Raw genomic sequence first — 115,343 nt, 5'->3', positions numbered from 1 at the left:
GACAGCATGCGCGCCCAGCTCAGCACGGTGAACGCATACGCATCGGCGACTGAAAACCGTCCCGTCAGATAGTCGCGTGGCGCGAGCACCTTGTCGAGTTCGCTAAAACGCGTGGCGAGTTTCGCGCGGCATTCAGCCTTCGTCGACTCGGCCGTCTCCTGATGCCAGAGCCACGGGCTGAACGTCTTGTGCAATTCCGTGCTGATATACGTGAGCCAGCCGAGCGCTTCGAGCCGTTGCGGCGATCCCGCGGGCGGCAGCAGATCCGCCTCGGGCGCAAGATCGGCGACGTATTGCAGCAGCGCGGCGCCTTCGGTGTGGCGCGAGCCGTCGGCGAATTCGAGCAGCGGCACATAGCCACGCGGCGAGATCGCGTAATAGTCGTCGCCGTTGGCGAGCTTGTGCGTTTGCAGATTGACCTTGATGCCTTCGAAGTCGAGATCCGCTTCGCGCAATGCAATGTGAACCGCCAACGAACAGGCGCCCGGCGAGTAATAGAGTTTCATGGTTTCACCGCTATAGATGAGGATAAAGTCCCGGCAGGTGCCGGTGGCAAAGCTCGTCGGCCGACAAGTCCATGTGGTAAAAGTAGCCCGGATCGCATTCCGGATAAACAGGCGGCTTGCCAAACCATGCGTGCAAAAACGCAATACGAACTGACCTCGGCGGATACGCAGACCATTCTCGCGCTCGTGCGCGCCGGCACGCTCGCGGAAGCCGCGCAGCGTTTGGGTATCGACGCCTCGACCATCTTTCGCTCGGTGCAGCGGATCGAACGCGGGCTGGGGCAGCGTTTGTTCGAGCGCTCACGCAGCGGCTATCGCGCCACGCCGCTCGGCGCGCAACTGGCGCGTCACGCCGAGCGCATTGAAAGCGAACTCGCGGCGGCGCGCTCGACGGTGCAGGCGAGCAGCGATCGCGTGTCCGGCAGCGTCCACGTGACGACCACCGATACCGTGCTATACGGCCTGCTGTTGCCCGCGCTGCATGATTTCGTGGCGCTGCATCCGGCGTTGTCGTTCGAGCTGACCGCGACCAACAGTCTCGCGAGTCTCACCAAACGCGACGCCGATATCGCCGTGCGCGCCACGCGCCGCGCGCCGGATCATCTGGTCGGCAAGCACGTGGGCCCGCTGCGTATCGCGGTGTTCGCGGCCAGGAGCAGCGGCATCCAGGCGAGTGATGGCGATGCGCTGGCGCGCTGCGACTGGGCGGCCCCGGACGCCTCGCTCGGCGACCATCCTTCCGTGCTCTGGCGCAAGCGTCATTGCCCGACAGTCGAGCCGCGCTACAAGACCAACAGCGTGATGGCGGTGTTCGAACTCGTGGTGCGCGGTTTTGGCGTCGGCATCTTGCCGACCTTTCTCGCGCGCGGCCGCGACGATCTCGTGCAATTGACACCGCCGCTCGACGAAGCCGAGTCGCAGGTGTGGGTGCTTGCGCATCCGGAGTCGCGTCATTTGCCGCATGTGGCCGCCGTCTATACGCACCTGTCGCAACAACTCAGCGGCGCTTTCGCAGCCGGCGACGGTGCGCTCTAACACGTTCGGCTTTGCCTGAACGCGACAGCTATTTACACCTTTACGCGTGAGCCCAAGGCGCGTGCGCAGCGACGCGTCACACGGCGCGCCCGCAGGCGCGGCAAACGCAGCCTGTACAATCGCGGCCTCGCGGCTGTTGCGCTGCACCACAGCGGCCGCACGAGTTTGAAGCGCAATTTTGGCCCGGCAATCATGCTTGCCCGGAGTCGGCTCTGTCTTATTCAATACCGTAGAGGAACACCCGTAATGAAGATGAATTGGCGAAACATGGCTGCGCTCGCGCTGTTCGCAGCGGCTTCGGTCACGGCCGGCACCGCAGCGGCGGCCGATATCAAGGAAGTGCATTTCGGCGTCGAGGCGTCGTATGCGCCGTTCGAATCGAAGTCGCCGTCGGGCGAGCTGCAGGGTTTCGACATCGACGTCGGCAATGCCGTGTGCGCGAAGCTGAAGGCCAAATGCGTGTGGGTGGAGAACTCGTTCGACGGTCTGATCCCGGCCTTGCAGGCGCGCAAGTTCAACGCCATCAACTCGGACATGACGATCACGGATCAGCGCCGCCAGGCGATCGACTTCACGGATCCGATCTATACGATCCCGAATCAGATGATTGCAAAGAAGGGCAGCGGTCTGCTGCCGACGCCGGCGTCGCTCAAGGGTAAGCATGTCGGCGTGCTGCAAGGCACGATTCAGGAAACCTACGCGAAGGCGCGTTGGGCGCCGGCCGGCGTCGACGTCGTGCCCTATCAGACGCAGGATCAGATTTACGCCGACCTCGCGTCGGGGCGTCTCGACGCCGCGTTCCAGGACGCGGAAGCCGCGTCGAAAGGCTTCCTGAAGAAGCCGCAAGGCGCGGGCTTCGAGTTCGCCGGTCCGGCCGTCACCGATGAGAAGCTGCTCGGCGCGGGCGTCGGCTTCGGCATCCGCAAGGGCGATAAGGCTCTGAAGGACGCGCTGAACCAGGCGCTCAAGGAACTGAAGGCGGACGGCACGATCGACCGTTTCGCAGCGAAGTACTTCGATGTGAAGGTGGTGTTGAAGTGACGCGCGTCTTAAGTGATTCGTTGTAGCTGACGCAGACGGCCGCTAATCGCGGCCGTCTGCATTCGAGGCGTTGCGAAAGGCGACCGCTAATCGATCAACGCACGTTTGCTTCCGGCTGATCGAGATAGTCGAACACGACTTCGCCGAGACCGAGCGTGAGATCGGCAAGCAGATGGCGTGCTTCGACGATCTCCAGCACCGGCAATTCCGCGACCGGCGCGAGCGCGTGCGGCGCCAGTTCGAGTGCGGCCGGACCGGTCCATGCGCCTTTCAGATCGATGTCCTGCAGGTAGTAGCGCACCAGTTCGCAGATACGCGGCGTGCCGTCCACATGCGGAATCACCTTGAGCAAGAAGTTCGGCGTTTCGAGGCGCTTTTTTTGCTGCGCCAGATCGAGTTGCCGATGCTTGTAGCCCATGGTGCCGGTGGCGATGCGCACCGGGCCGTAGTCGAGCGTGCCGACAAGCGTGTCGGTATGCACGGCGAGCACCGGGTTCGCGAGCTTCTTCGGAAAGCCCCACAGTTCTCGGCCGCCGGCGATGGGCGGATGGTCGTCCAGATACATGGCCAGCGTGTAGCCGCCCGCCACGCCCTTGTACGACACGGGGATCACCTGGCCGCTTTCCGTGTAATCGCCGAAGCCCGTCGAATCCGGCATGCGGATGAACTCGTAGTGCACCAGCGGCTCGCCGATCTCGAGCGGCTCGGGCACCACGGCGCGCAGTTTGTCCGGATCGGTGCGGTAGGTGATGATCAAAAATTCGCGGTTGATGAACCGGTACGGACCCATGGGGAATGCCGGGCTCGTGATCGGCATGGCGAAGGCATTTGACAGCACGCTTTTGACGTCCATGTTTTTCCTTGGTGGTTAAACGCGGGTGGAACGCTTCTGCACTGCACAAGAGTATCGGCGATTTTGCGTCGCCTCGCTTTCAGACTGATCTCCAATTATTTCCAGATATTGCTTCACGGACGTGTCCACGCATGGCGGCCTGCGCTAAAATTGCCGAGCCCATCGCGGGCGCTACAGCCTTGATGGCTTGAGACGCGCGCTAGCGGTACGGCGAAAATCAAAATACAGCAGTCAGCGCCGGGGCGGCGCTTAGCGGGGGAGTGCAATGACCACCATCGCAGTCGAGAATCCGGGCCACGCGGGTGCAACGGACAATGCGCAATTGAATGCCAGTTTCGCGCGGCAGCCTATTCTCAATCGGGACGGCATGCTGTGCGGCTACGAGATCAAGGTGCGCGCACCGGAATGGTCCGCGCAGACGGCGGACACCGCACATGCCGCGGGGCATGAGAGCAGCGATGCCGGCGCATCATCGCACCGCGCGCCCGATCCGGCGCAACGTGTGGCGCAAGCCATCCTTCACGGCCTGCTTCAGGGCAATGTGCGCGGTGCGCTGACCGGACATCCTGCATATGTCGACGTCAGCCGCGAGATGCTTTTCGACGACGCGATTCTGAGCTTGCCCGCCGAGCGCTTCATGCTCGAACTGGTGCCCACCATCGAGATCGACGAGGCGCTGGTGGCGCGTATCGTCCATTTGCATGGGCGGCGCTATCGCTTCGTGCTCGACGAGGTGACCCAGCCCAACGAAGGCTTCGCCAGACTGCTGCCTTACGCCGAAGTCGTCAAGATCGATTTCATGCACGCGCCGCGCGCGCTGCTGCCGAAACTGGCGAGCGTGCTCAAGTCGGCGGGCAAGCTGCTGGTCGCCTCGGGCATCGACGCGCAGGCCGATTTCGAAACGGCGCATGGACTCGGCTTCGACCGCTTTCAGGGCTACTTCTTCGCGCGCGCGCAGAACTCGGCGACGCGCCGTGTCAGCGCGCCGCGCCATGCGCTGCTGAACCTGCTGCAACTGCTCTCGGGCGATCCGACCGTCGCGCAGCTCGAAGCCGAACTCAAGCTGAACCCCGTGCTGGTGATGCACCTGATGAAGCTCGCCAATTCGAGCGGGCTGGCGGTCGGCCACAAGGTCACGACACTGCGCGAAGCGATCAACGCGACCGGCACCAACCGCATCGCGCGCTGGACCCAACTGCTGCTCTACGCCGACGGCCGCAAGGTCGCGCTCGAGGACGACCCCTTGCTGCAACTCGCCGCGACCCGCGCGCGCTTCATGGAACTGGCGATCGAGCGTCTGCCCGAAGCCGGCCGCGACGAAGCCGACGCGGCGTTCCTGACCGGCGTATTTTCATTTGTCGACGCGGTGTTCGGCGGCTCGCTCGAAAGCACCTTGAACGTGTTGACGTTGTCGCGTCCGATCCAGGCGGGCATTCTGCATCGGCAGGGCGTGCTGGGGTTGCTGCTGAGCGCGGTCGAAGCGCTCGAATGCGGCGCGTGGGATGAGATCGGCGCGCTGTGTGAACGCTTGCAGCCGTTGACGGTGGAAGAGGTGGCGGAACTGGGTCTGGTGGCCGGCGCGTGGGCCGGTGTCGCGGACCGCAGCGCGCAAGGTCTGGAAAGAATCGAGGATTGAGTTCAGCGATTCAGCCGGAGACCGCTGCATGTCAGGCGCGGCGGTCCCGGCGGGACTGGCTCAATTTCAACTTGGCGTCGGGCAAACACAGAACAGGTGAGAGTGAAGCGTCGTGATCAACGATCACGCCAGGTCTTCACATCATCTCCATTTCCCGCATCTGCCCCAGGCCGAAAAAACGGCCTAACTCCTTGGCGAGTTCATTCAACACGCTCATCTCTTTCTGTGAGATGCGCCGTGGCTCCTGACTATGCGACCAGTCGCCATAGAGCAGCGCCACCGTGGTGTCGCTTTCATCGACAACTGGCAGCAGCACGAAGGCCCGGGCGTCGTCGAAGGAGCGGCGGAACCATTCGGGCAGCCGCGCGACCATCTTTGGATCGCGTGCGTTTTCGATGAATATGCCCACCGAGTTCGCGATCGCCAGATGAAACACGTCGGGCTCGAAGGCGGTATTGAACGTTAGTTTTGGCAACGCGGCGTCGATCTTCGGGCCGAGACCGAGGCGCGCCTTGAAGGTGCCGTTGCTGTGCTTGACGAACACCACGGTGCGCGCAAAGCCGAGGCCGGCCAGCAGCGTTTCCGCTGCCATCGCCAGCGCCGGCGCGAGCGGACTGCCGGCCGGCAGCCCGCGCAGATCTTCGACGCCCACCGCGATACGCGCCTCGGGATTGAGCGCCTCGCGCGCGATCGCATCCGCATTCGCGCGCAACTCGACGATTTCGCGCATCACGCCGTCGCCGCCTTCTTCGCGGGCGAGCGCCACGCTCATTTCGAGCAGCACTTCGGGATCAGTGTTCAGCGCGCCGCAATATTCCTGGGCCAGTTCGGCGATGCGTTCCTCGCGCTCCCAGTCCGGCATGTTCTGCTGGGTGAGCACGTCGGCGACCGCCGTCGAGTAATTGGTGATGGCGCGCAGCCATTGCACCTGGCGCGGCTGTGTGACGTCTTGCGGGTCGAACTCGCCCATGCCGGAGCGGATCATGTCGGGCAGCCGCCAGCGCACAGCGGCTTCGGCGCCGATTTCGTCGAACGTGACGCCGAGCACCAGCACGCAGGCATCGGCTTCGAGCGCGCCGTCGTCGATATGGCGGCGAATCTGGTCCCATTCGGCGTCGAGATAGAACACCACCAGCAGTTTGCCGATCTGCCGCATCAGCGTGCAGACCACGGCTTCTTCGCCGGCGCGCAGATCGCCGCGCTCGGTCAGCTTGCGCGCGACGCAGCCCGAGAGCAGCGTGCGGTTCAGTTCGAGTTTCGCGTCGATGCGGCGCGGCGCGCTGTGATGAAAGTGATCGACGATCTTCAGGCCGACCACGAGATGGCCGACCGCGTCCATGCCGAGCACCATCAGCGCGCGCGACACAGTCGTGATGTTGCCGCCAAACGCCATGTACATCGCGGAGTTGGCGAGCCGCAGCACTTTTTGCGTGAGGGCGAAGTCCGACAACACCACCTGCACGAGGCCGGTGAAGTCGAGGTCGTCATTGTTCATCGCCGCCATGGTGGAGCGCAGCGACTGCGACAGCATGGGGAAATCGCCGCGCTCGCTCATTCGTGTCCAGAGCCGGTCGAGCACCGCCGCCTTTACCATGTGAGTCCCGCCAAAGCCATACATGTTCCAATGAGTGCCACGCCGGCCAGAGACCGGCTTGTTCCGCTGCATGATTCACGACATGAGCGCTTCGCCTGCATGGCTAGGCGCTATGCAAATGAAGCGTGCGCGCTTCGAAACGCTGCGCGAGTTCGTCGGAGGGCAGCGCCTTGCAGACGAGCCACCCCTGAATGTGGTCGCATCCCATCTCGGTGAGCAGGGCGCGCTGCGCTTCCGTTTCGACGCCCTCGGCCACCAGCTCGAGATCCAGTGTCTGAGCGAGGCCCACGACGGCGCTAACGATTGCCTGATCGTTCCGGGAGGTTAGCAGATTCTCGACAAAACTCCTGTCGATCTTGAGCTTGGCCAGCGGGAAGCGTTGCAGGTAAGCCAGGCTCGAATAGCCGGTGCCGAAGTCGTCGACCGCGAAGCGAATGCCCATGGCGGTCAGTTCTTCGAGCAGACCCTTCGCATGCGCGGGGTCGTGCATCAGCAGGCTTTCGGTGATCTCGAACACGAGCCGGCGCGGATCGATGCCGGTCAACTCGATCGCCTCGCGCACCGAGTCCTTGAAGCGCGGATCGCGAAACTGCTGCGGCGACACGTTCACGGCCACGTATTGCAGGGAGATGCCCTTCGCATCCCACTGGATCAACTGCATGCAGGCCACCTTCAACACCCAGTTGCCGAGGAAGTTGATCAGGCCGATCGACTCAGCAAGTGGGATGAACATGGACGGCGGCACCAGCCCATGCACCGGATGCAGCCAGCGGATCAGCGCTTCCACGCCGACCACGCCGTGCGTGCGGCTGCTCGTGATCGGCTGGAAGTGTAGCGAGAACTCGCCGTTGCGCACGCCGTCGTAAAGGTCGGCCTCCAGCTTCAGGCGTTCGGCGTCGGCGGGGTTGTCGTCGGGGACGTAGAAGGCGAGCGTGTTGCCGCCGGCCGCCTTGGCCTGCAGGAGGGCGTGGTCGGCCCAGCGCAGCAGATGGGTGTCGTGGGCGGCGGTGTCGTTGGCGTGGCGCACGTCCGGATAGAGCGCGATGCCGATGCTCGCCGACAGATGCACCTGCTGGCCGTTGAACACATACGGCTGCTGGATCGCGGTCAACAGGCGCCGCGCCAGCGTTTCGGCGGCGGCCGCCGCGTCGGTGCGGCTGGCGGCGGGCTTCACGAGAATCGCGAACTCGTCGCTGGCCACGCGCGCCACGGTCTCGCTCGGGCTCGTCATGTTCAGGATGCGGCGCGAGGTGTCGCGCAGCATTTCGTCGCCGGCATCGTAGCCGAGCGCGCGGTTCACGCGCTGATAGTCGTCGAGGTCGAGCAGCAGCAGCGCCGCCGGCGTGCCGTGCGCGTCGGCTTGCTGCTGGGCGTCGAGGAGCGCCGGAATCAGCGCCGACTGGTTGGCCAGATTGGTCAGGCGGTCCAGATGCAGCGCCTGGGTCAGACGTTCTTCGGTGGCGCGCCAGGCGGACACGTCGAAGCCGGCGATCGCATAACCCGCGGTGCCGTCGTGGCTGCTGCGCACCACGCGCAGCTCGACCGTGATCGGATAAGTCAGCGACTTGATGAGGCTCAGCGTGGCCTTCTCGACGTTGCCCGAGACGGCGGCGCGCGTCAGCAGCGTGTCGAGGCGCGGCACGTCGGCCGGCGCCACGAGGTCGTGCAGCGTGATGGTCTCGAGATACTCGCGGTGATAGCCGATGAAGCGCAGGCTGGCTTCGGACACATAGATGAAGCGCAGTTCGTCGTCGACGTGCGCCAGCAGGTCGACGGCGCCGACCACCTGTTCCAGTTGCGCAGCGCGGCTTGCGGCCGCCTGCGGTTTGCCGTCCACGCGCCGGCCGAACGCACGAAGCCGGTCCATGACCGTGCGCAAGGAGCCCCGGCGGGGCGCGGTGATCCTGTTCGCTTCCATGTTTATCGCTGGCAACCTGTATTCGTCTGCAGGCGGGCGGCTCACCTGCCCGCCAATCGGGGCGGTCGGGAGGTATCACGCCGCCCCATCAGAGCGAGATAACGACCTTTGCGGCGAAATCTTTAGCGCCCGGCGCAAAAAACATCCGGTAAGGAAACGCTTGCACGGCCTGGCGGCGGCGCGGGAACGATTCAGTTAAAGTGCGGCTGTGCGACGTCCGTTAATAGGACAAACCTGTTGTGCAGTACCGGCTGAGACGTCGCTGCTGCGTAGCTTACCGAAGACTTCCCCCGATGCTCCATGTCTGAACGCCATCAAGCCAAGGCCACTGCCCGGCATAACGAGGTGCTCGACGCAGCTGCCGACGGCGCTGAACCGTGGCCCGCCACGCAATTCGTGTATCTGGGCCGTCAACCGATCCTCGATCGCGACGGCGCGCTGAATGCTTATGAATTGTTGTTTCGAGCCGGCGCGCATAACTACGCCGAAGTCACCGACGACGCCCAGGCGACCGCGCAGGTGGTGGCGCGGGCGATCGGCGGGATCGGCGTGCCGACGGTGTTGGGCCCGCATCGCGGTTTCGTCAATATCGACCGCGCGCTGCTGTTCAACGACATCGTCCATCTGATGCCGCCCGAGCGCTTCGTGCTCGAAATCCTCGAGACCGTGAAATTCGACGCGCAACTGGTCCGCCGTCTGGGCGAGTTGCGCCGCGCCGGCTTTCAGGTGGCGCTCGACGACGTGAGCGAACTGTCCGACGAGCTGAGCGGCGCGCTGCCGCATGCCGACATCGTCAAGATCGACTTTCTGCAGACCGACCGCGCCGTGCTGCCGAAGCTGGCGTCGCTGGTGCGCGGGCAGGGCAAGACGCTGATCGCGGAGAAGGTCGAGACGCGCGAGGATTTCGCGCTCGCGCGGGACCTCGGCTTCGATCTGTTTCAGGGCTACTTCTTTGCGCGGCCGCAGGTGCTGGCCGCGCCGCGCAACCGTTCGCTGCGGCCGGGCCTGATGCGCCTGCTGGCGTTGCTGTCGCGCGATGCCGGTATCGTCGAACTCGAAGCGGAACTCAAGCTGAACCCGAGCGTGGTGGTGCAGTTGCTGCGCCTCGTCAATTCGGGTGCATTCGGGCTGGGACGCAATATCGCGTCGTTGCGCGAGGCGATCATTGCCACCGGCACACGGCAGATCGCGCGCTGGGCGCAACTGCTGTTGTACGCCGACAGCGGCGAGCTGCCGTGGCGCGCCGATCCTCTGGTGCAACTGGCGGGCACGCGCTCGCGTTTCATGGAACTGGCCGCGGCGTGGCTGCGTCCCGCCGACGACGAATTCGCCGATGCCGCCTTCATGACCGGAATCTTTTCGCTGATCCATGTGGTGCTGGGCAGCACGCCGGGTGCGGTGCTGGAGAAGCTCAGCCTCGCGCCGCAGATTCGCGAGGCGATCGTGTCGAGGCGCGGCGAACTCGGCACCTTGCTGCGGCTGGCCGAGGCGGCGGGCGAGGGCGTCGACGCGGCATCGATCGCACTGGGCCCCGATGCGCCGGCCGGCTTCGTGGCCTTTACGCCCGACGTGCTGGCCGAGCTGAACCTGTCGGCCGCGGCCTGGTTCGGCGCGCATATCGAGGAAGCGGTCGTCTGACGGGCGGGGCGGCGCCGTCGCGGGCTTTCAGTGTGCATGCCGTGGCGCGTTCATGTCAGCGACTTCTGCATCCTTCAGGCCGGTTCTTACGTACCTTGTGAGTACGTGGTCCAATAGCGGAGTTGGCCGGCGTTCTCATGAACGCGGCGGCCCTGGGTTCTTTGGACGAACCGCGTGCATCCACGCCTGGAGAAAAGCAGATGAAGAAGAAATTCATATCGGCGGCACTGGCCGCCGCCGTGTCGGTGGGATTCGCCATGCATTCGCTAACCGCCTCGGCGACTCTCAAGCCGGGCGACGTGGCGCCGTCGTTCACCACGCAGGCTTCGTTGGGCGGCAAGACTTACACCTATTTGCTTGCCGACGAGTTGAAGAAGGGACCGGTGGTGGTGTATTTCTATCCGGCGGCCTTCACCACGGGCTGCACGATCGAAGCCCACGAGTTCGCCGAAGCGGTCGACGAATACAAGAAGTATGGCGCGACGGTGATCGGCGTGTCGCACGACGACATCGACACACTGACGAAGTTTTCGGTAAGCGAGTGCCGCAGCAAATTCCCGGTGGCAGCCGATGCCGATTCGAAGGTGATCGGCCAATACGACGCTGGCATGCCGATGCATGCGTCGATGGCGAATCGCGTGTCGTATGTGATCGCGCCGGATGGCAAGATCATTTACGAGTACACGAGCCTCTCGCCGGAGAAGCACGTCGAGAATACGCTGAAGGCCGTGAAGGATTGGGCGGCGGCGCATAAGCAGCCTTGAGGTCAAGCGGCGCGTCCGCGCAATTTTCGCAATGGTTTTTTGCGGTGTTCCTGCGGCGAGCGGCGAGCACCGCTCGTGCTAGGCTGCGTTTTTTCTTGTGAGCTTGCGATGCCGATTCTCGTTGCGTTGATTGCGCTGATCGCGCTGGGGTATGGGGCGGTGCGGGCGTTTGATGCCTTGCAGGCGGATTTTGGGTTGGGTGTTGCTGTTGGCGTTGCTGTGCTGGTGGGTTTGTTGCTGATTGCCGCTTTCGCTTATTGGTTGCGGCGTCGCAAGGAAGTGGCTTCCAACGTCCGTGACGGAGATTGGACTCATGAACTCAAGGGGAGTTGGGGGGGCGTGCGGCTCGCTGCCGATAAGCGGCTTTGTGAGATCCGGTTGGGCCAGGAGCAGGGGGCCTATATTTTTGCCGACCTGCTAGGGGCGGAGGTGCAGCGGCCTGGCGCGCAGTGGCAGGTTGTCTTGAAAGTCAAGGATCCTAAGCATCAGGTTTGGGTTTTGCCCATGCGGGATGAGAGGCAGGCTCGGCAATGGGCGAGGGTTTTTGAGCTTGCTGTGGGGCAGAGGCTTTAGGGTTTTGGTTTTTGGTCTTTGGAGTTGGCCTTTTCTTGATTTGTTTGTGGTCTATTAGCGTTGCCCCTGTGCGGGGCAATGCTCTCAACTTAAGCCTCGAAGGGCTTGTATACAGGGCGTTAGCCCTGTAAACTTCATCGCATAACTCACTGATAAATCAACGATATGAACTCAAATACCAGCGTCCTCAAGGCTTCTGGCTGAGTTCTCCGAATTCCTGTTCGATCCGGCGCTCGCCGATCGCGTGCGTCGTTCTCCCACCGCCTTTACCCGCAATCGCACACTGACCTTGCCGCGCATGGCCGCGCTGATGATGTCGGGCATGTGCGCCAGTGTGCAGGCCGAACTTGACGCGCTATTCGGCGCACTGGGAAGCCGCGGCGGGCGCACCCGCGCTGTCAGCGCACAGGCCTTCAGCAAGGCGCGACGGGGCGTGTCTGCCGAACTGTTCGAGCTGGCCCGCGCCCGCCTGATCTCGCTGGCCCAACCCCATATCGATTCGATGCGCTGGCACGGCCTGAGGCTGGTCGCCGCTGATGGCAGCCGCCTGCGTGTGGGCACGCGTCGCGGCCATGAACTGCGCGCCGATCACTACGCGTTTGCGCTATTCCTGCCGGGTTCCGAACTGACCCTGCACGCTGCACTTCATCCCGCCGACGGCGGCGAGCGGCAGATGCTGTTCGAAGCCCTCGATGTGCTGCAACCGCATACCGACCTGCTGCTGCTCGATCGCGGCTATATCGGCAACGCGATGGTGGCCGCACTCGCACAGCGCGAAATCCCGTTCTGCATGCGCGTCGATGCGCGTAACTGGAAATGCGTCAGCGCCTTTGCCCGCAGCGGTAAAGCCGAGCGTGTGGTGACACTGGACGCGCCCGGCGAACTGGATGCCCGCGACTATGAACTGGCGCGTACGCCCACCACTGTTCGCCTGATCCGCGACGTCACGCCGGGCGGTCGCGTGCGGGTGCTGATGACCTCGCTGCTCGATGGCGGGCGTTATCCGGCGGCATCGTTCGGCGCGCTCTATCACCAGCGCTGGCGGGTCGAGGAAGCGTTCAAACGACTCAAGCACCGGCTGCGGCTGGAAGCCGTCACAGGCCTCGATTACCTGGCGTTACAGCAGGACTTCGGCGCAAAAATCCTCGCCGACAACCTGTTCACCCTGCTCAGCGATCTCGATGCGCCGCACGACGACAGACATGCCAGCCGTCCTAACCGTGTGTATGCACTGGGCGCACTCAAGCCCATCCTCGGCGCGTGTCTTCTGCGCATCCAGCGCTGCCTAGACGGCCTCGCCGGTGTGCTGGAAATGATCCAACAGACCCGATGCCGGATACAGCCCTCACGCTCCTATCCAAGACCACCCAGAAAAGCCAAGCCCCACTTCCATCTCGCGTACAAACTTGCTTGATGCAGCGGAGCTTAAGTTGAGAGCATTGCTGTGCGGGGCAGCACTTACTTCTCTTTGCCGCCGCAAATACAAGCGTGATACGGCCCGCTCTCAAATGAGGCGACACGAGACACATAAAGCATTGATTTAACAAGATTTATGTCCAGATTTTCGTATCAATCTGACCCATGTCGTTTCAACTCATCGCACGTTTGCATGGGGGTAAATTTGGGGGTAAAGTTGCGCAGATTTTGATTCCGGAACGAACAAGATGCGCAGCATCCACCGCCTCACAGCCGTCGCCGTCAGGACCATCACCAAGCCGGGCTATCACCCCGACGGCGCCGGCTTGCACCTGCAAGTCGCGCGTGGCGGCAGCCGGTCATGGATTTATCGATACCAGTTGCGCGGGCGATCCTGCGAGATGGGCCTGGGTGGGTATCCCACCGTCTCGCTGAGCGAGGCTCGCGAAAAGGCGGCCGAGGCGCGCCGTCTGAAGGCGGCAGGTATCGATCCATTGGGCCAGAAGCAGCACGCCCGCAAAACGGCGCAGCGCGCGCAGGAGCGCCGTCTTTCCTTCAGGGAGGCGGCGGCGAAATATATCGAACTGCGCGAAGCCGGCTGGAGCCCGACGAACGCGGAGCAGTGGCGCAGTACGATCCGGCTGTACGCCGATCAGCCGATAGGCCGTCTCGATGTTTCGGAGATCGAGACAGGCGATATCCTTCGCGTGCTTGAACCGATCTGGCTCACCAGAAATCCGACAGCCGTGCAGTTGCGAACCCGCCTCGAAGCGATCCTCGCGTGGGCCACCTCGGGTGGTCATCGCGCGGGGGAGAACCCTGCTCGCTGGGATAATCACCTGCAAAACCTGCTGCCGAAAGTGCTGGCAAAAGCGGGACACCGGGCTGCGCTGCCGTGGCAGGCGATGCCCGCCTTCATGAAGAAACTGCGTTCGAATAGCGGCCCGGTAGCAAAGGCGATGGCGTTCATTGTGCTGACCGGCGCGCGCAGCGCCGAGGCGACTGGCGCAACCTGGCGTGAGGTCGATCTCGCCGCGAAGGTGTGGAACATCCCTGAGACCAGGATGAAGGCCGGGCGCGCCCACTCGGTGCCATTGAGCGACGCCGCCTGTGACCTGCTGCGCCGGCTGCCGGGTTCGCACAGGCCCGACGACAGGCTCTTCGATAGTGTCAAGGGCAAGGAGATTACAGGCACCGTGTTGCGCGACCTGCTGCGGGACCTTGGATATGCGCGCGAGGAACTGACGGTTCATGGTGCGAGAAGCTCGTTACGGACCTGGCTGACCGAAAGCGCGGGCGCGTCAGAGCGGGTGGCTGAATCCGTGTTGGCTCACGACTCGCGCGGTGACGTGCAGAAGGCTTACGAACGCACGCGCCATTTTGAGGCGCGGATACCACTGATGCAGCAGTGGGCCGAATTCCTGGACGCACCCTTCGCACAGCCCGCAACGGTGCTGCCGCTGGAACAGGCGGCCTGAATGGGGACTTGAGCGGCTGTCGTTGTGCGGCGCAAGCCGTCGCGCGCGGTGGCACCCAGGTTCGCGGCAACCCTGCTACGCTGTCGTTCTTAAGCGCCGTGGCGGAGTTGCCCTGTCCGCCTCGATGGCGCCCCTAACAGGGCAGCTGCGCGGGCCAGACGATGAGTTCCTTCAAGAAGTGGTATACGGTGGCGGAAGCCGCAGCACTCCTTCAGCGCATGTGCGAGGAGCCCATTACCGAGCGCGACGTGCTTGACCGTATCAACGCGGGCGAGCTGACTGCGTGGATTGACGCACGCGGTCGCTATGCCGTGCGGATAAATCCGGGATGCATCTATTTCACCGATCCATCGCAAAATCCATTCTTCCCGTTAATCGAAAAACCTTCGCCGGACCAGCTTGCGTTGCTCAAACGCGGCAGCGAGGTCTGGTTCGATGGCGACGAAACCGTGAGTGTGCTGACCGGGCGGCACCGATTCGCTAACGTTGATCGGAGCGATCTGGTGTCCGGGCCCGGTGCCGATGCCCAGCACGGCTCGATCCATTTGCTCTATGGCCATCTCGTCTACGATGACGACGGAGAGACGATCCTCAAGCTGGTGCGGCGCCTCCCTAACAGCGACCCAGCGTCATTCGATGTAAGCAACTTCATCGCGGACATTGAGTTACCCGCACCGAGCGCCGATTTGCAGATTGCATCTGCGGATCTGTTTGCGCTAGTGGCATCGCCGCCAATGCCGGCCACGTCAGTGACGATCGGGGCTCGGGAGCGTGAGACGCTGCTCAAGCAGATTGGTGTGCTGGCGCTATTGCTTTCGGAAAAGGCCGGTATTTACAGGCGTGGCGGGAAACCGAACGCAAAGCAGATCGGTGACGCCGTTGCAAAAATCATGGAAGCACTTCCCGATGCGAACACACGCGGAATGAGTTCGACGAGCGTTCGTAACAGCATAAGCGCGGGCCTATCGCTGCTTGAACGTTGAGTGACATGCCAGTTGGCAACAACATTTGCCAACTGGCAGAACGGCCATCTTTGCGAGTCTATATTCATATCGCCTTGTGCTATTTCACGTTAGCGCGGCGCGACTGGACCTAGGGTTTCCTGTATCGCGCCAGACCATACGGAGCGCGTACATCATGAAGCCACAAACTCTCCCGCCTGCTCTCACCTGCTTTGACGAGATGCCTGGCGCCGGCCTTGTCGGTGTCAGGGTGGTCGCCGCGTTGTTTGGTGTATCAGTCTCAACCGTCTGGCGGCGCGTCGAACTCGGCCTGTTGCCGCAGCCCCACAAGTTTGGAAGCTCGACGCGATGGAAAGTCGGCGAGATCCGGCAGGTCCTGGCGACCGGCTCAGGCGGGAGCACACCATGAAAGCGACCCGTCCGTCCGCCGGCGGCGCGGCATGAACGCCAGGGACGGAAGCGTCCGCCAGGTAGCGGGCTCTCAAGTAACGTCGGACGGGAGGTCGAACACAACAGGCGTCACGCATGGTCCGGACAAGCCGCGCATCTGGACGACGCAATCGCTGCGGAAGTACTTCGAAGAGTTGATTGGACGTGAACTCCAAAGCTGCCGCGCCTGTATGAGCGAAGCCAACTGGATCGAGCACCGCGACTGGATTGAGGAACATGCCCGCGTCTGTTTGCGAGAGGCCGTCGAGCGTCGTGCTGCGCGGGGTGAACTATGAATGCTGAACGCGACGTACCGGGTTCGGTTGATGCAGCGTGGTACGCGACCCAGATCGAGTGTAACGGCAACCGGCGCGAACAGCGTGAGGTTGCCCAGCGGCGTGCAGCGAAGGCAATCGCGAAAGCGAACGGGCAGATGCCAGATGCCAGCGGCAAGACCATCGAGATATGGGAGCCGGAAATCGTGATGACAGACACACTGCTTGCGGCGCCGCCCACGCGGCCGAAATTCGTGATCGATGGCCTGCTGCCCACTGGGCTCACCTATCTCGCTGGACGGCCAAAACAAGGCAAGTCACTGCTCGCGTTGCAAATGACTGTCGCGGTGGCGAGTGGCCAGCCGTTGTGGGGCCGGGATGTGGATGCGGGCCGGTGCTGGTATATCGATGTGGAAAACGCGCGCTGGCGTGTGCATGACCGGCTTCAGCAGGCAGGCATTGACACAGCGCACGTGCCGAATCTCGCGTGGACTTTCGAGTGGCGACGCGGCAACCGCAACGCGCTAACGGCTGCGCTCGACCGGATGCCGGTGAAAATGCTCGTCACTGATACCTGGCCTAAATTCCGCCCGCCGCTCGACAAGAGGCAGGACCAGTACGAACAGGAGGGCGAAGAACTGGCGTGGCTCGCCCACGAAGCGAACGAACGGGCAATGTCGATTGTCTGCGTCGGTCACACCACCAAGAGCGATCTCGGCGACGTGTATTCGCAGATCGGCGGCAGCACTGCGGTAGCCGGCGGTGCCGATGCGCTGTTCGTACTTCGCAAGGAAGCGGACGACCGGCGCGTGCTTCACATGACCGGTCGCGACATAGCGGACAGCCGGTTCATGCTGCGTCTCGGCGAAGATCTGCAATTCCGCTTCATATGTGATGCCGACGCGATGGTCACGGACGAGCAACTGGCTTATCTGCGGGCGATCGCGAACGGCGCCGGATTGCAGAACCAGGTAGCGCAGGCGCTCGGAGTCAGCTACGCGGCTGTGTCGAAGATGGTGCCACGTCTGCTGGAGGCTGGCCTGGTTCGCAGACCGGGAGGCATGCTGACGCTTACGGTAATGGGGCGGCAGATCGTCGATACCGCCGCCTAGCGGTAGTGGCGTAGCAGCAGTAGAAAGAAGGTTAAGTAGATCAATAGTGTTTATTTTTTTAAGTAGGTTACTTCGGTTAAACAGGTTAGCAATGCTTACCAGACCGTATGAGTTGTTGAGCTACTTAACCTATTTACCTTATTAACTTCGTCAACCAACTGGACACAAGGAGGCGAAATCATGGGACGCGGCCTGCACATCCAGTCAGTCAAACTTGTCGACGCGGCGGTCCGCGTGCTCGAAGAAATCAAGCCAACGACGGTGCGCAGCGTCTGTTACCAACTTTTCACACGCGGGCTTATCGAAAACATGGGCAGGAATGAAACCGGCAACGTGTCGCGCCTGCTCACGTGGGCGCGCGAGCACGGCCAGATTGAATGGAGCTGGATTGTTGACGAAACGCGTGAGGTCGAACAGGTCGCGCAATGGAGCGACGGCGCGCACTTCATTCAATCGCTGGTCGGTCAGTATCGCAAGGACTACTGGCAGGACCAGCCATATAACGTCGAACTGGTCAGTGAGAAGGGTACGGTACGCGGCGTACTGGCGGCGGTACTTGAAGAATTTGGTGTGCCGTTCCGGGTGATGCATGGCTTTGCCAGCGCAACCGCGACGAACGACATGGCCGGATCCATCAACCACCGTGAGAAGCCGACCGTGCTGCTCTATGTCGGCGACTGGGACCCGAGTGGAATGTTCATGAGCGAGGAAGACCTGCCAGACCGGCTGGAGCGCTACGGCGCCGATCCAGGCAGGTTCCAGTTATGCCGTATCGCGCTCACGCATGTCGACGTCTCTTCGGACGCGCTGCCGTACTTTCTGGCTGAGACCAAAAAAAGCGATGCGCGCTATCGATGGTTTATCCGCAAGTACGGTGAGAAGTGCTGGGAAGTTGACGCGATGAATTCGAACGATCTGCGCAGGCGCGTCCGGAACTCGATTGTCCAGCATCTTGATATCGACGCGTGGAATCACATGGTCGAAATCGAGCGCGTCGAGTCGGAGTCGATGCAGCAAATCATGGGTGACTGGATACGGGCGCTAGGCAGGCCGTCGTCGCCTTGACATTCTATTTTCCATCCGGTCTTTGAATAGAACCTGTGTGAGGACGTTTTTCCCGCTACATCAGGAGAACTATAGCCGGCAGGCGACTGGCAAACCATGGCACTGCCTGCGCCGATCGCCGACAACTTGAAGTGCTAAAAAAGGAGCAATCGTCATGACTGACACCCCGAATACGAGTGCGGACACGAACGCCCTCGCGAAAATAGTCGTTCCTTGCGAGTCATTCCAGCGACTTGACGCCCTACTTGAAAAAAAGCGGCGACTGGTCGCGCGGATCGAGTCGCTGCCGGCCGAGATCACGCACGCGCACGATACGGTGGCCGCCCTCCAGGCCAAGGCGACGGGCGCAGAGATTGAACTGGCCGGCGCCGAGGCGGAACCGGCGCCCATTGACTTCGAAAGGCATGAAGCAGCGTTGGCTGCGCTCGCGAAACAGGAAGTTGAAGCGGAACTGCTTGAACGCCGGTTGCGGGCGCGGCTCAACGCCCTGGAAGAACAGGCGGCGGTGATCGATGAAGAGATCTCCGTCGAAATCCGAATTGTGAGCACCGATGCCGCCGATATCGCTGGGAGAGTGCTGGATGCGCTCGCAGCTGAACTCGATGTAAGCCTTGTGCCAGTGCGAGCCGTCTACGCGAAAATTGTTGCGCTAACGGGTATTGTGCCGATCCGCTCCGTGCAGGATTTCATGATAAGCGCCCACCTGTCGGATCCGCGCCGAAGCTTGATGCGTTATTTTCCGCACTGCGGCGGTAGCGACGACGCGCCAAACCTGCTGCTGGTGACAACCGTACAGACCGAGGCGGCGAAGGCTGCGGTGCATGCGGCGATGGAACCCGTCGCGAAAGCGCTGCGGGCTACACGCTCGCATGTACGCTATGTTCATCTGGACAAGCGCCCGCGGCCTTATCGGGTCAAGTCTGAGGTGATCACCGAAAGCGGTCCACGCGGCCGGCCCACTGGCGAAACCGTCATTCGCTGAGGCATCCATGCCCCTGGCTATCAGCACCTCGCAATGCGCCTGCTCAACACGCCGCTCGCTATCGAGCCAGGCAGGTTCGCAGCCATCGCGGCGACCGCCCGTGTGACACCCCGCGTCGCGGTTATCGGTAGCAGGGTCGACGCGGACGTTGCGCAAGTCGGACCTCGACCGCCGTATGCGATGGTCACGGGCATTGCGGTCATTCAGGTGCAGGGGACGCTGCTGAGCAGGACCGGCACACCGGCGCCGTGCCTGATAGCCGGCGCCGACATTGTGACGGGCTACGACGGTATCCGCGCGAGCCTGAGTTTCGCACTTGTCGATCCTGCCGTGCGGGCCATTGTGCTCGATATCGACAGTCCCGGCGGTGAGATAGCGGGCCTGCTGGACCTCGCCAATGCGATCTACGCGGCGCGTCGGCGCAAGCCGCTACTCGCGGTCTGTAACGAGTGCGCCCTTAGCGCTGCATATTGCATCGCCTCCGCATGTGAACAGGTCACGGTACCGCGTACGGGCGGCACTGGTGGCGTCGGCGTGCTCTTCGCGCATGTGGACTTCTCGAAGGCGCTCACCGATGCAGGTATCGCGGTCACGCTGATCACTTCCGGCGAGCGCAAGGCTGACGGTAGCGAGTACCGGCCGCTCGCACGTGAGGCGTACCGGCGCATCAAGGCGGATATCGACGCCGTGGGCAAGATGCTTACGGCGACAGTGGCGCGCAATCGCGGCCTGTCTAACGCGCAGGTACGTAACATGGATGGCGGGACGTACCTTGGCGCGGCCAGCGTCCGTGCCGGACTGGCGGACGCCGTGATGCCGCCGGATGAAGCGCTTCTGGCTTTGCGACAGGAACTGGAAAAGCCGTCACTGGGAACAGTGCGCAAAGTCGCACCCGCGCGCCCACCGTCCGAACGCAGGCGGTCGTGGGGACAGCTTGCGTATTGCGCAGAACTGAAGGCAGCGCTGTGGTAACAATGCGCGCCGCTCTGCGTCCACGGCGGCTACTTGACGCCCCAACGTATTGGCGCATCTGAGCGGCATGTCGACGCTGCGTGTGCGGGCGGTATGACTATCTTCGCGCGCTAAAAACGTTCGCGAGCGGCGATTGGAAATTTCCGGAGAGCATCCTGCATGCGGTGATCGAGCGCAGGCGGTCGTGTCAACAAACTTCGATCACGTCTTTGGTGCGCAACTCGCGAGAGCTGTCACATCGGCGCGATAATGTCGTCAAGCGCATGGGTAATAGTCGCCCGTCCCGCCCTTGGTTGGTGCGGCCGAGCTATGTTCAGTGACTTGATCAAATGGCCGTCGATAATCGACCCTCAACAGCCACTCGGTTGACACTAACTCGACGGCCGTTTCAGGTCCGGTAGGAACGTTCTGCAGAGCAACTGGAGAGGGATCAGGCGGTCTTGACTGATTTACGAGGTGCGTAATTTTCGCAGCAATCGAGCGCCCGAAAAAATGGGTTAAGGAAGGTCTGCACAACCCGCTTTTTGAAGCGTTATCTTTCACATCCTGCGCGGCCTCGGCGTTCAGATTTTTGTCGGTGAGTTGATTGCCGGAGTTTTTTCCGCGCACCGGAGCGCTCCAACCAGATATATGGCCTTCATTGGCCCGGTGTTTCAAGCTTTGCGCAAAGCTCTACGTGCCATCCATAGATTGCCCAAAGCAAACAGCGTGGTGATCTGGGCGGTGTTCTTCATCAAACCACGATAGCGGGTCTTCATGTAACCGAACTGCCGTTTGAGGATGCGAAACGGGTGTTCGACCTTGGCCCGGATACCCGCCTTCAGGCGTTCGATCTGATCGTATATCGCGTCCAGCGAATCACTCAGATCCAGTTTCCTTCGCTTTGCCGGTCGCATTGCAACATGCCAACGAACCGCGTCAGCCTCACATCGCTTTTCGATACCCAGATATCCGGCGTCCGCGTACACATCCGTTTCTTCACCATGCAGCAACGCCTGGGCTACCGTGATGTCGTGAACATTGGCCGCCGTTCCAATGACCGTATGGACCAGGCCCGAGTCGGCGTCCACGCCGATATGCATTTTCATCCCGAAGTACCAGTTACCACCTTTCTGCGTCGATTGCATTTCAGGATCGCGCGTGCCGGAGCCATTCTTTGTCGAACTGGGCGCGGCAATCAGGGTGGCGTCGACTGCCGAACCAGCCTTGAGCATCAGGCCTTTCTCCATCAGGATTTCATTGACCAGCGCCAGCATTTGCACCGCCAGTCCGTGCGTTTCCAGCAGATGGCGGAACCGAAGAATCGTGCTTTCATCCGGCAAGCGAACCATCCCGCCGTCGAGACCCGCGAACTCGCGATACAGCGGCACGTCATACAGTGCCTCTTCCATAGCAGGGTCTGACAAACCGAACCATTGCTGCATGAAATGAATCTGCAGCATCGTCGCAATCGGGAACGGCGGCCGACCGGTTTTGCCCGTGGGATAGTGCGGCTCGATCAGCGCAATCAGCTTCAACCAAGGCACAACGCGTCGCATCTCATCGAGAAATTCCCGCTTGCGCGTGCGCTTCGTTGACAGATCCAGACCAAGACCAAGTTGCGTCATCACACTGCTCCTCACCCAATTAGCTCTGTTTCCAGGATAGCTCAGCAGCAACACAATGCCAGGACTTCTGCAGACCTTCCTTAACATGACCGACACGCGCTGAGTAGGCCCGATTTACGTTGGGTGTCAGTGGATGAACAGGGGAAACCATGAGAGCAGTTGATATTTTCACGCCCGGGAAGCTGCCAACCGTCACGTTGGTCCGAGACCAGATCGAAAGGCGAAAGCAAGACCTACAAGACGCACTAGATCAGCAACTGCTAGTAACGATCTCTGGGCCATCGAAATCGGGGAAAACAGTTTTTGTGAAAAGCCTTGTCGGGGCCGGCAATATCATTGCGGTCACCGGCGCTGGCGTGGAATCCCCGCAGCACCTATGGACGAAAGCCTTCCACGCAGTTGGCACGACTATCCCAACGTCGGTCTCATCAGAGACCAACTCCTTGGTGGGAGGCTCAGTATCTGCAAAGGGTGAAGTCGGCATCGTAATCGCGAAAAAGGAACTTTCTGGGTCCATTTCTGGCAGCATCGGCAGCAAGGCTGTAGAGGCGGCATCTAACCCGGTGGATCTTCTTCAACTGCTCGTCAAGGAGTTTGCTGGGTCTGGCTTCGTCATCTTTATTGACGACTTCCATTACATTCCACGCGATGTGCAACCTGCTGTCGCTGCTCAGATCAAGGACGCGATAGCTTCGGGCGTCCAGATCGTCTGTGCTTCCGTTCCATATCACTCGGAAGACTTGCTTCGTGCAAACCAAGACTTGCAAGGGCGAATCTTCGCGATCGACTTTGATTACTGGGATACGGATGCGCTCATGAAGATTGGCGAGCAGGGTTTTGTCGAGCTGAATATTGAGGTTGAAAGGGATTTGTTACGCGCCTTCGCCGGAGAAGCTGCTGGCTCTCCCCAACTAATGCAGTCGATCTGTCTTAACGCAAGCTTTGAATTAGGTGCGAGGCAAAAGCTCGACACGAAACTGCACGTTGAGTTCGGCGGTGAACTCGTTCGACGCATTTGCAATAGGACATCTAGCGCCGATTTTTCAAGCACTATCGAGCGATGTAGTGAAGGCCCGAAGACACGCGGTACTGACCGTAAGTCGTTCCGCTTGGCAGACGGTGACGTTGGTGACGTCTATGCGTGCGTTCTTCGCGCGATCGCAAGCGACCCTCCGCAATTGCGATTCCTTTATGCAGATCTGCTCGCCCGCATCCGAGGCGTAGTCGAAGCGGGTCAAGAGACACCATCGGGGTCGAGCACTTCCGGCGCATGCCTGCACATTGCACAACTTGCGAACGATGGGCAGCCGAAGCAAATCATCGAATGGGACTCGCACCGGGAAACTTTGGACGTCCGCGATCCGTACCTGCTGTTTTATCTTCGGTGGTCTGACACGGTCAGAAAACTCTCATAAAACAGCTCCCGTCTAGCGTAGTGATTGGCCGGTGGCCGGCCCATGCTTGCAGGTACTTTCCCGGTGGTCCAAAACCGGGGACAATTGTGCACCGCGTCTTTCCCCCAGGTATGACTTCCAAATCGTCTTTGCACTTTGCGCGATACTTTGCGTCCGACTTTGCATCGTTTCCAGCGCGGCGCGCGGCGGCGAAGTTCAGGATGCATTTGTCGCCGATGCAAACCTTGAGCGGCGCCAGGCGATGAAGCCGAAAGACGTGCAGGTCCAGCGAGCCGGCCGGCGGGGTTATAATTTCGGCCTTTAGCCCATCTGGTTGACCGTCCCAAAAAAAAGATGGGTTAGATTGTTCGTGCCGTTAGACAGAACGGCGCGGGTGTGAGAGCCCGTAGCGATGAACCGCACTACCCGCGAAAGTGGGTAGTGCTCTGCCATGCACGCAGTTTCAATGGGCGGGCCATGGCGAGGGAGCCGCAAGGCTCGCCGGTTTGGTTCATCGCCCGGTCTCTCAAACTCGCCATGTGCCCGCTCACCCTCCGTACTTTGCGCGGGCTTTGATCGTCTATTCCGGATTGAATCATGGCCGAGCATTCCTCCGTTTCCCCCCTGAAGTCGAACGACACAAGTCCACTTGAAATCCTGCTGGACACAACGCTTGAACATTCCGAAAGACAGTTGCGCGAGTGCATACGCCTGGTAGCGAAGCTACGCGAAGTTGACCGCTGCCGCGCTAGCGCGAGATACCGACCAATGGATGATCTGCTAAAACACGTCGCAGAAACCGCGCTGGTCGAACTGGAGCGCTCCACTGAAACCCTGCGTGGGATTCATGCGAGTGCCGAAATGTGCGTTAGAGGAGCGGCCGCCGAAATGGGCGTTAAACCATCGGTCGTGCGAGCCAGGATAGAGCAGCGGATTGCGCTGCACGAATGCCCCGAGTTGACCGACCGGCAGTGGAAGCTCGTCGCGCCGATCATTGGCGACACAAGCTATGCCCGCTACAGCCGGCGCGAGGTACTCAGCGCGATTCTGTTCGTGCTGTGTACCGGCGGGGCGTGGTCGTCCATTCCGTTCGAATACCCACCGGCGAATGTATGTCACGGCCAATTCCTGGTCTGGTGCGAACGGGGTGTCATGGACCGGATTGCTGCGGCGCTGGACGATTCCATACCGGGTCTCGTTCCCGCGCTCGCTGTGCGCCGGCTACGGCCCCCGCCGCGCGCCGGACGTGTCAGGCGTAATGCACCAGGCGCGTAGCCACACCGCGCCGAGATCGACACGCCTGCGCCTCTTCGAGCGGCCCGATTGCTTCCACTTCCGATATCTAAGCGAGGCTGCGGCTAACCGGCGCATTGGACGCGGCTCACGCGAGACTTGAACTCAATCTGCATCCGCACCTGGCGCGATGTCCCTGTCGCGCGACGGGAATGCCACTCTCGCAAGCTGTGCGCACATCTGCATAGTCTGGAACTGTGCTGCCGTCCTGAAATCGTTCGGACGCTTCCTGGCAACTTTTCCGAGTCAAACCGGGACAGAAAGAGTATTCGTCTGAGAGCGTCCCATAGACATCGGAATCAGACGCCCTGAATAATCAGGGCATGAACCCACATCTGCTCTCTCCTCACGATCAGAGGCCCGCCTGCCTGCGTGCGCGCGCCTCCGCAATGATGCACCAGTGTGCAGGGGACGCGACCTGATGGAGCGCGCCCGCTTCGATCCGCCCATGCCCGGCGTGGCGCTTTCACCGGAGAGCGTTGAACGTCTGATGGCCGAACCCTGGCGCTACGGGTTTATTTCCCTGCTGCGCCGTATCGGCGCCGATCCCCACATTGACCCGGTCGGAACCGCGCGGCGTCCGCAGGCGGAGCCGTTCCGCCTCGGCCAGGCACCGAGCCTCGCATTCGCGCCGCGCGAGATTGCCGACGTGCGTGAGGTCAACGGGCGTCTGAAGATACGGCTTCTCAGTCTGGGCATGTTCGGGCCGAACGGGCCACTGCCGATTCACATCACCGAGATTGCACGCGAGCGTGAGCAGAACCGGCGGGATGCGACGCTCGTCAACTTCCTCGACATCTTTCACCACCGCTACCTGACTCTGCTGTACCGGGCGTGGGTCTCCGCACAGGCCGCAGCGGGCCTTGACCGGAAGGATGACGAAACATTCTCCTTTTTTGTCGCGAGCCTCGCCGGCCACGATCCCGCCGAAATCGCCGGCCGGCCGTTTCCTGGCCATGCGCGCCTCGCCGCCTCTGCGCATCTGGTGCGCGAAGCGCGTAATCCCGACGGCCTGCGCGCGACGCTTGAGCAGTACTTCGGCGTACCGGTCGCAATCGAGGAATACGTCTTTCACTGGCTGGAAATGGCGCCGGCCAGCCACAGTTATCTCGGCAAGCCCGTGGAGTCTTCGACGCTTGCGATGGGCGCGATGCTCGGTGAGCAGGTGCCGGACCGCCAGCACCGGTTCCGCATTGTCCTGGGGCCGCTCGACCTGGCGGTGTATCTGCGTTTCACGGCGCAGGGCGTGGACCTGCCGAAGCTCGTCGAATGCGTGAGGGAATTTGTCGGGCGCGGTTACCGGTGGGAACTGGAACTGCGCATCAAGCCACAGGGCGCACCACCTGCGGTGCTGGGTGGAACGGAACAACTCGGCTGGTCCAGCTGGCTTGGACAGGCGCCCACGGATGCGCCGATTACCGGCATGCGCTTCGAACCGGAACAGTACGTGGAGCAGTTGGCGAGGCGATCCGTACCGTACCATCAACGCCCGGAAACCGGCGCGGGTGATCTGCTGACGTACTACAACGAGGAGTTGCTGTACCTGCGCGAACTTGCCGCCGAATTCGCACAGGCGCATGTAAAAATCGCCAGGCGTCTGGGCATGCAGGCGGGTGAAATCGGCGATAGGTATGTCGAGCGGCTCGTCCAGGCATTCGCTTTCATGTCCGCCCGCATGCGCATGAAACTGGACGCCGCATTCCCCGACTTCACGCGCCCCCTGCTGCAATGCCTCTATCCGAATTACCTCGCGCCGACGCCATCGATGGCGGTGGCGCGGCTATACCCGGATCACGCCAGGAGCAAACTTGCACAGGGGTTCCATGTGCCACGCGGCAGTCCGTTCGCCTCCCCCGTGCCGGAGGGCGGCGGCTGCATCTGCCAGTTCCGCAGCACCCAGGACGTCACGCTCTATCCGCTGGAAATCGTCAGCGCCCGGCTCACCGGCATTCCGCCCGATATCTCCGCGCTTGACCGTTACGTGCGCCCGGACCGGAACGTATGCTCCGCGTTACGCCTGCGGCTGCGAGCCACCGGCAGCGCCACCATCGGACAGCTGCGCGGTCTGGATCGCCTGCCGGTCTATCTGGCGGGCGACGTGCGGCTTGCCTCCCAGCTGTTCGAACTCCTGCATACCGGGGCGGCCGCATCGGTACTCGCCGCGCCGGGGAGTTTTGCCACTGCCCAGGAGCCGCTGCACGTGGTGCGAAACCAGGCCGTGATGCATGAAGGCTTCGGCACGGATCAGGCAATGCTGCCGCTTGTCTGGCCGAAGTTTCACGGCCACAACCTGCTGCAAGAATATGCCACCTGTCCCGAGCGCTTCCTGTTCTTCACGCTCACCGGACTCGAGGCGGGCCTGCGCCGGATCGAAGCTCAGGAGGTTGAGATCGTCGTGCTGCTCGACCGCCCGGCAGGCGAACTGGTCAACCGGGTCGATGCCTCGCATTTTGCGCTGTTCTGCACCCCTGTCATCAACCTGTTTCCTGTCACGATAGACCGGCTCGAACTGCCTGAGAACAGCACGACAGCATCCCTGCATGTCGATCCACTCGCGCCCGCCGACTACGAAGTGTTTTCAGTCGGGGCACTCTCGGGATTCGAAACCAGGGAATCCGCCAGTCTTGAGTTCCAGCCGCGGTATCCGACACTGGCGCGCGACGAGAACAGCACCGGCCGCTATTTCGTCACCCGTCGCGAGCCCGCCCGGGGCACCGACCTGGCGCGTCGCTACCAGACACGCGCCACCTACGCGCCAGGCGACATACTGGTGTCGCTGGTCGATGCAAACGGCACGCCCGCTCATGACAATATCCGGTTCATCACCGCGCAGGTATGGGTGACGAATCGCGATCTGCCGAACCTGCTGGCCGTCAACGGGGTGGACGATCTCAGCACGGTCGTCAATGCACCGCTTGCCAGCGTCGGACTGATACGCGCGCCGGGCACGCCAAAGCGGCCGCTTGCACAGGGCACCACCGCCTGGCGGCTGGTGCGCCAGCTCAATTTCAATCATCTGCCGCTGGAGGACACAGGCGGCGCGGGACTGCGCGAACTGCTCCTGCTCTACCGGACCGGCGACAACCCCGGCTTCGTGAAGCAGGTGCAGGCAATCACAGGCGTGCAGATGCAGACGGTGACGCGCCGCCTGCCCGGTACCGGCGATCTCGTTTTCGGCTGCGGCACCGGCTGCACGCTCACCGTCGATGAAGGAGCGCTTGCAGGTGAAAGCCCGTATCTGCTCGGCGTGATCCTTGAACACTACCTGGCGCGCCACGTCCCGATGCATACCTTCGTGGAGACCTCGATGCGCTCGGTACAGCGCGGCCCCGTCGCGCTCTGGCCGCCACGCATGGGCACCCGCAGCGCGGCCTGAATGGCCTGAGTGGCCGTGAGCCGCATCCATTCATTCTGGAGGAAGGATACTCATGCTGGATTTTTCGACCCGCCGCACCATCACCGTGAGCGGCGCGGCGCTGCCGGAATCGCCGTCGGGCGAGCCCGCACTGGTGCTCAGATCAATCCGTGGCGAGGAAGCCCTGTCGGAAATCTACACCTACACGCTGGACATGGTGACGCCGCAAGACCTCGACATGTTCGGCGACGACGCGGCGAACCTCGACCTGCGTGCGATGATCGGCAGGCCGCTGACCGTGGCTATCCAGCTTGAAGGAATGAGCGGGGTTTCCGGCCCTTCGTGGATGTCGAACATCGGCTGCGGCATGCGTGAGATCAGCGGCATCGTGACCAGCGCGCGCTTTGTCGAACAGCAGGACCGGCAGAGCCATTACCGGCTCACGCTGCAACCCGGCCTCTGGCTTGCCGGGCAGCGCTCGGACTACCGGATATTTCAGCGTAAGAATGTTATCGACATCATTCGCGAAGTGCTGCGGATCTATCCGTTTTCCTGCGCCTGGCGCACCAGCCGGATATACCCGCGACTGGACTACCAGGTCCAGTATGGCGAAACGGATTTCAGTTTCGTGCAGCGGCTGATGGCTGAGAACGGCATCTACTGGTTTTTCGAGCACTCGAAGGGCTATCACCGGATGGTGTTCGTGGACCATGTAGGCGCGCACAAGCCGGTGCAGAGCGAGGCGTATCACACGCTCGCGTACTACCCGCCGGGCCACAGGATCGACGCGGAGTATATCGACGCGTTCGATATCGCCCAGACGTTGCAGTCGGGCGTCTGGACCACCGGCGACTATGACTTCAAGCAGCCCGAAGCCAATCTTGGCGTGCGCAAGGTCCAGCCGCAGAAGACGGTCCACAATGATCTGGCGCGCTACGAGTGGCCCGGCGACTATACCGACCCGGCCGAAGGTGAGAAGTCCGCACAGATCCGCATCGAGGAACTGTTCGCGCGCGGCGAGCGCGCCGAAGGCCGTGGCGCGCTGCGCAATGTCGTATGCGGGACGACCTTCCATCTGGAGAACCATCCGTATCGCAAGGCGAACCAGGAATACATGGTGATCCGCGCGAAGCTCGATGCCGAAGAGACGATGGAATCGACCGGTCCGGGCGTCTACCGGTTCGACACCGACTTCACCGTGCAACCGGCGACCAATGTATTCCGTCCGGCGCGCACGGTCCCGAAGCCGCGCACGACCGGACCGCAGAGCGCCGTGGTGACGGGCTTCGATAGAAACGTCGTGTCCACCGAGCCGTATGGCCGCGTGACGCTTAAATTCCGCTGGGACCGTTCGCCGAACCGGGACGAGAACTCGTCGTGCTGGGCGCGGGTCATGTCGCCGTGGGCGGGCAATGGTCACGGGGCCATCAGCCTGCCTCGCATCGGCACGGAAGTGATCGTGGATTTCATCGACGGCGACCCGGACCGGCCGTTCGTCATCGGGCAGGCCTACAACGCGGACAACATGCCGCCGTGGCCGTTACAGGACAACCATGCCCTGTCAGGCCTGCTCAGTCGCAATCTGGAAGGGAGCGGGTCGAACCAGTTCGTTGCGGACGACACGCCGGACCGGTTACAGGCGCAGGTGACGAGCGATCAGGCGAACTCGCGGCTGGTGGTGGGTTACAACACGCGCATCGTGCCCGGCGAGGGACGCAAACAGGCGCGCGGCATCGGCTGGGAACTCGCCACCGATTCATGGGGCGTGGTCCGCGCAAACCGGGGCATGCTGGTGACCACCGAGACGCGCAGCGGTGCGCAGTCGCCGGCGAAGGACATGGGCGAGACGGTGCAGCGCCTGACGCAGGCGCGCGCGCAACACGAGGACATGGCGCAGCTCGCGCAGCAGCACAACGCGCAGTCGTCCGACGCGAGCCAGCACGACGCCGCGAAAGCCATCAAGGCGCAGAACGACGCGATCCGGGGCGACACCGCCCACTGGCGTGAAAATCCGTTCCCCGAGATGACGCGGCCCGATCTTGTCGTTGCGAGCGCGGCGGGCATCGGGATGACCGCTGCGCAGGGAACGCACATCGCGAGCGGACAGGATCATGCGGTGACAGCAGGTCGCGATGTGAGCGTGTCGTCGGGGCGCTCACTGTTCGCGTCGGTGCGCGGCGCGATCTCGATGTTCGCGTACCAACTCGGGATGAAACTGATCGCCGCGAAAGGCAAGGTCGATATCCAGGCGCAGAGCGACCAGATGGCGCTCGCGGCCCTGAAGGACATCACGGTCAGCAGCTCGGACGGCAAGGTCGTCATCAACGCGTCGAAGGAAGTCTGGATCGGCGCGGGTGGGTCGTATATCCAGATCAACGGCAGCGGGATTATCAACGGCTCGCCAGGGGTGATTCTGGAGAAGGGACTTTGGGATGTGCAGGACGCAGACGCTCGCATACCGAGCTTCCCTCCGTTCGGATCGGGTACGCCCACTGATGACTACATCCATTCGCTGTAACTCTTCCTCCTGACAGACCTATGATTATCAGCCCGCCCTTTCTTTCAGCAGCCCACCCGCAGCAGAATGACGCAATGCCCACAGCGGATGCGGGCAACACGGTCGTACCCGACGGTGATGTGTGTGCCGCCAACATGCTCGAATGTGCGCCGGGCAACGGCGCCTATCCGGTCAGCTTCAATCTTGGCTGGCATGGCGGTGCGCATCTGAAAGCCCCGCTGGACGGCAATCAGGTCACTTCCGTGCGCGCCATCGCGGACGGCACAATCGTGTACGTGCGCCAGACGGATACGACCCATAAGCCGACGCTTCAGTACCGCAACGTGCGTACGGACGACGGCTGTGTCGTCGTCCGGCACGATACGGAAATTGGCGAAGGCGACAACGCGAAGGTCACCTATTACTCGGTGTACATGCACCTCCAGGCCGCGCTGTCGTCGCTGTCCGTGGGCAAGAAGGTTTATCGCAAGGATATCCTGGGCACACCGGGCCAGATTTACGGGCAGTTTCCGCAGATCCACTTCGAGATCGTCTGCAACGAGGCGAACCTGAGGAAGTTCATCGGGCGCGCCCCCGGGGCGCTAGGCAGCACCCCGGCTCGTACCGATGCGGTCTATGGCGACAGCTGGTTCTTCATTCCTCGTGGTGCGAAGCTCTTTGCCAACGAACCACACCCTTTCCGTGATGACGACAGCGCGCCGCCTGTCGCGACGTTGCACCCCCAGCCGTCTCTCGCGCCGGCGGGAACCGGTTGCGATCTTGTCGTCCGCATGCATTACGAGAAAGACTGCACGTTGACGACCTACCGGCAGAATGCGGATTTGGGCTGGTCCGTTTTCGGCGCAATGCCCGTGGAAAGAGAGGCAGAGTACGGCCTGTATCGGCGTGCTAATGCCCTTCACGGACGCTTTACAGACGATTCTCTGGCGGCAATTGCTCCAGGCATGGCTGTGGCCTCTCCGAGTGCCATCTTCGAGATGATCCGTTTCGGACGCTGCATCAACGATCAGCTTCCTGCAGGCGCCCGCTTCAATCACTGGCGGAAAGTGAAGACGCCAGACGGTGATGGATGGATCAACCTGTCCAAGGCAGGCGTGCGCGCCTATAGCGACGCCGATTTTCCGGAGTGGGCCGGCTGGAGCTTCATCAACGATGATCCGACACCCGACAGCCTGTGCGATTCACCGACTGTAAAGGGGTGGCTGGACGTCAATCATTCCGGACATATCAGCCACGCCGATGCTGTCAGCGCTCTGGGCATGGAAGCGATCCTGCAGCGCACGGCGCGAGCGGTGTGTAAGTTTCCATCCGAGTGGAGTCGCGATGGACTAGAGGCGCGATACAACTGGCTCAGGAGTCCGCATGAGGCATTGACCAGTCCGTTATCGGACGCAGCTTTTAGCAAGCTGGTGGATCACGCGCGCGATCTGGCGTTCTGGGAGGACGTCAGCGATCCGGATTTTCCACATGCCGATGAGGTGTGGCATTTGCCGCCAACGGCGTTTATCCGGCACTTCAGAGCTTGCGGCTGGTTCAGCGCAGCCGAATTCCGACGAATTTATCCAACCGCCAATGTTTCCGCGATTGACAAATATCTTGTCGGAATCAACAGGACACTTAGCAAGTATCGTATTAGCGGCGCACTGCGCCAGGCACATTTTCTTGGGCAATCATCAGTCGAGTCTGCCCAACTTCACTATATGAGCGAGTTATATAACGGTGATCCTTTCGCCTATTTCAGACGGTATGAACGCGCGAAGAATTACGCTGGCTGGCTGGGGAATGTCGAATGGAACGACGGGGGGAAATTCAGAGGTCGAGGATTGAAACAGCTTACAGGGCGAGCGAATTATGGTGCGTATTTCCAATACCGGGGATGGCTGCGTGAGCAAAGCGTGGCGCAAACATGGTGGCATGATGCCCGATGGTGGGGATTTGCCCCGCCATACTCCGCCAGCGTACACGCAAACTTGCTACCAATTCAAAACGCGAATTTGGTTGCCCAACTTACTGCGTCGCTGAGACCGCCGGTTATCACGAACCCAGAGGTTGTAGCGGACGATCCGATTACTTCCATCGACACGGCTGGTTTTTTCTGGGCAAAGAATAGACTTTTACCCATTGCGGATAGCGACAATGTGATCGAGATGACGAATAAAGTGCGTGGGGACCATGCAAGTTTACCTACCGACTTTCCAGCGGAAGCTCACTTCGATCAGCGTCGTTCAGAAACGTCAAGAATCAAGGGGATACTGATTTGAAAAAGAAATGGATTGGAATTTTATTTGTCTGTGCTCCTTTGTTGCAGGCTTTTGCGCAAGACGTTTCTGGAAGCTCAACAACAGTTGCAGTCCAGAACGCGAAGTTCGTTTTTTCTTGCAGGGGGAGTCTTGGCAGCCAATTCATCACAGTATCTGCTGCTGATGGGCATTCAGGTGATCTGCGACTAGTCGCGCCACAGCGACTAGACGAAACAGATGATTGCGCACAAGTCACATGGACGGTTCAACCGGAGAAGTCGGGTGCTCAAATCATCATGGCTAACCCTGGAAGGTTAGGACTTGATGCACAGATGCTGGTTTTTTACGCGGACCGAGACGGCGTTGACTTTTCTGGGCAGTTACCCGTTGCGGCCGATGCCTTAGGTACCGGTCAGTTTCGGGTTATCGGCGCTGATGCCTATGGGACCTGGGAGCGCATCTATGCGTTCAAGAATCACAAGCTATATGTTGAGCGAGAACTAATCTTGATGCGGACGGGAGGTGTGTGTTTAGAGCGTAGCGGAACTGTAAAAATGAATCTCCGATGTGCCGGACCAACGACTCACGCCACCCCCAAAAAAAATGTCTGTGTCAGGGCGCGTAATGGAAAAGTAGAACAAATGCCGTTACGTGCTTGCACGTCGCTAGAAATGCGGCGGTGACGCCAAAGGCATTCGTCAAGGTTACTTAGTGCCGCCTTAGAATGATCGGTCTGCCGCGATTGCCGGTGAAGAGGTTCGGGCATGACCGCGTGACACGCCTATCGTTGGTCCGAGATAGAGAACAACTTGAAGGATTGAATTTATGATCGACCTTATCCGACTCAATGACACCACTGACCACGGCGGCGAAGTCGTCACCGCCTCCGACACGATGCGATACGGCGGACGCCGCGTCGCCCGCAAGGGCGATCATGTGACCTGTCCTCAACATCCCGACGTCGAGCCGAATGTCATCATCGAAGGCGATGAAAAGATCACCGACCACGGCGTACCAGTTGCCCGGCAGGGCCACCATGCGACATGCGGTTGCAGCCTTATATCGAGCATCACCTGAACTCACGTGCTCAGGTCGCTTCCACGACATGGGCATTTGCGTGTGGTGAGAAATCGAACCATGAAAGGACGGGGCGATTGTCGGGTGGTCGAAGCCGAAGCAAAAAAAAGCCCGCCAGAAGGCGGGCCAAACAGAGGCGCGTGCAATGAATCCCCGAGGGGAGTCGGATAGACGCTTGCACGCGCCCCCGTTACGCAGCACCGGCCAGGAGTCAAGATATCGGATCAATCCGACTTTGCAGCGAGGTCATAGCGGCCACCACCACGCCCAGACGGTATGACCGGGCTGTCCCGGTTATCGGAGACGGTCGATCCTGTACGGCGCACGCTCTCGCCTGTGCTCCAGTGATGCAGCGAGTTACAGATCCAGATCGACTCACGGCCCGGATCGGGTTCACCACGTGAGCGACGGCGCGCAGACTCGAACGTTTAAGGTACGAGTACGATGCAAGTGCTCCATGTCGATCATTGCTGGCCTTAGAGCGCTTGGAGACCGCTGGTGGCCGGGTTTCTGCGTCGATCTGTCATAAATTGTATTGGGGGTAGGATTGAGGGTAACGAATTGCATTAATCGCTAGAAGCGCCTACCCATAAGGGTTGTACGGCGATAATTGCATTGCCGCCGCAAAGAGAAGTAAGCAAGAGAAAGCGGCTCACACCGCTAGTTCTTAAGCGGGTCCCTCGCGCAGTTGCGGTAGTGGTGCATCTGGAATCAGTGTTTTCGCACACTCCGCGCCAGTGACCAAGGGCTCATCAGCTCCCGCTTCGCACTGCGTGCGTCGCGGACGGGTATGCCTGGGAAACCTAAGGTTTTGATGAGCGCAGCGCGTCAGCAGCGGCAGTAAAAGTGTCGGGGGTACTGGCGATTTGAACGTACGGGAGGCGTTATGAACGGCGCTTCGGCGCGCGCAGCGCCGCCGGAAAAAGAGCCTGTCCGCATTTTTGTGTGCGAGGCGGTTAGCGGAGTTACCCGCGTGCGTTGGTAAAACGCTCTCCAAACAGAATAGCGAACTGGTTCATGGCGGAGGACCAGTCGAATGCCGCCCGTACAGACTTCGCCAGCACGTTGCGCAATGCCAGCCACAATAGCTTGATGGCGGCCTCGTCGTTGGGGAAGTGGCCGCGGGTCTTGATGATCTTGCGTAGTTGCATGTTCAGGCTCTCAATGGCATTCGTGGTGTAGACGACACGGCGTATGTCGGGCGGAAACACGAAGAACGGTGTGACGTTCTCCCACGCCCGTCGCCACGACTGCACGATGGTCGGATACTTCGCGCCCCATGGCCCTTCGGCAAAGGCCTCCAGGGCCTGCTGCGCGGCCTGTTCGTTCGCGGCGGCATAGACCGGACGCAGCGCTGCGGCGACGCCTTTGCGGTCCTTGTAACTGGCGTATTCCAGGCTGTTGCGGATCAGGTGCACGATGCAGGTCTGCACGGCCGTGCGCGGGTACGCCGTGCCGATCGCCTCGGCCAGCCCCTTCAGGCCGTCGACCACCGCGATCAGGATGTCCTGGCAGCCCCGGGTCTTCAGTTCATTGAACACCTTCAGCCAGAACTTCGCACCTTCGGTCTGCTCGATCCACAGGCCGAGCACGTCGCGCTGGCCGTCGGCCTGAATGCCCAGCGCCAGATACACCGCCTTATTGCTCACCACACCGTCACCACGGATCTTCACGCGCAGCGCGTCGAAGAACACCACCGGGTACATCGGCTCAAGTGGACGGCTTTGCCAGGCAAGCGTTTCGGCCATCACCTCATCGGTGACCGAACTGATGAAGTCGGGCGAGACCTCGGTGCCATAGCTTTCGGCCAGAAACGCCTGGATCTCGCGCACGCTCATGCCGCGTGCGTACATGGCAATGATGCGTTCGTCGAAGCCCGTGAAACGGCGCTCGTGTTTGGGAATCAGGATCGGCTCGAAGCTGCCTTCACGGTCGCGCGGCAGATCGACCCGCACCGGGCCACGCTCGGTGATGACTGTCTTGCCGCTGGCGCCGTTGCGTTCATTGGTCTGCTCCGCAGGCTTGGGCTGGCCGGGCCGGTAGCCCAGATGCATGTTCATTTCGGCGCCCATCGCGCGCTCGATGAGCGCCTTGTTGAACGCCAGCATCAGGTCCTGAACCTCGGCGGGCGTCATCGGACCCTTCACCAGTTCATCCAGCAGCGCTTCAGGCAGTTCAGGCAGCGGCCCGCGGGCCGCTGCCTGAGACGCGACGGTGCGTTTCTTTTTCATCGGCATATCCATGACCTTGATCCCTCATGATATGCCCCGCCCACGAAATTACGGATAGGTCCCGGAAAAATGACTGCTGTGTCACTCACGCCGAATGTGCGAGAGCACTGATTCCAGATGCACCACTACCGTGGCTGTGCGGGGGACCCGCTTAAGAACTAGCGGTGTGAGCCGCTTTCTCTTGCTTACTTCTCTTTGCGGCCGGCAAAGAGAAGTAAGTGCCGCCCCGCACAGGGGCAACGCTAATAGACCACAAACAAATCAAGAAAAGGCCAACAACAAAAAAAAAACCGCGCACCACAACAACCATCAACTAGCAGCCGCCCCAGCCCGCCGACCCTTCCGGCCCTCCCACCTGACCCGAATCCGATCCATATAAAGATACACAACCGGCGTCGTATAAAGCGTGAGCATCTGACTAACAATCAACCCACCCACAATAGCAATCCCCAGCGGCGCCCGAAGCTCAGCCCCTTCCCCGCGCCCGAACGCCAGCGGCAAAGCCCCCAACAAAGCAGCAAACGTCGTCATCATGATCGGCCGGAACCGCAGCAAACAGGCCTGGTAAATCGCATCCCGCGAGGACAGTCCATGCCGTGACGCTTCAATAGCAAAGTCCACCATCATGATCGCGTTCTTCTTCACGATCCCGATCAGCAGAATCACCCCGATCAACGCAATGATGCTGAACTCCGTCTTGAACAACAGCAATGCCAGCAACGCGCCCACGCCCGCCGAAGGCAGCGTCGACAGAATCGTCAGCGGATGGATATAGCTCTCATACAGCATCCCCAGCACGATATACACCGCGGCCAGCGCGGCCAGAATCAGAATCGGCTGATCGGACATCGACTGCTGGAACGCCTGCGCGGTCCCCTGGAAACTGCCGTGGATAGTCCCCGGCATGCCGATCTGCGCCATCGTGTCGTAAATCGCCTGCGTTGCCGTCGACAGCGAAACGCCCGGCGGTAAATTGAACGAAATCGTCGAGGCCACGAACTGGCTCTGGTGGTTCACGGAAAGCGGCGTGCTACCCGGCCCGAAGCTCGCGATCGCCGACAGCGGCACCATCGTTTCCTTCGCCGTCGATACCGCCGCGCCCGACGACGCGCTCGACTTGCCGCTCGCCGCAATCGAATTGATCGCCTGATTGCGCGCGGAGTCGGCGGCAATGCTCGCCGCGCTCGAAGCGGTCGTGCCCGCCGTGCCGCCCGTCGTCGCGCTCGTGGACGTGGTTGTCGCGGCGCCGGTCTCCTTCGTCACCGTGCCTGCCGGAGCGTTGGTGGTCTGCGCGCCGCTCGCGCTGCCGCCCGACGTGCTGATGTAAATCTGCTTCAGCATATCCGGACTCTGCCAGTACTTCGGCGCGACTTCCATCACAACGTGATACTGATTCAACGGGTTGTAGATGGTCGACACCTGGCGCTGGCCGAACGCGTCGTACAAGGTGTTGTCGATCTGCGCGGGCTTGATGCCGAGGCGCGCCGCGGTGGCGCGGTCGATCGTCACCATCGCTTCGAGGCCGCCTTGCTGCTGGTCGGAATTCACGTCCGCGAGTTCGGGGCGCGCCTGCAGCGCCTCGGTGAGCTTCGGGCCCCACAGGTACAGGTCGGGCGTCGAATCGGCCAGCAGCGTGAACTGGTACTGCGCGTTCGATTGCCGTCCGCCGACGCGAATGTCCTGCACCGCCTGCAGGAAAGTCCGCGCGCCGGCCACGTCGCCGAGCGGCGCGCGCAGTTGCTGGATCACCTGATCGGCAGAGGCCTTGCGCTCGGACTTCGATTTCAGCGTCACGAACATGAAGCCGGAATTGGTCTGGCGTCCGCCGGTAAAGCCGGCCACGCTTTCCACCGCCGGATTCTTGCCGACGATCTCCATCATCTGCGCGAACTTGCCTTTCATGGACTGGAACGAGGTGGACTGATCGGCCTGAATGCCGCCGATCAACCGGCCCGTGTCCTGCTGCGGAAAGAAACCCTTCGGCACGATGATGTACAGCCACACGTTCAGGCCGATGGTGAGCAGCAGGATCGTCACGATCAGGCGTGGATGCAGCAGCGCCCAGCCCAGCGTGCGCTCATAGCCGCGCTGCATCGACGCGAAGCCGCGTTCCAGCCAGCGGCCGAAACGTCCTTCTTCCTTCTGCTCGTGCGGCTCGCGCAGAAGGCGCGAGCACATCATCGGCGTGAGCGTGAGGGAGACGATCAGCGATACGCCTATCGCGAGCGAGAGCGTAAGCGCGAATTCGCGGAACAGGCGGCCGACAATCCCGCCCATCAGCAGAATCGGCAGGAACACGGCGACTAGCGAAATGCTGATCGACAGCACGGTGAAGCCGACTTCACGTGCGCCGAGGAAAGCCGCTTTCATGCGCGGCACGCCATTCTCGATATGCCGCGAGATGTTCTCCAGCACCACGATCGCGTCGTCGACCACGAAGCCGGTCGCAATGGTCAAGGCCATCAGCGAGAGATTGTCGATCGAGAACCCGAGCATGTACATCGCGCCGAACGTGCCGATGATGGAGATCGGCACGGCCACGCTGGGGATCAGCGTGGCGCGCCAGTTGCGCAGGAACAGGAACACCACCATCACCACCAGCGCGACCGCGACCACCAGCGTGAGCTCGGTGTCTTTCAGCGAGGCGCGGATCGTGGTGGAGCGGTCGGCGGCCGGCGCGATGTCCACGTCCGCAGGTAGCGACGCGTGCAGTTGCGGCAGCATTGCCGTGACACGGTCGATGGTGTCGATGATGTTCGCGCCCGGCTGGCGGTACAGGATCACCAGCACTGAACGCTTGCCGTTGAAGAGGCCTAGGTTGCGCAGATCTTCGACCGAATCGACCACCTCGGCCACGTCGGAGAGCTTCACCGCCGAGCCGTTGCGATAGGCGATGACCAGGTCCCTGTATTGCGACGCCTTGCTGGCCTGGTCGTTGGTATAGATTTGCACGCGGTTCGGGCCGAATTCGATCGAGCCTTTCGGGCTGTTCGCGTTGGCCGCGGCGAGCGCCGCGCGCACGTCTTCGAGACCGATGCCATAGTGCGAGAGCGCATTCGGCTCCAGCTCGACCCGCACGGCCGGGTTGGCCGAGCCGCTCACATCCACTTCGCCGACGCCGTCCACCTGCGACAGCGACTGTTGCAGCACCGTGGCCGCGGAGTCGTACAACTGGCCGGCCGTGAGCGTTTTCGACGTGAGCGCGAGAATCAGGATCGGCGCGTCGGCGGGATTGACCTTGTGGTAAGTCGGGTTGCTACGCAAGCTCGCCGGCAAGTCGGCGCGCGCCGCGTTGATGGCGGCCTGCACGTCGCGCGCGGCGCCGTCGATGTCGCGATTCAGGCCGAACTGCATGGTGATGCGCGTCGAGCCGACCGAACTCGACGAGGTCATTTCGGTGACGTCGGCGATCGAACCGAGATGCCGTTCGAGCGGACTGGCGACACTGGTCGCCACGGTATCCGGACTCGCGCCAGGCAGTGAGGCCTGCACCGAAATGGTCGGGAAATCGACCTGCGGCAGCGGCGCGACCGGCAGCTTGGTGAACGCGAAAATGCCGGCCAGCGCGATGCCGATCGCCAGCAGCGTGGTGGCGACCGGGCGGGAGATAAACGGACGCGACAGATTCATCGCTCAGTTCCCTGCATCGCTGACGGGCGGCGTGGCGCCTTTGGACGGCCCGCCGCGATTGAAGCGCTCACGCGCGCGGCGCCCGAGCGAGTCGAATGCGAGGTAGATCACCGGCGTGGTGAACAGCGTCAGCAACTGGCTGACGATCAGGCCACCGGCAATCGCGATACCGAGCGGACGGCGCAGTTCCGAGCCTGCGCCGGTGCCGAGCATCAGCGGCAGCGCGCCGAGCAGGGCGGCGAGCGTGGTCATCAGAATTGGCCGGAAGCGCAGCAGGCACGCCTGGTAGATCGCTTCGCGCGGCGGTTTGCCTTCCTCGCGCTCGGCGTAGAGCGCGAAGTCGATCATCATGATCGCGTTCTTCTTCACGATACCGATCAGCAGCACGATCCCGATGATGCCGATGATGTCGAGATCATGCCCGGTGATCAGCAGCGCCAGCAGCGCGCCGACGCCGGCCGAAGGCAGCGTCGAGAGAATCGTGATCGGATGGATGAAGCTCTCATACAGCACGCCCAGCACGATATACATCGTGACGATCGCCGCGAGAATCAGGAACAGCTCGTTCGACAGCGACGCCTGGAACGCCAGCGCCGCGCCCTGGTAGCGCGTCTGGAACGACGCGGGCAAGCCGATATCCTTCTCCGCCTGATCGATCGCCTTGACCGCCGCGCCGAGCGACGAACCCGGCGCGAGGTTGAACGACACGGTGGTGGCCGGGAACTGGCTCAGATGCGTGACGAGCAGCGGCGCGGGCTTTTCGATGAAGCGCGCGATCGACGACAGCGGCACCTGCCCGCCCGTGGAGGTGGAAGAGGGCAGATAGATCGACTTCAGCGATTCGGTGTAATGCTGCATCGCCGGTTGCGCTTCCAGAATCACGCGGTACTGATTCGACTGCGTGAAGATGGTGGAGATGATGCGTTGGCCGAACGCGTCGTACAGCGCGCTGTCCACGGTGGCCGGCGTGATGCCGTAACGCGACGCGGTCGCGCGGTCGATTTCGATGTAGACCGACTGGCCGTTGTCCTGCAAGTCGGTGGCGACGTCGGCGAGTTCGGGCGATTGCTTCAGCCGTTCGACCAGCTTGGGAACCCATGTAGTGAATTCGCCGATGTTCGCATCGGTCAGCATGAACTGGTACTGCGTCGGGCTGACGGTCGAGTCGATCGTCAGATCCTGCACCGGCTGCATGTAGAGCGACGCGCCGGGAATGTGCGCGACGTCGCGTTGCAACTGGCGGATCACTTCGCTTGCGGTGTTGCTGCGGTCGTCGCGCGGCTTCAGGTTGATCAGCATGCGGCCGCTGTTCAGCGTGATATTGCTGCCGTCCACGCCGATGAACGAGGTCAGGCTTTCCACATCCGGATTCTTGAGGATCTGCGCGGCAAGTTCCTGCTGACGCTCGGCCATCGACGCATACGACACCGACTGCGGCGCCTGCGTGATCGCCTGGATCACGCCGGTGTCCTGCACAGGAAAGAAGCCCTTCGGAATGAACACGTACAGCACGCCGGTCAGCACCAGCGTGAGCACCGCAACGACCAGCGTGGAGCGTTGCCGGTTCAGCACCCACGTGAGCGCGACCGCGTAACGCGCGATCACCCAGTCGATCGCGCGGTGCGCCTTGGCTTCGAAACGATGGCTCTCGTGCGGCGGCGAGTGACGCAGGAGTTTGGCGCACATCATCGGCACGAGCGTGAGCGACACGACCGCCGAAATCACGATCGTCACGGCGAGCGTAATGGCGAATTCGTGGAACAGCCGGCCGACCACGTCGCCCATGAAGAGCAGCGGAATCAGCACGGCGATCAGCGAGACCGTCAGCGAAATGATCGTGAAGCCGATCTGTTTCGAGCCCTTCATCGCGGCTTCGAGCGGGGCTTCGCCTTCTTCCACGTAACGCGCGATGTTCTCGATCATCACGATCGCGTCGTCCACCACGAAGCCGGTCGCGATGGTCAGCGCCATCAACGATAAGTTGTCGAGCGAGAAGCCGCACAGGTACATCACGGCGAGCGTGCCGATCAGCGAGAGCGGCACCGAGAGGCTCGGAATGATGGTCGCGTAGACGTTGGCGAGGAACAGATACATGACCAGCACGACCAGCACGACCGACATGGCCAGTTCGAACTGCACGTCGCGCACGGACGCGCGGATCGTGGTGGTGCGGTCGGTGACGACTTCCACGTCGAGCGCGGCGGGCAGTGCCTGTTGCAACTGCGGCAGCAGCTTCTTGATACTGTCCACCACCTGGATCACGTTCGCGCCCGGCTGGCGCTGCACGTTCAGAATGATCGCGGGCGTGCCGTCGACCCACGCGCCGAGCTTGGTGTTCTCCGCACCCTGCACGATGTTGGCGACGTCGGTCAGCATCACCGCGCGGCCGTTCTTGTACGCGATCACGGCGCTCTTGTAGGCGTCGGCGTCGGTCAACTGGTCGTTCGCGTTGATCGTGTAGTTGCGCGTGGGACCGTCGAAGTTACCCTTCGGCGTGTTGACGTTCAAATTCGAAATCGTGGTGCGGAGGTCGTCCAGGTTCAGACCGTACGCAGCGAGCGCGCGCGGGTTCGCCTGAATCCGCACGGCCGGGCGCTGGCCGCCCGACAGGCTCACCAGACCCACGCCCGCCACCTGCGAGATTTTCTGCGCGAGCCGCGTGTCGGCCAGATCCTGCACCTGCGTGAGCGGCAGCGTCTTCGAGGTGATCGCGAGCGTGATGATCGGCGCGTCGGCCGGATTGACCTTGGCGTAGATCGGCGGCGCGGGCAGGTCCGACGGCAGCAGATTGCCGGCCGCGTTAATGGCGGCCTGAACTTCCTGCTCGGCGATATCGAGCGGCAGGTCGAGGCTGAACTGCAGCGTGATGATCGACGAGCCGGCCGAGCTTTGCGACGACATCTGATTGAGCGACGGCATCTGCCCGAACTGACGCTCGAGCGGCGCGGTGACCGACGATGTCATCACGTCCGGGCTCGCGCCCGGATAGAAGGTCTGCACCTGGATGGTCGGATAGTCGACCTGGGGCAGCGCCGAGAGCGGCAAGAAGCGCAGCGCGACGAGACCGACCAGCATGATCGCCGCCATCAGCAGCGCGGTGCCGACGGGACGCAGGATAAAGGCGCGAGATGGATTCATGCGGTAAGTGCCGTGCCTTTATTGCGAGGCTTGCGCCGCGTGCTTGCCATGATGCGCGTGGGCGCCGGATGCGCCCGACGCAGCGGCCGCGCCACGGGCGCCCGAGGCACCTGAGGCACCACGAGGCTTGTCGGCCGGAATCGTAATTTTCGCGCCTTCCTTCAGACGGTCCGAACCGTCGATCACGACGCGCTCGCCGACGGCCAGGCCGGACTTGATGCTGGTGCGCTCGCCATCCACGGGGCCGAGCTTGACCGGGCGCACCGTCACGGTGTTATCGGCCTTCACGACGTACACGAACGGGCCCATCGAACCATTGAGCACGGCCGGCGTCGGCACGATCACCGCGTCCTTGATCGTATCGACCAGCAGGCGCGCATTTACGAACTGATTCGGGAACAGCAGGTTCTTGCTGTTCTGGAAGATCGCGCGCAGCTTGACCGTGCCGGTGGTGGTGTCGATCTGGTTGTCCAGCGTTTCGAGCATGCCGCCTTCGAGCGAGGTGGTGTTGCTGCGGTCATACGCGGTGACCGAGAGCTTCGCGCCCGACTGGGTCTGCTGGATGATCTGCTGAAGGTTGTCTTCAGAGGTCGTGAAGATCACGCTGATCGGCTGTAACTGCGTAATCACGACGATGCCGTTGGTCAGGCTCGGCGTGACGTAATTGCCCGGATCGACCTGACGCAGACCGACCCGTCCCGACACCGGAGCGGTGATGCGCGCGTAGACGAGGTCGAGCTTGTAGGTGTCAACATTGGCTTTGTCGGACTTCACCGTGCCTTCGTATTGACGCACCAGCGAGGCCTGCGTATCCACCTGCTGGCTGGCGATGGAGTCTTGCGAGAGCAGCGTCTGATAACGCTTCAGGTCGAGGCGGGCGGTTTGCAGCAGGGCCTCGTCGCGGGCGAGCGTGCCTTGCGCGTTGTCGAGCGAGATCTGGTAGGGGCGGGGGTCGATCTGGGCCAGCACGTCGCCCTTCCTGACCATCTGGCCTTCCTTGAAATACACGTCCTGCAACACGCCGCTCAATTGCGGCAGCACGGTGACGTTGGCCAGCGGCGTGACCGTGCCGAGTGCGGTCAGCACCACCGGCATTTCGCCCTGCGTCGCGGCCGCCACGTGAACGGGCTGCGGCATATTGCCCATCGCTGCACCGCGTCCAGCGCGGCCGGCGCGGGCGCCGCTCGCATCGCCCGTGCTCGCTGCGCCGCCGGGACTGCCCCACGGGTGCCAGCGCCACAGCACCACCCCGAGGATGACCAGTGCGGCGATGATCAGCGCGATATTGCGGCCGCGGTGCCGCTTCACCATGCCTGGCGGCGGGTTCGGTGTGCCGGTGGGGCCGCTGCGGGAGGACGGTTGGGAAGCCGGAGGAACAGGGCGTGTGGTTTCCGAATGCTGTTGTTGTTCGTCCATCGGTTCGGTCAGGTGACTGGCTTGGATGTGAGCCGCGTGCGCGCTCGCGCCGTTTCGACAGTTCGGCGGAGCGGCACGCGAATGGCATGACAGGCGGTTTCGACAACGGGTGCACCGCGCTCGTTCCGCGCGATCCTACCCGAGGCGCGGGACAGCGATGTTAGCGCAATGCGGCATCGAAACAGGCGGCCGGAACGTTATCGAAGGAGAAAACCGCAAGCCGGGCGCGCGTCCCGCGACAGGAAGGCATGATCCTACGTCGCGGGCTCTGTAACAGTCCACCCGCGTATTTTTCTGTTGATTACGAAGGTTACAGGATTGCCTGCAAAAGCCTCCGCCGCTCGCCGGCGAGCCCTGCGGCCGCTTCAGGTATCCAGGCGGCGCCCCGGCGTGCCGCCGATCTCCAGCACGATTCTCGCGACGCACTCGAGCAGCGCCGGGGCGGCACGCGAGATCAACCAGTCGCGTGGGCATTGATCGGCTGAACCGCCGCAATTGACCGCATAGCGCTCGCCCGATGGTCCTGTGAAACCGAGTGCGATCGCGTTGAGTCCGTCGTGCCATTCGCCCGTTGCAATCGCGAAGCCGCGCTCGATGGTTTCCTGCAATGCGCTGTCGAGCCGGCTGCTGAGGTGGCCCCAGTCGTCGCCTTCAGCCGCCTGCAAGCCGATCAGCAATTTTTCCCGCTCCGGTGCTTCGAGCGCGGCCAGATAGGCGCGGCCGACGGCGGTGCGGCTCAGATTCATGCGCGAGCCAATCTCAAGGCGTGACACCAGCACTGCCGAACGCGGCCGGATCGCGTCGATCACCACCATGTCGAGGCGGTCGCGCACGGCCAGATGAACGGACAACGCCGTGCGTTCGGCCAGCTCGATCAGGAACGGCCGCGCGCGAGCGCGGATATCGAAGTTGCGCAGGAAGCCGTTGCTCAGCTCGAGCACCGACGAGGTCAGCACGAAACGCTCGCTGTCGGGCAGCCGGAACAGAAAGCCCGCGCTGACCAGCGTCGCGGTGATGCGCGACACGGTGGGCTTGGGAATGCCGGTCAACTCGGTCAGTTCGCGGTTGCTGAGCGGCGCGTCCGCGGCGGCGACCGAGCGCAGCACGGTCAGGCCGCGCGCGAGGGCGGTGACTTCGTCGCCGGAGCCGTCTTTGTCTCTGGTCGGGTCCGCGGCAGCTTGGGAGCGCGTGGGTCGGTTCATATGTTTTTTTGGAACTTTATTTCAATTTCTTTCTTCGCGGCCCAAGCTGGAGCCCTCTCTCAAAGCGCCGGCGGCGGCCCCAACATGGGGCATCGAAGTGATTTTTCATCGGAAGATTCATTGTATCGGAATATTTTTCCGCCACGAACGAACCGTCTTTAGATTTTGCTTGACTTAGTCAGCATAACCATAAAAAATGGAATCTCATTTCGAAAGACGGTTTCAGGTTCCGCGTTTTGAAGTTCTGAACCTGCCGTGGCCCGCACAGTGTCTGTGCCGAGTGTCTTCTCATAGTCCACCGTAACGATCTACGGCGCTCTGTACAGGCGCCGCATCGCAGGCCCAACTTTCGAATACCGTCTCTCAGGTTCTAGCACGGCCCTCGGAATGGCTAGAACTTTTTAAGGCGTCACGGCAACGTGACGCCTTTTTTTTTGTGCGTATGAGCGCACAAAAAAGTTTGCTTCCGGAATCTCTTCCAATTCTCTACCACGCATCCTTCCAGTGGGCGCTGGTGACTTCAACTACACAGCGCCGCCGCCGGTCTAGGTCCGTGAGCGTGTTCATGTCTCGCGCGACTCCCTGAGCGTGTCGTAATCAACCTCGAAAACCGGCGAGATTTCCCGATTACCGCCTGTTACAGAATTGACAATCCGGCTGCACCTGCTACGGATTGGCCCCCCTACAATCCGCCTCGTTCGTCGTTGTCTGGCATCCGCCAGAACCGGGCAGGACTGGAGAACTTCATGAAGCGCGCTACCCTTTTTCTCGCGGTGGGAATTCCCGCTGCCTGTGCGTCCAGCGCGGCTTTCGCTCACGCGGACATCGGCGTTTATCTGGGCGTTCCTGGTCCCATGTATGTCGCGCCACCCCCGGTCGTGTACGAGGCGCCGCCGCCAGTGGTCTACGCGCCGGCCCCGGTCTATGGCTACGGATATCGCTATGAAGGCGACTACGGCGACGAGCGCCGGTGGCATGACCACGGCCGGCACCGTGGATGGGAACACCATCGCCATGAAGACGACGACTGATTTGTCACTCGCGGCTCGTCAAGTAGCCGCCAGGTCATGTCCTGCTGTCGCGTGTCAATGGCCGGGTCGCCAGCGCGAACAGCGTTGCGATACAGAAACCCGCCCCGGCATAGAACGTCGTACTCGCTCCGAAGCGGTCCCAGAGTTGACCGGCAACGACACTGGCGACAAGCATCGCCAGCCCGCTCATCAGGTTGAAGAAGCCGAATGCAGTGCCCTTCAGCTCGGGCGGTGCCGATTGCGCGACCATGGTCGCCAGCAGACCTTGAGTCAACCCCATATGCAGCCCCCAGAGGGCTACCCCGATTATCACAACTGGCCATGAGTTGCCATGAGCCAGCACGATGTCAGATGCGACGAGCACCAGAATGCCGGCGGCCAACAGCCCGGTGTGACTCATCGAGTCAGCCAGTTTTCCGAATGGGTACGCCGACAGCGAGTACACGACATTCATTGCCACCATGACGAGAGGCACGAGGGCTATCGGGATACCACCCTGCATCGCACGCAACACCAGGAAGGCTTCGCTGAAGCGTGCGAGCGTGAAGACTGCACCGACGCCGACGACCCACCAATAAGGCCCGCTCAGTTTCTTCAGGCTGTCGAGCTCAATCGGGTTGACGCGCTTTGCTCCCGGCTGCCGTGCAGGTTCCCTGATACCGAAAACGAGTAACGCAACGGCGACAAGTCCCGGCCCGACTGCGACCCAAAATACCCGACGGAAGTTGTCCGCCCACAGCAGCATCAGGGCGACCGCGAGCAACGGTCCAACAAAGGCGCCGATTGTGTCGAGCGATTGCCGCAGGCCATAGGCCGCGCCACGCAGATGGGCGGGAGTGATGTCAGCCACGAGCGCGTCGCGCGGTGCACCCCGAATGCCTTTTCCTACCCGGTCGACCACACGTGCCGTCAATACGATGCCTGCGGTGGGCGCCAGTGCAAACAGTGGCTTGCTCAACGCCCCCATGCCGTATCCGATGACCGCGAGCCACTTCCGGTTACCAAGGTAGTCGCTCAGCGCGCCCGAAAACACCTTGACGATGGGCGAAGCCGCCTCCGCCGCGCCTTCAATCAGGCCGACCATCGTGGCGCTCGCACCGAGACTTGTCACGAGGAACATCGGCAGAAGGCTATGGATGATTTCGGACGAGATGTCCATGAACAGGCTCACGAAGCCCAGCATCCAGATGCCGCGGGGGATCTCGCTGAGCGTACTGGCACGCTGGGGGGAATCTGTCTGCACGTGTCCTCGGATTAGTAGTGGACTGTGTCAATCCCAGTATTGTCACACCGCCGAGCAACGGTGATAAACGCAATCAGCCCGAGAGACACACGGCGCAGTCAGGGCGGGAGTTCTCGGACTCTGACCCACCCGCTGTGTCATGATGGCAAGTGTGACAATGCAAACGCGTGGTCACTTGCCCCATGCAAAGGGGAGGTCAAAGTGCCGGTTGACAGTGGATTCGCCGACGACCCGGAGCACGCCCCGGAATTACTGAGAGCACTCGCCGAATATCTGGAGCGGTCGCTCGATAAATCCACAAGCGTAGCAATGATGCGACACACGGCCAGTGCGGATTTTCCAGGCGCCCCTGCGGGTCCGACCGAAAGCCCTGAAACAGATTGGCACGATTGCAACTTCGCTCGCAAACGACAAGCTCGAATGGACCGTTTCGGGTGCGAATCAACTGCATATCGGCGGCAGGGTTTTTTCCGTAGATTAGCCGCAGATCATCACTAGCAAGTTGAACCTGCAGCGGTTGTGAGTCGTAGACGATGAGATATCCTCCCAAGGTCGCCTGCTGAGGAACGTCTGTGAAATATCCACTGATTCTGGGATTCGGTATCGTCGCTCTCGACATCATCGTGTGGCGTTTCCGACTCCCCGCGCATGAATTCGCTCGGCTCCTGATACGGCTTACGCTTTTTTCGGTGTTGAGCTGGGTACTTTTCGCGTCCGGCCTGAGCCCATTCACCCAGGCGCCCTACGCGGACGCCGTCGAATTGCACTGGGTCGGGCAGGTGCTTGAAATAATCTGGTGGCTGATGGCAGCGCGTCTGCTTACGCTTTCGCTCGATACGCTGCTACTACCAAGCGCCTGGCGACGGCAGCGGCTATTCTCGGACGTGTTCGGCGCGGTGGTATTCCTCGCCGCGGTCGTGGCCGCTCTTGGGTTTGTCCTCGAACTGCCGGTGCGCGGACTCGTTGCTACGTCGGGTGCCCTCGCCATTGTGCTTGGCCTCGCAATCCAGAGCACACTCAGCGACGTCTTTGCGGGAATCGTACTCAATACCACGGAGCCGTATTCTGTCGGCGACTGGGTGGAGATTGACGATGTCGAAGGCAAGGTCGTCGAGATGAACTGGCGCGCCACGCATCTGCTGACCGGTCAGGGCAACACTCTTATTGTTCCCAATGCCGTCGCCGCAAAGGCAAAAATATCCAACAACAGCAGGCCGACGAATGTTCACGGCCTCTCGCTGGTCCTGGAGATTGAGCCGGAGGCACGGCCGAAGACCGTGCTCGACGCCTTAAGCCGCGCCCTGACCGGGTGCAACGCCATCCTTGACGTTCCCGCTCCCTCCGCTCGCATGAAACGCACCACATTGAACTCGGTGCAATACGAGGTGGTTGGCTTTGTCGACGATATGTCCAAAAAACTATCTGCATCCAACGAGCTTTTCGATCTCTGTTATCGGCATCTCGCGGCATCAGGTGTGGCACTGCGTGCACTAGGGATGCCCGCGCCAACCGCAACCGCGCATGACGCCAAGGAAGCACTTCTAAAACGAGTGAATCTATTCGAAAGCCTGACAAGCGATGAAGTCACACGGCTTGCAGCGCGACTTTCCAGGCACGAATACCAGGCTAATCAACAGGTTCTGGCGTCTGAAACGGTCCCGGATAGTCTGTCAATTGTCCACTCCGGCGTACTTGCCGTTACCTATACTGAGTCGTCTGGCGCCCGTGAAATTGCCCGTATCGGACCGGATGAAACATTTGGCGAAACGGGGCTGCTCGCCGGACTTCCCATGCACGTTTCCATTGCGACAATTACCCCTTGCCTGCTATATCAGGTAAGCAAGGAGGATATGACTTCGTTCCTGAAGGAGCATCCGCAAGTGGCGAAGCAGATGTGTGAACTGCTGGCCTATCGTCAGAATGCAATCAGCAAGCTGATGACGCCGATTCCTGCAGAGCAGGAGACAGACCATTCGGTTTTCCAGTGGCTTTTCGACAAGGTTCGGCAACTGCACTCTCTGCGCAACGATTCGTGAGTCCCTTCGTCGCACACGGAAAATAGGTATCCACTTCAGGAAGCTGCGCTACAGGCACAGTCGACCAACCGCCGCAGGCATTTCGTCGCAACGCGCGCATATTGGAGTAAAGGGGTTGCTGAAGTATCGCGTGCCCAATAAACGGCCTGTCCAACACCGTCGACGTCCGGCGCCAAACCCCGGGGCACGGCGAACATCACCGCCCCGAATCGTTACGGGGTGCAAAGCTTATCTTCTCCTCCTCGTACAGCCGATAGATGAGTTCAAGCATTTCCCGAATGTCGCGCGACTCGTCGAGCGCACGCATGCTCATGATGATTGGCGATACCAGAGTAGGGTCGTCCAGTTCCTTGTAGCTCACATCGTCTCGCTTCAGGCCGTACACGCTACTCGGAACGACAGAAATGCCTTCCCCCGCTGCTACGAGGCCTAGCGCAATCTGCAACTCCCGCACTTCGTAGATCCGGCGCGGCTTGAGACCGCGGTCTTCGAATGCCGACAGCACCTGGTCTGCATAACTAGGGCGCGGCGCCTTAGGGAAAATAATCAGCGTTTCGTTGACCAGGTCGCTGAGACCAAGGACGGGTTTCGCTAGTGAGAGTGGATGGCCCTCCGGGAATGCAACGATCATCTTCTCCTCGCGAAGAATCACCCGGCGGATGTTGGCGTCCTCGTGCCGAATACGACCGAACCCGACATCGATCTGACCGTCTTTTAGCGCTCGGATCTGGTCCATTGTCGACATCTCGTGAAGGCTGAGTTCGACGGTAGTGTTTTCGTCGCGAAAGCGCCGGATGATTTTGGGCAGCATTCCATACAACGTCGAGCCCACGAAACCGACAGAGAGGCTGCGCTCGATGTTACCCACGCGCCGCGTCATGGATTCGAGTTCGGACGTCTGGGCCAGTAACTGCACGGCGTGAGCATAGAAGAACTTACCCGTCTCGGTGAGCTTCAACGGACGCGAATCACGCTGGAATAGCTGCACCTCGAGCAGCTCTTCGAGCTGCTGGATCTGCCGGCTCAAAGGCGGTTGCGCCATGTTGAGCCGCTGTGCCGCGCGCGTGAAATTGCGTTCCTCGGCTACGGCGACGAAATAGCGAAGATGCCGCAGTTCCATGTCAATACCTCACAGATATAGACCGATACCAAATCAGTGTTGGACGGCGCCTTCCCGGGTCAATTATTCTGCATTCACACTCTGTTTCAGCACTCATTATACCTCTCAGGCATATTCTGGAGGGCGCTAAACCGAGGGTTTACCCGATCAGAAAATAGAGATTCAGGAGAAGACATGAGCGTCAAAGTGTTCGATACGAAGGAGGTGCAAGACCTGCTGAAGGCCGCTACCAACGTGGGTAGCCAGGACGGCGGTGCTCGCGCAAAGCAGATAGTCAATCGACTGCTCGGCGACCTGTTCAAGGCCATCGACGACCTCGACATGACGCCCGACGAAATCTGGGCCGGCGTCCACTACTTCAACAAGCTCGGCCAGGACGGCGAAGCCGCGCTGCTGGCTGCCGGCCTCGGTCTGGAGAAATACCTCGACATCCGCATGGACGCGGAGGATAAGGCGGCTGAAATTACCGGCGGCACGCCGCGTACCATCGAAGGTCCGCTGTATGTGGCCGGCGCGCCGGTGCGCGATGGCGTGGCGAAAATCGACATCGATCCGGACGATGACGCCGGCCCACTGGTTATCCGCGGCACGGTAACCGGCCCGGATGGCGAGCCCGTAGCGGGCGCGTTGGTCGAATGCTGGCACGCGAACTCGAAAGGCTTCTATTCGCACTTCGACCCGACCGGCGCGCAGAGCGACTTCAATCTGCGCGGCGCGGTCGGCACCGGCTCCGACGGCAAGTACGAGTTCCGTACGCTCATGCCGGTCGGCTATGGCTGTCCGCCGCATGGCGCGACCCAGCAACTGCTGGACGTGCTCGGCCGCCATGGCAACCGCCCCGCGCATGTGCATTTCTTCGTCACCTCCGACAACTCCCGCAAGCTGACGACGCAAATCAACATCGAGGGTGATCCGTTGATCTGGGACGACTTCGCTTACGCCACTCGCGAAGATCTGATTCCCCACGTGGTTGAAAAGACCGGCGGCACTGCGCTGGGAATGAAGACCGATGCGTATAAGGAAATCCAGTTCGACATCGAGTTGACTCCGCTGATTCAGGGCAAGGATAACCAGCTCGTGCATCGTCTGCGGGCGTCTGCTAGCGCCTGAGCGCTGAACGCGGCCGCTGCGTCGTACCACTGCTGCCGCTCAATCCTTCGCAAGAATCTTTCGACACTGATGCGCGTGCTCCATGAGTTGGAGCACGCGTAGGAGAGCACTCATGTCCGCAACTTTCGACAAAGCCTCGCAACTCGATGAACTGCTGCACACCGCGGTTCAGGACGACAAACAAAACGGCGTATTCCGTTGCCGCCGCGACATCTTCACGAACGCTGAATTGTTCGAGCTCGAAATGAAGCACATTTTCGAGAGCAACTGGGTCTATCTCGCGCATGAAAGCCAGATTCCCAATAACAACGACTACTACACCGCCTGGATTGGCCGTCAGCCTGTTGTGGTAAACCGCGACAAAAGCGGCGAATTGCACGCGGTCATCAATGCCTGCGCGCACAAGGGTGCGATGCTGTGCCGTAAAAAGCACGGCAACAAAGGCACTTTCACGTGTCCTTTCCACGGCTGGAGCTTCGCCAACACCGGCAAGCTGCTGAAAGTGAAAGACGTAAAGACCACCGAATATCCGGTGCAATTCAACACCAACGGTTCGCATGATCTGAAAAAAGTCGCACGTTTCCAGAGCTATCGCGGCTTCCTGTTCGGCACGCTCAACGCGGACGCGATTCCGCTCGAGGATTACCTCGGCGAGACACGGGTCATCATCGATCAGATCGTCGACCAGGCTTCGGACGGGCTGGAAGTGTTGCGCGGCAATTCCTCGTATATCTACGACGGCAACTGGAAGATGCAGATGGAGAACGGCTGCGACGGCTACCACGTCAGCACTGTGCACTGGAATTACGCCGCCACGATGGACCGGCGCAAGGTCGAGGGCACCAAGGCCGTGGATGCAAACAGCTGGAGCAAGTCGGTAGCGGGCGTGTACGGGTTCGAGCATGGCCACATCCTGCTGTGGACCAGGACGATGAACCCGGAAGTGCGGCCCGTCTATCAATACCGCGACGAAATCAAGGCACGCGTGGGCGAGGTGAAGGCGGACTTCATCGTCAACCAGACGCGCAATCTTTGTCTGTATCCGAACGTGTTCCTGATGGACCAGTTCAGCACGCAGATTCGCGTCGTACGTCCGATCAGCGTGGACAAGACCGAAGTCAGCATCTTCTGTTTCGCACCGAAGGGCGAGAGCGCATCCGACCGGGCTACCCGCATTCGCCAATACGAAGACTTCTTCAACGTCTCGGGCATGGGCACCGCGGATGACCTCGAAGAATTCCGTGCCTGCCAGGCGGGTTATGCCGGCACCGCTGCAATGTGGAACGACCTGTCGCGCGGTGCGCCGCTGTGGGTCGAAGGGGCCGACACAAATGCAAAAAATATGGGTCTGAAACCACGCATTTCAGGCGAGCGAAGCGAAGACGAAGGCCTGTTTGTGTGTCAGCACGAGTACTGGGTCCATGTGATGCGCGACGCACTCAGGAAGGAACGAGGGGAGGCTTTGGCATGAGCTTCGATCACCAGAAAATTTGCGCCGCGCTGTTCCGCGAAGCGCGCCTGCTCGACGACCGTCAATGGGATGACTGGCTTGCCTGCTATACCGAGGACGTTACCTACTGGATGCCCGCGTGGGACGACGATGACCAACTCACCGACGACCACGAGAGTCAGATTTCGCTGATGTATTACCCGGACCGTGGCGGCCTGGAAGACCGCGTGTTCCGCATCAAGACCGAGCGCAGCAGTGCCTCGATGCCAGAACCGCGAACCAGTCACAACGTCACCAATGTGGAAGTGCTGGCCGAGCGCGAGAACGAAGTGGACGTGCGCTACAACTTCAACACGCTCAGCCACCGTTATAAAGCCACCGACCAGTTTTTCGGCACGATGTTCGTCACTCTGCGCAAGGTCAACAATGAACTGTTGATCTGCTACAAGCGCATCGTATTGAAGGACGACTACATCCGCCAGGTACTCGACGTCTATCACGTTTGAGCGCAAACACCGCGGAACAGAGAAGTACAGGAGGCAAGATGTCCAGCTACAACATTGCACTGAATTTTGAAGACGGCGTGACCCGCTTCGTGACATGCAAGGCGGGCGAGAAGGTGCTCGACGCCGCCTTTCGCGCAAAAATCAATCTGCCGATGGATTGCTCCGACGGCGTGTGCGGCACCTGCAAGTGCCGCGCGGAGAGTGGAAGCTACGACCTGGGCGACGACTACATTGAAGACGCGCTGAGCGAGGATGAAAAGGAAGGTGGTCTCGTACTCACCTGCCAGATGGTGCCGCAAAGCGATTGCGTCATTGCGGTGCCGGCATCATCCACCGCATGCAAGACTGAGCAGAGCAAGTTCGCCGCGACCGTATCCAAGGTCGAAGCGCACAACGATGCGGCCATCGTGCTTGAACTGGATGTGGATGCAACCGCCCCGGTGTTTCTGCCGGGCCAGTATGTCAACATCGACGTGCCTGGCAGCGGTCAGCACCGTTCATATTCTTTTTCGTCGGCACCGGGCGAATCGAAAATCAGTTTTCTGATCAAGAAAATTTCCGGTGGCGTGATGAGCACGTGGCTCGAATCCGCGCAGGCAGGCAACAAAGTGGAGCTGACCGGGCCGCTGGGCAGCTTCTATCTGCGCGCTGTCGAGAGACCCTTGCTGTTCCTCGCCGGCGGCACGGGCCTGGCACCGTTCCTTTCGATGCTTGAAGTGCTGGTTCGCGCGAATTCGCAGCAGAAAGTCCATCTGATTTACGGCGTAACGCGAGACCTCGACCTCGTGCAGGTCGATGCAATCGAAACCTACGTGGCGAAGTTGCCGAACTTCACCTACAGCACGGTCGTCGCCGACACGGAGTCGACCCATCCTCGCAAAGGTTGGGTGACGCAGCATATGCCGGCGGAGGCCGTCAATGACGGCGACGTGGACGTGTACCTGTGCGGACCCCCGCCGATGGTCGACGCAGTGCGCAAGCATTTCGACGACAACGGTGTGAAGCCCAACAGCTTCCACTACGAGAAGTTCACGCCTAACGCCGCCCCGAGGACCGCATGAACACGCAACGATTCGCCGGCAAGGTCGTGGTGGTCACCGGCGCCGCGCAGGGCATCGGTCGCGCGGTGGCGCTTCGCGCAGCAGCCGAAGGCGGCAAGGTGCTGTTCGTGGATCGCGCCGGGTTCGTGGCGGAAATCGCCGCCGAAGCGCATGGCGCGGAAACAGCCGGGTTTGTCGCCGATCTCGAGGCGTACGAAGGCGCCGCGTCGGCGATGGCCTTCGCCGCGCGCGCGTTCGGCGGCATCGACATTCTGATTAACGGCGTGGGGGGCGCGATTCGCATGCGGCCCTTCGCCGAGTTCGAGCCTGCGCAGATCGATGCGGAAATCCGCCGCTCGCTTATGCCGACGCTGTACGCATGCCATGCAGTCTTGCCGTACCTGCTCAAGCGCGGAGGCGGGACCATCGTGAACGTGTCGTCGAACGCCACGCGCGGGATTCGCCGCGTGCCGTATTCGGCGGCTAAGGGTGGCGTCAACGCGATCACGCAGTCGCTGGCGATGGAATACGCGGAGCACAACATCCGCGTAGTCGCTACTGCGCCGGGCGGGACCGATGCGCCGCCGCGACGTGTCCCGCGCAATGCTGTCGGCGACAGCGAGCAGGAAAAAATCTGGATGGGCGAAGCGGTGAAGCAGGTCACTGAATCGACTTTCCTGAAGCGCTACGGCAGCATCGACGAACAGGCCGCGCCGATCCTGTTCCTCGCCTCAGACGAGGCGGGTTATATCACCGGCACGGTGTTGCCAGTAGCGGGCGGCGACACGGGTTGATTCGTCACGCTTACCGGTCAACGGGCTCGCGCAATCAGCAGGGCTGGCGGCGGCACGCACCTCGCGTTGTTCGCGGGTGCATCGTTTAGCGTGCCTCGTGAGACGAAGCCTCCTCGGGGCTCTCGTAAATATACGTAGCGACACTGTGCCGCTGCAGCGCGTCCCTCAGTTCCATGCGAAAGAAGCTGCTGGTCGTGTAACGCATCACGTCCGAGCAATATCGGGCGACCAGACCGTTCACCATTTCAGAATAGGCATCGACGACTTCGGGCGCTATCGTCGGCGGCCGAGTCGAGGCACAGCTGTTCCAGTGCCACGGCGATTTCGCTCAGTCGTAAGAGTACACGTGTCGCGCGGTCTCTTTTCGAACCTTGTGGGAGTCGGCCGCGGGATGCGCGAGGACATCGCGTTACCTTTCCGCAGCGCGCTGTTCAGCACAGAACAGGTGCCTCGCAGTTCACTTCCGTGCATCCGACAAACGCAATCCCCCTCCAACCAGGCGGCCCGTAAATGCGCGCCGGGCAAAAGCTCGACTATCGGGCGTTTGCTCAGTCCGGCATGCAACTTGCGTATCAAATGCGCAGCGTCATCAGGAAAACCTCGGTCTTCGTCGCTGACTCGGCGGGTGGATGCAAACGTCCCGGCTAGGTTCGTTTTCTTCGGGAGAGCCAGTTCAACAGCGTCCGCTTTTAGCTGCCAGAAATCGCAGGAGGGCTTCATGCTTCGGTCCACGCCAGTCGTCGCCAGCAAAACCGTCGGCGATGAGGAGATTCACGCTGAGTTCCTCAGCGATACAGGACGACTGCGAATCATCGGCGGCGTGACAGTGCGAGCAGAATGGTTTCCGCCGCATTCCTGGTTCGCCATTGCGTCGGTTGCGGGATACAGCCGATGGGGTACGCGGCCGGATGAGGCGGACTTGCTGCGGCTCATCGAAAACTTCATGCGCTTGCCAGTGCAATTGGCGAAATGAAGAGGCGACGAGCGCCATCGGCTATTACGTCTTCCGGCTGGCCCTAAGTAACGTTTTTCTGGCGTGGCCGCGATGCGAATGTCGATATGCAAAACCGGCCGCGGGCAGCGGCATTCCCACCTGAGGCAGCGCGTCATTGCGAACATTTTGCCGGGCGCGCAGACGATGAACCGTCTCGCGCCGGCAAGCTTTCAGGCATTCATTGCACTGTTTTATCCGGCACAGTGTTGTAGTTGGGAGTCATGCCGGGCATGTCCTGATGCGCCGTGTCCGCGCTCTTGCTCAGGTCGCCAGGAACCCGGTTCCAGGGGCTCGAGACGGGCTCGCTGTGGTACGTCATGCCTGCGGTCGCGGCACCGTGAGCACCGCCGCCGCCAGACCCGCCATTGCCATTCCCGCCAGCCTGCGCAAGCGTCGCGGCGCACGCGCAAAGCGACACGACAGCGACACGCGCGAACAGAAGTTTCGCCGCCAACTTTTCCATGGTGTTTCTCCTTTGATGCAGACGCGTGCGTCAGCCGCGCCAAAGTCTCGTATGCCGCTAAAAGCTGACCGGTTGCGCAGCGGCGATTCGCAAGCAGCTTCCCCCCGCATCAGGGCAGACATTGGCTGCGTCCCGATGCGAGGCATGCAGGTGAGTCGTGGCCCAGCACCGAAAATGACAGCGCTACGCCGAATTCGAACGCCTGAGGTCGATTGCCTGTCCTGTTACTTCGGCATCGGCAGACGGCGCAACAGCGCGATAGCGACGAACATAGTCCCGTATTTCATGGTGTATACCTCCAGAGGCGCCACGCGTCATCGCGCGGATCTGATTGCATATACGAGGAATACTCGCGACTGGATTCGAAAAAGGGTGTGCGCCTGTTCACACTGCGTTGCTGCGTGCCAATTGTCCTGGGCGGTTACCGCGCCGCAGCGCGACCGTCATGCTCGCGCGAGTCGAGTCGAATCGTTGGCGGGACAACGCGATGTATTGTCATATTCGGTTGCTATACAGGATGGGCAATCCACGAAGGAGGTTGATTTGGACGTTCGAAAGTCAGCGTTACACGTCGAGAGCATAACGAAGCATCCATTTGAGAGCTGCTTCGTCGACCTGGGTGGGCACTCCGCAGAACGAGCCCTCACTGTGCTTACCGCGGCGGTGCATGCCGCTCAACGTGAAATGAATGCCTTTGATTGGATTACTCACGCACTTCCCGGTGCCACTCTCAAACCGGCCCTGGCATTCGGCACGGTTGGCGAGTTGTACCGGTCATACACGAGACCCGCTGAACTGGGGCGCTTGAAAGGCGTACTGCGCTCCTGATAGCTGATTGGGATCGGCGTCGCGGTAGCTCACACGTAAACGAGCAGCGCAAGGCTGCGGCGTTCGCGCTTGCTTTACGGCTGGCGGTTCAATACGCACTTGCGACACGCTTCACATAAGCGTCGACTTGCATGTCGATTAACGGCGTCGCCGTCACTGCGACCGCCACGTCATCCGACTCGGGCAGCAACCCGACAAATGCTGCGATGCCGGCGCCGCAGACCACCACGACAGAGATGGCAGCGGCGGCGACAAGTGAAGACGCACGCAGCGGAATGGCATTAACGAAACCCTGCAAGACGCACATGATGGCAACCTCCGTTGAGGCAGCCATATTTGCAACGATCGTGCCGACGGAGAGGTCGTTTCCGCAGAGCCATTCGAGTCGGGGCTGCAAGCCTTGTTGATGCCGATTTAGCCGGGCGAAGGCGTGATCCGATGTTGGGTTTAGGCGAACATTTCAGCTTGTCCGCCGCCGTCGAGGCCAACACTTACGCGAACCGCATGCCCTGGACAGGGCGGCAATCGTCAGTTCAGAGGTGATGTACGTTAGAACTCAGTCGCGTCGTCTGGCCGCCGTTGTCGGCAGCGTTGGAAAGTCTTGCGCTAAACTCTTCGAACAATCGACCACGGTGACTAATCGACCACGGTGACTCATGGGGCATGTTTCATGGACCGTACTGAATTCCTCCAGGCCACTCGACAGCTAGCAGCAGCCGCCGAGATTCTAGCCAGGGCGGGTCCTAAGGATTCGCGATTGGATGCGTCGCAAATGCTCGAATTCTTTCGCCGGTACGACCGTCCCGGTCCCGAGGCGAGTGCCGTCGTAACATCTGACGACGATCTGTTCGTTCGCACAGGCAAAGCGGCGCTGACGATGGCAGGGCGCAATGAGTTCGCCGCGTCGCAAGCTCTCCTCGAGCAGGCGAGGTCTCTTTTAACCCTGACATGAAATCAGCGACTGCGAGCCAGATTCGGTAAGCTGCTTCGAGTGCCACCTCATGCGGCGGCACTGTGAACGGTCTCGTGACCCTGCCGCAGGCATAGGGAATTTCGCTCGCGAGCGACCGCACTTTTAACAAGGCAACGACATTCGAGGAGGGCCGGTGCATTTAAAGCGATTTCTGCCAATGCTGCTGTCAATGGCGGCTTTGGGTCCAACCGGAGCATGGGCAAGCGATATTCAATGTGCAACCACGCGACAACCGGCTGAACGCGTCATATGCGACCACGCCATCCTGAACAACGAATACGACGATATCTCCGCGCAACAACAGGCTCTGTTGAGCAGCGGCAAGCTTTCGCGCGAACAGGTCGCTCAGTGGCGGCAATCGCGCAACGCATGCAGCGACGTTCATTGCATTGATACGGTATTCGCCAGGTGGAAGGCGCTGGCCAGATCGGCCGAAGCGAGTTCTAACGCCGCACAGGCTCCGGCCATGGCTTCATCCACTGAAAGTGCTCCTGTTGGTCCGATTGGGGATACCGTTCCTGCGGTCGCATCTCAGGCGTCCCCGACGTCGGAGGCCTCTCTCGTGCGCCAGGGAAGTGCCGCCGGTGTGGCGCTCCCGAAGCCGGTTGAAACGCCGAGCTCTTCGCCTGCTGCCGCTTCCGCTGCTTCCAGTCCGGATGAAAGGCGCGGCACGACGGGCATGAGCGCCGGTCTGATAGTGGCCTTGCTTGTCGCGCTTGGATTCGCTGTGCTCTTCAGGCGCCGGGCGAAGAGTGGTGGAAAATCGAGGGTTCGCTAAAGAGCTCAAGGCGCAAGCTCGCAGACGGTCTCAACCGTCGGCAAGGAGCGCTTCCACTCAAATTTTGATGGACCGAAACCGGCGTCGCTATGAGCGTCGATTTGTCGCCAGCCCACTCGCAGTACGGTGCCAATAGCGGCCGGGTCTTCGGATTCGGCCGTGCGCGCGTCGCTGACCGGTTGAACATCGCGCAACCCGCGCTGAGTCAGGCGCTCACGCGCAGGGAAAAGGCGCTGGGCGTCAAGCTGTTCAATCGGACGCGGCGTGGCGCGGACCTGCACGCCGCCGGACTGGCGAGCGTCGAAGACGTGCGGATGAGCGAATCGAGAAGAGTGCGACTTCAGCGAGACAGCAGCGACACCGTCGCAACGCCAAGCATGGTCATCAGAAGCGACGCGGCCACGTGAATCACGATCTCGCCCGCCGCCCAGCCGAGCCGGCCGTCTTGCAGGCGCTGCACCACTTCCGCTGAAAAAGTCGAGAAAGTCGACAGACCGCCCATCAAGCCGGTGATGACGAAGAGCCGCCATTCGGGCGCGATCTGCGGCGCCCGCGCGAAGCCTGCGACCGCGAGGCCGATCACATATCCGGCAATGACGTTGGCGGCGAAAGTGCCGAGCGGCAAGTCGCTGAAGACGCCGTTCAGGCGAATGCCCAGAAACCAGCGGAATAACGAACCGAGCGCGCCGCCGATGCCGACAGCGAGTATGGACCAATACATGAGAGGAGGCCTGGCAAAACCGGAGTGTCGACAAACCGGGCAGAGCGAGGAGCACGACGCCGACTCCGCGTTCATCCGGACGAAGCAGGCATCATCAGCCACGAGGGCGGTTAAGGGAGAATGCCATCTCCAGCGCGGAAGTCTAACAGCGGCGCGCGCAAGCGGGGACAGGTCGGAGCGCTCGCAACGGATTGCTGGCGAGTGACCCGATGGAATGCCGCTGATTCGGCGCCGGCGCGATCCGTGCGCCGGAGCTGAAAAGCCACCGGCGCGACGCGTACGCGAGACGAAAGCGCCGACCGGCGCTCCCGGTCGCATTTCACTCCGAGGTCGCGGAAATCTTATGGATCGACAGATCGGCGCCGTTGTATTCGTCTTCCTGATCGAGCCTTAGCCCCACCGTCAACCGGATCGCGCCGTACACGAGCGTGCCGCCGAGCGTCGCGACCACGATTCCGCCGAGCGTGCCCACCAGTTGCGCGCCGAACGAAACGCCGCCCAGGCCGCCGAGCGCGCGCAGGCCGAAAATGCCTGCGGCGATGCCGCCCCACGCGCCGCACAAGCCGTGCAACGGCCACACCCCGAGCACGTCGTCGATGCGCCAGCGGTTCTGCACGCAGGTAAACATATAAACGAACAGCACCCCGGCGATGCCGCCTGTCACCAGCGCGCCGAGCGGATGCATCACGTCGGAGCCCGCACAGACCGCCACCAGTCCGGCGAGCGGCCCGTTGTACGTGAAGCCGGGGTCGTTGCGGCCCGCGAGCCACGCGGTAAGCGTGCCGCCGACCATCGCCATCAGCGAATTGACGGCGACGAGGCCGCTGATCTTGTCGATGGTCTGCGCGCTCATCACGTTAAAGCCGAACCAGCCGACCGCCAGCACCCAGGCGCCGAGTGCGAGGAACGGAATATTCGAAGGCGGATGCGCGGCGATCCCACCGTCGCGGTGATAGCGGCCGTGACGGGCGCCGAGCAGCAGCACGGCCGGCAACGCGACCCAGCCGCCGAACGCATGCACGACGACCGAGCCGGCGAAGTCGTGGAACGGCACCCCGAACACGTGGGCAAGCCAGTCCTGGACGCCGAAGCGGTTGTTCCACGCTATTCCTTCGAAGAACGGATAGATGAAGCCGACCAGCACGAACGTCGCGAACAGTTGCGGGTTGAACTTCGAACGTTCGGCGATGCCGCCGGACACGATCGCCGGAATCGCGGCGGCGAAGGTCAGCAGAAAGAAGAAGCGCACCAGTGCATAGCCGTTGTGCGCGGCCAGCGACTCGGCGCTGCCGAAGAACTGCACGCCGTACGCGATGGTGTAGCCGATAAAGAAATACGCGATCGTCGAGACCGAAAAGTCCACCAGAATCTTGACCAACGCGTTGACCTGATTCTTTTTGCGCACCGTCCCAAGCTCGAGAAACGCGAACCCCGCGTGCATGGCGAGCACCATCGCGGCACCGAGCAAAAGAAAGAGGGTGTCGGTGCCGGTTTTCAGACTTTCCATCGATATGTCCCGCGTATGCCAAAAAAGCGGGCAGTGAATGCAAGAAGTGGGCCAAATTTGTGCGCGAGCCGCGTCGGGAAGGTGCAAATCGGCACCGGTGAAGGGATTACGCGTGCATTCTGAGCAACACGCACACCGTCGCGGTCGCACCTCGACTCACACAAAACGCACAATTTATGTGCATATGCTCTCCGCCGCGAAAGATGCGAACCAAATCGGGGCGAATTATTCGATTTGATTTACGTTTAGTTCAGAACGGTGACGTTTTGCGTACGACTGTGGTGCACGCTGGCGGCGCAAACCTGGCCGATGGCGGGCGCGCTTTGTTTTCCTGCACAACGCCGACATAATGTCCCGTCCCCGAGCATGATCTGTCGGGCTACCGACCCCGAATGCGCACGCATGAGACTGACCACTAAAGGCCTGTTGCTGATCGCGATTCCGGCCCTCTTCGAGTTGTCGCTATTGTCCGGACTGGTCAAGGCGCAAGCGGATGCGACACAGGCGGAGCGCTGGGCTATCCATAGCCAGGACGTGCTGCGCCAGACCACCGCGATTCTCGAGCCGGTACTGGGCGAGTCGGTTGCGCTGCGCGGAGCGGTGCTTGCCAACGACGCCCGCTTTTCCACGCCCGTGTCGGTGTGGATGGACGTCGACCGGCGTATCGATCAATTGGCCGAACTGGTCGCCGACAATCCGGCGCAAGTCGAGCGCGTGGTTCAGGTGCGCCAGTCGGTGCAGGCTTACCGGCAATGGTCGGATCGCATCCAGGACCTGCTGCATTCGGGCCGGCGGCGCGACGTGCTCGCGCGCTTCCGCGACCTTGCGCCGTCCGATGTGCTCGACCGCTTTCGTCAGCAAATCGCGGCGTTCCAGACGGAAGAGCGGCGTCTCGACACATTGCGTTCGAATGCCGCCGACGCCGCCCGCGAGTGGCAGCAGACCCTGGTGGTCGCGGCCGTGTTGGGCTCCCTGCTGTTCGTCGCGCTGGCCGTCTGGTTGTTCACGCGCGGCGTGCGCGGCCGGCTTGCGGTCCTCGCCGACAACGCCGGGCGCCTCGCGGGCAATGAACCGCTGGCGCCGATCGGCCCCGGCCGCGACGAGATCGCGCGCCTCGATCTGACCTTGCACGAGACCAGCCGGCGCCTGCTCGAAGCCGAGCGCATAGAGGCGCGCTTCCGGGCCGATCTTGCGCGCCGCACTGGCGAACTGGCGCGGATCAACGAGACCTTGCGTCAGCAGACCCAGGAAAACGAAATGTTCATCTACAGCGTGTCGCACGACCTGCGTGCGCCGCTGGTGAATCTGCAAGGCTTCTCGAAGGAGCTGATTCGTTCGTGCGACGAACTGCGCGTCGCGGTGCGCGAGTCGTCGCTCGCGGCCGAGACGCGGCAGCGCATCGAACGGGTGGTCGACGAGGACATCGGCGAAGCGTTGCACTATCTGCAGACGGCGGTGCTGCGCGCTTCGCACATCATCGACGCGTTGTTGCGGCTGTCGCGCGTCGGCCGGGTCGAGTATCGGCAGCAGAAGGTCGAGGTGCGCGATATCGTGCCGCGCGTCATCGACGCGATGCAAGCCTCGATCCGCGCGCGCCGCGCTCCGGTCAGCGTGGGCGAACTGCCCGCCGTGTGGGGCGATCCCACTGCGCTGGAACAGGTGTTCGCGAATCTGATCGGCAACGCGGTGAATTATCTCGACCCTTCGCGGGAAGGCCGGATCGAGATCGGTACGACGCCCGCGCCGCCGGGTGTGCACTCGCTGCGGATCTTTTACGTGCGGGACAACGGCCTGGGGATTCCGGCGGTCGCCTTGCCGCGGCTATTCAACGCGTTTCAGCGCTTGCATGGCAATGTGGCGGCGGGCGAGGGCATCGGCCTCGCGCTCGTGCGCCGCGTGGTGGAGCGGCACGGCGGACGTGTGTGGGCGGAGTCGAAAGAAGGCGTGGGCACGACGTTCTATCTGTCGCTGCCTGAAGCCGAGGCGCGGATCGCGCAGCAGGCGGTCGGCACGTCGGCGCCACCGGTGGTGACGAGTGCTCAAGCTATTCGCGAGGCCCGTCCGGGCATGGAAGATCGCGATCGAAGGAGTGGAAGTGATGGCGGCGCCGCACACGCGGCGGACGCGCGGCCCGGCATCAGTACGCCGTAGCCGTTACGCGGTAAAGAGACGGCGTGGCTTGAGCATTTTTCTACCGCGAATCGACCAGTAGCAGCCGCACGCTATCAGGATCGTAACGCCTGTCAGGGCTTCCAGCGGCGCCGGATGCAGACCCGGCAACCCGTCCAGGGCGAAGAGGCCGCGCGCGGCGAGCAACAGCGCAGCCCATACCGAACACGCGGCCTGAACCAGCATGCGCGTGCCCGCCAGACGGCGCGCGCGGTTTTCGCGCGACCAGTTGGCCGGCGTGCGTCCGTAAAAAAACGCAATTGCCATCAACACGACGGCGAGAATGACGATCCAGTCGGTCAGTTCCATTGAAAAAGCTCTCCCAAGTCAGCCGGCGACTATAGAAAAGCCTTGCGTTACGAACTATCGGACGAGTCTCAATTACGGGAAGTTTTGGCGTGCGCGCGTTGCCGCAAGGACAACGCGCGCGCCGATGGATCAGGCAGACAGATCAGAGTTCGATGCGCGTGCCGAGCAGCACGAGGAATTGGCGCAGCCATTCGGGATGCGCGGGCCACGCCGGTGCGGTGACGAAATTGGCGTCGGTGATCGCGGCGTCGACGGGAATGTCGGCGTATTCACCGCCCGCCAGCTTTACTTCGGGCGCGCAGGCCGGGTAGGCGGAAATGCGTTTGCCGCGGATCACGTCGGCGGCGGCCAGCAGTTGCGCGGCGTGGCAAACGGCCGCGATCGGCTTGCCGGCTTCAGCGAATTGCCGCACGAGCTCGATCACCTTGTGATTGAGCCGCAGATACTCGGGCGCGCGGCCGCCGGCGATCGCGAGCGCGTCGTATTGGCGCGGGTCGGCATCGTCGAAGGTGGCGTTGAGTGTGAATTGATGGCCGGGCTTTTCAGTGTAGGTCTGATCGCCTTCGAAATCGTGAATCGCGGTCTTGATCCGGTCGCCCGCCTTCTTGTTCGGGCAGACCGCGTCGACTACATGGCCGACTGCCTGCAGCGCCTGGAACGGCACCATCGTTTCGTAATCCTCGGCGAAGTCGCCGGTTAGAAACAGAATCTTCTTTGCCGCCATCGTATGCCTCCAATTGATCAACGGAACACAGCGAACGAGCTGTGACGCTCACTCGTCGACGCACATAAGCTCAGGCAGTCTACTCCACTACGTTTGACAGAACCGCGACGGATCATGCGATGGACGCGACCGGACGCGTGCGTCCGGGCCGCGGAACTCCGCGCCGGCGGAAGGCCTGGCGCGCGGCGCTGCTTCGAGCGAACCGCCTTGCAGGCGCTCGTTAAGGCGCGCGTGCAGCGCAACGGCGTATCATTGGCGCGTTTTCGCATGCGGAAGCCGCTCGACGCGGCTCACACACAATCATGATTTTATCCATCCGTTCAACCTTGCTGCGCCGTGCCGCGTTCGTTGCCGTCGTGTTCGGCGGCCTCGCTGCCTGTCAGAAGGACGACGCGTCCGCCGGCCAGGTTGCCGGCAAGCTCAACGACGCGGCCCAGGTCGCCGGCCAGAAGCTCGATCAGGCGGCCAGCTACGTCGGCCAGCAGGTCGACGCGACCAAGTCCGCCGCGCAGCAGAACCTCGACTCGGCCTCGGCGCCCACGATCAAGATCGACCCCAACGCGTTGGCTTCGACGGCGCAAGCGAACCTGCAAAGCGCGGCGAGCGCCACCAATGCGCAACTCGGCAAGGCGGCCTCGCTGACCGGGCAGGGGCTCGAATCGGCGGGGCGCAAGCTCCAGGAATGGTCGGCGCAAAGCTCGGCGTCGTCGACGAATGCGGCGGCTTCGTCGTCATCGGGCGATTCGGGCGATGCGCAAAAGCAGATGGACAAGTGACATGCCGGCTGGATCGCCATATCGTTTGACAGTCGGATTAAATGTAATTACTATGGTTACACATTGTCGTCGCCGGGCGGGTTTGTTGTGAACACGAGTAGCCGGTTTGCATTCGCGGTGCATGTGCTCGCGCTGCTGTCGTTGCAGGAGGGCGCGCCGTTGTCGTCGGACATGATCGCGGGGAGCGTGAATACGAATCCCGCGCTGATCAGGCGGCTTCTGAGCATGCTGGCGGAAGCGGGCCTCACCACCTCGCAGCTCGGCGCGGGCGGCGGCGCGCTGCTGGCCCGGGCGCCTGAGCAGATCACGCTGCTCGAGGTGTATCGTGCGGTAGACGACGCGCAATTGTTCGCGTTGCATCGCGAGGAGCCGAATCCGGCGTGCATGGTCGGGCGCAACATCCAGGGCGTACTGCGCGGCATTATCGACGAAGCGCAGCAAGCCATGGAAGCCTCGCTCGGCGCGCGCACGCTGGCCGACGCCACAGCCGACGTGGTGCGTGCCGAAAAGCAGCGCGAACGCAAGAAGCGCTCGCACGGGTGACGTAGCAAAAAAGCAGTACGGAAGGGCGCGTGGCGGTCAATCGCAACATGCGCCTCTCAACGAACGGGGGCTCAAGCCCCTCTTTTTTCCGCGTTATATGTAATCGATACAGTTACATATATGCTAACGATAGGAGCAGTGAAAATGAGCAAACAGTTGAAGATCGCATTGTTCGGCGCCACCGGCATGATTGGTTCGCGGATCGCCGCCGAAGCGGCCCGCCGCGGACATCAGGTGACGGCCCTGGCGCGCAATCCGGCGCGCGTGCCGACCAACGTGGCAAATCTGAAAGCAGCGCAAGCGGATCTGCTCGATGCCGCGAGCGTCGGCGCGGCGGTGCGCGGCCACGACGTGGTGGCGAGCGCCTATGCGCCGCCGCAAGACGATCTCGCGGCGCTCGGCAAAGCGACTCGCGCGCTTATCGAAGGCGTGCGCGCGGCGGGCCTGAAGCGCCTCGTCGTGGTGGGCGGCGCGGGTTCGCTCGAAGTGGCGCCGGGCAAGCAACTGGTCGATTCGGAAGGCTTTCCTGACGCCTACAAGGCCATCGCGCTCGAGCATCGGAAGGTGCTCGACGACTACCGCAGCGCGACCGACCTCGACTGGACCTTCTTTGCTCCAGCCGCGATCATCGCGCCGGGCGAGCGCACCGGCAAATTCCGTACGGGCGCAAACGCGTTGCTGGCCGACGCCGAGGGCAATAGCCGCATTTCCGCGGAAGACTACGCCGTTGCTTTCGTCGATGAACTGGAGCAGGGCCGTTTCATCCGTCAGGTCGCAACGGTCGCTTATTGAGCCGGAAACGAGGCTGAACGGGCCGTGCGCGGGAACTGCCGACGTCAACGCGACGTCAGGACTCGCGCGCGGTCCTCACAACGCTTGAGCCCGCGCAAGCGTCCTAACATTCGGTTACGCAAGTTCGGTCGCTCCCGATAAAAGTGCGGATACACTGGCGTCTCCCGTTTTCTTACGGATTGCCATGCAGTCATGCCCGTCGCGGCGTGAGTTCGAGGCTGCGCCGTCCAACGGCGGGCAGCCGGCGACCCACGCCGCCTTTCATTTTTCTTCTGACCGTAGCGCATGGGAGGCCCGCCGTGGCGCCCGCCCGCCACTCGCCGCACGGTTCAGCGCATGGGCGGCCGCAGTTTTTGTCGCGCTGATCCTGAGTGCCGTCGGCTGGTTGCCCGCGAACGCGTTTGCCGCGGGCGCGGCCACCGGCACGCCCGTCATCCCGGCCTTGCAGAGCCTGATCAACAGCGCGACGGTCTCGGCGACCCCCGCGTCCTCCGCTTCAGGCGCATCGGCCGCGGAGGAGGCGTCCGCGCCGTCGCCGGCCAGCCAGGCGGAATTGGCGCGCTCGCTCGACAGCGTAATCTCCACGCTCGACAACGACCGCCAGCGCACCGCGCTCGTCGCCCAGCTCAAAAAATTGCGCGACGTCTCGCAAAACGTCGCGCCGCCCGCGCCTGCGCAGCCGAGCGCCGGCCTGCTCGGCGCGATCGCGTCGGGCATCGCGTCGTTCGAATCGGACGTGCATCAAGGCCGTACGCCGGTCCGCTATTGGGGCGGCCGCTTCAACGCGGCGGGCAATGAGCTCTACACGATCGTCTCCGGGCAGGGGCACGAGAGCTTCGGCCGGATTCTGTTTTCGATGGCGGCGATGCTGGCCGGCTGGGGCGCCTGCGCCGGCGCGCTGATCTATGTGCAGCATCGCCTGTACCGGCGCTTCGGCATTGTCATGGGATTGCAGCCGAATCCCACCACGCGCGAACTGCTGATCTTCGCGCTGCGCCGCGTCGGCCCCTGGATCATCGCCTTCGTGGCCGCGCTGCTGTTCGTGCGCGCCATGCCCGACGCGCTCGGCCGTACGCTCGGCATGGTGGTCGCGTATGCGATTGTCGCGGGCGCGGTGTTTTCGGCGATCTGTCTGATCATGTTTTCGCTGTTCGGCTCGGGGCACCGGCGGATCGCCGTGCGCCTGCTGATCGATCATGCGCGGCGCGTGCTGTTCGTGGTCGGCGTGTGCGGCGCGCTAGGCGACGCCGCCGTCAATTACGACGTCGCGCATCAACTCGGCTCGAACCTCGCCGCCTTGATTTCGACGGCGGCCAACATGACGGCCGCTGTGCTGACCGGCTATTTCGCGCTCGCGTTTCGCCGGCCGGTCGCGCATCTGATCCGCAACCGGCCTTACGAGCAGCGCACCAATCACAAGGCCGCGACCGACGCCTTCGAGGTGCTCGCCGCGCTCTGGCACGTGCCCGTGCTGGTGCTGGCCACCGCTTCAGTGGTCGCGACGCTCGGCGGGTCGGGCTCCAGCGAGAACGTGCTGCAGATTTCGGTGGTAACCGCGGCCCTGCTGGTGCTGGCGTTTTTCCTGTCGGCCATCGTGCTGCGTCTGACGCGCCCGCGCAGTGCGCGCGCGCGTCGCCGCTCGCCCTATCTGACACGCTTGCTGCGCTTCTTCGGCACGCTGCTGACGCTCTTCATCTGGCTGTTCTTCTTCGAGCTCGCCGCGCGTTTGTGGGGCGTGTCGCTCGCCGCGGTGGTGGAGGAAAACGTTGCCGCGCGCGGGATCGCGCATGCGGTGACGGCGATCGTCGCCACCGTGTTCATTGCCTGGCTGTTGTGGATTCTGGTCGACACGGCGATCACGGAAGCGCTCAATCCCGCCGGGCCGCGCAACAAGGCGCGTGCGCCGAGCATGCGCGCCCGCACGATGCTGCCGCTGGTGCGCAACGTGCTGCTGGTCTCGATCATGACGATCGCCGGCATCGTGACGGCGGCGAATCTCGGCATCAATGTCACGCCGCTGCTGGCGGGCGCCGGCGTGATCGGCCTCGCGATCGGCTTCGGCGCACAGTCGCTCGTGACCGACCTGATCACGGGGCTGTTCATCATCATCGAGGATACGATTTCGGTGGGCGACTGGATCGACGTGGACGGCGGCCATGCGGGCACGGTCGAGCACCTGTCGATCCGTACCGTGCGGTTGCGGGACGGTCAGGGCGCCATTCACGCGATCCCGTTCTCGCAGATCAAGATCGTCAAGAACCTCTCGCGCGACTTCGCGTATGCCGTGTTCGAAGTGCGCATGTCGTTCACCACCGACGTCGATCAGATCACGCAGCTGATTCGCGAAGTCGGCGCGGATCTGATGGCCGACTTCCGCTACCGGCGCGAGATGCTGGGGCCGATCGAGGTGTGGGGGCTGGACCGATTCGATCCGAACTGGATGGTCGTGAAAGGGCAGATCAAGACGCGGCCGTTGCAGCAGTGGAGCGTGGCGCGCGCCTTCAATCTGCGTCTGAAGCGCAAGATGGACGAAGCGGGCATCGAGATTCCGGTGCCGCAGATGCGTGTGTACACGTCGTCGAAAGATAGCGAAGGGCAGCCTTTGCAGGACGACGAAGTGTCGGGATTCACGCCGCATTCGCATGAGCATGAGCATGCGCAGGCTGGCGCGGCGTCGGCGGCGCGGGCGGTGCATGCGCCGCTCGCTGTGGCGCGCGATGTGTCGCACGAACCGCGGCCGGCGCCGCCGCCGACCGGGCAAACCGCGCCGATTCCGCCACAGATTCCGACGGCAGGCGAGGCGGGTGGGAAGAGTTGATAGCTGCCGGGAGCGGGAAGTTGGTCTTTCGTGCCCGCGTCGTGTCCATGCGAGCGTACCGAGGTCACACGCTACTTCTGGATGTCCGGATTGCGACGAGGCCGCGCGGTTCACGCTGGACGTGAGTTTCAGCGGGCACGGCGCGCGTGCCCGTTTTGCGTGTCACAAGGGTCGGGGGCGTCCGTGCCGCGTGTCGTTTCAGGCTAGCGCCGACACATCCGCCGTACGCACGATGTCATTGACGTGTGTCGCGATCTGCGCGCCCGCGACGCCGTAAATATGCAGCGAAACGGCCGGCGCTTCGCTGCGATTACCCAGCTGATGAATCCCGCCACGCCCACCGCGCACGAACGAGACCGCGCCCGCCTTGCGCGCTTGTGTGCGCGTGGCGCTCGCGCAATGCTGCGCGCCGTTCCATTCGAATACTGTTTCGCTAAGCGTGCCGTCCACCACGGCGTAGCCGCACCACGTGTGGTGCGCATGCACCGGGCTCGCCTGTTGCGGCAGCCACACCAGCGCGGCGATCGCGTAACGGCCGTGTGGATCGGCAGCCAGCAGATGACGCCGGTATTTCTCGACCGCGCCTTCGCGTTGTGCCGCCGTGAGCAATTCCGGGTTTGCCGCCGCCTCGGCGAGCGCCACGCGCATGCCGCGCGCGAAAAAGGTCGAATCTGAAGGTTCGGGCAAATGAACACAGGCGTCGAATATCGCGTCCAGGGTGTCGCAGAGGCGCGTGAGCGGCGCGTTGCGCACGGCGCGCAACAACATGTCCACCTGGTCGCACGAGGCCGCCTGAGCCGCGTTGGCGGGTAGCACGCGTTGGGCTGGGAGGCATTCGAGGGATGCGAAGCGGAGGTCTTGACTCATGATGATCAGGCAGCGGCTGGGCTGCTCATCGGTTGTTTTCGGATAGGGATATTTATACCGGTTTGCCTGGAGAAAGAGTTTCCATATAATTCCCTCTGGAATCTGAAAAGTAGAATAATTTCCTATGGGGATGTCATGACGGGAATGGATATCATCGACCGGAAGCTGCTGGAGTTGCTGCAAGCGGACGCGACCATGCCGATCGCCGAACTGGCGCAACGCGTGAATCTGTCGCAAACGCCGTGCTGGAAGCGGCTGCAGCGTCTGAAAGAGGCGGGCGTGATCCGCGCGCAGGTCGCGCTGTGCGACGCGCGCAAACTCGGCGTGGGCACGACGGTGTTCGTCGCGGTGCGCACCAATCAGCACACGGAGGAGTGGGCGCGAACCTTCACGCATGCGGTGCAGGAGATTCCGGAAGTGGTGGAGGTGTACCGGATGAGCGGCGAAACCGATTACCTGCTGCGCGTGGTGGTGTCCGATATCGACGACTATGACCGTGTGTACAAGCAACTGATCGCCGCAGTGCCACTCTACGACGTGAGTTCGAGTTTTGCGATGGAGCAGATCAAGTATTCGACGGCGTTGCCGGTGAGACCGGCCGTGGTGAGGTAGATGGGGCAGCGGGTGCGCCGTTTGCTGCTTTTCAGACAGCGAATCGTATGAGCACGCGGCGACAGTCGAGGCTTTCCGGCAAGCTCACATGTCATGCCATTGAGCCCGTCCGCTGCAAGCTGTGTGCAAGCTCAGTGGGCGTAGAATGCCGCCTTCCCAGACACCATCCGCGACTGCTTCGCGAACCGAGCCCGCCTCATGAACAAACCGCCGCGCAAGAAGAACCCGACCTTTGGCATTGCTGCGTTCATCGTGGTCGCGGTGTTGCTAGTGATCGCCACGCTCTTCTATAACGCCATCAAGGAAAAGCACGACTTCGACCGCCAGAATGCAGAGGCGCCGTCGATTTCATCGGGTGCGGCCGCAGCGGCGACTGCCGCCAAGCCGGCAAGCGGCGTTGCTCAATAGGGCCACGCGCACGTCGACGCCATTTTTCACTCGTCCGGCAGACGAATCACGCTCGCATCCTTGCGAATCTGCGCCGCCGCCGACAGCATCTGCTTGCACTGATGCGCAAGCAATTTCATGTCATGCACGGCATCCGCCGAATAGTCCGGCGATTTCTCCGTTTCGACCACCATCGCATCGAGTTCGCGGCCCAGCAGTTTGATCTGCTCGCTTTGATCGGCGGCCGGCGCGGTGCCGGTTTCAGCCTCGGTGAGATTGTCGCGCACGACGCTCAGCGCGCGCTGCAGCGGTTGCAGCGAGACGCCGTCGACCTGCTGTTGCGCCGAAGTGCGAAGCAGTGGCGCGGCCGCGGTGATCTGCGAGGCGAGCACGTGGCTGCGCACCAGCAGGCCGTTCAACTCCGGCACGAACTTCTGCGCGGACTTCGGTTCGAGCATCATGCGCTGAAATGCCTGGCCCAGATTGGCGAACGCCACGTGAACGTTCTTGCGGGCGAGCCGGTAGCGGTAGTCGCGATCGAGCGCAGTCGCCGCCGCAGCGGCGGCAGCGGAGGCGCCGGAGACGGGTTTCGCGGTCGGGTTGCTGACCGTGGTCGTGCCTGCACTGGCGCCGGCGTCGGGAATTGGTTTCGCCGTTGCACCAATGGACGCTGTCGCCGCCGCATTAGCGACACCGTTAGCGACACCGTTTGCGCCAGCGTTCGCGCTGCCGCCCGCACCAGCGCTGGCGTGACCGTTTGCAACGCTGCTGCCGCCGCGTGTCCCGCCACCAGCCGCCGCCAACGCCGGCTTGCCGAAGTCGATCGCCGGATCGGCCATCGCCGCTGCCGGCGCACGCGCCCCGGCTTCGGTCACGGTGGCGACCACTGCGGCGGCCGGCTTGCCGCTCCACCACCAGCTCGCTTCCAGATACTGCCGCGTCGCGTTGATCATGTTGTTGACCAGCTTGCCCATCAAGCGATATTCCCAGTACGGGAACAGATGGCTCGCCGCGATCGCGATCGCGCAGCCCACCACGGTGTCGATCGCGCGCTCGCCGATGATGCGCATGCTGCCCGGCGCGAGCAGATGGAACATGAGCAGCACATATGACGAGGTGAACACCACGCTCGCCGTGTAATTGAACAGCAGCAGGCTGTAGCTCATCACCATCGACGCGAACATCACGACCAGCAGGATGTGCGGTTCCTTGACGAAGATCATTAGCGCGATACTCGCCGCGCAGCCGATCAGCGTGCCGACAATCCGCTGTCCGTTGCGCTGTTTGGTGAGCGAATAGCCGGGCTTCAGAATGATGACGGTAGTCATCACGATCCAGTAGGCATTGGTGAGCGGCAGCAGCCGCCCGAGCCAGAAGCCCACGGCGACGGCAATCGTCACGCGCAACGCGTGGCGGAAGCTCGGCGAGGCCATGGTCAGATTCGAGAAGATCTGCCCGAACGGCACGCGCCGGCTCGATACGAAACGCGTGAGCGCCTGATCGAGCCGCAGTTCGGTCTCGCTCGTGCTGGGCTCGCTGGAGAGACTTTTGCGCATCTTGTCGATCAGACGCGTGGCGCTCCAGACGCGCCGGAAAGTCGACGAGATCGCCGAATAAGCCTCGTGGTTTTTTGCCGGCAGATCCTGCTTGCGCATCAGCTCGATTTCGAACTCGATGGCGCGCAATTCCGCCTTCACGTTCACGCGCCCACGCGGCGCCTGGTTCTGCAGCACCGCGAGGCCGATCTCTTCCAGATCGGCAGCCGCCTTGCGAATCAGATCGCGGTAGAACACCAGCAGATCCGAGCCGCCGAAGGTGGTGCGCACCAGCGGGTAATCGGTATGGGCGCCGACGAACAGCTCGTGAAGATCGACCGTGTTGATGAACAGATTGAACAGCATGGTGCGGCGTGGTTCGAGCTTGCCGCTCTTGAATCTGGGCAGATTGCGCAGCACGATGTCGCGCGCGGCGTCCTGGCGTTCCACCGCGGTGATCTGCTTGTCGACGAGGTTGCGATAGCACTCGTCGAGATCGTTATCGAGGTCGTAGAACTCGGCGCGCGCCAGAAGATAGTCGGCGCACGCGAACACGCTTTCGGCCAGCGCCTGCTGTTCGATGCGATGCATCATCCAGCGGCTCACGAAGGTCGACCAGTAGGTGTACCAGAGGCCGCCCACCAGAATCCACGAAGCGTTGACGAGCGCCTGCATTGGCGTGAAGTGCTCTTCCAGCGTCATGATCATCATGAACAGCGTGGCGAAGCTGATCTGCGGCCAGCGGTTGCCGTACACGACGATCAGGGACAGCAGGAAGGTGAGCGGCACGACCGTGCACCACAGCGCTACCGCGTTCACGGTGGCGAGCCCGGTGGCCAGCGCGGACAGGAAGCCGATCACCGTGCACGCCAGCATCTCGTTGTGCTTGTACTTGAGCGGCCCCGGCATATCCACCACGCACGCGCCGAGCGCGCCGGTCGCGATCGTGAAGCCAAGCTCGCGATTGTGAAACACGATCAGACACAGAACCGCCGGTAACGACACGCCGACTGCGATGCGCAGGCCGCCATAAAAGTACTGGCTGTAGAGGAATTTTTTTATTTCAACCGAATAACGCATCGACTGCCTGGATTCCATTCACTGAGAAAACCGCGGTTGATGGAGCAGACCCGGGCAGACCCGGGGCAGCCCCGAACTGCCGTCGAGTCTAACTGATTTTATGGCTGATCTGACCTCGTCCGTTCGGCCAGGTTCTGCCCTGGGGATGCGTTTGTTATGCTGTCGCTTCAATGTCTGTCGCGGCTTGGGGCGTTCCGCCCATGCCGCCCGCAAGCCCCAGGATCCATGCTCCAGCTCTTCTACTCGAATCGCTACGAAACCCTTGTCGGCGCGCTGCTCGACGACCTGGCACAAGCGCCGTCCGATCCGTGGACCGCGCAGCCCGTGATCGTCCCGAGCGCGGCGGTGCGGCGCCGGCTCGAACTGGATATCGCCGCGCGCCAGGGCATCTGCGCGAATGTCAACTTTGGTTATCTCGCGCAATGGCTATGGGCGCAGATCGGCGGCGTGATCGAGGTGCCGAAGCATTCGCCGTTCGCGCCGGACCGGCTCGTGTGGCGTTGCTACCGGCTGTTGGGCGAGGCTGACGAAGCGCTACCGTGGAATGCGTCGCCGCGTCTACGCACGTATCTCGATGCAGCGGACGCGTCGATGCGCTATGAACTCGCGCGCCGGGTGGCGACCGTGCTCGACCACTATCTGACCTATCGCCCGGAATGGCTGCTGCAATGGCAGAAGGGCGGCTCGATCTTCGCAAGCGGCGCGGCTGACGACACCGGTCCGCGCCTTGTCGGCGCGAGTGAAGCGGCGCGCGAGGACGAGCGTTGGCAAGCGGCACTGTGGCGCGCTGTGCTGACGGAACTCTCAGGCGACGCGCAAACGCCCGCGGCTGCGTTGCCGCCCGCTTATCGTTTTCTCGACGAAATCGGCACGCTCGACCTCGAGGCGATCTCAAATGCGCAGTGGCCCGAGGCGGTCAGCGTATTCGCGCTGCCGACCATGCCGCCGTTGCATGTGGCGTTGCTGCGCGCGCTCTCGCGTTGGATCGACGTGCGGCTGTACGTAATGAATCCGTGCCGCGAGTTCTGGTTCGACGTCGTCAGCGCGGGGCGCGTCGAGGCGCTCGACGCCGCCGGCCAGCTCGACTATCAAGAAGTCGGCCATCCACTGCTTGCCGAGTGGGGCCGCCAGACCCAGGCGCAGTTGCACATGCTGCACGAGTTGACCGAGAGCGCTGCTTCTGGCGAGGCCGGCGATTTCGCTGAGAACCCGGAGCCGAGTTGGCTTGCCGCCGTGCAGAACGGCATTCTCAATCTGCAGGACGAGACTGAGGCTGACGAATTGCCGATCGAGAGCGGCATCGAAGTCCACGTCTGCCACAGCCTGTCGCGCCAACTCGAAGTGCTGCACGATCGTCTGCTCGGCTGGTTCGACGAGTTCGACGACCTCCAGCCGTCCGACGTGCTGGTCGCCGTGTCCGACCTCGCGGCAGCCGGTCCTTTGATCGACGCCGTGTTCGGCACCTCGCCGCCCGGCGACACGCGCCGCATTCCGTATCGGATTACCGGCTTGCCACCGTCGCAGGCCAATCCGGTTGCACGGTTGCTGCTTGATTGGCTGGCCTTGCCCGAGCGCAGCGTGGGGGCGCCGGATCTGATCGAATGGCTGCGCGTCGACGCGATTGCCGTGCGTTACGGAATCGACGCCAGCTCGCTCGAAGCCGCGCAGGAATGGCTGGCGGCGGCAGGAGCGCGTCGCGGGCTCGCGCCGGTCGAGCCGTCCGGCGAGCACGTGCCGATCGCCCGTCATACGTTCGCGGATGCGCTCACGCGTCTCTATCTCGGCTACGCAATGCCGGATGGCGGCGAACCGGTCGATGCCTGGCTGCCAGTCGAAGGCGCCGACGGTTCGGAAGCGGAATTGCTCGGCCGCCTGTCGCGTTTCGTCGACGACATCGACAGCTTCGCGGCGAATTGCGCGATCGAGCGCACGCCCTCTGAATGGACGCAACTGCTGCTCGAAACGCTGGCGCAATGTTTCGACGGCGGCGTCGAGTTCGCCGATTCGCTCGCCGCCGTGCGCGACGCGATCGACAAGATGGGCGACGCGATGCAGGCCGGCGCGCAGGAAGTCGCCATGCCCGCCGCAGTAGTGCGCGGCGCACTCACCGAGGCACTCGACGACCCTGCGCGCGGCGGCGTGCCTTGGGGCAGCGTGACGTTTTCATCGCTGACGAGTTTGCGCGGCTTGCCGTATCGCGTCGTCTGCCTGCTCGGCATGGACGACGGCGTGTTGCCGAGTCTTGCGCGCGCCGACGAGTTCGATCTGATGGCCGCCTTCGGCAAAGCCGGCGACCGTCAACGGCGTGACGATGAGCGCAATCTGTTCCTCGATCTTCTGCTCGCGGCGCGAGATCGTCTCTTCATCGCTTATACGGGCCGCAGTATTCGCGACAACGCGCCGTTGCCGCCGGCCGCGCTGGTCGACGAATTGCTCGACCATCTCGCGCAGGTGTTGGCGGGCGAGGGCGCGAGTCCCGCAGAAGTCGAGAGCGCGCGGCATGCGTTTATCGTCGATCATCCGTTGCAGGCGTTCGCGTCGGACTATTTCTCGTCGCAATCCGGGTTGTTTAGCTACGACGCGGACCGCGCCGAGCTGGCCACGTTACTGGCCGCGCCTACACATCCGGCTGCTGCGCCGTTCTTCGATCGGCCGTTGCCTCCCGAAGAACCCGCACCGATTGCCTTCGACGAATTCGTGCGTTTCTGGCGGCATCCTGCGCGCGCGCTGTTGCGCGACCGTCTGGGTATCGTGCTGTCGGAAGCACAAGGCGAACTGCTCGATACCGAGCCGTTCGATCTGGATTACGCGGGGCGCGATGCATTGGCGGACCGTCTGTTGCCCGTGCTCCTCGACGTCGATACGGACGACGACGTCGTGTTCGAACGCGTGCGCCGCGTGGCGGCAGCTAGCCCGGAATTGCCGGGCGGTGCGACCGGCGCGGTGTGGAGAGCGCGCGAACTCGGCGCGTTGCGTCAACTCGCCGACAGCGTGCGCCGCGAGGTGGCTTCGGGCGTCGAGCGATTGCCATTCGTGCTCGACATCGTGCCGCGTTGGCCCGACAGCGCCGGGATGGCTGGTGCGCTCTTCGGCCCGCATGACGCGCAGCTTCGTCAAGCCGCCGAAACGCCGCTGGAACTGCACGGCAGTCTGAACCTGCTCACCGAAACAGGACAAGTGATTTTCCGCTACGCCAAACCTACCGCCCGCGACTATCTCTCGGCATGGCTCGCGCATCTGGTCTATTGCGCCGCGCAGCCAAATGGTCCGCGCCGCACCGTTTGGCATGGCAGCGGCGAGAGCTTCGAGCTCGCGCCGGTCGCCGCACCGCTCAACGAACTGGCGCCGCTTGCCGCGTTGTTCAAGGCCGGCCGCATGCTGCCACTGCGCTTCTTCCCGAAGAGCGCATGGGCCAAGGTCAGCGAAAGCGATTCCGCGGCGCAGGGCGTGTGGATCAACGACCGCGTGCGCGGCGAGTCCGACGACCCCGCCTTGCGCATTGCATTGCGCGGCACGCCGCTCATGCTCGACGAACCGTTCGGCAGCCTCGCCGCGATCGTGTTCAAGCCGCTCCTGCAACATCTGCGGAGCGCATCATGAGCGGCGCCACGAAGCATCACGCGCTGGTCGCCGAAGAACTCGATGTCTTCGCCTGTTCGCTCGACGGCGTGAATCAGATCGAGGCGTCGGCGGGCACCGGCAAGACCTGGAATATTTGCGCGCTGTACGTACGGCTGCTGCTCGAAAAGAACCTGAACGCGGATCAGATTCTCGTCGTCACGTTCACGAAGGCGGCGACCGCGGAATTGCACGAACGCATACGCGGGCGTCTCGCGGAATTGGACCGCGCCATCGACCTGGACGACGACGGCGGCGATCCATTCATCAGCCGTCTCTTTGAAACGACGCTGGCGCCGGAGCGGGGCATCGCGCGCGAAGACGCGTTGAAAGTGGTGCGACGCGCGCTGCGCACTTTCGACCAGGCGGCGATCCACACCATCCACGCGTTTTGTCAGCGCGCGTTGCAGGAAGCGCCGTTCGCCGCGGCCATGCCGTTCGCCTTCGAAATGGAAGCCGACGACGCAGCCTTGCGCTTCGAAATGGCGGCTGACTTCTGGCGTGAGCAGGTGGAACCGGTGGCGCATGCGCATCCTGCGTTCGCCGCGTGGCTGGTGGCCAAACGTGCCGGTCCCGCTTCACTCGACGAGCAACTCGCGCGTCGGCTGAAAAAGCCGCTGGCGCAGTTGCGCTGGGGCAAGCTGGACGCAAGCGGCACGGGCGCCGATCCGCAAGCCGGTTTCGACGCCGCCTGCGATCTCTGGCACGCGGAGCGCGATGCGATCGTCCGTTTGTTGGCCGAGGCGCAAGACCGTCTCAGCAAGACGTCGCACAAGCCCGACCATGTGAGCGCCGCGATCGCCGCATGGACCGAGTACTTCGCGCAGGGCGATTGTCATGCGCCGCCGCCGAAGGCCGCGTTGAAGCTCACGGCTTCGGCGTTGAAGAAGGCCACCAAGGTCAAGTTCGAGCCGCCCGAACATGCATTCTTCGAGCATGCCGAAGCGCTGGCGGCAGCCGTGGTCGCAGCCGAAGCCGCGCAACGCGCGCGCTGGCTCTCGCTTGTGCAGACCTGGCTCGACTACGCGCCCGCCGAACTAGTAGCGCGCAAACGCACCCGCCGCGTGGTGTCGTTCGACGATCTGCTGTCCAACCTGTATCGCGCGCTCGCGGCGCATCCATGGCTTGCCGATGCGTTGCGCACGCGTTATCCCGCCGCGCTGATCGACGAGTTCCAGGACACCGATCCGCTGCAGTTCGCGATCTTCAGCCGCATCTTCGCGCCGGCCGGCCCGCTGTTTCTGGTCGGCGATCCGAAGCAGGCGATCTATAGTTTTCGCGCGGCGGATCTGCATACCTATCTTGCGGCGCGCGAGGCGGCTTCCGCGTGCTATACGCTGGCCGTCAATCAGCGCTCGACCGCGCCTATCGTCGAGGCGTGCAACCGGCTCTTCGAAGCCAACCAGCAAGCGTTCGTGCTGGAAGGTCTCGACTATCAGCCGGTGCGCGCGGGCGATCGGCGCAGGCCGCCGTTCTCCGATCCGGACGCGAGCGCCGGCGACTTCCGTATCTGGACCTTGCCGCAAGGCGACGCCGCGTTGACCAAACGCGAGGCCCAGCGCGAAGCGAGCGAAGCGTGTGCCGCCGAGATCGTGCGTCTGCTGCGCGGCGCGCGCGAAGGCGCGGTGACGATCGGCGATGAGCCGCTCGCGCCTGGCAACATCGCGGTGCTGGTGCAAACGCATAAGCAGGGCAGTTTGATCAAACGCGTACTGGCCGCCTGGGGTGTCGGCAGCGTGGAGTTGGCGCAGGCGTCCGTGTTCGCGACGCTCGACGCCGAGCAGATCGAGCGCGTGCTGGCCGCCGTCGATACGCCCGGCGATCTGCGCCGTCTGCGCGCCGCTCTGGCCACCGACTGGCTGGGTCTCGACGCCGCCGCGTTGTGGCGACTCGAGCAGGTCGCCGACGCGCCATCGGTCGCCGACGATCCCGCGCACGCCGCCGACGCGATGGGCTGGGTCGAGCGTTTCTTGCGCTATCGCACGCTGTGGCATGAGCGCGGTTTCGCGGTGATGTGGCGCACGCTGATGCGTGAGCTGCGCGTCGCGCAACGGCTGGTTGCCGCGGCGGATGGCGAACGCCGTCTGACGAACGTGAACCATCTGGCCGAACTCGTTCAGGCGCGCGCCGCAACGCAGCCCGGCATCGCGCCGACCTTGCGCTGGCTCGCCGCGCAACGCACGCAGGGCGGCGGCGAAGACGCGCAGTTGCGGCTTGAGTCCGATCGCAACCTCGTGCAGATCGTCACGGTCCATAAATCGAAAGGGCTCGAATACGCGGTGGTGTTCTGCCCGTTCCTGAACGACGGCGGCTTGCGCGAGCCGCCGTCGTCCGGTTTGCCGGATGCGCGCGAGTATCACGACGACATGGGCGACGCGGTGCTGCACTACGGTTGCGACGACGAAGAAGCGGAGCACGCGTCGCGCTACGCGGTGCGCGAACAGGCGGCGGAACGGGCGCGGCTCGCTTACGTGGCGTTGACGCGCGCGGTGTACCGCTGCTATCTGGTGGCCGGTACGTACCAGTCCTCGCGCTCCACCAAGGAGTCGCGCCGCAGCGTGTTGAACTGGCTCGTGGCCGGCGAGGGTCATGAGTTCGGCGACTGGCTCGCCGAGCCGCCCGACGAAGCCGCATTGTCGGCGCGCTGGCAGGCGCTGGCGGGCGGCCCGATCGCGCTCGCTGCACTGCCGAGGCCGGCGCGCCGCGTGCCGCTCGAAAGCCTCCAGGACCGCAGCGCGCGCATGCAGGCGCGAGCCAATCGCAGGCCGTTGCGCGATCAGTGGCGCATGGCGAGTTTTAGCGGGCTGATCGCCGCCGGCAGTAAGAGCGAAGAGACGCACGCGCCGGTGGAAGAGGTGCGTCCCGATCACGACGAGATCGCCGATGCGCTCGTTGTCGCGCCCACGCCCACGCCTCAGGCTACGGCTTACGCCGAGGACGACATCCTCGCGTTTCCGCGCGGCGCCGCTGCGGGCGACTGTCTGCACCGCATGTTCGAACTCGCTGATTTCACCGAGCCGCATACGTGGACCGATGCCATTCGCGGCGCGTTGCGCGAGCGTCCGGCGCCGGCTGTGCCCGAACTCGCCGCACGCCTGCCGGCGATGATGCACAACCTGCTCAGGGACGTGGTCACCACCGAGCTACAGCCCGGCATGACGCTCGCCAAGCTGAACCCGCGCCGGCGCCTGAACGAGCTCGAGTTTCTGTTCGCCGCGCCGTCGCTGGACTTCCCCGCGTTGCGCGAGTTGTTGATCGAACATGGCTATCCCGACGTCGCGCTGGAACCCGGCGTGTTGCGTGGGTTTGTCAAAGGATTTATCGACATGATCGTCGAGTACGACGGGCGTTTCTGGATCGTCGACTGGAAGTCGAACCATCTGGGCGACACCGCTGCCGACTACGCCGCGGCTCCGCTCGAAGCGGCCATGGCGAGCCACGCGTATCACCTGCAGGCGCTGCTTTACACGGTTGCGCTGCATCGTTATCTGAGAACGCGGGTGCGCGATTATTCGTACGACACGCATATCGGCGGCTATCTGTATCTGTTCGTGCGCGGCGTGCGCCCGCATTGGCGCGACGCCGATGGTCCAGCAGGCGTGCATATGCGGCGTCCCGCATTCGAGCTGGTCGCGCTGCTCGATGCGGCCATGATCGGAGGTGCTCAATGAGCACGTTCGAACAGAGCGCATCGGCGCCGCCCGAGCTCGACGACATCGGCGTGAGTCTGCCCGCGCGGGCGGATTTCAGTATTGCGCTCGCCGAAGGTTTCGCGCGCCGCATCGGTGCGCTGGTGCGGCGTGGCGGCGCGTCGGCCGAGGCGGTCAAGTGGGCGGCGCGGAGCGCGTTTGCCGCGAGCCGCGCGACAGCCGAAGGCCATGTATGCGTGCCGCTCGCGGTGCTGGCGCGACGCTTCGAGGCGTCGAGCGCGGAAGTGCGCGCCGCGCTGTTCGCCAGCGGCATGGCGAGCGATGGTTCGCAAAGCTCGGCGGCGTTGCGGCCGCTGGTGGTCGATGGGCAAGGGCGGCTGTATCTGGCTCGCTACTACGACTACGAGCGGCGGCTTGCGCGCGCGTTGGTGGCGCATGCGCGGGCGGGAGAGCGTGTCGGGCGATTGGCCGATGCCGGGACACTCCACCAGCGTCTCCTGCGCTACTTCGGTCCGCCGAAGGACGACCAGGTCGACTGGCAACGCGTCGCGGCGGTCATGGCGCTGTCCGGGCAACTCACCATCGTCAGCGGTGGGCCGGGCACCGGCAAGACCACGACCGTGGTCGGCGTGCTCGCCTGCCTGCTCGATACACGCGCGGATCTGCGCGTCGCACTAGCGGCCCCCACCGGCAAAGCCGCACAGCGCATGCAGGAGGCCTTGCTCGCGCGCGCCGGCGATTTGCCGCCTGAACTCGCCGCGCGTTTGCCGCAGACGTCCTACACGTTGCACCGTTTGCTCGGCTCCGGGCCGGGAGGACGTTTCCGGCATCATCGGGACAATCCGCTGCCTTACGACGTCGTCGTGATCGACGAGGCGTCGATGATCGACGTCGCCATGGCCGCGCATCTGCTCGACGCCATCGCCCCGCAGACTCGTCTCGTGATGCTCGGCGACAAGGACCAGCTCGCCGCCGTCGAAGCCGGCGCGGTGTTCGCCGAACTCAGCGCGCGCCCGGCTTTTACGCAAAGTGGTTTGCGGCGCATCGCCGATGCGCTCGGCATCGACGAAACGCAGCTCGCTCAGGCATTGCCCGGCGCATCGCGAGGCTTCGGCGAGGAGCCCGCGGATTTTTTCGCGCAGCCTGATGCGCCCGACGGCGATCTGTTTGCACACACGAATTCGCTTGGTGCTTTCGACGAACTACCTGTTGGCGACCTTTTCGACAGCGCCGCGCCACCACCTTCGCACATGGCCGCCGCATCGCCAGTGCGGAACCCTCTCTCCGATTGTGTCGTCTGGCTCGAGCGCAACTATCGGTTCGGCCTGGAATCGCCCATCGGCCGTCTGTCGCTCGCGATTCGCAATGGCTCGGCGAGTGCCGCGCTCGAAGTTCTGCGCACAGATCCGACAGAAACGTGCGCTGCGGCGCTTCACGAAGATACGCACGCGACGCTTGCCGAGCGCACCGTCGCACGGCTCGCCACAGGTTTCGCGCCGTACGCCGACGCGCTTGCCACAGCGCTGGCAGCCGAAACGCCCGACCCATTGCGACTGTTCGACGCGTTGAACCGCTTTCGCATTTTGTGCGCGACCCGTTCCGGACCGCGCGGCGTCGATCAGGTGAATGCGGCGATGGCGGCGCAGGTGCGGCGCGCGGCGGGCGTGACGCTGGCAGTGGGCGCGCAGTGGTTCGCCGGCCGTCCCGTCATGGTGACGCGCAACGATTACGCGCTCGGTCTCTTCAACGGCGACATCGGTATTGCGCTGCCGGGCGCGAACGGCGCGCTGCGCGTGTATTTCCGGACCGGCGACGGCGGCTTGCGAGCGGTATCGCCGGCGGCGCTGCCGCCGCACGACACAGCGTTCGCGCTCACGGTTCACAAATCGCAGGGGTCTGAGTTCGAGCACGCGGTGCTGATGCTGCCGTCGGTATTTAGCCGGGTGTTGTCGCGCGAACTGGTGTACACGGCGATCACGCGCGCGCGTGAACGGGTCGAAGTGATCGGCGCGCGCGCCGTGCTGGCGCAGGCGATTGCGACGCCGACACAGCGCGACTCGGGGTTGGCGGCGCGGATCGCGGAGGTGTGGCGTGGGGCTGAATAGCGGATTCGGACAGCGGAGGCTGCTTCGTAAGCTGGTCGCGCGGGTTAGGCTGCAGAACGGCAGAACGGCAGAACGGCAGAACGGCAGAACGGCAGAACGGCAGAACGGCAGAACGGTAGGAAGGAGGAAGGTAGATTTGCGCCCCGGCCCAAGCGCCCATTGCGCGCCGAACCCGTTCAACCAGCCGCGCCACCCGACTGCACACGCGCCTCGACCCGGCCAGGCATGGTCTTCCGATACCAGAACGTCCACAACGCGAGGCCGCCATAAATGCCGTAGCCGATAAACGGCGATACGACCAGGAAGCGCTCGATCGGCCACGTGAGCGCCATCCACGCACGCAACGCCGTCTCGCCGGTCAGGCCGACGCCCCACACCAGCGTCATCAAGCGCATCGCGCTGACGAGAGCCGGCCGCTCCTGCCACAGGGCCTCGAAGCGCTCGGCGCCGCCTTCCATTTCGCGCGCGACGGTGGCGCGCGCGAGATAAAAGATCAGCGGGCGGCGCATCGGCAACGAGAGCAGAAACACTACGCCGATCGCGCCGGATACCATCGACTCGCGCAACAGCAGCATGCGCGGACTGCCACCGAGCGCCATGGCCGCGACCGAGAGTACGATGCCGGCCAACACGATCACGCTGAGCGCGTCCACGCGCCGAAATCGCGCGAGTTCGATCAGGCTCCACACGATCGGCGGCACCGCTGACGCAATCAACGCGCCGGTCTCGCCCAGATGCGGCAGCGCAAGCCGGTAGGCGAGCCACGGCAACAGAAAGTTGACAGCCAGTTCCAGCACAAACCCTGGGCGGAGCTTCATGTGAATTTACGCTGTAAGCGAAAAACGCAGTATCGATGAACTGCCCGCGTCGACGCAAATAGTTTTTCGCATCGGCAGCCGCGCTCGATAGTCCGTAGTCGGTGATCGGTCGCGCGCTGTGTACACTCATGTTTTCCGATTCAAGCTCGTGTCATGACATCCCGCTATCCGATCCCGCCGAACGAAATCGAACTGACTGCGGTGCGCGCGCAAGGAGCGGGTGGTCAGAACGTCAACAAGGTGTCGAGCGCCATTCACCTGCGCTTCGATGTGCAGGCATCGTCGTTGCCGGAAGTGTTGAAAATGCGCCTGCTCGCGCTGTCCGATCACCGGCTTACGCGCGACGGCGTGGTGATCATCAAGGCGCAGGAGCATCGGACGCAGGAGATGAACCGGGCGGCGGCGCTGGCGCGGCTCGATGAACTGATTGAAAGCGTCAGCGTGACGCGCAAACCGCGCGTCGCAACCCGGCCGACGCGCGCGTCGAACCTGCGGCGCCTCGACGGCAAAGCCAAACGCAGCGAGATCAAATCCGGCCGCGGCCGCGTCGACGACTAGCGCTTGCTGCCGCGTCCCGAAGGACCGGGTCCGGAAGGGCGTGCCACGGCGGTCGTGGCGGTCGGCACGAAATCGACGCACAACACATGCGGGCCGTCATGCTCGAAGGCGAGGGCCGCGGTGTAGCAGTCCTGACCGTCGGCGAGCGAATAATGCGGACCCATCATCGCGACGCGCCCCGGCGCGGCGAGCGCGTGCTTGAAGTAGGCGCGCCGCGACCAGTTGCTGCGCGTATCGGTGTAGAGCGGCGCGAGCCGTAGCGGAGGCGGTGGCACCGAGGCGGCCGTCACCGAAGGCAGGGTTTGCTCACCCAGCCCGTTGGTGATGAATACGCGGCGTGCCTCGCGCAGATGCCAGACCTTTTGCGCTGCCTGGCGCAGATCGCCGGTGGCCTTGTAGGTCTCGGCGGCGCTCAGCACCGCTTCTGCGAACCCTTCAAAACCGAGCCGCTGGTGGCCGGCATGCTCGCGTTCGTACTCCGCGAACTTGCTCCACATCGATTCGATCACCTCCGGCACCTTGGCGCAGGCCGCCTTCACGGAACTCTTCGGCTGGCCGAGCCAGAAACCCTGCACGAAATCGACATCGGCCTCCATCAGGATCATCAGCTCTTCATCGGTTTCGACACCTTCGGCCAGCACCAGCGTGCCGGACTGATGCAGCATCGAGACCAGATGGCCGATCATCGAGTCGTCGCCTTCGCGCCTGCCGGCTCGCGCGACCAGTGAACGGTCGAGTTTGACAATGTCCGGGCGGAAGCGCCACACGCGGTCGAAATTCGAGAAGCCGGTGCCGAAGTCGTCGATCGCGATCAGGAAATCGCGCGGCTGCGACGCGGCGAGCATGCTGGCGACAGCGGATTCGTCGTCGGCGGGCTGCTCGAGCACTTCGATCACAATGCGTTCCTGCGGCAGACCGAAATGCGACGACAGTTCGTCGATGAACGCGCGTTGCGGCCAGCCGGTTTCAAACACCTGCGGGCGCGTGTTTAAAAACAGCCAGCCGGTGCTGATGCCTTGTTCCATGAAATTCGCCACATGCAGGCAGCGCGCGATGCGGTCGAGTTCGCGGGCGTCCGCGGCCGAGCGGGTGCCGGAAAACAGCACGTCGGGGGAGACCGGCAGACCGACCGGATCGAACGCACGCAGCAAGCCCTCGTAGCCGACCACACGCTGGTGCGTGACTGACAGCACCGGCTGGAACACGCTATGCAGAGTCAGCGCGCGCCACGTCGCGGTCCAGCCGGACTCGTCCCGGACCAGATGCGGGAGCAGGCCGCTCAGGGTCAATTCGCTGACGGATGGCATAAAGGCGGGTAAGAGAGCGGACATGGCGACATCGCGGCAAACGGGTGACGGGACGCGCCAGGCAATGCGACGCGCAACGGATGCACGGCCCACGCGTGCGCAGGGCAGCTCGGATACAGCCCGGGAACGCGGAGAGCGATGCCAGCCATGCTGGACTCCGGCGAATTAGTCAAAACCAGTCTATCAGTTTGCAATTCGCGTGAATGTGCGGGTAATCACAGACGCAGGGTCATATCCGCGGTGATGCCGGTCTCCACGCCGACCGGCCGTCCGGCGTGAGTTTTGCGCGCGTTCGCCGCGCGAACCCGGTTGCGCCTCGCGTAATCAATCGCCTGTATGAAACCGAGCGTAACAGGGCGGCAAGCGGACACCCGCCAAACTCCAGGCAAGGACGGTACTCGGACGGAAGGATGTTGAACCGGTGATGAGTCGGTGCAGACGATACCTGAACACGCGCGCCGCTCATTTGCGCGCAGGCCGCCTGCAGCTTTGACGAGCGCCCGGTATGCTGCTGCTTTTCGTGAAAAGGGAGGTCAGGCATGTCGGAAATCGCGGTGGTCGCAATCTCGGTGGCGAAGCCGGGCTATGAAGAGCAACTGCGGCAGGCGCTCGAAGGGCTGGTCGGGCCGACGCGCAACGAGCAGGGAGCGCTTCAGTACGATCTGCACCGCGACTTGCAGGAGCCACGCCGGTTCGTGTTTGTCGAGCGTTGGGAAAGCCAGGAAGCACTCGCGGTGCATGCGAAATCGGCACACATCGAGGCGTACAGGAAAGCGGTGGCAGACTGGGTGGAACACGCGGAGATTCGCGTCGTGTCGAAAATCGCCTGAACCTTCAGGCGAATTGCACAACGACGAGCGCGCTGCCGGGCACGAGCGGCCCGGTGCGGCGCTCGCCGTTTGTGCTGTTTGTGCCGTTAATGCGTGGCTTGCGGAACGTCGAGAATCAGGATGATGGTCCAGTCTGCGTCGCCGTCATGGTGATACTGGCGTTCCGCGACGATGAACGGCTGCTGCTTGCCGTCCGGGCCGAGAAACAGCACGTCGCCTTCCATCGGCAGGCATTCGACGGGCGGCAGCGCCAGAAACGCTTCCTGACCGCCGCGCGGCATCAGTTTTTCGATTTTGCGAGATGCTGCTTCAGTCCATTCGATATCAAGCTGAATGTTGCTCATGCTGTCCTCCGCACCAAGGTGCGCACGGGTTAGGGGATTCCGGCCAGGCGCCGGTCGGTGCGCGACTTTAGCACACCGCCAACCGGGCGCCGCACGGCTTGAGCCGCCGGCGCGGGCCGGCTCGGCGCGCCGCGCTGCTCCGCTTCTGGCGAGTCTTTCGCCGACCCATTAAACAACAAAAAGCCGAAGCTGGCGGCGCCCGCTTCGGCTTTTGCTCGCTCGCGGCGTGGCCGCGGGTGAGTTGGGTGGCTATGCTTACGATCCGGCGTCGGCCTTGGGCGCTTTCTTGTGATGCATGCTTCCCTTGTGGTGCTTCATCGGCATGGCCGGTGCGCTGTCCATTGCTTGCTGGCGGTTTTGCAAATCTTGCGCACGCTGCTCGACGTCGGCGGCCTTGGCCGGATCGGTGCTCATCATGACGCCGTTGTCCTGCGCATAGGCCGCGCCCGCTACGGCACTGAGGGAAACCAGGATCGCCAGGGACACTTTCTTCATTGCTACCTCCGCAGAGTGGTTGTGACCTGAGTACTTGCCTGTCCAAACGGAAAGACAATGCATTCTAGCCAGCAATATCCGCTCCAACAGAGGGTTTTGTAACTCCAATGACAATTCGTTACATCTGGTTACGTTCGGGTGCCAATTGCGATGCGTGTTGACTGACGCGAGAGGTCATGACGACGTATCACCACTCAAGCACATGGTTGGCATCTCTAAATAATCGTTTTGTCATGCGACTCGAATTTCAGAACCAGCCAATCGCGCGATAGACGTGAAATTGCGCGATGCCAATCAATTCGTGCAACGCGATCTCCGCGCTCGCCAGATTGTCATATCGCGGGAGTACACCAAGACGTGCGCCGATCGCGTTCGAGATCATCGGCTGCGGCGCGAGGCCGAAGCGGTGGAAGTCGAGCAGAGCGCGCGGCATCTGATAGGCCGAGGTGATAAGGATCAGCGAATCGTAACGCGAGCCCTGCAGAATGCTGGAGACGTTGCGTGCATTCTCGTAGGTCGTGCGGCTGCTGTTTTCCAGCACGATGTCGGCGCGTGGCACTTGCCGACGCAGCAGGTAAGGCAGATACGTGTCGGCTTCGGTCGCGCGATGCCGCTGCGGATTGCCGCCGCTCACGATCACATGGCACGTATCGGCCGCGCGTTTGCAGGCGGCGTAGTACTCGGCGCTCGCCGCAATGCGCGCCAGCACGTCGCGTGGAGGCATGAGGACGTGGTCGTCGCCGTAGATCGTGCCGCCGCCCAGCATGATGATCGCGGTGCGCGGCGCGAACGTGGCCGGCGTCTCCGTCCGCCAGTGCGGCTGCGCCAACCGTAGCAAGGGTGCGGTGAGCCAGCCTGCGGCGAGCAGCCAGAAGAAGGCGACCATGCAGATGGCGAGAGGGCGGCGGGCGCCTTTCCATAGCACGATTGCTGCAAAAAAAAGCGCTAATAAAGTGAATAGAATCAATTTAAATGGGGTAACGTATGTCTTTCGGGACAAATCCACGGGCTTGCTATCGCGCCGCAGCGGTTGCATCGCCGGCTCGTGGACAGAACGCTAACATGCCGTTCAGACGGGGGTTCCGAAAACGAGACCAGGCAGCACCTGGCGGAATTCGACTGCACACGTTGCAGTCAGCTTCCAGCCAAGGGCGGGTGCTACGCGCGTCACTGGTGGCGCGGTGACGTGTTGGGCATAAATGTGTCATAGCTGCACTTTAAGAAAGAAGTGAGATGACCACGTATTCCAACGAAGCGGTACTTGAAGCGCTGCGGCGGGCGCAATATCGCCAGGTCCCATGGGCTAGAAGGCCGGGTGTTTTCCAATATCTTCGCGCACTAGGCTTGATGGACACCGTTCGGCAGCGCACTGTCGCGCCGGCTCCGGGCTTTCACGCACCTGTCGATATCGCCGTGCTCACGGAGCGCGGAAGAGCCGAGTTTGCACGGCTCGCCCATGACGAACGTCTGCTCAGCTGGACAGCGCAGCGCATGAACGACTACGTCGTCGCCACCGCCGACACGCGGCCTACCGCCGCGCTCGAAGTCCGGCCTTAGGCCCGGCGGGCGGCAGGCGTTGTTTCCCGGCCGCTTCGAGCGGCTGGCGGCGTCCCCATTGCTCGGTCTTCGCTTCATTGCGCTTGCGTTACGTCGTGTGTCTTACGCGCCCGCAGGCGGTGCGATTTGCTTAAGGACAGCGCAAAAAAAAGCCCGTATCGCGAGGATACGGGCGTACCGGAATTACTACTGCCACGCTGTGCTAATGGCGTTAAATCAGACCGGCACGACGCGCGGTGGTTCCCCCAATTACTTAATATGCGCTGCGGAACTTCGCCGGCACGGCGCATGGCCGCTACTCATGTCCGGCCCCGCCTAACGCCGGCGTGTCGCATCCGGCCGAGGCGGCTCCGGCCGCGTACGCACATTGCTGGCGATATCGCCGCGCAAATCCCCACGCGGCGCCGGCGGTGTGAAGTCGCGAGCGCGTGTATCGCTTTGCTGCCAGGCTTCGATGGTAGCCGGACGATCCGGCCTCCAGTTCCAGGCCTGTTGGCGCTCTTGAGCGAGCACCGGTGCGGCCATTGATGAAACGACAATGCCGCACAGAAGCAGTGACATTGGTTTCATGCTGAGCTCCCGTCAAGCCGATCAACAAGGCCTGTTTGCATACATATAAGGTATGCCCAGTCGCGAAAGCACGCTGTAAGTAATAGTAAATGGATGTTTCACCCGCAACGATGGCGCCGCTTCAGACCTCTGAAGCAGCGCGCAGGCTGGGTGTGGCGGGAAGGGACGACTGTGGTGGGCGCGCCGGCAGCGGTGCCCATATCAGGCAGGGCGTGCATGAAGACGCGTCGACCTGGGTTCGATACATGCCGGGCGCCAGCAGGCGCCCGGGGGAAAACAGTATGCGTCAGGCCATCTTGACCGGCGCGCGCCACGATTCCGGATTGGTCCAGAATGCGCCGCGCAGACGGTCACGGCTCGGCGGTGCCGGCGGTTTCGCGGCGGTCGCGCCAATCCGGCCGCGCAGCGAAATTTCACGGCCGCTCGTGCCGAGTCGCTTAACTATTTCGGCGAGCGTACCATCGGCTTGCCACTCGTCGAAACGGCGGCGGCAAGTCGGCGGCGACGGATAGCGGCCCGGCAGTTTGGACCAGCCTTCGCCTGTCGATAGCACCCACAGCACGGCGTTGACAACCGCGCGCGCTTCCACGCGTGGCCGACCGCGCCGTTCGCTCCGTGCGGGCTCCGCACAGAACAACGCCTCGACCAGCGCCCACTCGTTGTCTCTCAAATCGTCGAACAGCATCATGTTTCACCTCAGCGAAGCTAACTCCGGTGCGCTGCCCCGCGCCGCGCACTCTCCATGCACTCGATAGGCGAGTGCCAAGGAGGGTCGGGCTTGCCACGGTCTGCTATGCAGTCAGAATCATGGCGCCGACCCTTGTGTGCATCTAAATGCAGGAAGTGTGCCAAGTTGAGTCCAACCGCCTGAAAGCCCTGTGACAGCGGGCCAGCGCGGGCGCTAGCTAGGGCCGTATAAGAATCCAAAAAACCCATCTCGCAAATCGGGACAATCACCAATCTTGTGCAATCAGGCCCGACCAGCGTGCGTTTGCGCCTTATTGCTGCATTGCAGCGAAACTGCGAAAAGGAGGTGAGGTGCTGTCTTTAGCCTTACAATGCGCATCAAATGATGCAATTGATGAGGTCGGTAAATGAATGTCACGCTGCGCCAGCTAAGGGTTTTCATCGAGGTCGCCCGTTTGCAGAGCTTCAGCCGCGCCGGCGATGAAATCGGCCTGACGCAGTCAGCAGTCAGCCGCTGCGTGCGGGAACTGGAGAGCGAGATCGGCCTCAAGCTGATCGACCGCACCACCCGGGAGGTGCAACTCACGGATGTCGGCGGCAACCTGGTGTCGAGCGTGTCGCGTCTGCTGACCGACCTTGACGACGCGCTGCGCGAGATCCGCGAAATCGGTGAACAGCGCCGCGGACGCGTGGTGGTGGCCGCCAGCCCGACAGTGGCATGCCGGCTCATGCCGCGCGTGGTGGCCTCGTGCGGACAGCAATTCCCCTATATCGCGCTCGGCTTGCGCGACGACGTGCAGAGCGACGTGGTGCGCAAGGTCAAGTCGGGCGAGGTGGACTTCGGCGTGATCATCGGCCCGTTTTCCGCCGACGACCTGCTAAGCGAATCGCTGATGACGGATTCGTTCTGCGTCGTCTCGCGCGACGATCATCCATTAGCGGCGCAGGAGCAGGTGGCGTGGACTGACCTGGACGGCCAGCAGCTCGTAATGCTCGATTACGCATCGGGCAGCCGGCCGATCATCGACGCCGCGATGCAGGAATACGGCGTGAGCGCCACGGTGGTGCAGGAGCTGGGGCACTCCGCGACCGTTTTTGGGCTGGTCGAGGCGGGTGTCGGCGTGAGCGTGCTGCCCTGGCTGGCCTTGCCGCTACCTGCGGGCGCGGCGCTGGTAGCCCGGCCGCTCGAGCCGCGCGCGGAGCGTACGGTCGAGCTGGTGCGGCGGCGCGACCGCTCCCTGTCGCCGGCGGCGGAGGCGGTGTGGGGACTGATTCGCCAATTGCCGGGGAGGGCGGAGGACTTGAACTAGTTCGTGGTTGTCGAAGGTGCGCGATGTTCCAGGGAATGGCGAATGCGCGGCCGCCTAGGGAGTGCAATGTTCCCGTGGGCAGAAGGCGCGGCGGCGCGACGAGTGCGATACCCTGGGCTCGGGCGGTGCGACGGGGCGATCGGCGCGGCTCTCGAGGCATGGCGCCTGGCCGCGCCCCATCCGCGACCAATCGTCCGCCACGCATTCTCATCCGGCGGTTTCGCGGTCCCGAAAAGACGCACCAAGCTAAACTAACTCCTCTGCTGAAGTTCAACCCATACCCTTCACCCGTCTGGAAGCCTCGATGAGCGAATCGGACCTGCCTGTGCCATCCATCCCGAACGCGCGCGATGCCGTGCGCGCACTGCGTCCTTCGCAGATCCGCGAAGTCGCCAACGCCGGTTTCGGCGTCGCCGACGTGCTGCCGTTCTGGTTCGGCGAATCCGACCGCGTCACGCCCGCCTTCATCCGCGACGCTGCTAGCGCGTCGCTCGCGGCCGGTGCGACGTTCTACACGCACAACCTCGGCATCGCGCCGCTGCGCGCCGCGCTGGCGGGCTATGTCAGCGACCTGCACGGCGCGACGTTGGCGCAGCACGTCGCGGTGACGAGCGCGGGCGTGAATGCGCTGATGCTCGCGGCGCAACTCGTGGTGGGCGCGGGCGACCGCGTCGTCGCGGTCACGCCGCTCTGGCCGAATCTGGTCGAGATTCCGAAGATTCTCGGCGCGCATGTCGAAACAGTCGCGCTGGGGTACGGCGAGCGCGGCTGGCAACTCGACCTCGGGCAACTGCTGGCGGCGCTGACCCCGGACACGAAAATGCTGCTGATCAACTCGCCGAACAATCCGACGGGCTGGGTGATGAGCCGCGACGAGCAGCGTGCCGTGCTGGCGCATTGCCGGCGCCACGGCATCTGGATCGTCGCGGACGAAGTCTACGAACGCCTTTACTATGCGGACGCCGAGCCCGGCGCGGCCGGGGCGCCCTCGCGCACGGCGCCGTCATTCCTCGATCTGGCCACCCGAGACGAACGCGTGATCTGCGTCAATTCGTTTTCGAAGGCATGGTTGATGACAGGCTGGCGGCTCGGCTGGATCGTCGCGCCGGCCGCGTTGATGGACGATCTGGGCAAGCTCGTCGAGTACAACACTTCGTGCGCGCCGGCCTTCGTGCAGCAGGCGGGCATTGCGGCTATCGAGCAGGGCGAGCGCTTTACGCAGGAACTGGTGCGCGACCTGAAGGCGTCACGCGACCATCTGGTGAGCGCGCTCGCCTCGGTGCCCGGCGTCGACGTCAAGGCGCCGCCCGGCGCGATGTATCTGTTTTTCTCGATGCCGGGCGCCTCGCGCAGTCTGGAGCTTTGCAAGGCGATGGTGCGTGACGTCGGGCTGGGCGTGGCGCCGGGCAGCGCGTTCGGTCCGCAAGGCGAGGGCTTCGTGCGCTGGTGCTACGCCTGCGACACGGCGCGGCTGGACGCGGGCGTCGAGCGCCTGAAACGGTTCTTGAGGGAACATGCAACGGCACAATGAACACGTGGCGGAAAAGGTGGCTGCCTGAACCTATAGAGCCAACCAGGCGAAGATCAGCAGAAAAAAGCGGGTTTTTATCAAATTATGCCCACTTTTTTGCTAAACCACGTCCGTGAAGCCGGGGTTGGAAAATGCGCGGGGGATTTCGTCTTTACGCACTGATTGTTTTTGCGTAATATGGCGCTCAGTCACGCGGTTCCCTTCAGGAATATCGCTGCTCCGTCCGGCTGGGTTTGGTTCGATTGTCTGTTTCGCCTCCCCCCGGTGCGTGCTCCCATCAATATGACCGATCAGAATCGGGCGAGCGCGTCTTCAGTTCCACATCGTCTGTTTGATCCGGTTCTTTGACCACAGGGTCTGACCTAGCTGCATGAATACCCAAGAGGCGAAGATCGTCCTCGAGACTGCCTTGATCTGCGCGCAGGAGCCGTTAAAGCTCGGCGAGTTGCGCAAGCTCTTTGCCGACGGCGTGTCGGCAGACACCGTTCGGACGTTGCTCGAAGACCTCAAGCAGGACTGGTCTGGGCGCGGTGTGGAGTTGGTCGGGCTGGCGTCGGGCTGGCGATTTCAAAGCAAGCCCGCGATGCGCTCGTATCTGGATCGTTTGCATCCTGAGAAACCGCCGAAATATTCGCGCGCGGTACTCGAAACGCTCGCGATCATTGCATACCGGCAACCGGTGACGCGTGGCGACATTGAAGAGATTCGCGGCGTCACGGTGAATACGCAGGTCGTCAAGCAACTCGAAGACCGCGGCTGGATCGAAGTGATCGGTCATCGTGACGTGCCGGGTCGCCCGGCACTGTACGCGACCACGCGGCAATTCCTCGACGACCTCGGGCTGACGGCGTTGGACGAATTGCCGCCGCTCGCCGATCCGTCGGCGCAGTTGAACGCGGATCTGCTCGGCCAGCACGCAATTGAGTTCGCCGATGCCGATGTCGCACAGGTTTCGGCTCCGGAAGAAGAGCAGGTGGATTCCGGTGTGGTAGTTGAAGCAGGCGCTGTTGCGGATGAGTTTGTGAGCGCAACTGCCGATGACGAGCCGGAGAATATTCCGCAAGCCACGAGCGAAGCGCCGCAATCCGACGAAGTTGCTCTTGCCGCTGACAGCCCGCTTGGAGAGCTGAACGAGGCGTCAGGAACAGAAATCGCTGACGAACTTGCTGAAGAGCACCAGACGCAGCACGCTGAGCCGGTGGAATCGGCGCAGGCGGCCGACGCGGCGGTGGAAGTCGCCGCGCAAAACGCATCGGCATCATCCGGAGCGCATACGGACGCCGCTGCCGCGCAGGAGCAGGCTGAGGCTGCGCACCCGGCGAACGTTGCACCGCAGACCGGCGTCGCCGAGTCCGCAGAGAATCACGATCCGGTCTCCCAGGCCGATCCGGCAATACCCGCGCACGACTCGGGCGTACTCCGCAATACGGAGCACGCCGCCGAGCCGAACCCGACCAAGGCGGCGCACGGCGATCCTCTGGATCGTCGCGATGCGGCGCAGGACGCAGGCATTCTGACCGACGACGAACCCGAGTCGCGCAGCGCCTGACGTAACCGAAATTTTTTGCCACGCCCGCAACGGGCGTGCGCGACCTGACATTTTGAGGTTGTTTTGACACATACCCACGACACCGATTCGTCCGAATCCGAGCGCGCCGTGCCGTCGGCGCGCGCTGACGAAACGCGCACCAAGCAAGCGTCGGCAGGCGAGGGCGAGCGCCCGGCGCAGACCACGGAAGCAGACGGCGAAGACCGTCCGCGCCGCGGCCTGCGTCGCGGCCCGCGCAGCCTGATCGCCCGGCGCCGCGCCGGCGCGAAGACGAAGGGCGCCGAAGGCGCGCCCGCGCAAGGGGCGCCGGTCGTCACCGAGGCGCCGCCGGACGGCGAAGTCGTCGCGCAAGTGCGTATGCCGCGCAAGGACGCGGGCGCCAAGGGTCAAGGGCCGCGCCGCAATGCGGGCGGCGCGAAGCGCGAGGGCGCACCGCGTGACGGCGCGCCGCGCGAAGGTCAACGTGAAGGTCAACGCGAGCGTCAGCCGCGCGAGGGCGGCCAGCGCCAGAACAGCCGCCGCGGCGGTGAAGCGCCGGCGGCCGCGGCAGTCGCGGGTCAGGACGATCTGTTCTCGTACGTCACATCGCCCGCGTTCGACGCGGACAACAGCACCACCGGCGGCGTGCGCGCACCGATGCTGCGCCGTGGCAAACCGGCCGCGCCCAAGCGCGTGCTCGCCGCTGACGACGACGCGCCGAAGCTGCACAAGGTGCTGGCCGAAGCCGGCATGGGTTCGCGCCGCGACATGGAAGAACTGATCGTTGCCGGCCGCGTGTCGGTCAACGGCGAGCCGGCTCACATCGGCCAGCGCATCATGCCGACCGACCAGGTTCGCATCAACGGCAAGCCGGTCAAGCGCAAGCTGGCCAACAAGCCGCCGCGCGTGCTGCTGTATCACAAGCCGACCGGCGAAATCGTCAGCCACGCGGATCCGGAAGGTCGTGCGTCGGTGTTCGACAATCTGCCGCCGATGAAAACCGCAAAGTGGCTCGCGGTCGGCCGTCTCGACTTCAACACCGAAGGTCTGCTGATGCTGACCACGTCGGGCGATCTGGCGAACCGTTTCATGCACCCGCGTTATAGCGTCGAGCGTGAATATGCGGTGCGCGTGGTCGGCGAACTGGCCGAAGGCATGCGTCAGAAGCTGCTGAACGGCGTCGAGCTGGAAGACGGCCCCGCGAACTTCCTGCGTATCCGCGACGGCGGCGGCGAAGGCACGAATCACTGGTATCACGTCGCGCTCGCCGAAGGGCGTAACCGCGAAGTGCGTCGTATGTTCGAAGCGGCCGGCCTGATGGTCAGCCGCCTGATTCGTACCCGTCACGGCCCGATCTCGCTGCCCAAGGGTCTCAAGCGCGGCCGCTGGGAAGAGCTCGAGGACAACCAGGTGCGCGCGCTGATGGCGTCGGTCGGCCTGAAGGCTCCGGCGGAAGACAAGGGCGGTCGCCGGGAAGCGCCGGAGCGCAAGCAGCCGGATCCGATGCAGACGTCGATGGGCTTCATCGGCCGCGAACCCGTGCTGATGTCGCATGGCCGCTTTGACCAGCAACAGCCGCGTGGCCAGGGCCAGGGACGGCGAGGTGCGGCGGGCGGTGGCTTCGGCGGCGGTGCGGGCTCAGGTTTCGGGGGTGGTTACGGCAATCGCGGCGGCGCACGTGGCGCCGGTGGGTTCAGTGGCCCGATGGGCGGCGGCGCGGGCGGCCCGCGTGGCGGCCGTGAAGTCGATGGCAATCGCGCACCATCCGGCAGTGGCAACCGTGCGGCTGGCGGCGGCAAGCGCGCCGGCGGCAGCGGCGGTCCCAATCCGGGTAGCGGCGGTGGCAATCGCGGGCCGGGCGGCAATCGCGGCGGCGCCGGCAACCGTGCGGGCGGCGGCAACGCCGGCGGCGCCAATCGTGGCGGCGGCGCTCCTCGCGGCCGTTCGCGCGGTCGTTAAGCACCACGCCGGTCATGCATGGCGGTCAGCCGCGGATCTCTTCAAAGGATCTTTCGCTGGCGACCGGCAGAGTCGATCGACGAAAAGCATTAGCCCGGCGCCGCTCACATTTCATGTGACGCATAAAACCGCGGCGTAACGGGAAGTGGGGGCGGATTTCATCTGCCCCGCTTGTCGGGCGCGGGTTCAGGGCGGCGTCAGCCGCCTTGCAAAAGGCCTGAAGCGCCGTCATATCGTTGAAAGATTCCCATGAAATCAAGCGGAAAAGCGCGTTGGGCGGCGTTCTGCGGTTTGCGTTTGTCCCGAAAAATGGCTACAATCGCGGAGTCGCTGGGCGTGCGGCTTTTTATGTGCGGCTCAGGTGCGACCACCGGCAATAAGATGATGGGCGTTTAGCCCATTTTTTTTTGCCGCGCAGTTCTCAGTGGTTCGGCATCTCGGGTAGCACGAACGTGCGCCGGCTTGGCGCGCGGCCCGCATTGGTTGTTTGCAAAACAAGCGGCAGGCTCGCTGCGCGAACATCTAAGAGGGCACTGTGCAACTGACGGAACTGATTGAAACCACGGTCGTGGGACTCGGCTACGAGCTCGTCGATCTCGAGCGCACCGGGCGCGGCATGTTGTGTATCTATATCGACCAGCCGGCCGGCATCGCGATCGAAGACTGCGAGAAAGTCACGCGTCAGCTCCAGCACGTTTTGACGGTCGAAAATATCGATTACGAGCGGCTCGAAGTATCGTCGCCGGGGCTCGACCGCCCGCTGAAAAAACTGGCGGATTTTGAACGCTTCGCAGGCAGCGAAGTGGTAATCACATTGAAAAAGCCATTGGACGGACGGAAATCGTACCGGGGCATCCTGCATGCTCCGCAAGACGAGACGATCGGTCTGGAATTTGAAGGGAAGGAAGGCGCCGCGATGCTCGATTTCACGCTCGCGGATATCGATAAGGCACGCCTCGTTCCGAAGTTTGACTTTAGGAGCCGCAAACAATGAGTCGCGAAGTGTTGATGCTGGTGGATGCGCTGGCACGCGAGAAGAACGTCGACAAAGACGTGGTATTTGCCGCGCTCGAGGCGGCCCTCGCTTCGGCCTCCAAGAAACTCTTCGAAGAAGACGCGGATATTCGCGTCCAGATCGATCGTGAAAGCGGCGAACACGAAACGTTTCGACGCTGGAAAGTGGTGCCGGACGAAGCCGGTTTGCAGGAGCCGGATCAGGAAATCCTGCTGTTCGAGGCACGTGAACAGAAGCCCGAGATTCAACTCGACGAGTTCATCGAGGAACCGGTGCCGTCGATCGAATTCGGCCGTATCGGCGCGCAGGCCGCCAAGCAGGTGATCCTGCAGAAGGTGCGCGACGCCGAACGCGAACAGATCCTGAACGATTTCCTCGAGCGCGGCGAGCACATCATGACCGGCTCGGTGAAGCGTCTCGACAAGGGCAACTTCATCGTCGAAACCGGCCGTGTCGAAGCGCTTCTGCGCCGCGACCAGCTGATTCCGAAGGAAAACCTGCGCGTGGGCGACCGCGTGCGCGCCTATATCGCGAAGGTCGATCGCACCGCGCGCGGTCCGCAGATCGAACTGTCGCGTACGGCGCCCGAGTTCCTGATGAAGCTGTTCGAGATGGAAGTGCCGGAAATCGAACAAGGCCTGCTGGAAATCAAGGCGGCCGCGCGCGATCCGGGCGTGCGCGCAAAGATCGGTGTGGTCGCGTACGACAAGCGCATCGATCCGATCGGCACCTGCGTCGGCATTCGTGGTTCGCGCGTGCAGGCGGTGCGTAACGAGCTCGGTGGCGAAAACGTCGACATCGTGCTATGGTCGGAGGATCCCGCACAGTTTGTGATCGGCGCGCTCGCGCCGGCAGCCGTCCAGTCGATCGTCGTCGATGAAGAAAAACATTCGATGGACGTCGTCGTAGACGAAAACGAACTGGCGGTCGCGATCGGCCGCAGCGGCCAGAACGTGCGTCTTGCCAGCGAACTCACCGGCTGGCAGATCAACATCATGACGCCGGACGAATCTGCGCAAAAGCAGAATCAGGAACGCGGCGTTTTGCGTGACCTGTTCATGGCGCGTCTCGATGTCGACGAAGAAGTCGCTGACATCCTGATCGACGAAGGCTTTACGAGCCTCGAAGAGATTGCCTATGTGCCACTCAACGAAATGCTCGAAATCGAAGCGTTCGACGAAGACACCGTCCACGAACTGCGTAATCGCTCGCGCGACGCGCTGTTGACGCAGGCAATCGCGAATGAAGAAAAGGTCGAAAATGTAGCGCTCGACCTGAAGAGCCTGGACGGCATGGACGCCGACCTGCTCGCCAAGCTGGCCGAACATCAGATCCAGACGCGCGACGAACTCGCCGAGCTGGCTGTGGATGAACTGGTCGAGATGACCGGAATGGAAGAGGATGCCGCTAAGGCGTTGATCATGAAAGCACGTGAACACTGGTTCCAGTGAGAAATGACCATGGCGCACTAAATTGAAGCGGCCGTCAGGCCGCATGACCCGATGCTAACCGCAAGGAATCGGTCCTTGCATTAAGAGGAATGAATGGCGAGTAACAACGTAGCCCAATTTGCCGCGGAACTGAAAATGCCTGCAGGCGTGCTGCTTGAGCAGCTGCAGGCGGCGGGCGTCACAAAAGCGAGCGAAGACGATAGCTTGTCCGAAACGGACAAGGCGCGTCTGCTCGACCACTTGCGCAAGTCTCACGGCTCGACTGATGCTGACAAGCGCAAGATCACGCTGACGAAACGGCATACGTCGGAAATCAAGCAATCCGATGCGACGGGCAAAGCTCGCACCATTCAGGTCGAGGTGCGTAAGAAGCGCACTTTCGTCCGCCGCGACGAAACCTCCGCTGAAAACGGAGATGCATCGAATCATGTGGCTGAGGCCGACATCGACGATCTGGAACTCCAGCGTCGTGAAGAGGAAGCTCGTCACGAAGCCGAGCTGCTCGAAAAGCAGGCTCAGGAGCTGAAGGCGCGTCAGGAACAACTCGAGCGCGAAGAAGCGGAACGTCAGGCGCGCGAAGCGGCTGCTGAAGCCGAGCGTCGCCGCGCCGAAGAAGAAGCCGCGAAGAAGCGTGCTGCGGCCGAGGCGGCAGCTCGCGAGCAGGCGCAGGCTACCAAGCCGGCACAAGCTGTGCAACCTGCGGCCGCGAAAGCTGAACCGGTCGCCGCCAAGGCAGCGGAGCCGGCGGTCGCCAAGCAAAGCGAGCAGGACGACGAGCGCGCCGCAGCAGAGCGCGCCGCGCAACGCGAAGCCGCAAAGAAAGCAGAAGACGCAGCGCGTCAGGCTGCTGAAAAAGCGCGTGCCGAGCAGGAACAGATTGCCAAGCGCCGTGCCGCGGCTGAAGCCGAAGCGCGCGCGATTCGCGAAATGATGAACACGCCGCGCAAGGCGCAGGTCAAGGCGCCGGAACCGGCGCCGAAGCCCGCTGAGCCGGCCAAGGCCGCGGAAGCGAAGGGCACGCTTCACAAGCCGGCGCGTCCGGCTGGTGAAGCACCGGCGCGTCCGGCAGCCAAGAAGCCGGCAGCTGCGGCTCCGGCAGCCACGACCACGCCTTCCGCCGGCGACAAGAAGAAGCCGGGCGGCGGCAAGGGCGGCTGGCAGGACGACGCCGCGAAGCGCCGCGGCATCAAGACGCGTGGCGATACGAGCGGCGGTGTCGATCGCGGCTGGCGCGGTGGCCCGAAGGGTCGCGGCAAGCATCAGGATCAGAACACCACGTTCCAGGCGCCGACCGAACCGATCGTGCGTGAAGTGCACGTGCCGGAAACTATCACGGTCGCCGATCTGGCGCACAAGATGGCGGTGAAGGCGTCGGAAGTCATCAAGTCGATGATGAAGCTCGGCCAGATGGTCACGATCAACCAGATGCTGGACCAGGAAACGGCGATGATCATCGTCGAGGAACTGGGTCACCACGCGGTTGCGGCCAAGCTGGACGATCCGGAAGCCATGCTGGTCGAAGGCGAGATTTCCGATGCGGAATCGTTGCCGCGTCCGCCGGTCGTCACGGTCATGGGTCACGTCGACCACGGCAAGACGTCGCTGCTCGACTACATCCGCCGCGCCAAGGTTGCGGCGGGCGAAGCGGGCGGGATTACGCAGCACATCGGCGCTTACCACGTCGAAACGCCGCGCGGCGTCATCACGTTCCTCGACACGCCGGGTCACGAGGCCTTTACGGCCATGCGTGCCCGTGGTGCGAAGGCAACGGACATCGTGATTCTGGTGGTTGCAGCCGACGACGGCGTGATGCCGCAAACGAAGGAAGCAATCGCTCACGCGAAGGCAGGCGGCGTGCCGCTCGTCGTCGCGATCAACAAGATCGACAAACCGGATGCCAATCTGGAACGCGTGAAGCAGGAACTCGTCGCGGAAGGCGTCGTGCCGGAAGAGTACGGCGGCGAATCGCCGTTCGTGCCGGTGTCGGCCAAGACCGGCGCGGGCATCGACGATCTGCTCGAAAACGTGCTGCTGCAAGCCGAAGTGCTGGAATTGAAGGCACCGGTCGACGCGCCGGCCAAGGGTCTCGTTATCGAAGCGAAGCTCGACAAGGGTAAGGGTCCGGTTGCAACGATCCTGGTCCAGTCGGGTACGCTGAACCGCGGCGACGTGGTGCTGGCAGGTAGCGCCTACGGTCGCGTGCGAGCCATGCTCGACGAAACCGGCAAGCCGACCAAGTCGGCGGGCCCGTCGATCCCGGTCGAAATTCAGGGTCTGTCGGAAGTCCCGCAGGCAGGCGAAGAAGTCATCGTCATGCCGGACGACCGCAAGGCGCGTGAAGTCGCACTGTTCCGTCAAGGCAAGTTCCGCGACGTCAAGCTGGCCAAGCAACAGGCCGCGAAGCTCGAGAACATGCTGGAGCAGATGGGCGAAGGCGAAGTGGCGTACATGCCGCTCATCGTCAAGGCCGACGTGCAAGGTTCGCAGGAAGCGTTGGTGCAGTCGCTGCTCAAGCTTTCCACCGACGAAGTGCGCGTGCAGATCGTGCACGGCGCGGTGGGTGGCATCAGCGAGTCCGACGTCAACCTGGCAACGGCCTCGAAGGCGGTCATTATCGGCTTCAACACCCGTGCGGACGCGCAGGCGCGCAAGCTGGCGGAAGCCAACGGCGTCGATATTCGCTACTACAACATCATCTATGACGCAGTGGATGAGGTGAAGGCCGCGATGTCGGGCATGCTGGCACCGGAAAAGCGCGAGATCGTCACGGGTACGGTCGAAGTGCGTCAGGTCTTCAAGGTACCGAAGATCGGCGCGGTGGCCGGCTGTATGGTCACGGACGGTTTCGTCAAGCGCTCGTCGTCGGTGCGCGTGCTGCGCAACAACGTCGTCATCTTCACGGGCGAGCTCGATTCGCTCAAGCGCTTCAAGGACGACGTGAAGGAAGTTCGTCAGGGCTTCGAGTGCGGTATGTCGATCAAGAACTTCAACGACATCGTCGAAGGCGATCAGTTCGAAGTCTTCGAGATCACCGAAGTCGCGCGTACGCTGTAATTCACGCGGCACGGCTCTAGGGGCGGAGCGGGCTTTAACGCCCGCTCCGCCCGTTGTTTTTGGGGCCACACGTTTTGTTCGTGTCCGTCGCGCAGAGCGCCTGCGTGCGAGTTTTTTCCGGTCATCCCGGGCCGTTTGACTGCCGCGAGGATAAAGCCCGAACCGCAGCGGCGCGAGCCACTTTTTTGCATCCGTCAGAACGGATCACATCACACCATGCCTAAAAAACGTTCTTCACCCAATCGCAACGTGCAGATCGCCGATCAGATCCAGCGCGATCTGTCCGAGCTGCTTCGCGAGGTCAAAGATCCGCGCATCGGCATCGTCACGATTCAAAGCGTCGAACTGACGCCGGACTACGCGCACGCCAAGATCTATTTCACGACGCTCACCGGCGATCCGCAGCAGACGCTCGAGGCGCTCACGCACGCGGCCGGCCATCTGCACAATCAGCTGTTCAAGCGCCTGCATATCCACACCGTGCCGACGCTGCATTTCCATTACGACAAAACGATCGAGCGCGCCGTCGAGATGTCGCGTTTGATCGACGAAGCCAACGCCAATCGCGCGAAAGAAGACTGAGCGCGCTGTTTGCCGCGGCGCTCGTTGCCATGCCTGAGCCGCCACGCGCTCAGTGCTGTTTTCCGCACCCTTCGAAGACTTTCGTCTTTCTGACATGACCGCACCTCAACGCCCCCGCGTGCCGCGTCGCGCGCTCGACGGCGTGCTGCTGCTCGACAAGCCGCTCGGCCTGTCGAGCAACGACGCGCTGATTCGCGCGAAGCGTCTCTATCTGGCGAAAAAGGCGGGCCACACCGGCACGCTCGATCCCTTGGCCACAGGCTTGCTGCCGCTCTGTTTCGGCGAAGCCACCAAGTTTTCGCAAGACCTGCTCGAAGCCGACAAGACCTATGAGGCGACCATGCGCCTCGGTATCCGCACGACCACCGGCGACGCCGAAGGCGAAGCGATCGACACGCGTGAAGTCACGTGCGACGAAGCGGCGGTTCAGGCGGTTCTACCGAAGTTCGTCGGCGAAATCACGCAAGTCCCGCCGATGTATTCGGCGCTCAAACGCGACGGCAAGCCGTTATACGAATATGCGCGCGCGGGCCAGACGGTCGAGCGGGAAGGGCGTCAGGTGACGATCCTCGCGCTCGAGATGCTCGCCTGCGCGCTGCCGGACGTGACGTTTCGCGTGACGTGCAGCAAGGGCACGTATGTGCGCACATTGGCCGAGGATATCGGCGAAGCGTTGGGCTGTGGCGCGCATCTGGTGGCGCTGCGGCGCACCGGTGTCGGCGCACTGACGCTCGACAATTCGGTGACGCTCGACGCGTTGTCCGACGCAGCCGAAAGCGAACGCGATGCATGGCTGCAACCTGTCGATGCGTTGCTGTCGACATTCCCGCTGGTGCACTTGAACGAAGACGAGACGCGCCGTTTCCTGCACGGCCAGCGGTTGAAACTATCCGAACTGACCATCACGGGCGATGCGGTGAATGCGCCGCGCGTCCGGGTGTACGCGGCGCAAGGGCGTCTGCTTGGCGTCGCCAGACAAGGCGAGGGTGTGCTGGCACCCGAGCGGCTGGTCGTCACGACGGCAAGCTGAAAACCGTGCAGGTGGCAAGCGCGCGATAAACGCGCTGCAAAGAAAAAGGCGGGACCGCTCAGAAGAAACGGTCCCGCCTTTTTTATATCGTTCTGCCGGATACGGACTTGCGCCAACAGCTCAGTGCGCCGCCGCGGCCGCCGCGCCCGCGTCGCCGCCAGCACGTTCAGGTCTGGTGATCCAGATCAACGCGATCAGCGCGATAAAGATGCCGGCGGACACGAAGAACAGGTCGTTCACACCGAGTTGTGCGGCCTGCTGCGTCGCCATCGTGTTGAACAGTCCGTATGCCTGCGGTTGACTGAAGCCCGCCGCGCCCATCTGCCGGATCGACTGGTCGAACACCGGGTTGTACGCGTTAGCCTGTTCGGCCAGTTGCGCGTGATGCATGATCGTGCGGTGATCCCACGCCGTCTGGAAAATCGATGTGCCGATGCCGCCGCACATGATCCGCACGAAATTCGACAGGCCCGACGCCGCCGGAATCCGGTTGCCCGGCAGTCCCGACAGGGTGATCGACACCAGTGGGATGAAGAACCCGGCCATGCCGATCCCTTGAATCAAGGTAGGCACCAGCAGCGAAAACGTATCGACGCCGGTCGTATAACGCGAGCGCATCCAGAAACATAGTGCGAACACGAGGAACGACAGGGTCGCGATATAGCGCGGATCGGTGCGCGGCAATATCTTGCCGGTGATCGGCGACAGCAGCACGGCGAACAGGCCGACCGGCGCCATCACCAAACCGGCTTCGGTCGCGGTGTAGCCGATGTCGGTTTGCAGCCACAACGGCAGCAGCACCAGATTGCCGAAGTAAAGCCCGTAGCCGATCGACAACGCGACGGTGCCGCCCGTGAAATTGCGCCGGCTGAACAGCGACAGGTCCACCACCGGGTGCTCGGCCGTCAACTCCCACACGATAAAGAATGCGAGCGCGATCACCGCCACCAGCGCCAGGACGACGACGGTCGTCGACGAAAACCAGTCCAGATCCTTGCCCTTGTCGAGCATGACCTGCAGAGAGCCGACCCAGACGATCAGCAGGCCGAGACCGACGCCGTCGATCGGCGCTTTTCTGATGACCGAATCGCGATTGCGGAAGATCGTCCACGTGGCCACGGCGGCAATCGCGCCGACCGGAATGTTGACGTAGAAAATCCACGGCCACGAAATGTTGTCCGAGATCCACCCGCCGAGAATCGGGCCGGCCACCGGCGCGATCAGCGTGGTCATCGCCCACATGGATAACGCCATGGGCGCCTTGGCGCGTGGATAGCTTGCGAGCAGCAGCGTTTGCGACAACGGAATCATCGGACCGGCCACCGCCCCTTGCAACACGCGTGAAGCGAGCAGAAAGGGCAGGGTCGGCGCGAGGCCGCACATCCACGACGAGATCACGAACAGGATGATCGATGCCATGAACAGCCGCACCTGGCCGACGCGTTCGGTCAGCCAGCCGGTGAGCGGCACGGAGATCGCGTTGGCGACCGCGAACGAGGTGATCACCCACGTGCCCTGATCCGACGACACGCCGAGGTCGCCCGAAATCGAGGGAATCGACACATTGGCGATCGACGTGTCGAGCACGTTCATAAAAACGGCGAGCGACACCGCGATGGTGCCGATCACCAGTTGCGCGCCCTCGAGCGGCGGATGAGGGACTTGCGCCTGAGCCTGAGCCATTAAAGAAGCCTTGTGTGAATCGTCGCGTGCCTTACATCACTTTCGCTGCGACAGGCTTCGCGCCGTCGGCCTGGGTCGACTTTTGCGAGCCGCCGTTCGGACCTGCGTTTTGCGAAATGATGCGGGCGATTTCCGCGTCAGCCTGGTCGCCGTACTTCTCGAACACGTTGGTCTGATAGACCGTGTTCGGCGCCTGGCCGAGCTGGCCGCCGTTGTCGTCCTTGATGCTGACGTCGGCTTGCATGGACAGGCCGATCCGCAGCGGATGCTGTTCCAGTTCCTTCGGATCGAGCGCGATCCGCACCGGCAGACGCTGCACCACCTTGATCCAGTTGCCGGTCGCGTTCTGCGCGGGCAACAGCGAGAACGCCGAACCCGTGCCCGCTGAGAAGCCGACCACCTTGCCGTGGTACACCACCGACGAACCGTACACGTCGGCCGTCAGTTCGACCGGCTGGCCGATGCGCATGTGCTTGAGTTGCACTTCCTTGAAGTTCGCGTCGACCCACACGCCGCCGAGCGGCACGATCGCCATCAACGGGGTGCCCGGTGAGACGCGCTGGCCGACCTGCACCGAGCGCTTCGCCACGTAGCCGGTGACCGGCGCCGGCAGGTTGTTACGCGCGTTGTTCAGGTACGCGTCGCGGACCTTCGCGGCGGCGGCCTGCACGTTCGGGTGATTCGCGATCGTGGTGTTGGCGGTCAGCGCGCGGTTCGAGTTCAACTGCTGCTGGGCGGCATCGACGGCGGCTTGCGCACTCTTCACGGCGTCGCGGGCATGCGAGATTTCTTCCTGCGACACGGCACCGGTTTGCGCGACCGTCATACGGCGCTTCAGGTCGTCCTGGGCGCGCGACAGGTCGGCCTGGCGCTCGGCTACTTGTGCCTGGTATTGATTGTCGTCGGCGAACAGGCCGCGCACCTGGCGCACCGTCTGCGCGAGGTTCGCTTCGGCCTGATCGAGCGCGACGCGGGCGTCGGCCGGATCGAGCACGACGAGCGGGTCGCCCGCCTTCACCGTTTGCGTGTCGTCCGCGTTCACGGCGACGACCGTGCCGGTAACTTGCGGCGTGATCTGCACGACGTTGCCGTTCACGTACGCGTCGTCGGTGTCTTCATGGAAGCGCGCGACGAGGAAGTAGTAAAAGCCGTAGGCGATCGCGGCGATCAGGATCACGATGACGAGCAGCGTCATCATGAGTTTGCGTTTGCCGTTGTTCGCCGGCGGTTGTGCCGGCGGTTGCGTCGGCTGCGGGGCCGACTGAGTCGGCTGGGTCGGCTGAGTCGTAGCCGCGGGCTGTTGGGTGGTGCTCATTAATGTGCTCCGGGTTCTTTCAGACGTCGTCGTTTATTCGGATGTTTATGCGTGTGTTCGATCGGGCCGTGGTTCGCGCGCTCAGTTCGCAGCGGTGGTCGCAGCGGAGGCCGATGCCGGAGCATCGGTCGGCACCACGAGGCCGGTCTGCGTCGCGTCGAAGCCGCCGCCGAGCGCCTTGATGAGCCCAATCTGCATGTCGCGGCGGCGCATCTTGAGGCCGGTCACCGTCTGGTCGGCGGCAAGGCGGTTCTGGTCGGCGGTCAGCACCTGCAACTGCGGCGACAAACCGGCCTTGTAGCGGATCACAGCCAGCTCATATGCCTTGGTCGATGCGTCGAGCGCGCGTTGTGCGTCGCCTTGCTGCTGGTCGATCGAACGGATCGACGACACTTGCGTCGCGACGTCGGAGAGGGCGCTGATCAGCGTCTGGTTGTAGTTCGCCACGTCCAGGTCGAAGTCGGCGAAGCGGCCCTTCAGCTGCGAGCGCAGCGCGCCGGCGTCGAAGATCGGCAGGTGAATGGCCGGGCCGAATTGCATCTGACGGCTGCTGGATTTAAGGAAGCGGCCCCAGCCGAACGCGTCGAAGCCGAAGCCGGCCGCGAGGTTCACGTCGGGGAAGAATTCGGCTTTGGCTTCCTTCACGTCGTGCATCGCGGCTTCGACTTGCCAGCGCGCGGCGACGATATCCGCGCGGCGCGCGACGAGATCAGCAGGGAGGTTGTTCGGCAGCGCCACGACGTTGCCGTTGGTCAGCGCGGGCTGCGCGATCTGCAGGCCGCGATCCGGACCCTTGCCGAGCAGTGCGCCCAACTGATAACGCACGACCGTGATCTGACCGTCGAGGTCGGTCAAATTGGACTGGCTGGTCGCAATGTTGCCGTTCGCGGTTTGCCGTTCGACATTGGTGTCGAGGCCGGCCGTCACGCGGCCGTTCGTGATGCGCCCGATATCCTGGCGGTTGGCGATTTCGCGCGCGGCGATGTCGCGGAACGCGTACAGCTGCGCGAGCTGGTTATACGTGCTGGCCACCGACGCCGCGAGCGTCACGCGCGCCTGCTGCATGTCGGCCTCGGCGGCCTTTTCCTGCGACACGGCCTGACCCAGCCGCTCACGATTCTTGCCCCACAGATCCAGATCCCACGACGCACTGGCCAGCACGTTGTTCTCGCTATACCACGTGCCGCCGTACGGAGGCGGGTAGAGCGCGTTGGCCGAGAACAGTTCGCGGGTCCACGAATAGCTGCCGTTCACCTTCGGGTACAGCGCCGCGCGCGAGCTCTCGATATACGACGAGGCCTTGGCAAGACGCGCTTGCGCCTGCGCGATCGACGGGCTGCCTTCCAGCGCTTCGGCGATCAGCTTAGGCAGTTGCGGGTCGCCGAACTGGTTGGCCCAGTCGAGCGACGGCCACTGGCCGCCCTGACCAGCGAGGCTCTGGGCGGACTCGTACTGAGCGGGCGACGAGATCTGCTTGTCGCTTTTCATGCCGAAGTAGTTCGCGCACCCCGTGAGGGCGAGCGCCGTCACCACTGCGGCGACGGCGGCCCGGCTCGAAAGCGCGGGCGCGGACAGGGAAAGGGATTTCATCGCTCGACTCTTTGAGTGGAATGTAATGGTGGACACTGCAAGCAATTTCTTACGATTTGCTGTCAAAATTGCTTGCTGCATCACGGGTTAGTCCCGTTTGATCGCCGGAGTTGACGAGCACGCGACGCAGCATGCTCTTCAGAAAACCCACTTCTTCCGGGGTGAAGCCGCCTAGCAGACTGTCCAGCACGCCGGTGAAAATAGCCGGCATTTTGGCGGCGATGGCGTGACCTTCCGGCGTCAGCGCGAGGCGCACGACTCGTCGGTCTTCGTTGCTACGAACCCGCGTCAGCAGACCGCGTTTCTCCAAGCGGTCGATCAACCGCGTGACTGCGCTCGCGTCGATGCCGTATTCGCGGGCCAGTTCGGCCGCCAGCAGGCATTTGCCGCTCGCCACCATAAAGAGGATGCTGCCCTGCTGGCTCGTAATGCCCAACTCGGCCATGCTGCGCTGGGTGACCAGGTTCGACAGGGTCGATTTCACTCGCGAGATCAGATAGCCGACGCTTTCGCCTAGCTGGTATTCGCTGATCTCCGGCGGGGGTGTAGCGGACGGCTCCGTCATGATTCTCGTGCGAATGCAATGGTTGACTAGGCAGGATTATAGGGGCCGGTTGGTTGACGCGGCAAGTGTTATTACAGCTTAGGCAAGGAACTTTCTCCGCTCAAGTCATAATCCGCGTGATTTTGCGTAGGATTTCGCCCGCCTGCTTACGTTTCGTTTCTGACGGCCGCTGCGCAGCCGACCCCGGCCCTATCAGGGAATACCAGAAAGCTTCATTTGCACGTGCTACAATATTGGGTTCCCAAAAGTGCGCTTTGGGCTTTGTTGGTTTCGTTCACACAATGCTGCTGCTGGCGCACTCAACTGTCTCCAGGTTCCTATGACTCGCGCCCTACGCAACATCGCCATCATTGCTCACGTCGACCACGGCAAGACCACGCTCGTCGACCAGCTCCTCCGCCAGACCGCCACGTTCCGTGACAACCAGCAGATCGCTGAGCGCGTGATGGACTCGAACGACATCGAAAAAGAACGTGGCATCACGATCCTTTCGAAGAACTGCGCGGTCGAGTACGAAGGCACGCACATCAACATCGTCGACACGCCGGGCCACGCCGACTTCGGCGGCGAAGTGGAGCGCGTGCTGTCGATGGTCGACTCGGTGCTGCTGCTGGTCGACGCCGTCGAAGGCCCGATGCCGCAAACGCGCTTCGTGACCAAGAAGGCGCTGGCGCTCGGTTTGAAGCCGATCGTCGTGATCAACAAGGTGGACCGTCCGGGCGCGCGTATCGACTGGGTGATCAACCAGACGTTCGACCTGTTCGACAAACTCGGCGCCACCGACGAACAACTCGACTTCCCGATCGTCTACGCATCGGGCTTGAACGGCTACGCGGGCTTGACCCCGGACGTGCGTGAAGGCGACATGCGCCCGCTGTTCGAAGCCGTGCTGCAACACGTGCCGGTTCGCCCGGCCGATCCGACGGCTCCGCTGCAACTGCAGATCACGTCGCTGGACTACTCGTCGTATGTCGGCCGTATCGGCGTGGGCCGCATCACGCGCGGCACGATCAAGCCGGGCATGTCGGTCGCCGTGCGTTCGGGTCCTGACGGCGCGATTCTGAATCGCAAGATCAACCAGGTGCTGTCGTTCAAGGGTCTCGAGCGCGTGCAGGTCGACTCGGCTGAAGCCGGCGACATCGTGCTGATCAACGGTATCGAAGAAATCGGCATCGGCGTGACTATCTGCGCACCGGAACAGCCGGAAGCGCTGCCCATGATCACTGTCGACGAACCGACGCTGACCATGAACTTCCTCGTCAATTCGTCGCCGCTGGCCGGCCGCGAAGGCAAGTTCGTCACGAGCCGTCAGATCCGTGACCGCCTGATGAAGGAACTGAATCACAACGTCGCGCTGCGCGTGAAGGAAACCGGCGACGAAACCACGTTCGAAGTGGCAGGCCGCGGTGAACTGCACCTGACCATTCTGGTGGAAAACATGCGCCGCGAAGGCTACGAGCTGGCCGTGTCGCGTCCGCGCGTGGTGATGACGGAAGTCGACGGCGTGAAGCACGAGCCGTACGAAAACCTGACGGTCGACATGGAAGACGGCCACCAGGGCGGCGTGATGGAAGAGTTGGGCCGCCGCAAGGGCGAAATGCTCGACATGGCGTCTGACGGTCGTGGCCGTACGCGTCTCGAGTACCGTATTTCGGCGCGTGGCCTGATCGGCTTCCAGTCGGAATTCCTCACGCTCACGCGCGGCACGGGCCTGATGAGCCACACGTTCGACTCGTATCAGCCGGTCAAGGAAGGCGCGGTCGGCGAGCGTCGCAATGGCGTGCTGATTTCGCAGGACGACGGCGCGGCAGTCGCGTACGCACTGTGGAAGCTGCAGGATCGCGGCCGTATGTTCGTGTCGCCGGGCGAGCCGTTGTACGAAGGCATGATCATCGGCATTCACAGCCGTGACAACGACCTGGTCGTGAACCCGATCAAGGGCAAGCAGCTGACCAACGTCCGTTCGTCGGGTACGGACGAGGCAGTGCGCCTCGTGCCGCCGATCCAGATGTCGCTGGAATACGCGGTCGAATTCATCGACGACGACGAACTCGTCGAAGTCACGCCGCAGTCCATCCGTCTGCGCAAGCGCTACCTCAAGGAACACGAGCGTCGCAGCGCGAGCCGCAAGGGCGCGGTGGACTAAGCAGGCGGACATCGGCTTCGGCCGGTGCAGCGCACGCTAGCAGTCAGGCAAAAGCCACCTTCGGGTGGCTTTTGTCGTTTCCGGCCTTCCAGTCGCCGCCGATATGCCGCGCCTGGCGCCGCTTTGACCGTTTGTCCCCGATTTCCGCAGAAGACTGTTGCGACTCCCGAAAGTGGCCCGAAAGCCCGTCGCGACGGGCTTCAGCGGCAATCCGTCTGCTATCTGCACTATCCGTTCTGTGATATGCTCCCCGGGTGCAAAGTTTTAGGTCCTTCCAAGCAAGACTTGATTCGCGCAATCCGCTAAACGGTCAGGCCGTGTCGCGGAAGGTTCTGTAACCCGCTATTTCTCGAGAAACTCGAAGAAAGGTGAGCGTAAAAATGATGAAGCAATTCCAGTCGAACTCTTATCTGTTCGGCGGCAATGCTCCGTACGTAGAAGAAATGTACGAAGCGTATCTCGATAATCCGGCGTCAGTGCCCGAGAACTGGCGCAGCTATTTCGACGCGTTGCAGAACGTTCCTGCATCGGATGGCAGCAATGCCAACGACGTGGCCCATGGCCCGATCGTCGAATCGTTTGCACAACGGGCCAAGGCTAATGCCTTCATCCCGCGCACGGCAGCCGGCGGCGAAGATCTCGCTACCGCTCGCAAGCAGGTCTATGTGCAGTCCCTCATCGGCGCATATCGCTTCCTCGGCTCGCAATGGGCCAATCTCGATCCCCTGAAGCGCCGCGAACGTCCCGCTATTCCCGAACTCGAACCCGCGTTCTACGACTTCACCGAAGCCGACATGGACCAGGAGTTCAGCGCCACGAATCTGTATTTCGGATTCGAGAAAGCGTCGCTGCGCGAGATCGTCAAGGCATTGCGCGACACGTACTGCGGCACGATCGGCGCCGAGTACATGTACATCAGCGATCCGGAACAAAAGCGCTGGTGGAAAGAGAAGCTCGAGTCGATTCGCTCCACGCCGAACTTCTCGAACGAAAAGAAAAAGCACATTCTGAATCGCCTGACGGCCGCTGAAGGCCTCGAGCGCTTCCTGCACACCAAGTACGTCGGCCAGAAACGCTTCTCGCTCGAAGGCGGCGAAAGCTTCATCGCGTCGATGGACGAAGTGGTGCGTCACGGCGGCGCCAACGGCGTTCAGGAAATCGTCATCGGCATGGCTCACCGTGGCCGTTTGAACGTGCTGGTCAATACGCTCGGCAAGATGCCGGCTGACCTGTTCGCCGAATTCGAAGGCAAGCACCACGACGACCTGCCGGCCGGCGATGTGAAGTACCACAAGGGTTTCTCGTCGGACGTCTCGACCGAAGGCGGCCCGGTTCACCTGTCGCTCGCATTCAATCCGTCGCACCTCGAAATCGTCAACCCGGTGGTCGAAGGTTCGGCGAAAGCCCGTATGGACCGTCGCGGCGACGACAGCGGCCTGCAAGTGCTGCCGGTGCAGATCCACGGCGACGCGGCTTTCGCGGGCCAGGGCGTGGTGATGGAAACGCTGAACCTCGCGCAAACGCGCGGTTACGGCACGCACGGCACGCTGCATATCGTCATCAACAACCAGATCGGCTTCACGACGTCGGACCCGCGCGACTCGCGCTCCACGTTGTATTGCTCGGACGTCGTCAAGATGATCGAAGCGCCGGTGCTGCACGTGAACGGCGACGATCCCGAAGCGGTCGTGCTGGCTACGCAACTGGCGATCGACTTCCGGATGCAGTTCCACAAGGACGTCGTCGTCGACATCGTCTGCTTCCGCAAGCTGGGCCACAACGAGCAGGACACGCCGGCAGTCACGCAGCCGCTGATGTACAAGACGATCGCCAAGCACCCGGGCACGCGCGCACTCTACGCTGAAAAGCTGGTGCAGCAAGGCGTGATCACCGCGGAGGAAGGCGAGGAGTTCGTCAAGGCCTACCGCAAGGCCATGGACGAAGGCCACCACACGGTCGACCCGGTGCTCTCGAACTACAAGAGCAAGTACGCGGTGGACTGGGTGCCGTTCCTGAACCGCAAGTGGACCGACGCTGCGGACACTGCGGTGCCGCTCGCGGAACTGAAGCGTCTGGCCGAGCGCGTCACCACGGTGCCGGAAAACTTCAAGGTTCACCCGCTGGTCGAGCGCGTTCTCAACGACCGCCGCGCGATGGGCCGTGGCGAAGCGAAGCTCGACTGGGGCATGGGCGAACACCTGGCTTTCGCGTCGCTGGTTGCGTCGGGTTATGCAGTGCGCCTGACGGGTCAGGATTCGGGCCGCGGCACGTTCACGCACCGTCACGCGGTGCTGCACGATCAGAACCGCGAACGCTGGAACGACGGCACGTATGTGCCGCTGCAGAACATCGCCGAAGGTCAGGCGAAGTTCACGGTGATCGACTCGGTGCTGTCGGAAGAAGCGGTGCTGGGCTTCGAATACGGTTACTCGACCGCTGAACCGAATACGTTCGTCGCGTGGGAAGCGCAGTTCGGCGACTTCGTGAACGGCGCGCAAGTTGTGATCGACCAGTTCATCTCGTCGGGCGAAGTGAAGTGGGGCCGTGTTTCGGGTCTCACCATGCTGCTGCCGCACGGCTACGAAGGTCAGGGTCCGGAGCACTCGTCGGCACGTATCGAACGTTTCCTGCAATTGTGCGCAGACCACAACATGCAGGTCGTTCAACCGACCACGCCGGCGCAGATTTTCCACCTGTTGCGCCGTCAGATGATCCGCCTGTTCCGCAAGCCGCTGATCGTCGCCACGCCGAAGTCGCTGCTGCGTCACAAGGAAGCCGTCTCCGATCTGTCGGAACTGGCCAAGGGCGCGTTCCAGCCGATCCTCGGCGAAGTCGACGAAGCCATCGACGCGAAGAAGGTCAAGCGCGTGATCGCCTGCTCGGGCCGCGTGTATTACGACCTGCTGGCGCATCGCCGCGAATCGAAGTCGAACGACGTCGCGATCATCCGTATCGAACAGCTCTATCCGTTCGCGCACAAGCAGTTCGAAGCGGAAATGAAGAAGTACGACAACGCGACCGAAGTGGTCTGGGTGCAGGACGAGCCGCAGAATCAGGGCCCGTGGTTCTACATCGAACACCACCTGAAGGACGGCATGAAGGAAGGGCAGAAGCTGGCATACAGCGGACGTCCGGCTTCGGCCTCGCCGGCAGTCGGCTACTACGCGAAGCACTACGAGCAGCAGAAGGCGCTGGTCGAAGGCGCTTTCGGCCGCCTCAAGAGCGCGTCGATCGCTAAATAATCACAAGAGCTGAACCGGGAAAGCGCAGGGCGCTTTCCCGTGCCGCATCTGAAAGATCAGCGCGGCAGTCAAGGTTCGCAGGCGGTGACGGGTCCATGGATCGCGCGCCGTCACCCGATACGTATTCAGGATATTCATAATGGCTATTGTTGAAGTCAAGGTTCCCCAGCTTTCCGAGTCGGTCTCGGAAGCCACGATGCTCCAGTGGAAGAAGAAGCCGGGCGAAGCGGTTGCTCAAGACGAAATT

General features: G+C 62.7%; 84 protein-coding genes, 4 pseudogenes and 1 riboswitch (2 of these 89 cut by a window edge). Of the genes and pseudogenes, 57 read left to right on the top strand and 31 right to left on the bottom strand.

The window, feature by feature from the left end; genetic code table 11:
- A protein-coding gene (gene gstA, locus B0G82_RS18790; protein ID WP_121308416.1) for a glutathione transferase GstA crosses the window boundary here: on the bottom strand, nt 1-506 show its 5' portion. The gene continues 115 nt to the left of window position 1, outside the view; only the first 506 of its 621 coding nucleotides appear in the window; its start codon is at nt 504-506; the stop codon falls past the left edge of the window.
- A gap of 126 nt (nt 507-632) precedes the next feature.
- Here gstA and B0G82_RS18785 point away from each other — a divergent pair, with 126 nt between their 5' ends.
- Nucleotides 633-1,541 (top strand): LysR family transcriptional regulator, encoded by a 909-nt coding sequence (locus tag B0G82_RS18785; RefSeq protein ID WP_106285979.1) that lies wholly within the window; start codon nt 633-635, stop codon nt 1,539-1,541.
- A 246-nt stretch (nt 1,542-1,787) separates the two neighbouring features.
- A complete protein-coding gene (locus B0G82_RS18780; RefSeq protein ID WP_121308415.1) occupies nt 1,788-2,582 on the top strand; it encodes an ABC transporter substrate-binding protein in 795 nt (264 codons plus the stop codon).
- A 94-nt stretch (nt 2,583-2,676) separates the two neighbouring features.
- On the opposite strand, the gene B0G82_RS18775 is transcribed toward B0G82_RS18780, so the two are convergent.
- Nucleotides 2,677-3,435, bottom strand: coding sequence for an acetoacetate decarboxylase (locus tag B0G82_RS18775; protein WP_106285981.1), 759 nt, complete (start codon nt 3,433-3,435; stop codon nt 2,677-2,679).
- 265 nt (nt 3,436-3,700) lie between these two features.
- Here B0G82_RS18775 and B0G82_RS18770 point away from each other — a divergent pair, with 265 nt between their 5' ends.
- Nucleotides 3,701-5,071 (top strand): EAL domain-containing protein, encoded by a 1,371-nt coding sequence (locus tag B0G82_RS18770; protein ID WP_116142326.1) that lies wholly within the window; start codon nt 3,701-3,703, stop codon nt 5,069-5,071.
- 136 nt (nt 5,072-5,207) lie between these two features.
- Here B0G82_RS18770 and B0G82_RS18765 read toward each other — a convergent pair whose 3' ends face one another.
- Together B0G82_RS18765 and B0G82_RS18760 are read right to left on the bottom strand one after the other, a co-directional pair.
- Entirely contained in the window at nt 5,208-6,665 is a 1,458-nt protein-coding gene (locus tag B0G82_RS18765) for an HDOD domain-containing protein (protein WP_116142325.1), read from the bottom strand.
- A gap of 103 nt (nt 6,666-6,768) precedes the next feature.
- The gene (locus B0G82_RS18760; RefSeq protein ID WP_199730110.1) at nt 6,769-8,532 is read right to left on the bottom strand and encodes a sensor domain-containing phosphodiesterase; all 1,764 of its coding nucleotides are present in this window, start codon (nt 8,530-8,532) and stop codon (nt 6,769-6,771) included.
- A 351-nt stretch (nt 8,533-8,883) separates the two neighbouring features.
- Here B0G82_RS18760 and B0G82_RS18755 point away from each other — a divergent pair, with 351 nt between their 5' ends.
- From B0G82_RS18755 to B0G82_RS18700, 10 genes are all read left to right on the top strand, one after another.
- Nucleotides 8,884-10,221 (top strand): EAL domain-containing protein, encoded by a 1,338-nt coding sequence (locus tag B0G82_RS18755; RefSeq protein WP_121308413.1) that lies wholly within the window; start codon nt 8,884-8,886, stop codon nt 10,219-10,221.
- A 200-nt stretch (nt 10,222-10,421) separates the two neighbouring features.
- Nucleotides 10,422-10,985 carry a peroxiredoxin gene (locus B0G82_RS18750; protein WP_116142318.1) on the top strand — a complete coding sequence of 188 codons (564 nt, stop codon included), beginning with the start codon at nt 10,422-10,424 and terminating at the stop codon, nt 10,983-10,985.
- A 108-nt stretch (nt 10,986-11,093) separates the two neighbouring features.
- Entirely contained in the window at nt 11,094-11,558 is a 465-nt protein-coding gene (locus B0G82_RS18745; protein WP_121308412.1) for a hypothetical protein, read from the top strand.
- A gap of 175 nt (nt 11,559-11,733) precedes the next feature.
- On the top strand, nt 11,734-12,972 hold the full coding sequence (locus tag B0G82_RS18740) for an IS4 family transposase (protein WP_347237521.1): 1,239 nt from the start codon (nt 11,734-11,736) through the stop codon (nt 12,970-12,972).
- Between the two features lie 250 nt (nt 12,973-13,222).
- A complete protein-coding gene (locus tag B0G82_RS18735) occupies nt 13,223-14,452 on the top strand; it encodes a site-specific integrase (protein ID WP_121308411.1) in 1,230 nt (409 codons plus the stop codon).
- A gap of 161 nt (nt 14,453-14,613) precedes the next feature.
- Nucleotides 14,614-15,435, top strand: a complete 822-nt coding sequence (locus B0G82_RS18730; protein WP_121308410.1) for a hypothetical protein — start codon at nt 14,614-14,616, stop codon at nt 15,433-15,435.
- Nucleotides 15,436-16,135: 700 nt separating this feature from the next.
- On the top strand, nt 16,136-17,230 hold the full coding sequence (locus tag B0G82_RS18715) for an AAA family ATPase (RefSeq protein WP_121308407.1): 1,095 nt from the start codon (nt 16,136-16,138) through the stop codon (nt 17,228-17,230).
- Nucleotides 17,231-17,410: 180 nt separating this feature from the next.
- Nucleotides 17,411-18,295, top strand: coding sequence for a hypothetical protein (locus tag B0G82_RS18710; protein ID WP_121308406.1), 885 nt, complete (start codon nt 17,411-17,413; stop codon nt 18,293-18,295).
- A 154-nt stretch (nt 18,296-18,449) separates the two neighbouring features.
- On the top strand, nt 18,450-19,277 hold the full coding sequence (locus tag B0G82_RS18705; RefSeq protein ID WP_121308405.1) for a hypothetical protein: 828 nt from the start codon (nt 18,450-18,452) through the stop codon (nt 19,275-19,277).
- Between the two features lie 33 nt (nt 19,278-19,310).
- Nucleotides 19,311-20,249 (top strand): S49 family peptidase, encoded by a 939-nt coding sequence (locus B0G82_RS18700; RefSeq protein ID WP_121308404.1) that lies wholly within the window; start codon nt 19,311-19,313, stop codon nt 20,247-20,249.
- Between the two features lie 653 nt (nt 20,250-20,902).
- Here the strand turns inward: B0G82_RS18700 and B0G82_RS18695 are convergent.
- Nucleotides 20,903-21,856: an IS5 family transposase gene (locus B0G82_RS18695; protein WP_121308403.1), complete on the bottom strand. Its 954-nt coding sequence runs from the start codon at nt 21,854-21,856 to the stop codon at nt 20,903-20,905.
- A gap of 149 nt (nt 21,857-22,005) precedes the next feature.
- On the opposite strand from B0G82_RS18695, the gene B0G82_RS18690 reads away from it, so the two are divergent.
- From B0G82_RS18690 to B0G82_RS18665, 8 genes and pseudogenes are all read left to right on the top strand, one after another.
- Nucleotides 22,006-23,271, top strand: a complete 1,266-nt coding sequence (locus tag B0G82_RS18690; RefSeq protein WP_121308402.1) for a hypothetical protein — start codon at nt 22,006-22,008, stop codon at nt 23,269-23,271.
- 576 nt (nt 23,272-23,847) lie between these two features.
- Nucleotides 23,848-24,525 (top strand): transposase, encoded by a 678-nt coding sequence (locus B0G82_RS18685; protein ID WP_121308401.1) that lies wholly within the window; start codon nt 23,848-23,850, stop codon nt 24,523-24,525.
- 439 nt (nt 24,526-24,964) lie between these two features.
- A pseudogene (gene tssG, locus B0G82_RS40105) lies at nt 24,965-25,990 on the top strand (type VI secretion system baseplate subunit TssG); the annotation flags it as partial.
- A gap of 63 nt (nt 25,991-26,053) precedes the next feature.
- Nucleotides 26,054-27,919, top strand: coding sequence for a type VI secretion system baseplate subunit TssF (tssF, locus tag B0G82_RS18680; RefSeq protein ID WP_241974715.1), 1,866 nt, complete (start codon nt 26,054-26,056; stop codon nt 27,917-27,919).
- Nucleotides 27,920-27,971: 52 nt separating this feature from the next.
- Nucleotides 27,972-30,416 carry a type VI secretion system Vgr family protein gene (tssI, locus tag B0G82_RS18675; protein ID WP_121308400.1) on the top strand — a complete coding sequence of 815 codons (2,445 nt, stop codon included), beginning with the start codon at nt 27,972-27,974 and terminating at the stop codon, nt 30,414-30,416.
- Between the two features lie 20 nt (nt 30,417-30,436).
- Nucleotides 30,437-32,677 carry a peptidoglycan DD-metalloendopeptidase family protein gene (locus B0G82_RS18670; protein ID WP_121308399.1) on the top strand — a complete coding sequence of 747 codons (2,241 nt, stop codon included), beginning with the start codon at nt 30,437-30,439 and terminating at the stop codon, nt 32,675-32,677.
- Nucleotides 32,674-33,339, top strand: a complete 666-nt coding sequence (locus B0G82_RS39435) for a hypothetical protein (RefSeq protein ID WP_147439507.1) — start codon at nt 32,674-32,676, stop codon at nt 33,337-33,339. The genes B0G82_RS18670 and B0G82_RS39435 overlap by 4 nt, the downstream gene beginning before the upstream one ends.
- Nucleotides 33,340-33,481: 142 nt before the next feature.
- Entirely contained in the window at nt 33,482-33,733 is a 252-nt protein-coding gene (locus tag B0G82_RS18665) for a PAAR domain-containing protein (RefSeq protein WP_121308398.1), read from the top strand.
- 965 nt (nt 33,734-34,698) lie between these two features.
- Here B0G82_RS18665 and B0G82_RS18660 read toward each other — a convergent pair.
- The 5 genes from B0G82_RS18660 to B0G82_RS18640 form a co-directional block, all read right to left on the bottom strand.
- On the bottom strand, nt 34,699-35,964 hold the full coding sequence (locus B0G82_RS18660) for an IS256 family transposase (protein ID WP_116148735.1): 1,266 nt from the start codon (nt 35,962-35,964) through the stop codon (nt 34,699-34,701).
- 309 nt (nt 35,965-36,273) lie between these two features.
- The gene (locus B0G82_RS18655; protein ID WP_121308397.1) at nt 36,274-39,594 is read right to left on the bottom strand and encodes an efflux RND transporter permease subunit; all 3,321 of its coding nucleotides are present in this window, start codon (nt 39,592-39,594) and stop codon (nt 36,274-36,276) included.
- Between the two features lie 3 nt (nt 39,595-39,597).
- Complete coding sequence (locus B0G82_RS18650; RefSeq protein ID WP_121308396.1) at nt 39,598-42,732, bottom strand: MdtB/MuxB family multidrug efflux RND transporter permease subunit; 3,135 nt, start codon at nt 42,730-42,732, stop codon at nt 39,598-39,600.
- An 18-nt stretch (nt 42,733-42,750) separates the two neighbouring features.
- Nucleotides 42,751-44,148 (bottom strand): MdtA/MuxA family multidrug efflux RND transporter periplasmic adaptor subunit, encoded by a 1,398-nt coding sequence (locus B0G82_RS18645; protein WP_121308395.1) that lies wholly within the window; start codon nt 44,146-44,148, stop codon nt 42,751-42,753.
- Nucleotides 44,149-44,513: 365 nt separating this feature from the next.
- Complete coding sequence (locus B0G82_RS18640) at nt 44,514-45,350, bottom strand: IclR family transcriptional regulator (RefSeq protein ID WP_121308394.1); 837 nt, start codon at nt 45,348-45,350, stop codon at nt 44,514-44,516.
- A gap of 746 nt (nt 45,351-46,096) precedes the next feature.
- Between B0G82_RS18640 and B0G82_RS18635 the strand changes: the two genes are divergently transcribed.
- Nucleotides 46,097-46,381 carry a hypothetical protein gene (locus tag B0G82_RS18635; RefSeq protein WP_106284525.1) on the top strand — a complete coding sequence of 95 codons (285 nt, stop codon included), beginning with the start codon at nt 46,097-46,099 and terminating at the stop codon, nt 46,379-46,381.
- Nucleotides 46,382-46,415: 34 nt separating this feature from the next.
- Here B0G82_RS18635 and B0G82_RS18630 read toward each other — a convergent pair whose 3' ends face one another.
- Entirely contained in the window at nt 46,416-47,624 is a 1,209-nt protein-coding gene (locus tag B0G82_RS18630; protein ID WP_121308393.1) for an MFS transporter, read from the bottom strand.
- 572 nt (nt 47,625-48,196) lie between these two features.
- Here B0G82_RS18630 and B0G82_RS18625 point away from each other — a divergent pair.
- Nucleotides 48,197-49,660, top strand: a complete 1,464-nt coding sequence (locus tag B0G82_RS18625; RefSeq protein WP_121308392.1) for a mechanosensitive ion channel family protein — start codon at nt 48,197-48,199, stop codon at nt 49,658-49,660.
- A gap of 196 nt (nt 49,661-49,856) precedes the next feature.
- Here B0G82_RS18625 and B0G82_RS18620 read toward each other — a convergent pair whose 3' ends face one another.
- Nucleotides 49,857-50,780 (bottom strand): LysR family transcriptional regulator, encoded by a 924-nt coding sequence (locus tag B0G82_RS18620; protein WP_121308391.1) that lies wholly within the window; start codon nt 50,778-50,780, stop codon nt 49,857-49,859.
- A 174-nt stretch (nt 50,781-50,954) separates the two neighbouring features.
- On the opposite strand from B0G82_RS18620, the gene catA reads away from it, so the two are divergent.
- From catA to B0G82_RS18585, 6 genes are all read left to right on the top strand, one after another.
- A complete protein-coding gene (catA, locus tag B0G82_RS18615; RefSeq protein WP_121308390.1) occupies nt 50,955-51,890 on the top strand; it encodes a catechol 1,2-dioxygenase in 936 nt (311 codons plus the stop codon).
- Between the two features lie 112 nt (nt 51,891-52,002).
- Nucleotides 52,003-53,361, top strand: coding sequence for a Rieske 2Fe-2S domain-containing protein (locus B0G82_RS18610; protein ID WP_121308389.1), 1,359 nt, complete (start codon nt 52,003-52,005; stop codon nt 53,359-53,361).
- Nucleotides 53,358-53,846 (top strand): benzoate 1,2-dioxygenase small subunit, encoded by a 489-nt coding sequence (gene benB, locus B0G82_RS18605; protein WP_121308388.1) that lies wholly within the window; start codon nt 53,358-53,360, stop codon nt 53,844-53,846. The genes B0G82_RS18610 and benB overlap by 4 nt, the downstream gene beginning before the upstream one ends.
- Before the next feature lie 38 nt (nt 53,847-53,884).
- Nucleotides 53,885-54,907: a benzoate 1,2-dioxygenase electron transfer component BenC gene (benC, locus tag B0G82_RS18600; RefSeq protein WP_121308387.1), complete on the top strand. Its 1,023-nt coding sequence runs from the start codon at nt 53,885-53,887 to the stop codon at nt 54,905-54,907.
- Nucleotides 54,904-55,680, top strand: a complete 777-nt coding sequence (gene benD / locus B0G82_RS18595) for a benzoate diol dehydrogenase BenD (RefSeq protein ID WP_121308386.1) — start codon at nt 54,904-54,906, stop codon at nt 55,678-55,680. Before benC ends, benD begins: the two co-directional genes overlap by 4 nt.
- Before the next feature lie 718 nt (nt 55,681-56,398).
- A complete protein-coding gene (locus tag B0G82_RS18585) occupies nt 56,399-56,653 on the top strand; it encodes a hypothetical protein (RefSeq protein ID WP_121308385.1) in 255 nt (84 codons plus the stop codon).
- 199 nt (nt 56,654-56,852) lie between these two features.
- Here the strand turns inward: B0G82_RS18585 and B0G82_RS18580 are convergent, their stop codons facing one another.
- Nucleotides 56,853-57,137, bottom strand: coding sequence for a hypothetical protein (locus B0G82_RS18580; RefSeq protein ID WP_116142287.1), 285 nt, complete (start codon nt 57,135-57,137; stop codon nt 56,853-56,855).
- A gap of 916 nt (nt 57,138-58,053) precedes the next feature.
- Complete coding sequence (locus B0G82_RS18570; protein ID WP_241974621.1) at nt 58,054-58,362, bottom strand: hypothetical protein; 309 nt, start codon at nt 58,360-58,362, stop codon at nt 58,054-58,056.
- 360 nt (nt 58,363-58,722) lie between these two features.
- Here B0G82_RS18570 and B0G82_RS18565 point away from each other — a divergent pair, with 360 nt between their 5' ends.
- From B0G82_RS18565 to B0G82_RS18555, 3 genes and pseudogenes are all read left to right on the top strand, one after another.
- Nucleotides 58,723-58,917 carry a hypothetical protein gene (locus B0G82_RS18565; RefSeq protein ID WP_241974619.1) on the top strand — a complete coding sequence of 65 codons (195 nt, stop codon included), beginning with the start codon at nt 58,723-58,725 and terminating at the stop codon, nt 58,915-58,917.
- A gap of 154 nt (nt 58,918-59,071) precedes the next feature.
- Nucleotides 59,072-59,716: a hypothetical protein gene (locus tag B0G82_RS18560; RefSeq protein WP_116142282.1), complete on the top strand. Its 645-nt coding sequence runs from the start codon at nt 59,072-59,074 to the stop codon at nt 59,714-59,716.
- A 101-nt stretch (nt 59,717-59,817) separates the two neighbouring features.
- Nucleotides 59,818-60,045, top strand: a pseudogene (locus B0G82_RS18555) (LysR family transcriptional regulator); the annotation flags it as partial.
- An 11-nt stretch (nt 60,046-60,056) separates the two neighbouring features.
- Here B0G82_RS18555 and crcB read toward each other — a convergent pair.
- Nucleotides 60,057-60,437 carry a fluoride efflux transporter CrcB gene (gene crcB, locus B0G82_RS18550; RefSeq protein WP_116116634.1) on the bottom strand — a complete coding sequence of 127 codons (381 nt, stop codon included), beginning with the start codon at nt 60,435-60,437 and terminating at the stop codon, nt 60,057-60,059.
- A gap of 78 nt (nt 60,438-60,515) precedes the next feature.
- Nucleotides 60,516-60,577: riboswitch (Fluoride riboswitch) on the bottom strand.
- Between the two features lie 179 nt (nt 60,578-60,756).
- Nucleotides 60,757-61,944: an ammonium transporter gene (locus tag B0G82_RS18545; protein ID WP_121308384.1), complete on the bottom strand. Its 1,188-nt coding sequence runs from the start codon at nt 61,942-61,944 to the stop codon at nt 60,757-60,759.
- A gap of 402 nt (nt 61,945-62,346) precedes the next feature.
- On the opposite strand from B0G82_RS18545, the gene B0G82_RS18540 reads away from it, so the two are divergent.
- Complete coding sequence (locus tag B0G82_RS18540; protein WP_121308383.1) at nt 62,347-64,095, top strand: sensor histidine kinase; 1,749 nt, start codon at nt 62,347-62,349, stop codon at nt 64,093-64,095.
- Between the two features lie 3 nt (nt 64,096-64,098).
- Here the strand turns inward: B0G82_RS18540 and B0G82_RS18535 are convergent, their stop codons facing one another.
- Together B0G82_RS18535 and B0G82_RS18530 are read right to left on the bottom strand one after the other, a co-directional pair.
- A complete protein-coding gene (locus tag B0G82_RS18535) occupies nt 64,099-64,422 on the bottom strand; it encodes a hypothetical protein (RefSeq protein ID WP_116142273.1) in 324 nt (107 codons plus the stop codon).
- 142 nt (nt 64,423-64,564) lie between these two features.
- Nucleotides 64,565-65,146, bottom strand: coding sequence for a DJ-1/PfpI family protein (locus B0G82_RS18530; protein ID WP_106284545.1), 582 nt, complete (start codon nt 65,144-65,146; stop codon nt 64,565-64,567).
- Between the two features lie 302 nt (nt 65,147-65,448).
- On the opposite strand from B0G82_RS18530, the gene B0G82_RS18525 reads away from it, so the two are divergent.
- The 4 genes from B0G82_RS18525 (at nt 65,449) to B0G82_RS18510 (ending at nt 70,075) form a co-directional block, all read left to right on the top strand.
- The gene (locus tag B0G82_RS18525) at nt 65,449-65,922 is read left to right on the top strand and encodes a hypothetical protein (protein ID WP_121308382.1); all 474 of its coding nucleotides are present in this window, start codon (nt 65,449-65,451) and stop codon (nt 65,920-65,922) included.
- A gap of 87 nt (nt 65,923-66,009) precedes the next feature.
- The gene (locus B0G82_RS18520) at nt 66,010-66,465 is read left to right on the top strand and encodes an Rrf2 family transcriptional regulator (protein WP_116116642.1); all 456 of its coding nucleotides are present in this window, start codon (nt 66,010-66,012) and stop codon (nt 66,463-66,465) included.
- 144 nt (nt 66,466-66,609) lie between these two features.
- Complete coding sequence (locus B0G82_RS18515; protein WP_121308381.1) at nt 66,610-67,257, top strand: NAD(P)H-binding protein; 648 nt, start codon at nt 66,610-66,612, stop codon at nt 67,255-67,257.
- 184 nt (nt 67,258-67,441) lie between these two features.
- Complete coding sequence (locus B0G82_RS18510; protein WP_121308380.1) at nt 67,442-70,075, top strand: mechanosensitive ion channel family protein; 2,634 nt, start codon at nt 67,442-67,444, stop codon at nt 70,073-70,075.
- 198 nt (nt 70,076-70,273) lie between these two features.
- Here the strand turns inward: B0G82_RS18510 and B0G82_RS18505 are convergent, their stop codons facing one another.
- On the bottom strand, nt 70,274-70,942 hold the full coding sequence (locus B0G82_RS18505) for a cysteine dioxygenase family protein (RefSeq protein ID WP_199730108.1): 669 nt from the start codon (nt 70,940-70,942) through the stop codon (nt 70,274-70,276).
- Nucleotides 70,943-71,086: 144 nt separating this feature from the next.
- On the opposite strand from B0G82_RS18505, the gene B0G82_RS18500 reads away from it, so the two are divergent.
- Both B0G82_RS18500 and B0G82_RS18495 read left to right on the top strand, forming a co-directional pair.
- On the top strand, nt 71,087-71,554 hold the full coding sequence (locus B0G82_RS18500) for an Lrp/AsnC family transcriptional regulator (RefSeq protein ID WP_199730137.1): 468 nt from the start codon (nt 71,087-71,089) through the stop codon (nt 71,552-71,554).
- Nucleotides 71,555-71,752: 198 nt separating this feature from the next.
- A complete protein-coding gene (locus B0G82_RS18495; protein ID WP_116116650.1) occupies nt 71,753-71,962 on the top strand; it encodes a hypothetical protein in 210 nt (69 codons plus the stop codon).
- Between the two features lie 26 nt (nt 71,963-71,988).
- Here the strand turns inward: B0G82_RS18495 and B0G82_RS18490 are convergent, their stop codons facing one another.
- Nucleotides 71,989-74,556: an FUSC family membrane protein gene (locus tag B0G82_RS18490; protein ID WP_121308377.1), complete on the bottom strand. Its 2,568-nt coding sequence runs from the start codon at nt 74,554-74,556 to the stop codon at nt 71,989-71,991.
- Nucleotides 74,557-74,781: 225 nt separating this feature from the next.
- Between B0G82_RS18490 and recC the strand changes: the two genes are divergently transcribed.
- The 3 genes from recC to B0G82_RS18475 are packed head-to-tail and all read left to right on the top strand — an operon-like array spanning nt 74,782 to nt 83,929.
- Complete coding sequence (recC, locus tag B0G82_RS18485) at nt 74,782-78,156, top strand: exodeoxyribonuclease V subunit gamma (protein WP_121308376.1); 3,375 nt, start codon at nt 74,782-74,784, stop codon at nt 78,154-78,156.
- On the top strand, nt 78,153-81,845 hold the full coding sequence (recB, locus tag B0G82_RS18480; RefSeq protein WP_121308375.1) for an exodeoxyribonuclease V subunit beta: 3,693 nt from the start codon (nt 78,153-78,155) through the stop codon (nt 81,843-81,845). The genes recC and recB overlap by 4 nt, the downstream gene beginning before the upstream one ends.
- Nucleotides 81,842-83,929, top strand: coding sequence for an AAA family ATPase (locus B0G82_RS18475; RefSeq protein WP_121308374.1), 2,088 nt, complete (start codon nt 81,842-81,844; stop codon nt 83,927-83,929). The genes recB and B0G82_RS18475 overlap by 4 nt, the downstream gene beginning before the upstream one ends.
- 176 nt (nt 83,930-84,105) lie before the next feature.
- Here B0G82_RS18475 and B0G82_RS18470 read toward each other — a convergent pair whose 3' ends face one another.
- Nucleotides 84,106-84,747 carry a VC0807 family protein gene (locus tag B0G82_RS18470; protein WP_121308372.1) on the bottom strand — a complete coding sequence of 214 codons (642 nt, stop codon included), beginning with the start codon at nt 84,745-84,747 and terminating at the stop codon, nt 84,106-84,108.
- Between the two features lie 153 nt (nt 84,748-84,900).
- On the opposite strand from B0G82_RS18470, the gene arfB reads away from it, so the two are divergent.
- Nucleotides 84,901-85,305 carry an alternative ribosome rescue aminoacyl-tRNA hydrolase ArfB gene (arfB, locus tag B0G82_RS18465; protein WP_012432640.1) on the top strand — a complete coding sequence of 135 codons (405 nt, stop codon included), beginning with the start codon at nt 84,901-84,903 and terminating at the stop codon, nt 85,303-85,305.
- On the opposite strand, the gene B0G82_RS18460 is transcribed toward arfB, so the two are convergent.
- The gene (locus tag B0G82_RS18460; RefSeq protein ID WP_241974617.1) at nt 85,302-86,636 is read right to left on the bottom strand and encodes an EAL domain-containing protein; all 1,335 of its coding nucleotides are present in this window, start codon (nt 86,634-86,636) and stop codon (nt 85,302-85,304) included. The genes arfB and B0G82_RS18460 overlap by 4 nt on opposite strands.
- A 515-nt stretch (nt 86,637-87,151) precedes the next feature.
- Here B0G82_RS18460 and B0G82_RS18455 point away from each other — a divergent pair.
- The gene (locus B0G82_RS18455; RefSeq protein WP_116116656.1) at nt 87,152-87,442 is read left to right on the top strand and encodes a putative quinol monooxygenase; all 291 of its coding nucleotides are present in this window, start codon (nt 87,152-87,154) and stop codon (nt 87,440-87,442) included.
- 86 nt (nt 87,443-87,528) lie between these two features.
- On the opposite strand, the gene B0G82_RS18450 is transcribed toward B0G82_RS18455, so the two are convergent.
- From B0G82_RS18450 to B0G82_RS18440, 3 genes are all read right to left on the bottom strand, one after another.
- Complete coding sequence (locus tag B0G82_RS18450) at nt 87,529-87,786, bottom strand: hypothetical protein (protein ID WP_007182306.1); 258 nt, start codon at nt 87,784-87,786, stop codon at nt 87,529-87,531.
- Between the two features lie 255 nt (nt 87,787-88,041).
- Nucleotides 88,042-88,281, bottom strand: a complete 240-nt coding sequence (locus tag B0G82_RS18445; protein ID WP_116142243.1) for a hypothetical protein — start codon at nt 88,279-88,281, stop codon at nt 88,042-88,044.
- A gap of 247 nt (nt 88,282-88,528) precedes the next feature.
- Nucleotides 88,529-89,167, bottom strand: a complete 639-nt coding sequence (locus B0G82_RS18440) for a YdcF family protein (RefSeq protein WP_116142241.1) — start codon at nt 89,165-89,167, stop codon at nt 88,529-88,531.
- A 347-nt stretch (nt 89,168-89,514) separates the two neighbouring features.
- Between B0G82_RS18440 and B0G82_RS18435 the strand changes: the two genes are divergently transcribed.
- Complete coding sequence (locus B0G82_RS18435) at nt 89,515-89,838, top strand: hypothetical protein (protein WP_091794922.1); 324 nt, start codon at nt 89,515-89,517, stop codon at nt 89,836-89,838.
- A gap of 315 nt (nt 89,839-90,153) precedes the next feature.
- On the opposite strand, the gene B0G82_RS18430 is transcribed toward B0G82_RS18435, so the two are convergent.
- The gene (locus B0G82_RS18430; RefSeq protein WP_116142239.1) at nt 90,154-90,408 is read right to left on the bottom strand and encodes a hypothetical protein; all 255 of its coding nucleotides are present in this window, start codon (nt 90,406-90,408) and stop codon (nt 90,154-90,156) included.
- Between the two features lie 298 nt (nt 90,409-90,706).
- Nucleotides 90,707-91,093 (bottom strand): annotated as a pseudogene (locus B0G82_RS18425) (transposase); the annotation flags it as partial.
- A 409-nt stretch (nt 91,094-91,502) separates the two neighbouring features.
- Here B0G82_RS18425 and B0G82_RS18420 point away from each other — a divergent pair.
- The 9 genes from B0G82_RS18420 (at nt 91,503) to truB (ending at nt 104,555) form a co-directional block, all read left to right on the top strand.
- Nucleotides 91,503-92,405 (top strand): LysR family transcriptional regulator, encoded by a 903-nt coding sequence (locus B0G82_RS18420; protein ID WP_116142237.1) that lies wholly within the window; start codon nt 91,503-91,505, stop codon nt 92,403-92,405.
- 304 nt (nt 92,406-92,709) lie between these two features.
- Nucleotides 92,710-93,936 carry a pyridoxal phosphate-dependent aminotransferase gene (locus B0G82_RS18415; protein WP_121308368.1) on the top strand — a complete coding sequence of 409 codons (1,227 nt, stop codon included), beginning with the start codon at nt 92,710-92,712 and terminating at the stop codon, nt 93,934-93,936.
- A gap of 370 nt (nt 93,937-94,306) precedes the next feature.
- Nucleotides 94,307-95,485, top strand: a complete 1,179-nt coding sequence (gene scpB / locus B0G82_RS18410; protein WP_121308366.1) for an SMC-Scp complex subunit ScpB — start codon at nt 94,307-94,309, stop codon at nt 95,483-95,485.
- Nucleotides 95,486-95,548: 63 nt separating this feature from the next.
- Complete coding sequence (gene rluB, locus B0G82_RS18405; RefSeq protein WP_121308364.1) at nt 95,549-97,423, top strand: 23S rRNA pseudouridine(2605) synthase RluB; 1,875 nt, start codon at nt 95,549-95,551, stop codon at nt 97,421-97,423.
- Nucleotides 97,424-97,958: 535 nt separating this feature from the next.
- Complete coding sequence (gene rimP, locus B0G82_RS18400; RefSeq protein WP_106284567.1) at nt 97,959-98,417, top strand: ribosome maturation factor RimP; 459 nt, start codon at nt 97,959-97,961, stop codon at nt 98,415-98,417.
- Entirely contained in the window at nt 98,414-99,889 is a 1,476-nt protein-coding gene (gene nusA / locus B0G82_RS18395) for a transcription termination factor NusA (RefSeq protein ID WP_012432652.1), read from the top strand. The genes rimP and nusA overlap by 4 nt, the downstream gene beginning before the upstream one ends.
- A gap of 93 nt (nt 99,890-99,982) precedes the next feature.
- Nucleotides 99,983-102,943, top strand: coding sequence for a translation initiation factor IF-2 (gene infB / locus B0G82_RS18390; protein WP_121308362.1), 2,961 nt, complete (start codon nt 99,983-99,985; stop codon nt 102,941-102,943).
- A 216-nt stretch (nt 102,944-103,159) separates the two neighbouring features.
- Nucleotides 103,160-103,525, top strand: coding sequence for a 30S ribosome-binding factor RbfA (rbfA, locus tag B0G82_RS18385; protein ID WP_007182294.1), 366 nt, complete (start codon nt 103,160-103,162; stop codon nt 103,523-103,525).
- Between the two features lie 94 nt (nt 103,526-103,619).
- Nucleotides 103,620-104,555 carry a tRNA pseudouridine(55) synthase TruB gene (gene truB / locus B0G82_RS18380; protein ID WP_121308360.1) on the top strand — a complete coding sequence of 312 codons (936 nt, stop codon included), beginning with the start codon at nt 103,620-103,622 and terminating at the stop codon, nt 104,553-104,555.
- 120 nt (nt 104,556-104,675) lie between these two features.
- On the opposite strand, the pseudogene B0G82_RS18375 reads toward truB, so the two are convergent.
- The 4 genes and pseudogenes from B0G82_RS18375 to B0G82_RS18360 form a co-directional block, all read right to left on the bottom strand.
- Nucleotides 104,676-106,250, bottom strand: a pseudogene (locus B0G82_RS18375) (DHA2 family efflux MFS transporter permease subunit); the annotation flags it as partial.
- 19 nt (nt 106,251-106,269) lie between these two features.
- On the bottom strand, nt 106,270-107,553 hold the full coding sequence (locus B0G82_RS18370) for an EmrA/EmrK family multidrug efflux transporter periplasmic adaptor subunit (protein WP_199730107.1): 1,284 nt from the start codon (nt 107,551-107,553) through the stop codon (nt 106,270-106,272).
- 81 nt (nt 107,554-107,634) lie between these two features.
- On the bottom strand, nt 107,635-109,143 hold the full coding sequence (locus B0G82_RS18365; protein ID WP_121308356.1) for an efflux transporter outer membrane subunit: 1,509 nt from the start codon (nt 109,141-109,143) through the stop codon (nt 107,635-107,637).
- 49 nt (nt 109,144-109,192) lie between these two features.
- Complete coding sequence (locus B0G82_RS18360; protein WP_106284572.1) at nt 109,193-109,708, bottom strand: MarR family winged helix-turn-helix transcriptional regulator; 516 nt, start codon at nt 109,706-109,708, stop codon at nt 109,193-109,195.
- Nucleotides 109,709-110,027: 319 nt separating this feature from the next.
- Here B0G82_RS18360 and typA point away from each other — a divergent pair, with 319 nt between their 5' ends.
- From typA to odhB, 3 genes are all read left to right on the top strand, one after another.
- The gene (gene typA, locus B0G82_RS18355) at nt 110,028-111,854 is read left to right on the top strand and encodes a translational GTPase TypA (protein WP_116142220.1); all 1,827 of its coding nucleotides are present in this window, start codon (nt 110,028-110,030) and stop codon (nt 111,852-111,854) included.
- Between the two features lie 380 nt (nt 111,855-112,234).
- Nucleotides 112,235-115,096 carry a 2-oxoglutarate dehydrogenase E1 component gene (locus tag B0G82_RS18350; protein ID WP_121308355.1) on the top strand — a complete coding sequence of 954 codons (2,862 nt, stop codon included), beginning with the start codon at nt 112,235-112,237 and terminating at the stop codon, nt 115,094-115,096.
- 139 nt (nt 115,097-115,235) lie between these two features.
- Nucleotides 115,236-115,343, top strand: partial view of a 2-oxoglutarate dehydrogenase complex dihydrolipoyllysine-residue succinyltransferase gene (gene odhB / locus B0G82_RS18345; protein ID WP_106284574.1) — the 5' end (the start) only. 1,179 nt of this gene lie beyond the right edge of the window; only the first 108 of its 1,287 coding nucleotides appear in the window; it begins with the start codon at nt 115,236-115,238; its stop codon lies off the right edge, out of view.

The sequence above is a fragment of the Paraburkholderia sp. BL17N1 genome (assembly GCF_003634175.1).
GTDB lineage: Bacteria > Pseudomonadota > Gammaproteobacteria > Burkholderiales > Burkholderiaceae > Paraburkholderia.
Note: the sequence above shows the minus strand (reverse complement) of the source record. Positions and strands in the feature narration are given on the sequence as shown.

Excerpts from the sequence above, each read along its gene's own strand:
- crcB (WP_116116634.1), bottom strand. The coding sequence starts at position 60,437 with ATGTATTGGTCCATACTCGCTGTCGGCATCGGCGGCGCGCTCGGTTCG.
- infB (WP_121308362.1), top strand. The coding sequence starts at position 99,983 with ATGGCGAGTAACAACGTAGCCCAATTTGCCGCGGAACTGAAAATGCCT.
- B0G82_RS18505 (WP_199730108.1), bottom strand. The coding sequence starts at position 70,942 with ATGAGTCAAGACCTCCGCTTCGCATCCCTCGAATGCCTCCCAGCCCAA.
- catA (WP_121308390.1), top strand. The coding sequence starts at position 50,955 with ATGAGCGTCAAAGTGTTCGATACGAAGGAGGTGCAAGACCTGCTGAAG.
- B0G82_RS18580 (WP_116142287.1), bottom strand. The coding sequence starts at position 57,137 with ATGGAAAAGTTGGCGGCGAAACTTCTGTTCGCGCGTGTCGCTGTCGTG.
- B0G82_RS18450 (WP_007182306.1), bottom strand. The coding sequence starts at position 87,786 with ATGAGCAACATTCAGCTTGATATCGAATGGACTGAAGCAGCATCTCGC.
- nusA (WP_012432652.1), top strand. The coding sequence starts at position 98,414 with ATGAGTCGCGAAGTGTTGATGCTGGTGGATGCGCTGGCACGCGAGAAG.
- B0G82_RS18730 (WP_121308410.1), top strand. The coding sequence starts at position 14,614 with ATGAGTTCCTTCAAGAAGTGGTATACGGTGGCGGAAGCCGCAGCACTC.
- B0G82_RS18770 (WP_116142326.1), top strand. The coding sequence starts at position 3,701 with ATGACCACCATCGCAGTCGAGAATCCGGGCCACGCGGGTGCAACGGAC.
- B0G82_RS18620 (WP_121308391.1), bottom strand. The coding sequence starts at position 50,780 with ATGGAACTGCGGCATCTTCGCTATTTCGTCGCCGTAGCCGAGGAACGC.
- B0G82_RS18370 (WP_199730107.1), bottom strand. The coding sequence starts at position 107,553 with ATGAGCACCACCCAACAGCCCGCGGCTACGACTCAGCCGACCCAGCCG.
- B0G82_RS18545 (WP_121308384.1), bottom strand. The coding sequence starts at position 61,944 with ATGGAAAGTCTGAAAACCGGCACCGACACCCTCTTTCTTTTGCTCGGT.
- tssI (WP_121308400.1), top strand. The coding sequence starts at position 27,972 with ATGCTGGATTTTTCGACCCGCCGCACCATCACCGTGAGCGGCGCGGCG.
- B0G82_RS18785 (WP_106285979.1), top strand. The coding sequence starts at position 633 with ATGCGTGCAAAAACGCAATACGAACTGACCTCGGCGGATACGCAGACC.
- B0G82_RS18760 (WP_199730110.1), bottom strand. The coding sequence starts at position 8,532 with ATGGACCGGCTTCGTGCGTTCGGCCGGCGCGTGGACGGCAAACCGCAG.
- B0G82_RS18745 (WP_121308412.1), top strand. The coding sequence starts at position 11,094 with ATGCCGATTCTCGTTGCGTTGATTGCGCTGATCGCGCTGGGGTATGGG.
- B0G82_RS18350 (WP_121308355.1), top strand. The coding sequence starts at position 112,235 with ATGATGAAGCAATTCCAGTCGAACTCTTATCTGTTCGGCGGCAATGCT.
- B0G82_RS18460 (WP_241974617.1), bottom strand. The coding sequence starts at position 86,636 with ATGTCCGCTCTCTTACCCGCCTTTATGCCATCCGTCAGCGAATTGACC.
- benC (WP_121308387.1), top strand. The coding sequence starts at position 53,885 with ATGTCCAGCTACAACATTGCACTGAATTTTGAAGACGGCGTGACCCGC.
- B0G82_RS18435 (WP_091794922.1), top strand. The coding sequence starts at position 89,515 with ATGACCACGTATTCCAACGAAGCGGTACTTGAAGCGCTGCGGCGGGCG.
- B0G82_RS18530 (WP_106284545.1), bottom strand. The coding sequence starts at position 65,146 with ATGGCGGCAAAGAAGATTCTGTTTCTAACCGGCGACTTCGCCGAGGAT.
- B0G82_RS18455 (WP_116116656.1), top strand. The coding sequence starts at position 87,152 with ATGTCGGAAATCGCGGTGGTCGCAATCTCGGTGGCGAAGCCGGGCTAT.
- B0G82_RS18710 (WP_121308406.1), top strand. The coding sequence starts at position 17,411 with ATGGGACGCGGCCTGCACATCCAGTCAGTCAAACTTGTCGACGCGGCG.
- B0G82_RS18715 (WP_121308407.1), top strand. The coding sequence starts at position 16,136 with ATGAATGCTGAACGCGACGTACCGGGTTCGGTTGATGCAGCGTGGTAC.
- B0G82_RS18700 (WP_121308404.1), top strand. The coding sequence starts at position 19,311 with ATGCGCCTGCTCAACACGCCGCTCGCTATCGAGCCAGGCAGGTTCGCA.
- benB (WP_121308388.1), top strand. The coding sequence starts at position 53,358 with ATGAGCTTCGATCACCAGAAAATTTGCGCCGCGCTGTTCCGCGAAGCG.
- arfB (WP_012432640.1), top strand. The coding sequence starts at position 84,901 with ATGACATCCCGCTATCCGATCCCGCCGAACGAAATCGAACTGACTGCG.
- B0G82_RS18475 (WP_121308374.1), top strand. The coding sequence starts at position 81,842 with ATGAGCACGTTCGAACAGAGCGCATCGGCGCCGCCCGAGCTCGACGAC.
- B0G82_RS18775 (WP_106285981.1), bottom strand. The coding sequence starts at position 3,435 with ATGGACGTCAAAAGCGTGCTGTCAAATGCCTTCGCCATGCCGATCACG.
- B0G82_RS18640 (WP_121308394.1), bottom strand. The coding sequence starts at position 45,350 with ATGAACCGACCCACGCGCTCCCAAGCTGCCGCGGACCCGACCAGAGAC.
- scpB (WP_121308366.1), top strand. The coding sequence starts at position 94,307 with ATGAATACCCAAGAGGCGAAGATCGTCCTCGAGACTGCCTTGATCTGC.
- B0G82_RS18470 (WP_121308372.1), bottom strand. The coding sequence starts at position 84,747 with ATGAAGCTCCGCCCAGGGTTTGTGCTGGAACTGGCTGTCAACTTTCTG.
- B0G82_RS18365 (WP_121308356.1), bottom strand. The coding sequence starts at position 109,143 with ATGAAATCCCTTTCCCTGTCCGCGCCCGCGCTTTCGAGCCGGGCCGCC.
- B0G82_RS18685 (WP_121308401.1), top strand. The coding sequence starts at position 23,848 with ATGGCCGAGCATTCCTCCGTTTCCCCCCTGAAGTCGAACGACACAAGT.
- B0G82_RS18535 (WP_116142273.1), bottom strand. The coding sequence starts at position 64,422 with ATGGAACTGACCGACTGGATCGTCATTCTCGCCGTCGTGTTGATGGCA.
- B0G82_RS18665 (WP_121308398.1), top strand. The coding sequence starts at position 33,482 with ATGATCGACCTTATCCGACTCAATGACACCACTGACCACGGCGGCGAA.
- benD (WP_121308386.1), top strand. The coding sequence starts at position 54,904 with ATGAACACGCAACGATTCGCCGGCAAGGTCGTGGTGGTCACCGGCGCC.
- B0G82_RS18510 (WP_121308380.1), top strand. The coding sequence starts at position 67,442 with ATGCAGTCATGCCCGTCGCGGCGTGAGTTCGAGGCTGCGCCGTCCAAC.
- B0G82_RS18755 (WP_121308413.1), top strand. The coding sequence starts at position 8,884 with ATGTCTGAACGCCATCAAGCCAAGGCCACTGCCCGGCATAACGAGGTG.
- B0G82_RS18750 (WP_116142318.1), top strand. The coding sequence starts at position 10,422 with ATGAAGAAGAAATTCATATCGGCGGCACTGGCCGCCGCCGTGTCGGTG.
- B0G82_RS18690 (WP_121308402.1), top strand. The coding sequence starts at position 22,006 with ATGAGAGCAGTTGATATTTTCACGCCCGGGAAGCTGCCAACCGTCACG.
- B0G82_RS18445 (WP_116142243.1), bottom strand. The coding sequence starts at position 88,281 with ATGAAGAAAGTGTCCCTGGCGATCCTGGTTTCCCTCAGTGCCGTAGCG.
- B0G82_RS18655 (WP_121308397.1), bottom strand. The coding sequence starts at position 39,594 with ATGAATCTGTCGCGTCCGTTTATCTCCCGCCCGGTCGCCACCACGCTG.
- B0G82_RS18500 (WP_199730137.1), top strand. The coding sequence starts at position 71,087 with ATGGATATCATCGACCGGAAGCTGCTGGAGTTGCTGCAAGCGGACGCG.
- B0G82_RS18610 (WP_121308389.1), top strand. The coding sequence starts at position 52,003 with ATGTCCGCAACTTTCGACAAAGCCTCGCAACTCGATGAACTGCTGCAC.
- B0G82_RS18645 (WP_121308395.1), bottom strand. The coding sequence starts at position 44,148 with ATGGACGAACAACAACAGCATTCGGAAACCACACGCCCTGTTCCTCCG.
- B0G82_RS18360 (WP_106284572.1), bottom strand. The coding sequence starts at position 109,708 with ATGACGGAGCCGTCCGCTACACCCCCGCCGGAGATCAGCGAATACCAG.
- B0G82_RS18695 (WP_121308403.1), bottom strand. The coding sequence starts at position 21,856 with ATGACGCAACTTGGTCTTGGTCTGGATCTGTCAACGAAGCGCACGCGC.
- rbfA (WP_007182294.1), top strand. The coding sequence starts at position 103,160 with ATGCCTAAAAAACGTTCTTCACCCAATCGCAACGTGCAGATCGCCGAT.
- B0G82_RS18765 (WP_116142325.1), bottom strand. The coding sequence starts at position 6,665 with ATGGTAAAGGCGGCGGTGCTCGACCGGCTCTGGACACGAATGAGCGAG.
- B0G82_RS18430 (WP_116142239.1), bottom strand. The coding sequence starts at position 90,408 with ATGAAACCAATGTCACTGCTTCTGTGCGGCATTGTCGTTTCATCAATG.
- B0G82_RS18525 (WP_121308382.1), top strand. The coding sequence starts at position 65,449 with ATGATTTTATCCATCCGTTCAACCTTGCTGCGCCGTGCCGCGTTCGTT.
- B0G82_RS18440 (WP_116142241.1), bottom strand. The coding sequence starts at position 89,167 with ATGGTCGCCTTCTTCTGGCTGCTCGCCGCAGGCTGGCTCACCGCACCC.
- B0G82_RS18660 (WP_116148735.1), bottom strand. The coding sequence starts at position 35,964 with ATGAAAAAGAAACGCACCGTCGCGTCTCAGGCAGCGGCCCGCGGGCCG.
- B0G82_RS18490 (WP_121308377.1), bottom strand. The coding sequence starts at position 74,556 with ATGCGTTATTCGGTTGAAATAAAAAAATTCCTCTACAGCCAGTACTTT.
- recB (WP_121308375.1), top strand. The coding sequence starts at position 78,153 with ATGAGCGGCGCCACGAAGCATCACGCGCTGGTCGCCGAAGAACTCGAT.
- B0G82_RS18670 (WP_121308399.1), top strand. The coding sequence starts at position 30,437 with ATGATTATCAGCCCGCCCTTTCTTTCAGCAGCCCACCCGCAGCAGAAT.
- B0G82_RS18585 (WP_121308385.1), top strand. The coding sequence starts at position 56,399 with ATGCTTCGGTCCACGCCAGTCGTCGCCAGCAAAACCGTCGGCGATGAG.
- B0G82_RS18540 (WP_121308383.1), top strand. The coding sequence starts at position 62,347 with ATGAGACTGACCACTAAAGGCCTGTTGCTGATCGCGATTCCGGCCCTC.
- B0G82_RS18735 (WP_121308411.1), top strand. The coding sequence starts at position 13,223 with ATGCGCAGCATCCACCGCCTCACAGCCGTCGCCGTCAGGACCATCACC.
- B0G82_RS18515 (WP_121308381.1), top strand. The coding sequence starts at position 66,610 with ATGAGCAAACAGTTGAAGATCGCATTGTTCGGCGCCACCGGCATGATT.
- B0G82_RS18415 (WP_121308368.1), top strand. The coding sequence starts at position 92,710 with ATGAGCGAATCGGACCTGCCTGTGCCATCCATCCCGAACGCGCGCGAT.
- B0G82_RS18780 (WP_121308415.1), top strand. The coding sequence starts at position 1,788 with ATGAAGATGAATTGGCGAAACATGGCTGCGCTCGCGCTGTTCGCAGCG.
- B0G82_RS18635 (WP_106284525.1), top strand. The coding sequence starts at position 46,097 with ATGAAGCGCGCTACCCTTTTTCTCGCGGTGGGAATTCCCGCTGCCTGT.
- truB (WP_121308360.1), top strand. The coding sequence starts at position 103,620 with ATGACCGCACCTCAACGCCCCCGCGTGCCGCGTCGCGCGCTCGACGGC.
- typA (WP_116142220.1), top strand. The coding sequence starts at position 110,028 with ATGACTCGCGCCCTACGCAACATCGCCATCATTGCTCACGTCGACCAC.
- B0G82_RS18705 (WP_121308405.1), top strand. The coding sequence starts at position 18,450 with ATGACTGACACCCCGAATACGAGTGCGGACACGAACGCCCTCGCGAAA.
- B0G82_RS18495 (WP_116116650.1), top strand. The coding sequence starts at position 71,753 with ATGAACAAACCGCCGCGCAAGAAGAACCCGACCTTTGGCATTGCTGCG.
- recC (WP_121308376.1), top strand. The coding sequence starts at position 74,782 with ATGCTCCAGCTCTTCTACTCGAATCGCTACGAAACCCTTGTCGGCGCG.
- B0G82_RS18420 (WP_116142237.1), top strand. The coding sequence starts at position 91,503 with ATGAATGTCACGCTGCGCCAGCTAAGGGTTTTCATCGAGGTCGCCCGT.
- B0G82_RS18650 (WP_121308396.1), bottom strand. The coding sequence starts at position 42,732 with ATGAATCCATCTCGCGCCTTTATCCTGCGTCCCGTCGGCACCGCGCTG.